Source organism: Kroppenstedtia guangzhouensis (genome assembly GCF_014637345.1).
GTDB lineage: Bacteria > Bacillota > Bacilli > Thermoactinomycetales > DSM-45169 > Kroppenstedtia > Kroppenstedtia guangzhouensis.
Genome location: NZ_BMEX01000011.1, coordinates 1 through 86,667, shown reverse-complemented (window position 1 = coordinate 86,667; position 86,667 = coordinate 1). Strand labels below are relative to the sequence as shown.

Annotated in this window: 86 protein-coding genes, 2 tRNA genes, 1 rRNA gene, 1 pseudogene, 1 riboswitch and 1 other annotated feature; of the genes and pseudogenes, 85 read left to right on the top strand and 5 right to left on the bottom strand. The window is 52.0% G+C overall.

Translation table 11 applies throughout. The features are described from left to right. The 11 genes from rrf to IEV46_RS13305 form a co-directional block, all read left to right on the top strand. Positions 1-78, top strand: a 5S ribosomal RNA gene (gene rrf, locus IEV46_RS13355); the annotation flags it as partial. Between the two features lie 401 nt (positions 79-479). Then, positions 480-683 (top strand): sigma factor G inhibitor Gin, encoded by a 204-nt coding sequence (locus IEV46_RS13350; RefSeq protein WP_188433047.1) that lies wholly within the window; start codon positions 480-482, stop codon positions 681-683. A gap of 33 nt (positions 684-716) precedes the next feature. Continuing rightward, positions 717-2,132, top strand: coding sequence for an aminotransferase class I/II-fold pyridoxal phosphate-dependent enzyme (locus IEV46_RS13345; RefSeq protein ID WP_188433046.1), 1,416 nt, complete (start codon positions 717-719; stop codon positions 2,130-2,132). A gap of 26 nt (positions 2,133-2,158) precedes the next feature. Then, positions 2,159-2,815 (top strand): dTMP kinase, encoded by a 657-nt coding sequence (gene tmk, locus IEV46_RS13340; RefSeq protein ID WP_188433045.1) that lies wholly within the window; start codon positions 2,159-2,161, stop codon positions 2,813-2,815. Further along, positions 2,812-3,141 (top strand): cyclic di-AMP receptor DarA, encoded by a 330-nt coding sequence (gene darA / locus IEV46_RS13335; protein ID WP_188433044.1) that lies wholly within the window; start codon positions 2,812-2,814, stop codon positions 3,139-3,141. The genes tmk and darA overlap by 4 nt, the downstream gene beginning before the upstream one ends. A 23-nt stretch (positions 3,142-3,164) precedes the next feature. Continuing rightward, on the top strand, positions 3,165-4,187 hold the full coding sequence (gene holB / locus IEV46_RS13330; protein WP_188433043.1) for a DNA polymerase III subunit delta': 1,023 nt from the start codon (positions 3,165-3,167) through the stop codon (positions 4,185-4,187). Continuing rightward, positions 4,147-4,950: a PSP1 domain-containing protein gene (locus tag IEV46_RS13325; RefSeq protein WP_188433042.1), complete on the top strand. Its 804-nt coding sequence runs from the start codon at positions 4,147-4,149 to the stop codon at positions 4,948-4,950. The genes holB and IEV46_RS13325 overlap by 41 nt, the downstream gene beginning before the upstream one ends. Before the next feature lie 87 nt (positions 4,951-5,037). Continuing rightward, the gene (gene yabA, locus IEV46_RS13320) at positions 5,038-5,382 is read left to right on the top strand and encodes a DNA replication initiation control protein YabA (protein ID WP_188433041.1); all 345 of its coding nucleotides are present in this window, start codon (positions 5,038-5,040) and stop codon (positions 5,380-5,382) included. Between the two features lie 51 nt (positions 5,383-5,433). Beyond that, positions 5,434-5,712, top strand: coding sequence for a GIY-YIG nuclease family protein (locus tag IEV46_RS13315; protein ID WP_229736113.1), 279 nt, complete (start codon positions 5,434-5,436; stop codon positions 5,710-5,712). Beyond that, entirely contained in the window at positions 5,690-6,577 is an 888-nt protein-coding gene (gene rsmI, locus IEV46_RS13310) for a 16S rRNA (cytidine(1402)-2'-O)-methyltransferase (RefSeq protein ID WP_188433039.1), read from the top strand. The genes IEV46_RS13315 and rsmI overlap by 23 nt, the downstream gene beginning before the upstream one ends. A gap of 539 nt (positions 6,578-7,116) precedes the next feature. Continuing rightward, on the top strand, positions 7,117-8,586 hold the full coding sequence (locus tag IEV46_RS13305) for a PTS transporter subunit EIIC (protein ID WP_229736119.1): 1,470 nt from the start codon (positions 7,117-7,119) through the stop codon (positions 8,584-8,586). Between the two features lie 161 nt (positions 8,587-8,747). Here the strand turns inward: IEV46_RS13305 and IEV46_RS13300 are convergent, their stop codons facing one another. Then, positions 8,748-9,020, bottom strand: coding sequence for an AbrB/MazE/SpoVT family DNA-binding domain-containing protein (locus IEV46_RS13300; RefSeq protein ID WP_188433038.1), 273 nt, complete (start codon positions 9,018-9,020; stop codon positions 8,748-8,750). 301 nt (positions 9,021-9,321) lie between these two features. On the opposite strand from IEV46_RS13300, the gene IEV46_RS13295 reads away from it, so the two are divergent. The 32 genes from IEV46_RS13295 to IEV46_RS13145 all read left to right on the top strand — a co-directional run bounded on the left by IEV46_RS13295 (position 9,322) and on the right by IEV46_RS13145 (position 40,867). Next, complete coding sequence (locus tag IEV46_RS13295) at positions 9,322-10,278, top strand: DNA double-strand break repair nuclease NurA (RefSeq protein ID WP_188433037.1); 957 nt, start codon at positions 9,322-9,324, stop codon at positions 10,276-10,278. 39 nt (positions 10,279-10,317) lie between these two features. Next, positions 10,318-12,162, top strand: a complete 1,845-nt coding sequence (locus tag IEV46_RS13290) for an ATP-binding protein (protein ID WP_308420310.1) — start codon at positions 10,318-10,320, stop codon at positions 12,160-12,162. Positions 12,163-12,227: 65 nt separating this feature from the next. After that, positions 12,228-12,473: a binding site (T-box leader), on the top strand. A 46-nt stretch (positions 12,474-12,519) separates the two neighbouring features. After that, entirely contained in the window at positions 12,520-14,487 is a 1,968-nt protein-coding gene (metG, locus tag IEV46_RS13285; RefSeq protein WP_188433035.1) for a methionine--tRNA ligase, read from the top strand. 168 nt (positions 14,488-14,655) lie between these two features. Next, positions 14,656-14,784, top strand: a complete 129-nt coding sequence (locus IEV46_RS18355) for a hypothetical protein (protein ID WP_268235904.1) — start codon at positions 14,656-14,658, stop codon at positions 14,782-14,784. 25 nt (positions 14,785-14,809) lie between these two features. Further along, complete coding sequence (gene lepB / locus IEV46_RS13280) at positions 14,810-15,340, top strand: signal peptidase I (protein ID WP_229736111.1); 531 nt, start codon at positions 14,810-14,812, stop codon at positions 15,338-15,340. 147 nt (positions 15,341-15,487) lie between these two features. After that, positions 15,488-16,282 carry a TatD family hydrolase gene (locus IEV46_RS13275; protein ID WP_188433053.1) on the top strand — a complete coding sequence of 265 codons (795 nt, stop codon included), beginning with the start codon at positions 15,488-15,490 and terminating at the stop codon, positions 16,280-16,282. Next, positions 16,282-16,893, top strand: coding sequence for a ribonuclease M5 (gene rnmV / locus IEV46_RS13270; protein WP_188433034.1), 612 nt, complete (start codon positions 16,282-16,284; stop codon positions 16,891-16,893). The genes IEV46_RS13275 and rnmV overlap by 1 nt, the downstream gene beginning before the upstream one ends. Beyond that, entirely contained in the window at positions 16,886-17,758 is an 873-nt protein-coding gene (gene rsmA, locus IEV46_RS13265) for a 16S rRNA (adenine(1518)-N(6)/adenine(1519)-N(6))-dimethyltransferase RsmA (RefSeq protein ID WP_188433033.1), read from the top strand. The genes rnmV and rsmA overlap by 8 nt, the downstream gene beginning before the upstream one ends. Positions 17,759-17,811: 53 nt before the next feature. Beyond that, the gene (locus IEV46_RS13260; protein WP_188433032.1) at positions 17,812-18,285 is read left to right on the top strand and encodes a ribonuclease H-like YkuK family protein; all 474 of its coding nucleotides are present in this window, start codon (positions 17,812-17,814) and stop codon (positions 18,283-18,285) included. Positions 18,286-18,456: 171 nt separating this feature from the next. After that, positions 18,457-18,744, top strand: coding sequence for a biofilm formation stimulator Veg (gene veg / locus IEV46_RS13255; protein WP_188433031.1), 288 nt, complete (start codon positions 18,457-18,459; stop codon positions 18,742-18,744). A gap of 114 nt (positions 18,745-18,858) precedes the next feature. Beyond that, a riboswitch (cobalamin riboswitch) is annotated at positions 18,859-19,058 on the top strand. Positions 19,059-19,435: 377 nt separating this feature from the next. Continuing rightward, on the top strand, positions 19,436-21,685 hold the full coding sequence (locus IEV46_RS13250; RefSeq protein ID WP_188433030.1) for a ribonucleoside-diphosphate reductase subunit alpha: 2,250 nt from the start codon (positions 19,436-19,438) through the stop codon (positions 21,683-21,685). Positions 21,686-21,696: 11 nt separating this feature from the next. Continuing rightward, on the top strand, positions 21,697-22,725 hold the full coding sequence (locus tag IEV46_RS13245) for a ribonucleotide-diphosphate reductase subunit beta (RefSeq protein WP_188433029.1): 1,029 nt from the start codon (positions 21,697-21,699) through the stop codon (positions 22,723-22,725). A gap of 381 nt (positions 22,726-23,106) precedes the next feature. Beyond that, positions 23,107-23,277: a small, acid-soluble spore protein, alpha/beta type gene (locus IEV46_RS13240; RefSeq protein WP_188433028.1), complete on the top strand. Its 171-nt coding sequence runs from the start codon at positions 23,107-23,109 to the stop codon at positions 23,275-23,277. Positions 23,278-23,435: 158 nt separating this feature from the next. Next, on the top strand, positions 23,436-24,326 hold the full coding sequence (ispE, locus tag IEV46_RS13235; protein ID WP_188433027.1) for a 4-(cytidine 5'-diphospho)-2-C-methyl-D-erythritol kinase: 891 nt from the start codon (positions 23,436-23,438) through the stop codon (positions 24,324-24,326). A 40-nt stretch (positions 24,327-24,366) separates the two neighbouring features. Next, positions 24,367-25,203 carry a pur operon repressor gene (gene purR / locus IEV46_RS13230; protein WP_188433026.1) on the top strand — a complete coding sequence of 279 codons (837 nt, stop codon included), beginning with the start codon at positions 24,367-24,369 and terminating at the stop codon, positions 25,201-25,203. Beyond that, complete coding sequence (locus IEV46_RS13225) at positions 25,196-25,576, top strand: RidA family protein (protein WP_188433025.1); 381 nt, start codon at positions 25,196-25,198, stop codon at positions 25,574-25,576. Before purR ends, IEV46_RS13225 begins: the two co-directional genes overlap by 8 nt. A gap of 96 nt (positions 25,577-25,672) precedes the next feature. After that, positions 25,673-25,960, top strand: coding sequence for a septation regulator SpoVG (gene spoVG, locus IEV46_RS13220; protein WP_188433024.1), 288 nt, complete (start codon positions 25,673-25,675; stop codon positions 25,958-25,960). Between the two features lie 211 nt (positions 25,961-26,171). Further along, a complete protein-coding gene (gene glmU / locus IEV46_RS13215; protein ID WP_188433023.1) occupies positions 26,172-27,545 on the top strand; it encodes a bifunctional UDP-N-acetylglucosamine diphosphorylase/glucosamine-1-phosphate N-acetyltransferase GlmU in 1,374 nt (457 codons plus the stop codon). 44 nt (positions 27,546-27,589) lie between these two features. Continuing rightward, positions 27,590-28,540, top strand: coding sequence for a ribose-phosphate diphosphokinase (locus tag IEV46_RS13210; protein WP_188433022.1), 951 nt, complete (start codon positions 27,590-27,592; stop codon positions 28,538-28,540). A 94-nt stretch (positions 28,541-28,634) separates the two neighbouring features. Beyond that, a complete protein-coding gene (locus IEV46_RS13205; protein WP_188433021.1) occupies positions 28,635-29,252 on the top strand; it encodes a 50S ribosomal protein L25/general stress protein Ctc in 618 nt (205 codons plus the stop codon). Between the two features lie 95 nt (positions 29,253-29,347). Next, entirely contained in the window at positions 29,348-29,926 is a 579-nt protein-coding gene (gene pth, locus IEV46_RS13200) for an aminoacyl-tRNA hydrolase (protein WP_188433020.1), read from the top strand. Positions 29,927-29,986: 60 nt separating this feature from the next. Next, the gene (locus IEV46_RS13195) at positions 29,987-30,217 is read left to right on the top strand and encodes an anti-sigma-F factor Fin family protein (protein WP_188433019.1); all 231 of its coding nucleotides are present in this window, start codon (positions 29,987-29,989) and stop codon (positions 30,215-30,217) included. 152 nt (positions 30,218-30,369) lie between these two features. Further along, entirely contained in the window at positions 30,370-33,915 is a 3,546-nt protein-coding gene (mfd, locus tag IEV46_RS13190; RefSeq protein WP_188433018.1) for a transcription-repair coupling factor, read from the top strand. Continuing rightward, entirely contained in the window at positions 33,899-34,915 is a 1,017-nt protein-coding gene (locus IEV46_RS13185) for a peptidylprolyl isomerase (RefSeq protein ID WP_188433017.1), read from the top strand. Before mfd ends, IEV46_RS13185 begins: the two co-directional genes overlap by 17 nt. 164 nt (positions 34,916-35,079) lie before the next feature. Next, positions 35,080-35,622: a stage V sporulation protein T gene (spoVT, locus tag IEV46_RS13180; RefSeq protein WP_188433016.1), complete on the top strand. Its 543-nt coding sequence runs from the start codon at positions 35,080-35,082 to the stop codon at positions 35,620-35,622. 141 nt (positions 35,623-35,763) lie between these two features. Then, the gene (locus tag IEV46_RS13175) at positions 35,764-37,386 is read left to right on the top strand and encodes a putative polysaccharide biosynthesis protein (RefSeq protein ID WP_188433015.1); all 1,623 of its coding nucleotides are present in this window, start codon (positions 35,764-35,766) and stop codon (positions 37,384-37,386) included. 17 nt (positions 37,387-37,403) lie between these two features. Beyond that, complete coding sequence (gene yabN, locus IEV46_RS13170) at positions 37,404-38,870, top strand: bifunctional methyltransferase/pyrophosphohydrolase YabN (protein WP_188433014.1); 1,467 nt, start codon at positions 37,404-37,406, stop codon at positions 38,868-38,870. A gap of 76 nt (positions 38,871-38,946) precedes the next feature. Further along, entirely contained in the window at positions 38,947-39,219 is a 273-nt protein-coding gene (locus IEV46_RS13165; protein ID WP_188433013.1) for an HU family DNA-binding protein, read from the top strand. A 2-nt stretch (positions 39,220-39,221) separates the two neighbouring features. Next, entirely contained in the window at positions 39,222-39,500 is a 279-nt protein-coding gene (locus tag IEV46_RS13160) for an RNA-binding S4 domain-containing protein (protein WP_188433012.1), read from the top strand. 62 nt (positions 39,501-39,562) lie between these two features. Further along, positions 39,563-39,859: a sporulation protein YabP gene (gene yabP, locus IEV46_RS13155; protein WP_188433011.1), complete on the top strand. Its 297-nt coding sequence runs from the start codon at positions 39,563-39,565 to the stop codon at positions 39,857-39,859. After that, positions 39,856-40,440: a spore cortex biosynthesis protein YabQ gene (gene yabQ / locus IEV46_RS13150; RefSeq protein ID WP_188433010.1), complete on the top strand. Its 585-nt coding sequence runs from the start codon at positions 39,856-39,858 to the stop codon at positions 40,438-40,440. Before yabP ends, yabQ begins: the two co-directional genes overlap by 4 nt. Before the next feature lie 49 nt (positions 40,441-40,489). Then, on the top strand, positions 40,490-40,867 hold the full coding sequence (locus tag IEV46_RS13145; RefSeq protein ID WP_188433009.1) for an FtsB family cell division protein: 378 nt from the start codon (positions 40,490-40,492) through the stop codon (positions 40,865-40,867). A 40-nt stretch (positions 40,868-40,907) separates the two neighbouring features. On the opposite strand, the gene IEV46_RS13140 is transcribed toward IEV46_RS13145, so the two are convergent. Further along, positions 40,908-42,248 carry a TrkH family potassium uptake protein gene (locus IEV46_RS13140; RefSeq protein ID WP_188433008.1) on the bottom strand — a complete coding sequence of 447 codons (1,341 nt, stop codon included), beginning with the start codon at positions 42,246-42,248 and terminating at the stop codon, positions 40,908-40,910. A gap of 280 nt (positions 42,249-42,528) precedes the next feature. Here IEV46_RS13140 and IEV46_RS13135 point away from each other — a divergent pair, with 280 nt between their 5' ends. The 18 genes from IEV46_RS13135 to lysS all read left to right on the top strand — a co-directional run bounded on the left by IEV46_RS13135 (position 42,529) and on the right by lysS (position 62,265). After that, on the top strand, positions 42,529-43,779 hold the full coding sequence (locus IEV46_RS13135) for an exo-beta-N-acetylmuramidase NamZ family protein (protein WP_188433007.1): 1,251 nt from the start codon (positions 42,529-42,531) through the stop codon (positions 43,777-43,779). Positions 43,780-43,865: 86 nt separating this feature from the next. After that, a tRNA-Met gene (locus IEV46_RS13130) sits at positions 43,866-43,941 on the top strand. Between the two features lie 77 nt (positions 43,942-44,018). Further along, positions 44,019-44,095 (top strand) — tRNA-Met (locus IEV46_RS13125). 178 nt (positions 44,096-44,273) lie between these two features. Next, positions 44,274-44,759, top strand: coding sequence for a DUF402 domain-containing protein (locus IEV46_RS13120; protein ID WP_188433006.1), 486 nt, complete (start codon positions 44,274-44,276; stop codon positions 44,757-44,759). Between the two features lie 452 nt (positions 44,760-45,211). Further along, positions 45,212-47,680, top strand: coding sequence for a stage II sporulation protein E (gene spoIIE / locus IEV46_RS13115; RefSeq protein ID WP_188433005.1), 2,469 nt, complete (start codon positions 45,212-45,214; stop codon positions 47,678-47,680). Positions 47,681-48,020: 340 nt separating this feature from the next. Then, positions 48,021-49,445, top strand: a complete 1,425-nt coding sequence (gene tilS / locus IEV46_RS13110) for a tRNA lysidine(34) synthetase TilS (protein WP_188433004.1) — start codon at positions 48,021-48,023, stop codon at positions 49,443-49,445. 49 nt (positions 49,446-49,494) lie between these two features. Next, the gene (hpt, locus tag IEV46_RS13105; RefSeq protein WP_188433003.1) at positions 49,495-50,034 is read left to right on the top strand and encodes a hypoxanthine phosphoribosyltransferase; all 540 of its coding nucleotides are present in this window, start codon (positions 49,495-49,497) and stop codon (positions 50,032-50,034) included. Between the two features lie 69 nt (positions 50,035-50,103). Continuing rightward, positions 50,104-52,005, top strand: a complete 1,902-nt coding sequence (ftsH, locus tag IEV46_RS13100; RefSeq protein WP_188433002.1) for an ATP-dependent zinc metalloprotease FtsH — start codon at positions 50,104-50,106, stop codon at positions 52,003-52,005. A gap of 304 nt (positions 52,006-52,309) precedes the next feature. Continuing rightward, positions 52,310-54,007, top strand: a complete 1,698-nt coding sequence (locus IEV46_RS13095) for a formate--tetrahydrofolate ligase (protein ID WP_188433001.1) — start codon at positions 52,310-52,312, stop codon at positions 54,005-54,007. A 49-nt stretch (positions 54,008-54,056) separates the two neighbouring features. Continuing rightward, positions 54,057-54,824, top strand: a complete 768-nt coding sequence (locus tag IEV46_RS13090; protein ID WP_188433000.1) for a type III pantothenate kinase — start codon at positions 54,057-54,059, stop codon at positions 54,822-54,824. A 69-nt stretch (positions 54,825-54,893) separates the two neighbouring features. Further along, complete coding sequence (gene hslO / locus IEV46_RS13085) at positions 54,894-55,778, top strand: Hsp33 family molecular chaperone HslO (RefSeq protein WP_188432999.1); 885 nt, start codon at positions 54,894-54,896, stop codon at positions 55,776-55,778. A gap of 185 nt (positions 55,779-55,963) precedes the next feature. Beyond that, on the top strand, positions 55,964-56,890 hold the full coding sequence (gene cysK / locus IEV46_RS13080; RefSeq protein WP_188432998.1) for a cysteine synthase A: 927 nt from the start codon (positions 55,964-55,966) through the stop codon (positions 56,888-56,890). Positions 56,891-57,090: 200 nt separating this feature from the next. Further along, positions 57,091-57,687 carry an anthranilate synthase component II gene (locus IEV46_RS13075; RefSeq protein WP_188432997.1) on the top strand — a complete coding sequence of 199 codons (597 nt, stop codon included), beginning with the start codon at positions 57,091-57,093 and terminating at the stop codon, positions 57,685-57,687. A gap of 60 nt (positions 57,688-57,747) precedes the next feature. After that, on the top strand, positions 57,748-58,605 hold the full coding sequence (gene folP / locus IEV46_RS13070; RefSeq protein WP_188432996.1) for a dihydropteroate synthase: 858 nt from the start codon (positions 57,748-57,750) through the stop codon (positions 58,603-58,605). After that, positions 58,605-58,967, top strand: coding sequence for a dihydroneopterin aldolase (gene folB, locus IEV46_RS13065; RefSeq protein WP_188432995.1), 363 nt, complete (start codon positions 58,605-58,607; stop codon positions 58,965-58,967). Before folP ends, folB begins: the two co-directional genes overlap by 1 nt. After that, positions 58,964-59,485 (top strand): 2-amino-4-hydroxy-6-hydroxymethyldihydropteridine diphosphokinase, encoded by a 522-nt coding sequence (gene folK, locus IEV46_RS13060; protein WP_188432994.1) that lies wholly within the window; start codon positions 58,964-58,966, stop codon positions 59,483-59,485. The genes folB and folK overlap by 4 nt, the downstream gene beginning before the upstream one ends. Before the next feature lie 144 nt (positions 59,486-59,629). Next, complete coding sequence (dusB, locus tag IEV46_RS13055) at positions 59,630-60,637, top strand: tRNA dihydrouridine synthase DusB (protein WP_188432993.1); 1,008 nt, start codon at positions 59,630-59,632, stop codon at positions 60,635-60,637. Between the two features lie 113 nt (positions 60,638-60,750). Then, positions 60,751-62,265, top strand: a complete 1,515-nt coding sequence (gene lysS / locus IEV46_RS13050) for a lysine--tRNA ligase (RefSeq protein WP_373284615.1) — start codon at positions 60,751-60,753, stop codon at positions 62,263-62,265. Between the two features lie 207 nt (positions 62,266-62,472). Here lysS and IEV46_RS13045 read toward each other — a convergent pair whose 3' ends face one another. Next, positions 62,473-63,354: a glycerophosphodiester phosphodiesterase gene (locus tag IEV46_RS13045; protein WP_188432992.1), complete on the bottom strand. Its 882-nt coding sequence runs from the start codon at positions 63,352-63,354 to the stop codon at positions 62,473-62,475. Positions 63,355-63,685: 331 nt separating this feature from the next. Here IEV46_RS13045 and IEV46_RS13040 point away from each other — a divergent pair, with 331 nt between their 5' ends. Then, entirely contained in the window at positions 63,686-63,964 is a 279-nt protein-coding gene (locus IEV46_RS13040) for an AbrB/MazE/SpoVT family DNA-binding domain-containing protein (protein WP_188432991.1), read from the top strand. 1 nt (position 63,965) lies between these two features. After that, complete coding sequence (locus IEV46_RS13035; RefSeq protein WP_188432990.1) at positions 63,966-64,376, top strand: type II toxin-antitoxin system death-on-curing family toxin; 411 nt, start codon at positions 63,966-63,968, stop codon at positions 64,374-64,376. Between the two features lie 228 nt (positions 64,377-64,604). On the opposite strand, the gene IEV46_RS13030 is transcribed toward IEV46_RS13035, so the two are convergent. Further along, positions 64,605-65,480, bottom strand: coding sequence for a glycerophosphodiester phosphodiesterase (locus IEV46_RS13030; protein WP_188433051.1), 876 nt, complete (start codon positions 65,478-65,480; stop codon positions 64,605-64,607). Between the two features lie 272 nt (positions 65,481-65,752). Between IEV46_RS13030 and IEV46_RS13025 the strand changes: the two are divergent. Next, positions 65,753-66,235, top strand: a pseudogene (locus IEV46_RS13025) (gamma-glutamyltransferase); the annotation flags it as partial. A gap of 206 nt (positions 66,236-66,441) precedes the next feature. Here the strand turns inward: IEV46_RS13025 and IEV46_RS13020 are convergent. Next, positions 66,442-66,963, bottom strand: a complete 522-nt coding sequence (locus tag IEV46_RS13020; RefSeq protein ID WP_188432989.1) for a hypothetical protein — start codon at positions 66,961-66,963, stop codon at positions 66,442-66,444. Positions 66,964-67,132: 169 nt separating this feature from the next. Here IEV46_RS13020 and IEV46_RS18690 point away from each other — a divergent pair, with 169 nt between their 5' ends. From IEV46_RS18690 to IEV46_RS12915, 21 genes are all read left to right on the top strand, one after another. Then, positions 67,133-67,492, top strand: a complete 360-nt coding sequence (locus tag IEV46_RS18690) for an SMI1/KNR4 family protein (protein WP_188432988.1) — start codon at positions 67,133-67,135, stop codon at positions 67,490-67,492. 105 nt (positions 67,493-67,597) lie between these two features. Beyond that, on the top strand, positions 67,598-67,855 hold the full coding sequence (locus IEV46_RS13010; protein ID WP_188432987.1) for a hypothetical protein: 258 nt from the start codon (positions 67,598-67,600) through the stop codon (positions 67,853-67,855). Positions 67,856-68,246: 391 nt separating this feature from the next. After that, on the top strand, positions 68,247-68,696 hold the full coding sequence (locus IEV46_RS13005; RefSeq protein ID WP_188432986.1) for a prepilin peptidase: 450 nt from the start codon (positions 68,247-68,249) through the stop codon (positions 68,694-68,696). A 42-nt stretch (positions 68,697-68,738) separates the two neighbouring features. Continuing rightward, the gene (gene cpaB / locus IEV46_RS13000) at positions 68,739-69,545 is read left to right on the top strand and encodes a Flp pilus assembly protein CpaB (protein ID WP_188432985.1); all 807 of its coding nucleotides are present in this window, start codon (positions 68,739-68,741) and stop codon (positions 69,543-69,545) included. 46 nt (positions 69,546-69,591) lie between these two features. Continuing rightward, complete coding sequence (locus IEV46_RS12995) at positions 69,592-70,764, top strand: CpaE/TadZ family protein (protein ID WP_188432984.1); 1,173 nt, start codon at positions 69,592-69,594, stop codon at positions 70,762-70,764. Positions 70,765-70,778: 14 nt separating this feature from the next. Beyond that, entirely contained in the window at positions 70,779-72,140 is a 1,362-nt protein-coding gene (locus tag IEV46_RS12990) for a TadA family conjugal transfer-associated ATPase (protein ID WP_188432983.1), read from the top strand. Beyond that, complete coding sequence (locus IEV46_RS12985; RefSeq protein WP_188432982.1) at positions 72,137-73,057, top strand: type II secretion system F family protein; 921 nt, start codon at positions 72,137-72,139, stop codon at positions 73,055-73,057. Before IEV46_RS12990 ends, IEV46_RS12985 begins: the two co-directional genes overlap by 4 nt. Positions 73,058-73,069: 12 nt before the next feature. After that, positions 73,070-73,984 carry a type II secretion system F family protein gene (locus IEV46_RS12980; RefSeq protein ID WP_188432981.1) on the top strand — a complete coding sequence of 305 codons (915 nt, stop codon included), beginning with the start codon at positions 73,070-73,072 and terminating at the stop codon, positions 73,982-73,984. A gap of 93 nt (positions 73,985-74,077) precedes the next feature. Next, a complete protein-coding gene (locus IEV46_RS12975; protein ID WP_188432980.1) occupies positions 74,078-74,344 on the top strand; it encodes a hypothetical protein in 267 nt (88 codons plus the stop codon). Between the two features lie 61 nt (positions 74,345-74,405). Then, positions 74,406-75,734 carry a vWA domain-containing protein gene (locus IEV46_RS12970; protein WP_188432979.1) on the top strand — a complete coding sequence of 443 codons (1,329 nt, stop codon included), beginning with the start codon at positions 74,406-74,408 and terminating at the stop codon, positions 75,732-75,734. Positions 75,735-76,050: 316 nt separating this feature from the next. Next, complete coding sequence (locus tag IEV46_RS12965) at positions 76,051-76,629, top strand: Rv3654c family TadE-like protein (RefSeq protein ID WP_188432978.1); 579 nt, start codon at positions 76,051-76,053, stop codon at positions 76,627-76,629. A gap of 107 nt (positions 76,630-76,736) precedes the next feature. Beyond that, positions 76,737-77,570 (top strand): peptidoglycan DD-metalloendopeptidase family protein, encoded by an 834-nt coding sequence (locus IEV46_RS12960; protein ID WP_188432977.1) that lies wholly within the window; start codon positions 76,737-76,739, stop codon positions 77,568-77,570. A gap of 57 nt (positions 77,571-77,627) precedes the next feature. Then, positions 77,628-78,488 carry a 3D domain-containing protein gene (locus IEV46_RS12955; protein ID WP_229736105.1) on the top strand — a complete coding sequence of 287 codons (861 nt, stop codon included), beginning with the start codon at positions 77,628-77,630 and terminating at the stop codon, positions 78,486-78,488. 878 nt (positions 78,489-79,366) lie between these two features. Next, positions 79,367-80,554 carry a VWA domain-containing protein gene (locus IEV46_RS12950; protein WP_188432976.1) on the top strand — a complete coding sequence of 396 codons (1,188 nt, stop codon included), beginning with the start codon at positions 79,367-79,369 and terminating at the stop codon, positions 80,552-80,554. 22 nt (positions 80,555-80,576) lie between these two features. Next, positions 80,577-81,620 (top strand): hypothetical protein, encoded by a 1,044-nt coding sequence (locus IEV46_RS12945; RefSeq protein WP_188432975.1) that lies wholly within the window; start codon positions 80,577-80,579, stop codon positions 81,618-81,620. A 12-nt stretch (positions 81,621-81,632) separates the two neighbouring features. Further along, complete coding sequence (locus tag IEV46_RS12940) at positions 81,633-82,445, top strand: hypothetical protein (RefSeq protein WP_188432974.1); 813 nt, start codon at positions 81,633-81,635, stop codon at positions 82,443-82,445. A 16-nt stretch (positions 82,446-82,461) separates the two neighbouring features. Then, positions 82,462-83,148, top strand: coding sequence for a hypothetical protein (locus IEV46_RS12935; protein WP_188432973.1), 687 nt, complete (start codon positions 82,462-82,464; stop codon positions 83,146-83,148). Next, positions 83,135-83,737, top strand: coding sequence for a hypothetical protein (locus IEV46_RS12930; RefSeq protein ID WP_188432972.1), 603 nt, complete (start codon positions 83,135-83,137; stop codon positions 83,735-83,737). Before IEV46_RS12935 ends, IEV46_RS12930 begins: the two co-directional genes overlap by 14 nt. 70 nt (positions 83,738-83,807) lie before the next feature. Continuing rightward, a complete protein-coding gene (locus tag IEV46_RS18165) occupies positions 83,808-84,647 on the top strand; it encodes a M23 family metallopeptidase (RefSeq protein ID WP_229736104.1) in 840 nt (279 codons plus the stop codon). Positions 84,648-84,688: 41 nt separating this feature from the next. Then, entirely contained in the window at positions 84,689-85,429 is a 741-nt protein-coding gene (locus IEV46_RS12920) for a 3D domain-containing protein (RefSeq protein WP_229736101.1), read from the top strand. A gap of 545 nt (positions 85,430-85,974) precedes the next feature. Beyond that, the gene (locus IEV46_RS12915) at positions 85,975-86,586 is read left to right on the top strand and encodes a hypothetical protein (RefSeq protein ID WP_188432971.1); all 612 of its coding nucleotides are present in this window, start codon (positions 85,975-85,977) and stop codon (positions 86,584-86,586) included. Positions 86,587-86,667: the final 81 nt, after the last annotated feature.

The following is an 86,667-nucleotide window of genomic DNA, read 5'->3' as shown; positions in this document are numbered from 1 at the left end:
CCGAACACGGAAGTTAAGCCCTCCAGCGCCGATGGTACTTGGGGCGCAGGCCCCTGGGAGAGTAGGACGTTGCCAGGCAATCTGAAAGAAGTGCCTGCGGTGTGATCGTGGGAAAACACCCCCCGGATCCAGTTGGATCCGGGGGGTGTTTGCAGTTCCGGCCATGACCATCCAATTTTTTGTTTTCACTCCAGAGGCGAGCGAATATAATAAATTACACCTTTGATGATGGCCAAAACCGGGATATATCCCTGTAGAATCCATTGTGCCATATGTTCAGCCATGGTTTTGCACTTGCCTTTCTTTCCTCAGTTTACGGACTTGGATAAGAGTACCCTTGTTTTTCCCCGCTTCCGCTCATGGTATACTCTCGGCTGAGTTGACCCGTTACTCACTTCCATCCGGATACAATGGGCACGTGTATAAATGGATCGGAATTGGGGAACAATGGATTAAAAACTTGAAAAGGTGGGTCGATCTTGGATAAAAATGATCGGATCCGCTGTATCGTGTGTAATGAATGGCATGAACAAGGAATCGGAGTTCTGGACGGGTTTATTTGCGAAGCATGTGAACAGGAAATCGTCAAGACCGATGTGAAGGATCAGAAGTATCCATATTTTGTTACGCGTTTAAAGCTGTTATGGATGGATGGAAAGAACCAGATCGAGCGGGGACTGTAAAACAGTTCCCGTCTCTTTTTTGGAGGGGAGACGGTGAATCAGGAAGAAGCACCACTGTTTGAAGCTCTTTGTTTTCATAAAGACCAAAACAGAGGAAACTACCATGTACCGGGGCATAAACAAGGAAAGACTTTTGATCCGTTGGGACGGGAACACTTTGGGGATCTCCTCACAATCGATCTGACGGAGATCGCAGCATTGGATGACTTGCATCAACCCGAGGGAGTCATTCGAAAGGCACAGGAATTAGCTGCAGCTGCATTTGGTGCCGATCGGACCTTTTTTCTGGTGGGAGGGTGCACTGCGGGCAACATCAGTCTGATTCTAGCCTCCTGCCAACCGGGAGATCAGTTGATCATCCATCGTGCCTCCCACCAATCTGTTTTCAATGGTTGCCACCTTGCCGGTGTCCGTCCGGTTTTCCTTTCAGGAAGGGGAGATGCCCCCCTGGGGGGAGAAATAACCGGAGAAGACTTGGAGGAAGCGATTCTTCGTCATCCGGGTGTGAAGGGGGTGTTCCTCACCAGCCCGGATTATTTTGGGAGAGTGCAACCAATTTCCCAATTGGCAAAAGTATGCCATCGTCATGGATTGCCCCTGATGGTTGATGAAGCCCATGGTGCCCATTTTGGATTCCATCCCCATCTTCCCCCGCCGGCATTGACTCAAGGGGCGGATGGGGTGGTTCAATCCACCCACAAAATGTTGACGGCGATGACCATGGGATCCATGCTTCACCTTAAAGGAAATCGAATCGATGGGGGACTTGTGGCCAAAGGATTGGGGATGATCCAGTCCAGCAGTCCATCCTATCCTCTCATGGCTTCACTCGACCTGGCACGGCGTTTTATGGTAAAGATGGGTCAAGGAGAACTGCAAAAAACCTTGAATCAGGCTTCGCTCATCCGTGAACATTTGGCAGGGATGAGGCATTTGAAAGAGGATACGAAATCGGGAAGTGATCCTTTGAAATTGAGCATCCGGGCCGACCGGAGGATCTCGGGATATGGGATGCAGAAATGGTTGGAGAAACGAGGGATCGATCCGGAACTGGCGGATCACGAAAAGGTGTTGTTTGTCCTGTCTCCCGGAATGAAAAGGGATGAGGCCGTTCGGTTGATCGGGGCTCTGCGTCGGTTGGATCAAGCGATTCCTCAATGGGAAGAATCCCCTCACCATCCGATTCCCCACCTTCCGGTGCTGAGTGAAAGCCACTTATCCTGGGATCGTCTCCGGTTGATTTCGGGGGAAACCATTCCACTTCCGCAAGCGGAGGGGCGGATGGCTGCAGAGATGGTGATCCCCTATCCACCTGGTGTACCGGTGGTGTTGCCGGGTGAGATTTTAAGTACGGAACAGATCCGACACATCCTTCACATACTTGACAAAGGTGGACGTGTCCGGGGGGTGACCCCCGGTTTCCCCCCGGGTCTGCACGTGATAAAATAATAGTAAACATCTGTTGGAGGAACGCTGTGAAAGGTTTTTTTATCACCCTTGAAGGACCAGAAGGTGCCGGAAAGTCCACGCAAACAATACGGCTCAAGCGTTTTCTGGAAAAGCGGGGACTCTCTTGCATAACCACCCGCGAACCGGGCGGAACACCGATCGGGGATCGGATTCGGGAGCTTCTGCTGGACCCTGGATCGGAAGAGATGTCTCTTCGGACAGAGTTGCTCCTGTATGCTGCATCCCGTGCGCAATTGGTGGAAGAGGTCATCCGACCCGCTCTTGAAAAGGGATGGACGGTACTCTGTGACCGGTATGTGGATTCCAGTATGGTGTATCAATCATACAGTGCCGGAGCCAACCCAAAAGATGTGCTCCAGGTCAATCAGGTGGCTATCGCGGGACTGCTTCCCGATCGGACTTATTTGCTGGACCTCCCTTTGGAAGAGAGTCTCCGTCGGTTGGAAGGAAGGGGAATTTCGAGGGACCGCATCGAATTAAAAGGACAGGCTTATCATCAAAAGGTCAGGGACGGATTTCACCATTTGGCTACTCTTCATCCGGAGCGGTTTTGCATCATAGACGGCACCCTTTCAGCCGATGAGGTTTTCCGCCGGATTGTGATGGATCTTGAGAAAACGCTGGGTGAAAAAATTGCCTTGCGGGAGGATGGTTTAGGATGAAGATGGTAATAGCGGTGGTCCAGGATAAAGACAGCAACCGGTTGTCCGACGCCTTGGTGAAGGATAATATCCGGGCCACTAAGCTGGCCAGCACTGGGGGGTTCTTGAAATCCGGCAACACCACTTTTTTGATCGGAATCGAAGATGATCGGGTGGACGCGGTTTTGCAAATTATCAAGGAGAACTGCAGTTCCCGTAAACAGATGATGGCTCCGATCTCTTCCATGGGGGGAAATACCGATACTTATGTCCCCTATCCTGTAGAAGTGGAAGTGGGCGGTGCCACGGTCTTTATCCTTCCCGTCGATCGGTTTGAGCAGTTTTGAAGGAAAAAAGCGGGGGCTGAACCATGTCTTTTGAAGAGATTCGCGGACAAGACCGGGTGATCCGGTTACTGCAAAACGCTTTGAAGAACGGAAGGGTCGCCCACGCCTATTGTTTTGCAGGGCCTGAGGGCGCCGGGAAAAAAAAGGCCGCCATCGAATGGGCCAAAGCGCTCAATTGTGAAAACAAAGCGCTGGCACCCTGTGATCGTTGCCGATCCTGCAGAAGAATCTCCAATGGAAATCATCCTGATATCACCATGTTGGAACCGGAAGGATCATCCATCAAAATCGATCAAGTACGGGAATTGCAACGGCGGTTCTCCTTTTCTCCATCTGAAGACGTCACCCGGGTGGTGATCCTGCATCAGGCGGAGACGCTTACTCTTCAGGCGGCCAACAGTCTTTTGAAATTTTTGGAGGAGCCTGTGGCCCGGATGGTGGCGATCCTCATTACTGAACAAGTCCATTCCCTTCTCCCCACGATACTCTCACGCTGTCAATTGCTCCGTTTTCGTCCCCTGCCTCCGGCAATGATTGAATCCTCGTTGGTCGAAGGTGGGATGGATCCGGCAAATGCGAGGATCGCAGCGCACTTGGTCTTTGGGGTGGAGGCGGCGGGTGAATTAGCAGGGGACGATAAGTTTGCCCCTTTTTGCGAGCGAATGATAAAATGGATGGGGGAGATCCCCTCCGGCAAATCAAATCCTCTGGTGGAGATCCAGACGGTTTGGTTGACTGATTTTGGCCCGGAAGAGATGAAGCTTTTGTTGGATCTGTCCCTTTTGTGGTTGAGGGACTTGTTGAAAATGCGTCTGGGTATCAGAGGAGATTCAGTGTTTGTCGGATGGAAAGAATCCCGTCGGCACCAAGCATCCCGCTGGACCATCTCCGGCTTGCTGAATGGGATGGACGCGGTGATTCAGGCGAGACAGGCCCTGACAGGCCCCGTTCAACCCCAGGCAGTGTTGGAGAGCATGGTGCTGGCCATGCAGGGGGGACCCAAACATGCTGTCAGTCGTAGGAGTCCGTTTCAGACAAGCGGGTAAAATATATTATTTTGATCCCAATGATTTGGTGGTTCGGAAGGATCAAGCAGTGATTGTCGAAACCGTCCGGGGGATCGAATTTGGGACGGTTGTCATCGGAATCCGCCACGTAACCGAAGAAGAGGTGGTTTTACCCTTAAGGCGGGTGCTCCGGATTGCCACTCCGGAAGATGTGAAACAGATGGAGAAAAACCTGGTAGCGGCCAGAGAAGCATTATCCATCTGTGAGGAAAAGATACAAAACCACGACTTAGAGATGAAGCTCGTAGATGCGGAGTACACATTTGACCGTAACAAGATCATCTTCTACTTCACCGCCGACGGCCGGGTTGACTTTCGGGAGCTTGTCCGTGATTTGGCATCGGTGTTCCGGACTCGAATCGAATTGCGCCAAATCGGGGTTCGGGACGAAGCCAAAATGCTCGGTGGAATCGGCCCCTGTGGCCGGGTTTTATGCTGTTCGTCCTTTCTGGGGGATTTTGAGCCGGTATCGATCAAAATGGCGAAGGATCAGAATCTCTCCTTGAACCCGGCCAAGATCTCCGGCTTGTGCGGTCGCTTGATGTGTTGTCTCAAATTTGAAAATGACACCTATGTAGAGGCCAAGCAGATGATGCCCGATATTGGCACCCGGGTGACCACTCCAGAAGGTGTCGGCCGGGTGGTGGTGTTGAATCTGTTGGAACGTCGGGTGCAGGTGGAGCTGGCCGACTCAGGCCGGAGAGTGGAACATCCGGCGGAAGTCGTGAAGGCCCAGGCTTAAATGAACCAACCTTCCTTGGGGAACTGACGGAGAGAGCCCCGTTCCTGGGCGATCCTGAACAGACAGCGGGTGATTGAGGTGGGGGGCTTGGACAAGCAGGCCATTTTATCCCGGATGACCCGAATTGAAGATCAAATCGGAGAGTTGTATAAAGAATTGGGTGGTTTGAAGCTGCAAATCGTTCAAATGTTGGAGGAAAATACACGGCTGGTTCTGGAAAATGAGGCATTGCAGGAACAGCTGGAACAAAAACAAACAGGGAAAACGGAACCCGATTCCCAGGAGACGGCCGGTGAAGGACATGATAATCTGGCCCGTCTCTATCATGAGGGATTTCATATTTGCAATGTCCATTACGGAAGTATGCGTGGGGATGGTGACTGCTTGTTTTGCCTCTCCTTTTTGAACAAGACATCTCAAGAGGATGACTGAAGTGCCGGTTTACCGGCACTTCTTTCTACTTTGGATGAGGATGAGGGATCAGTGGAAAAAAATTATGTGGTCTACATATTGGAATGTGGTGATGGAACACTCTATACCGGAATCACCAACAATCTGAAACAACGGCTTACACACCACCGAAAGGGAACCGGAGCAAAATACACACGGGGCAGGGGACCTTTCACCCTGAAATGGTTGGAGACAGGGATCACCCGTTCCCAGGCTCTCCGGCGGGAGCGGGAGATCAAAAAGATGAGCCGGACTAAGAAATTGGAGATGATTCAAAGGAGGCCGGCGGATGAAGCGACAGAAGAGTTTTGAAACCGACGGCGGAGTTTTGTATGTGGTGGGGACACCGATCGGCAACCTGGGGGATCTCAGTGTACGGACCAAGCAGATATTGGGAGAAGTGGATCTGATCGCCTGTGAGGATACTAGACATACGCGAAAGCTCTTGTCTCATCTGGGGATTTCAACTGCGATGATCAGTTATCACGGGTATAATCGCTTGACCCGCCTCCCTCTTCTTCTCGACCGGTTGCAGGAGGGAAAGAGCATTGCATTGGTGAGTGATGCGGGGATGCCTGGAATTTCAGATCCGGGGGAGGAACTTATTCACCAGGTGGTTGAAGCGGAGATTCCTGTGATTCCTGTTCCCGGTGCCAACGCTGCTTTATGCGCGTTGGTCGCTTCGGGACTCCCGCCACAGCCTTTTTTGTTTATTGGGTTTCTCCCCAGAAACTCCAAAGAGCGGATGACGGAATTGACCAAATGGAAAGAGACTCCCGCCACCCTGATCTTTTACGAAGCGCCTCACCGAATCCGCCCGATGTTGAAAGATGTGATGGAAGTATTGGGAGATCGGAAGACAGCTCTGGCCCGGGAGCTGACGAAAAAGCACGAAGAGTGGATGAGGGGCAATCTTTCTGCATGTCTTCAAGAGTTGGAGGAGGAAAAGCCCCGGGGAGAATGGACCGTGGTGGTGGAGGGGGCGTCCTCCGATGGGACCGGGGCGGAAAATGGCCCGGATGTAACCTGGTGGCAGGCTTTGACGGTGAGGGAACATGTCGATTGGCATATCCGTCGGGGGAAAATCAAAAAAGAGGCCATTCAAGCGACGGCGGCAGAACGCTCTCTTCCCAAACGGGAAGTGTACAATGAGTATCACCGGGAGACGGATGATTGATCGATCGAGGGGGATTTTTCCTTCCCTCGATTTTCATTTTTCATTCAACGGATGTCGTCACCGTCTGACTTCATCACTTTGCGTACATTCGACATTTCAAAGTGGTATTAGAAGCATTGTGAAAAGCCGCTCACAGGGAGGATTGGGTTTCACATGGAATGATTTTGGAAGTTCAGAACAACGAAAAGGTCGTGTTGAAACCCAACCCGGCCAGCACTCATTCACAACCCCTTTGGACATGTCTGGTTCACCTATGATGTGCTGTGTAAGAAGAGTCCGGTGTGATTGGCGGAGAGCCTTTACACTCAGGGGAGCATAAAATCTTGCTATGCACTAAGATCGGAGACAGTCGTCCAAAGACACAGGCCCGACCCCGGCAATGATTTGATCAGACACACCCTAAAAGGAATTAGGCCATAAGGTATAGAATCTGTAAAAGGAAAAGAGTCTCGACTGGCACAGTATGTTTAAATTCAGGACGAACCACATACCATTGTAGCAATCTGAACTCTTGGGGGTGTAATCAAAAAGTGAAAGCGCTGTTGGGAAAGCTGCAGCAGGTTGGTAAAGCGTTGATGTTGCCCATCGCGGTCATGCCGGCAGCAGCGTTGCTGATGTCTCTGGGGGTGCTGATCAATACCATTGCCGACAAAACGGCCATCACCTGGATGACTGAGATCGGAAACACCATGATTACCGGCGCCAACGGGATTCTGGGTTTTCTCCCCATCCTGTTTGCCGTGGGTGTGGCCATCGGTTTGAGTGGCAATTCCGGAGCGGCAGGGTTGGCTGCAGTAGCCGGGTACCTGGTGCTCAATTCCATTGTGGGTATGAATGTCTCGGCCCCGGACAATCCGGCATGGCAGGTTAAAATCGACCAGATGGGAGTCTTGGGCGGGATTATCACCGGTCTGGTTACCGCATATCTGTTTAAACGTTTTCACGATATACGACTGCCGGACTGGCTTCAATTTTTCGGGGGCAGCCGCTTTGTTCCCATCGTCACATCTTTTGCTATGTTTCTGTTGGGGATCCTGTTCCGCTTCATCTGGCCTCCTGTTCAGGATGCGATTGAAGCAGCTGGAAACGGAGTGATCGGAGCCGGTGCGGTGGGATTGTTCGGCTACGGATTATTGAATCGGATTCTGATTCCCTTTGGCCTTCATCATATCATCAACACCTTGGCTTGGTTTCAGTTGGGTAAATTTCAAAATGCCGCTGGGGACGTAGTGACGGGAGATCTCAACCGCTTTTTCGCCGAGGATCCCACTGCGGGCATTTTTATGGCAGGCTTTTTCCCGATCATGATGTTTGCACTTCCGGCCGCCTGTCTTGCGATGATCCATGAAGCCAAACCCTCCCGGAAGGCGGCCGTGGCCGGGGTGCTTGGGAGTGCGGCTCTCACTGCTTTCATGACCGGAATCACGGAACCGATAGAATTCGCATTTATGTTTCTAGCTCCGGTTCTTTATGTGATCCATGGAGTGTTGACCGGGACATCCATGGCCTTGATGTATCTGCTGGACGTGAAACATGGATTTGGGTTTTCCGCCGGATTGATCGATTATGTGGTCAATTTTCACCTCTCCACCAAAGGATGGCTCATCATCCCGGTCGGCCTGGTTTACGGTCTGGTGTACTACGGAGTCTTCCGTTTTGCCATCAGGAAATTCAACCTGCCCACCCCAGGAAGGGAAGATGATGTAGATGTCGGGGAGGAAGTTGAAGCCCCCGGCGATGCAAAAGAAGGTCAGGATGAACTGACGGTTTTGGCGAAAGGGGTGTTGGAGGCCATCGGCGGTGAGGAGAACGTTGAAGATCTGGATGCTTGTATTACCCGGCTCCGAATGACTTTGAAAGATGATGGCAAGCTGGATCAAGACCGGTTGAAGAAACTGGGTGCATCGGGAGTGATCCGTGTGGGGCCCGGAAATTATCAGGCGGTGTTCGGAACCCGTTCCGAGTTGCTCAAAGAACGGATCCTGAATCAAATGGGACGACATGGATGATTTCCCTCTCCCAAGAGATTGTCTAAACTATGAAATTTGTATATAATTTCAAAAAGGACCTCCCTCAGGAGGTCCTTTTTGAAACGGAGCACCGCACCATGTGGTTCAGTAGGATAATGTGTGGGAAGAATGCTTTCTCAGACTTTTTAGTGACAGATATATCAGGCTCTTACGCCTTCTTCTTCTTTCAGCAGTTCAAACATTTCCTGGATGCACTTCTTGCTGACCACCTTGTTTTTGTAGCGGACAGTCTCGTCCACTTCCCCTGTAAAAATGCATGCAGGTTCGTATTTTTTCAACACGATTCGCTCGCCGTCGACATAAATTTCAAGGGCGTCCTTTTCGCCGATCCCCAGGGTGCGACGCAGTTCGATCGGGATGACAACACGACCCAACTCATCAACTTTGCGGACAATTCCAGTAGATTTGAGCATTGCGAATTTCCCCTCTCAGTTTTTGGTCTGTTTTTGGTCTTGGTCTCGCTCCCGTCAAAATTCGACAGTAACGATGTCAAAATCATCATACCAGCGATTCCCATTACAGTCAATATAACAGACTATAATGAGATAGAAAATTTTTTTGGATCTTTGTTTGTGTCAGGTCAGAAGGGAGAAGTTTTTGGCTCTGTCTGCGTTTGCGGGAAAGGCTTTTTCAAGTAGAATGAGGAAAGAAAGGAATAGCGGCAAAGAGATAGATAACATCGTGGTGTGTTAGTACCGGATGGGAGGGGTGGAGGTGCTTTTGCTGTCTGAGGAGCTGAAGCAAAAGCTGGAAGAGACGAACAGGGATCTGCGGCGGGCTTATCCCCGGGATCTGTTCAACCGGGATGGAATCCGGGATCGACTGACATCGATCGGTCGCATATACATGGCGGAGAAATGGGATGGGCAACAGATGAAAGAATGGTTGGGTGAGCGGACGCTGGTGGGGGTGGATGGATCAGTCAACACCACTCCGGGGACCCATCCTCACACCCTCTCCGTGTTCCAGGCCCTGGCCAAAGGAACCCGGGGAGAAGAGAAATGGTCTGCCGATCTGTACACCCCCTTGCTGGAGGAAGAAGAGGAAGGGGCCGAGGGCCAACTGGCACGGGAGGCGAAGCACCGGGGCAGATTGTTGGCCGGACTGGAGATCCAGGTAGCCCTTTATGCCATCCGCAACTGGACTCCACGGGTGGTGATGATGGATGGTTCACTCCTTCATTTTTTGATCGATCATGCCGATGCGTGGGAAGAGCTGGTCAAGGCGGCGGAACAGGCCGATGTGTTGTTGGTGGGGGTTTCCGAGGAGATCGAAACCAAAAGCCTGGCACGCACGTTGTTCCCGGAACAAGGGAATTACTCCGACCGGGAAATTCTGTTTGGGGTGATGAAGCCGGGAGAGGTTTATGTTTCCGCTGAAATGGATCCCCCGGGAACCGGCTTGTGGAAGGCGGTTCTCTCCCCTTCCAAACACCCGCAACCGGTGGGAGTGGATGGTCTGTTAAGCCAGTCGGAGGCCCGCGGGGACATGGTTCGACTGGTCCACAGTCTCACTCCGGCCCAAGGGCGGGGCATTCCTCTCTGGCTGGATATCGTCGATCAGGAAGTGAGGGTGACGGATGCTCTGGTACAAGGCATGGTGGAACAGTACATCGATCCGGACCTTCGTCACCGGCTTTTGGTTCCCAAACGAAGCGACCGGGTTCTGTGACCGGGATCGATTGTGAGAGGAGGAGTGGATCCCTTGCAAGTGGTGGGCGTGACGACACAACAGGAAGTGTATGTGGCATCCAAAGACCGCAAATTTCGCATCAATGAAATTTTGGTGATTGAAGACGGAAACTTGGGGAATCCGCGGGGAGAAGTGGTGGAGACCCTGTCTTACAACCGGTTGATCCCCATGGGGCTGGACAAGTCCATTATCGACACGGAAGTGATCCGTTCCCTGGAACAGATCGGATATGATATCGGATCTGATGAGGTAAATCTGGCCAAACTGCGGCTGTTTTCCGAAGCATCTCATCCGGTCCGGACGGGGTGTGTCGTGCGGGCACCACGGTTTGATGAAGTGCGTCACCTGCTGGTGAAGACGTCTCCGGATCAAGGCTTGGTGTTGGGTGAGATCCGGGGAACGGAATCCTTGGGAGAGAGCGTGGACGATGATCTCAGGGACCGGGTTCATCTGCTGGAGGAGGGGGAGCTTCGAGCTCAGACAGGGGTACCTTTCCTTTTTGATATTCAATCCATGCAGCAATACCCCCATATCGGGGTTTTTGGAGGGTCAGGGTCGGGTAAATCCTTCGGGCTGCGGGTGGTTCTGGAGGAATTGATGAAGCTGGCGATTCCCACCTTGGTGTTCGATCCCCATTTTGAAATGCAATTCGGGGAAGTATCCCCTGATCTCGCTGGGGTGTCCCCCTCATTCGGGGATCGGTGGCGGGCGGTGCAGGTGGGACAGGAGGTGGGAATCCGATTTACCGATCTGAACACTCGGGATGTGGTAAGTCTGATCGGGGCCGCCGGTGGAAGCCTGTCGGAATCTATGGTCAACGTGGTGCAAACTCTTCACCGGCGGAGAGATCACTTCACCACCTTCAGTGATCGTCTCAATAATGTGGCCCAGGCGATTGAAGAGGGGGCTCAGGGATTGAACCGGCGGCTCAGGGAGGAGGATCTAACACCGACAGATGTGGAGCGGATCAAGGATCTCCTCGATTTGCACCAACAGTACGGCAGCCTCCCTCTGTCCTCTCTCAAGGGCGTTCAATGGCGTCTCAACCGTCTGGAGAAGGCAGGTCTGTTTCAGCGGGATATCCGTCCGATCGAGGAAGGGCTGGAACAGGGACGGTTGGTTGTTGTCCAAGGGGATTCCTGGATATTGCAAGTGTTTTCCACTTATGTGATCGGGTCTCTTTACCGGAAACGGAGGGAATACAAGGACGCCCGCATGAACGGGGAAGAGGGAATCTTTTTTCCGCCCTTTGTCATTGTGACGGACGAAGCTCACAACTTTGCCCCGAAAGGGGTGGACTCCCCTCCCAAAGCGGTCTTGAAGGAGATCGCACAGGAGGGGCGGAAATACGGTGCTTTTCTGATCCTGGCCACACAGCGGCCCACTTTGCTGGATGAGACGATCACCGCTCAGCTCAACACAAAGTTTGTCTTCCGCACCGTCAGGGGAACCGATATTGCCACATTGCGGGAAGAGACAGACCTGACCGCTGAGGAGGGAAAGCGCCTGCCCTATCTGCGTTCCGGCGATGCTTTCGTCTCTTCGGCAGTTTTTGGACGGACGGTCTTTGTCCGGATCCGGGCAGCCTATACCCGCAGTCCTCATGTCACCAATCCTTTTGACGAATTGAAACAAGTCCATGCGGAACGGGAAAGGCGCATTCTCGATGCGATTCAGGATCGTTTGCCTTTCTTTGACACTGATTTGGTGGAAACCGTCGGGCTCATCAATCGGGAGTGCGGTCTCGATTGGGGGGTGAATCGGTTGCGGCAAGAATTGAATGATTTGGCGGCGGCGGGCCGGATTCTGAAAAAAGAGTCCCCCTTCGCCACTTGTTATGACAGGATCGGAAACAGGGGTTGACTCTTTTTCACTCCGGTTGATCAAATGTCCTGGATTTGTTTATAATGGATACTAAACTTGAATCAAAACATTCGCAGACGGGGAAGAGTAGCCCATGAGCATCCATGACAGAGAGCCGGAACAGGTGAAAGCCGGTATGGGAGCGAAGGGTGAAGATGGCCCCTGAGAACCCGTCCCCAAGCCCATGGGGGTGTGTAAGGACGGGTGTATCCGGCATTAACGGACCAGTGTGATCACTGATGGAGGGTGCCTGCCGTGAGGGGGTGCCGAATGTTGGGTGGTAACGCGTGAGGAAACCTCTCGCCCCATGACCGGGTGGGAGGTTTTTGATTTGTGAATCAAAGGAGTGATTCCTCGATGACCAAGCCTGCTTTTTATATTACGACCCCGATTTATTACCCCAATGACAAATTGCACATCGGTCACGCCTACACGACGGTGGCGGGGGACGCCATGGCCCGCTACAAGCGGTTGAGGGGTTACAATGTCCACTATTTGACCGGAACCGATGAGCACGGCCAAAAAATAGAGCGCCGGGCGAAGGAACAGGGGATGGAACCTCAGGAGTTCGTGGACGGGATCGTTAAGGGAATCCGCAAATTGTGGGATAAGTTGGAGATCTCCTACGATGATTTTATCCGAACGACCCAGGATCGGCACAAAAAGGTGGCCCAACAGTTGTTTCAGCGTCTGTTGGACCAGGGGGACATCTATTTGGATGAGTATGAGGGGTGGTACTGCACTCCCTGTGAATCCTTCTGGACGGAGCGCCAGCTGGAGGAGGGGAATTGTCCCGATTGTCACCGTTCCGTGGAAAAGGTCCGGGAGCAATCCTATTTTTTCCGCCTGGGCAAATATGCGGATCGCCTTCTTCAGTATTATGAGGAAAATCCGGAATTCATCCAGCCGGAATCCCGAAAAAACGAGATGATTCAAAACTTCATCAAACCGGGCCTCGAAGATTTGGCCGTCTCCCGGACCACCTTTGATTGGGGGATTCCGGTACCGGGAAATCCCGGGCATGTGATGTATGTTTGGATCGATGCCCTGACCAACTATATCTCCGCCCTCGGTTATGGAACGGAAGGGGATTCCAAATATCAAACCTATTGGCCTGCGGATGTGCACTTGGTGGGGAAAGATATTATCCGTTTCCATACCGTGATCTGGCCCATCTTGCTGATGGCTCTGGACCTGCCGCTCCCCAAAAAGGTGTTCGGCCACGGGTTTTTTCAAATGAAAGACGGCAAAATGTCCAAATCCAAGGGAAATGTGGTGGATCCGCTTCCGCTTATCGACCGCTACGGATTGGATGTGTTGCGTTATTATCTGTTGCGGGAGGTTCCCTTCGGTTCCGACGGCGTCTTTACACCTGAAGGGTTTATAGAACGGGCCAACGCTGATCTGGCCAATGATCTGGGAAACCTGTTGCACCGTACCCTGACAATGGTCCAAAAGTACTCCGACGGGGTGGTGCCCCAACGTCTTTCGGAGTTGACACCAGAAGATGAGAAGCTGGAACAATTGGCCGAGTCGACGGTGCAGAAGGTGGAAGCGGCCATGGAAAATCTGCAGTTCTCTGTCGCGATGATCGCCATCTGGGAGCTGGTTCGCGGCACCAACCGTTATTTGGAGGAGACCATGCCTTGGGAATTGGCCAAGGATCCGGCCCGAAAATCCCGTTTGGGGTCGGTTCTGTATCATGTGGTGGAAGGCTTGCGCATGGTCAGTATCCTCATTCAACCGTTTCTGGTGCAGACTCCGGCCCGGATGTGGGAGCAATTGGGCATCGCTCCCGGAGAGGTCACTTCCTGGGACAGCCTGTACCGTTTCGGATCCTATCCTGCCGGCACAAAAATCAATAAGCAACAACCCCTCTTTCCCCGGCTCGATGTGGAAGAAGAAGCTGTGGCGATTGTCCGGATGATGGGGGGGACACCTGTGAATACTGTTATCGATGAAAAAGAAGAGAAGGAAGGAAAAAAGCAGGCCGATGAGGCGGCTGTGATCTCCATTGAGGATTTCAATCAAGTGGACCTGCGGGTGGCCCAAGTTCAGAGCGCGGAGAAGGTGAAGGGAGCCGATCGGCTTCTGAAGTTGCAACTGGATCTCGGTTTTGAAACCCGCCAAGTGGTGGCTGGAGTTGCCCAGTATTATGAGCCTTCGGAATTGGTGGGACGGAAGGTGATCATGGTTGCCAACCTGAAGCCTGTCAAACTTCGGGGGGAGCTCTCCCAGGGCATGGTGCTGGCGGCCGAGGAGGGGGACCATCTCGTATTGTCCACCGTATCCGGTGACATCCCCAACGGGACCCGGGTGAAATGATGCACCACCCCGCCGACGGCCCACCGGCGGGGATCTTTTTCTTCCGTTTCCAGGCTTTTGCACAAAATTCCCGGAAGTCGGGAGGGGGTGGCAGGTGCAGGATTGCCGGGAGTCGAAGAAAAATAGATACCACGAAAGCAGGGCTGTTGATGAACAGGAAAATGGGTGTTGGAAAGGGAGTTGTGTACTGTTGAGGGAGACCGTGAAGGGAGGCGGTCCCAGGTGGCTTGTTCCGGATGCAACGGTCACGTGGCTGAACGTTCCCTCACCCGGGATTTGGCGGATCAACAGGCCTGATACGAGAGAGCTTGGAGGGGTCAGGTTGGGAAAGAGAGCGAGAAGAGCGGTTAATGAATGGTTTACCGCGATCTTGGTAGCGGCAATATTTATGCTTGTGGTCCGGGTTTTTCTGTTTGCCCCTTATGAGGTGCATGGGGAATCGATGTACCCCACCTTCAAAGGGGAAGAATTGCTGATTGTAAATATGTGGATTTATCACGTATCCGAGCCGCAATACGGAGATATTGTGGTTTTTCACACCGATGACGATCGGGATTTTATCAAACGGGTGATCGGAAAACCGGGGGATCGCATTTCCGTGGAAAGGGGACGCGTGATTCGAAACGGCAAACCGCTGACAGAGCCGTATATCCGCAAAGACTCTTTTACAGGTCCGCAAATCAAGAGGATGCCGGAGACGGTGGTTCCAAAGGGACATCTGTTCGTTCTGGGAGATAATCGGGCCAACAGTCGGGACAGCCGGGACCTCGGGGCCATCAAGGTGTCCGAAGTGGTGGGACGGGCGGATATCAAAGTAAAGCCCCTGCGCGATTTTAAGCTGTTGTTCCGCTGATCCGTCTGACGCAGGGAGGGTCGGTCTTTAAGGAGTGTTGCAATGCTCGACCGACTGGCCCGTAACGCTCTGAATCACAACACCTTCCACGATGAAAACGGTAGACGAAATCGCTTCTTATTTTCCGATGGAGACAGGAGGGAGCCCATGCTTTTTGATAGTCATGCACACTTGAATGATCAGCAATATGCCCAAGATCGGGAACAGGTGATTCAACGGGCACGAGAGCAGGGGGTCACCCGGATTCTCAATGTCGGTTTTAACCGAAAGACGATTGAAGAGACCTTAAAACTGGCGGAAACCCATGATTTTATCTATGCAGCCGTGGGCTGGCATCCTGTCGACGCCATCCACTGCACAGTGGAGGAGTTGGATTGGATTGAATCTTTGAGTGATCATCCCAAAGTGGTGGCACTGGGTGAGATGGGATTGGACTATCACTGGGACCAGTCTCCGAAAGGAGTGCAGGAGAGTGTCTTCCGCCAACAGATCCGTCTGGCCCGGGAGTTGGACATGCCCATCATTATCCACAATCGGGAGGCAGATGATGATGTAATCCGGATCCTGCGGGAGGAAAAGGCGGAAGAAGTGGGCGGAGTCATGCATTGTTTCAGCGGAAGTTGGGAGATCGCCAGCCAATGTCTGGACATGAATTTTCACATCGGGCTGGGCGGGCCCGTCACCTTTAAAAACGCCAAGCTCCCCAAGGAGATCGCCGTACAGGTTCCCTTGGACCGTCTGTTGGTGGAGACAGACTCTCCATATCTTGCTCCCCACCCCCACCGGGGCAAGCGAAATGAATCAGGTTATGTCCGGTTGGTGGCGGAGAAAATCGCAGAACTGCGGAATATGTCCGTGGATGAGGTGGCTCGCCAAACCTTTGCAAATGCCAACCGCCTGTTTCGGATCGAGGATGCAACAGGATCAACTGAAGGACAGTGATGGAGAAATCACCGTTCTCGTTATATAGGAAAAGGGTGGGGACGATTCAACAGATATCAGTTAAAGAAGTGATTGTGGTGGAAGGACGGAACGATACAGAAGCTCTCCGCCGTGCGGTCCGGGCTGACACCATTGAGACCCGGGGGTCGGCGGTGGGTCCGGATGTGATCGCCGAAGTGAAGCGGGCCCGGGACACACGGGGGGTGATTGTCCTGACCGATCCCGATGGAGCCGGGGAGCGGATCCGGCGCATCATCTCCCGGGCGGTGCCCGGTTGCAAACATGCCTTTCTCACCCGGGAGGAGGCGACGGGGGAGCATGGACTCGGGGTGGAACATGCTGCTCCGGAAGCGATCCGACGGGCGTTGACAAAGGCCCGTTGCGAAGAAGGAGAGGTGTTTTCCACCTGTGTTTCCTGGGAAAGATACCTGGAAGCGGGGCTCGTCGGTGACCCAAAATCCCGTCTGCTTCGGGAAGAGCTTGCCGTAGTCCTGGGGATTGGTTATGGAAACGCCAAGCAATTTTTTCGGCGTCTTCATCTCCTTCACATCACTGAAGAGGAATTTGAAGATGCGCTGAAACGAGTGGGAAAGGGTGGAGCGGATGGATGAGGTCGGCATCGCCGGACGGACACGTCAGTTGCTGGCGGAACGGGGATTGCGGTTGAAAAAGAGCCTGGGTCAGCATTTCCTCACAGATCGGCGTATACTTGATCAAATGATGGAAGCTGCGGGACTCGGGCCGGAAGCCGGAGTGCTGGAGATTGGTCCGGGAATCGGGGCTCTGACCGAAAGATTGGCGATGGCAGCCGGTCAGGTTGTTGCAGTGGAGTTGGACGATCGGCTGATTCCGGTTCTCAACAGTCTGTTCTCAGGGCAACCCCATGTTCATATCGTTCACGGGGATGTGATGAGTTTGGATCTCTCCAGATTGTTGCGGGATCACCTGGGAAATTGCAACCCCATCTGTGCAGTGGCCAATCTTCCCTATTATGTCACCTCTCCGATCCTGATGCGGCTGTTGGAGGAAAAACTTCCTCTGGACCGAATTGTGATCATGATTCAAAAAGAGGTGGCAGAGCGTCTGACCGCTTCCCCCGGAAGCAAGGCCTACGGCTCCATCACGGTTGCCACCCGGTATTATGCTGAAACGGAATGGGTCACCAGGGTTCCGGCCCATGTCTTTGTTCCCCAGCCCCAGGTGGATTCCGCTGTGATCCGATTGAACATCCGGCAGCGTCCACCGGTGGAAGTCCGGGATGAAGCTCTGTTATTTCGGGTGATCCGGGCTTCTTTCGGCCAGCGGCGTAAGACACTGCTAAACGCCTTGAGCACGGGTGTTGTTGGGGAGGGGAAGGAAATCATCTCCCGTGTGCTGTTGGAAGCGGGGATTGACCCCAAACGGCGGGGGGAAACTCTCTCGTTGGAGGAATTTGCTTTGGTGACCAATCGACTGGATGAAGTAGCGAGGAACTGAACCAGCAGGGAAAACTAGCCGGCAACGCCCGGAACCTCGGAGGCGAATGGAAGTTGCAGTTCTATCATCCACGCAGGGGCCGGATCAGCCTGGAACGAATGATATCCGAGATTTATGCCTATATTGAAGAGGATCGAAATGCTGTTTATAAAATGGTGATCGGAACAGACTCCCAGACGAACCATAAAGAGACGCTGTTCATTACCGCTATCATTATACACCGGGTGGGAAAAGGAGCCCTCTTCTACTATTCCAAAAAGAAGAGCCGCCCCCTGCTGGATCTCCGCTATCGGATCTACAAAGAGACGGAATACAGTCTGGCTCTGATGGAACGATTGAAAGAGAAGGGTTTTCTCGGGGCCTCTCTCGAATTGCCGGTGGAAATTCACCTGGATGTCGGGCGAAGGGGAGAGACCCGGAAACTGATTCAAGAAGTGGTGGGTTGGGTCACCTCCGTAGGCTACACGGCAAAGATCAAACCGGATGCCTATGCCGCCAGCTCCGTGGCGGATCGTTTCACCAAATGAGGAGATCTCTCAGGAATGTCGACGGAGACAGGATTTTATCGAGAAGGAACTTTTATTGTCAATTACCGATTTACCCGTTGACACAAGGGTTAAACCCCTGCTATAATTCACGTTTTGACAATTACACCTCATTTGTGATATACTTCTCATTGAGTGAGGTGGTCGAGCTAAATGGGTAGGAATGCGCTGTCTGAAATAAAACGGACCTTGGATGGCTATATCGGTCAAAAAATCCGGTTGAAGGCCAACAGTGGACGTCGCAAAACGATTGAACGCAGCGGGGTTCTCGAAGAGACATACCCTTCCGTGTTTATCGTCAAACTGGACGAGGATCAACACTCCTTTGAACGCGTTTCTTACAGTTACGCCGACATCCTGACAGAGACGGTGGAATTGACCGTTTTCCAAGATGAAGGACAAGTCCCCGTCAAGTATGTGAAAGACTCCCAACAACAATAATATCTCGTGCATGAGTTTCGCATGATCCGATCCCACCGTGGTTCGGATTTTTTATTTACAACGAGACATAGATTCGATATGATGGGGTTGTACATCTACTAAAACTCAATATGTTGTGTTTTGTGGGATGCAGGTGCTCCTTCGGGAAGCTGAAAAGGGAATCCGGTGAAAAACCGGAGCTGTCCCCGCAACTGTAAATGTGAACGAAACGGTGTGACCACTGCTCAGTCGGGTCCCTCAGGGCTGTCTGTGCGGGAAGGGCCGGAGTAGGATGAAGCATGAGCCAGTAGACCTGCCTGCAGTTCCCGAATGTTTCCGGTCTTCGGGGGTTGGGATTTGGAAACGGCGGAATCGGTCAATGAAGGCGAGGAGCTTTATCTGCATGCCTGTCTGTTTCGCCGTGCTCCAACCATGCCAACACCCTGGAAAAAAGGGTGTTTTTTTATTTGGTCTAGAAGCATTGTGAAAAAAGCCGTCATACCCACAGGGCACAAGTCGTGCCCAGGGTCGCTTCGCTCCCTGATCACGCTATGCAGGGAGGGTTGTTGGGTTTCACATGGAGTGATTTTGTCAGTTCAGAACAACGAAACGATCATGTGAAACCCAATCCCGACCGACCCGGCCGGCACTCATTCACAAAGCTTCCAGGAACCCTGAGCAGAGGCTTATTTCAGAGGAAGGCGGCGATGAAATGATCGGAACCGGTCTGTTGTCGACAGAATTGATTCCCCGTGACAAACAGGCAATGGAACGTTTTCTCCAAGAATTGATGAGCGATTTCCCCAAACTGGATGCTCATGGGTACATGGCTAAACAGCTGCACTCTGTTCGAGATGGGGATTCCATGGATCGAATCGCCGACAGAATGGTCCTGGACGCCCTGGAGCGGATCAGCGGAGAGGAACCGGATTGGACCTTTGTGGCATCGCGGATTTACTTGCTCCGCCTCTATGTGGAAGCGTCCCAGCAGCCATTCCGTCAGGGAAAACCATACGGGGATTTTTATGAGTTGATCCGCGTTCTTACGGAAATCGGAGTCTACTCTCCGCTGTTGCTGGAATCATATACCCGTGAGGAAATCGAGGGATTGGCGATGATGATCCGTCCCGAGCGGGACCACCTGTTCACTTATGCCGGATTGAGAACACTGGCAGACCGTTACCTGGCCCGATCCCGGACAGGAGAGCTTTATGAGCTCCCACAGGAGCGCTTTCTCGTCATCGCGATGGTCTTGATGTCCCGGGAAGAAGGGAATTGCCGGATGCACTGGGTCCGTGAAGCCTACTGGGCTCTTTCCAACCAGTACATGACCGTGGCCACACCCACCCTGTCCAATGCCGGCAAAGATTTTGGACAATTGTCTTCCTGTTTTATCGATGTGGTGGATGACAGTCTCCGTGGAATCTACGACAGCAACACCGATGTGGCCAGGATTTCGAAAGGGGGAGGCGGTCTGGGTGTCTACCTGGGAAAAATCCGGTCCCGGGGGAGTGATATCAAGGGATACAAAGGGATCAGCTCGGGAGTGATCCCGTGGATGAAACAACTGAACAACACCGCGGTGAGTGTAGATCAGTTGGGACAACGGAAAGGGTCGATCGCTGTCTATCTGGATATCTGGCATCAGGATGTCCTCTCTTTTCTCGATGCCAAGCTGAACAATGGAGATGAACGATTACGGACCCATGATCTCTTCACCGGGGTGTGTATTCCCGACCTTTTTATGGAGGCGGTGGAAGCCAGGGAAGATTGGCATCTGTTTGATCCGCATCAAATCCGGAATGTGATGGGGTGGTCTCTGGAAGATTTTTATGATGAAAAACGGGGAGAGGGCTCTTTCCGGGAGAAGTACGCAGCCTGTGTTCGGCATCCGGATTTGGACAGGACCACAGTCCCGGCGATTGAATTGATGAAGCGGATCATGATCTCCCAGTTGGAAACCGGAACACCTTATATGTTTTACAGGGATGAAGCTAACCGAAAAAACCCCAATAACCACGCAGGGATGATCTATTGCTCCAATTTGTGTACCGAGATCATGCAGAATATGAGTCCCACTCTGTTGCGCGAGGAATGTGTGGATGAGGGGAAGATTTTTATCACCAAGGAGCCCGGCGATTTTGTGGTTTGCAACCTCTCTTCCATCAATCTGGGGCGGGCGGTGCCTGACGGGGTGTTGAAACGGTTGATTCCGGTTCAGGTGCGGATGTTGGACAATGTGATCGATCTGAATCCGATTGAGGTCCCCCAGGCGAGAATCACCAATCAAAAGTACCGGGCGATCGGATTGGGCACCTTTGGATGGCATCATTTGCTGGCTATCAAAGGGATCCGTTGGGAGTCAGAGGAGGCTGTTCGCTTGGGGGAGGAGCTTTACGGAGAGATCGCCTATCTGACAATCCACGCCTCCATGGAATTGGCCCGGGAAAAAGGGCCCTATCCTCTATTTGAAGGAAGCGATTGGCAGACCGGGGCTTATTTTGAGAAGAGAGGATTGCTGGAGGAGCCCTGGTGCAGCTTGGCAAGGGACATCCGTCGCCATGGCCTGCGCAACGCCTGGTTGATGGCCGTGGCTCCCAATGCCAGCACATCTCTGATCGCCGGCAGTACGGCTTCCATCGACCCCGTATTTCGCCGGGAATACAGCGAGGAGAAGAAAAATTACAAAATACCGGTCACTGCCCCGGATCTGACCCCGGAAACCAGCTGGTATTATAAACCGGCCCATGAGATCGACCAACGGTGGAGCCTGCGGCAGGCAGCGGTCCGTCAGCGCTATATCGATCAATCCCAGTCTCTCAATCTGTATGTACGCCACGACATCAAAGCCCGGGATCTGTTGGATTTGCATCTGACCGCCTGGAAATGGGGTCTGAAAAGCACCTACTATTTGCGGTCCACAGCGACGGAGTATCTGGATTGTGACAGCTGTTCCAGCTGAGGAGGGAAACCATGCAAAAACGTAAACTGTATGATCCTGCCGCGCCCAATGCCGGCACCGGCATCATCAACGGACGATCTTCCAATGTGTTGAACTGGGATGATTGCCGCTTCCCCTGGGCTTATCCCCTGTACAAGAACATGCTGGCCAACTTTTGGACCCCCTTTGAAATCAATATGTCGGAAGACATCAAACAGTGGGGACGGTTGGCGGAAGAAGAACGGATCGCTTTTAAAAAAATCATCGGACTGCTGGCTTTTCTCGACTCGATACAGACCGATTATTCTTCGAAGGTGGCCGATTATCTGACTGATTCCAGCCTGGCGGCTCTGATGACGGTGCTCTCCTTTCAGGAAGTGGTGCATAACCAATCCTACTCTTATGTTCTCTCTTCCCTTGTAACTCGGCAGGAGCAGGAAGAGGTGTTTGAATACTGGAAGCATGACCAGGTCCTTCGGGAACGGAATGAGTTTATCGTTGAGGGCTATCAGGCGTTTGTGGAGACGCCTGAGCCTCTCACCTTTCTCCGCTCCATCGTTTATGATGTGATTTTGGAGGGACTCAACTTTTACTCCGGGTTTGCTTTTTTCTACAATCTGGCCCGCCACCAGAAGATGGTCTCCACCTCCACAATGATCAACTATATCAACCGGGATGAACAACTCCATGTACGGTTATTTGTACAGATTTACCGGGAATTGTTACAGGAAGTTCCCGAATTGAACACCGAGGAAAACCGGAACTATGTGACGGAGTCATTTCGAAGAGCGGCGGAATTGGAGATCCGGTGGGGGGAAACCGTCCTCGGTGACCGTTTTGACGGGATTCAACCTGATGAACTCCGGGCCTATATCCGCTTTATGGCCAACAAACGGGCTCATGAACTGGGTGCGGAGCGTCCTTTTCCCGGATACCGCAAGAATCCCATGCGCTGGATCATCGCCTATCAGGATGTCAACCGGGGGAAACAGGACTTTTTTGAAGGGAAATCCCGCCAGTACAGCAAGGTTTCTTCGGACAACGGTTTTGATGAATTGTAATGGAGGAACCGGAAGCTTTTTTGAAAAGCCTTGCAAAAAGTCATTCACAGGGGGGATCACATAGAGTGTCTATGGCGGTTAAGAACAGCGAAAAGATATGTGAAACCCGATCCCGACCGACCCGGCCGCCGCTAAATCACACCGCTTTTAGTGCCTGGGTGGGGATTTGATTCGCCTTTGTATCCGTAGGGCACAAGTCTCGCTTGGGGTCGCTTTCGCTCCCCGGTCTCGCTATGGCCATCCTGCCTCCGCCTTGCTTAAAGAAGATCAAAGTTCCCTAAAGGCGGCTACGTTGATAAAAGGAAGGCATTGGTTGGGAGAGACGGGCCAGGTTGAACCATACTAAGGGTGCCCGACCGGAGAAGGAAAGGGAGGAGTCAGATGGCACGACGGGGAGTCATGTCGGAAGACTTGAAGATCGAGTTGGCCAAAGAACTGGGTTTTTATGACGTGGTTCAGCGTGAAGGCTGGGGCGGAATCAAGGCCCGGGATGCAGGAAATATGGTCAAACGGGCGATTGAACTGGCCGAGGAGCGTATGGCAAACCGATAAGTTTGAGTCTCAGGATACCTCAACGGATCCGGTCCACGGGCGAGGGCGGGGATTTTCCCGCCCTTTTTCTTTGCTTTTACGGTATATATGCACATGATACAATAATAAAGCCAACTTACCTTTTCGGGTTGGAACAGGTGCGGAAAGGGGGCGAAATATTGGATGTCTCAGTAAAGGCACCGGCCAAAATCAATTTGACGCTGGATGTCTTACATAAGCGGGCGGATGGTTATCACGAATTGGAAATGTTGATGACCACCATCGACCTTTCGGATCGCATTGATTTAACCGAAACCCGGGGCGGGATCACTTTGGACAGCACTTCGGGCTTTGTACCCTTCGATGACCGAAACCTGGCCTATCGAGCGGTTGCTTTAGTCAAAGAGCGTTTTGGGATTCAAAAGGGTATCCATGTCCGAATTCGGAAAAACATACCGGTGGCGGCGGGGTTGGCCGGTGGTAGCAGTGATGCGGCCGCCGCCTTGAAAGGGCTGAACCGGTTATGGGACTTGGGACTGACAGTGGAAGAGATGGCGGAGTTGGGTTTGGAGCTGGGTTCAGATGTTCCTTTTTGTATCCACGGTGGAACCGCGATCGCCCGGGGGCGGGGGGAAAAGATCACTCCTGTGGCTCCGCCTCCTCCCTGCTGGGTGATTTTGGCGAAACCTCCCCATGGGGTGTCCACGGCGGAAGTATTTGCAGCGTTTCAACTGGACCAAGTGGAGGAACGGCCCCGATTGGATCGGATGATGGAATCCCTGGAGAGGAGAGATTTCGGCGGTGTCTGTCATGAATTGAGCAATGTGTTGGAAAGTGTGACCTTGGTTCAATATCCCAAGGTTCGCCGATTGAAGGAAAAGATGATCACTTTCGGGGCTCAAGGGGTTTTGATGTCCGGCAGTGGGCCGACCGTGTTTGGACTCGTTCAGAGGGAGAACCTGGCCAAACGGGTGGTGAACGGACTTCGGGGATTTTGTCGACAAGTGGTCGCAGTTCGCTTGCTGGGCGGTCTGGAGAGGTCTCCCCTTGATAAAAAACGGTTGAAGTGATATGTTTCTCAACAAATATTCGGATTCAGCGGAGGACAGCATGAAGAAGTGGAAGCGAAGTGCACGCTTGGTGGATATGACCCGTCGATTGCTCCGGGATCCCCACCGTTTGATTCCTCTCACCCATTTTGCCGATCGATATCAGGCAGCCAAATCTTCCATCAGCGAAGATTTGGGCATCATCCAAGAGGTGTTCCGAAGCGGGGGTTCGGGTGAACTGGAGACAGTTTCCGGCGCCGCCGGCGGTGTTCGCTTTCTCCCCCGGGTGGATCGTCCGGTGGCGGAGGAACTGGTGGACACACTCTGTCGGCAATTGTCCGATCCGGGGCGCATCCTTCCGGGGGGATATTTGTATCTGTCCGACCTGTTGGGGAATACGGCGATGGTCCGGGAAATCGGGCGCGTCTTTGCTTCCGTTTTTTGTGACAGTCGGGCGGAAGTGGTCGTTACCGTGGAAACCAAAGGGATCCCGTTGGCTTATGCCACTGCTGATCATCTGGGTTTGCCGGTTGCGATCGTTCGCCGGGATAGCCGGATTACCGAAGGCTCCGTGGTCACCATCAACACCGTCTCCGGCTCCAGCAAACGTTTGGGGAGTCTGTCCCTGTCCCGGCGCAGCCTGAATGAAGGGGCGCGGGTGCTGATTATCGATGATTTTATGAAAGCGGGGGGCACGGTTCGGGGCATGATCGACCTCATGAATGAATTTCATGCCCAGGTGTCGGGAGTGGGTGTGATGACAGACACTTTGCTGGAGGAACGGTTGGTGGAAAGTTATGTTTCGCTGACGACGGTCGCCGAAGTGGACGTGAAGAAAAGGGAAATACAAGTGGTGCCCGGAAATCTTTTGGACCAGGGGGGATGGATTCATGAATAGAGTACAGACGGATCGTGCACCGCAGGCGATCGGGCCTTATTCCCAGGCAGTCCGGACGGGGGACTTTGTCTTTATTTCAGGGCAGATCCCGTTGACTCCCGATGGAGAGCCGGTGACAGGTGGTGTGGAAGAACAGACCCGGCAGGTGTTGACCAACTTGAAGGAGATCCTGGATGCAGCCGGAAGCGGCCTGGAGCAAGTGGTGAAAACCACGATTTTCCTGAAGGATATGAATCATTTTCAACAAGTGAACGAAGTTTATGCCCGGTTTTTCGGCGAATTTCGTCCGGCACGAGCCTGTGTCGAGGTCTCTCGACTGCCCAAGGATGTGTCAGTGGAGATCGAAGCTGTGGCCATTGTGAAGAATTCGTGATTTTTTCACGAATTCTTGGCAGTATCTTGCAGGGAATACACCATCCATGTGGAATATGTGAAGTACATCATCTCTGGAAATGGGTGGTGAAGAAGGTTGGAAATTACGGATGTTCGACTCCGCCGGGTCACTCGTGAAGGCAGGATGCGGGCGATCGCTTCGATTACGATCGACGGCGAGTTTGTGGTGCATGATATCCGGGTGATTGACGGCAACAATGGCATGTTTGTGGCCATGCCGAGTAAGAGAAGACCCGACGGGGAGTTCCGGGACATTGCACACCCTATCTCCCCCGATTCCCGGGAAAAGATTGAGATGGCGGTCCTGGAGGAATACCATCGTGCCGGTGAAGAGGTGAACTCCGCGGTTGAGGGGAGCGCATAGCCCTCCAGCCGGGGATTCCGGGAGCATTTCGCCGGTTTGCAGGGGTTAGACAGGCGAAAAAGCATGTACGCGGCAGGGATCCAGCCGGATGGATCCCTGCCGCTTTTTTTTGTCTTTAAGTCGCCACTGGAGGTGTGTTCTTGCATTGACAGTACCTTTGGGATATAGTCGGATGTGGAGTTTTGATAGAATTTCGGGGGGCTTCTCTCTGATGGAAAATTTGTTTGCCGTCGTTCTGGCTGCGGGTAAAGGAACTCGCATGAAGTCCAAGAAGCACAAAGTGTTGCATCCGGTTTGCGGTAAACCGATGATCGACCATATCATCGACATGCTGGTCGATCTTGGAACCGACGAACGCGTCGTCATCGTGGGTCATCAGGCGGAATCCGTCGAGAAGCACTTGGAAGGGCGGGTCTCTTTTGCCCGTCAGGATCAACAGTTGGGTACCGGACATGCTGTCATGCAATCCGCACCGCTTTTGGCGGGCAACGACGGGGTGACCCTTGTCATGAACGGAGACCATCCGCTGTTTACTCGGGAGACCCTGGCCCAATTGGTTCGGTCACACCGAGAGAGCGGTGCCGCTGCCACCATCCTGACCGCGGTTCTTCCCGACCCGACAGGGTACGGCCGGGTGATCCGCAGAAGTGACGGGACCGTGGACCGGGTGGTGGAACACAAGGATGCAACGGAAGAAGAGCGTGAAGTGCGGGAGATCAACACAGGAACTTTTTGTTTTGATAACCGACTTTTGTGGGATGCACTTTCAAAAGTGAGCAACGATAATATGCAGGGGGAATATTATCTGCCTGATGTGATTGGCATCCTGAATCGTGACGGCTATCCGATTGGAGCCCAGCCGGTGGCCGATCCGGCAGAAGCCGGGGGGGTGAATGACCGGATTCAGCTGGCGGCGGCGGAAAGAGTGATGCGTAGACGTATTCTCAACCGGCACATGAAGGAAGGCGTAACCATCATAGACCCTGATAACACTTACATTGAGGCGGGTGTGGTGATCGGTGAAGATACGGTGATTCACCCGGGAAGTGTTCTCCGGGGTCGAACCCGGATCGGCACCGATTGCATCATCGGCCCTCATGCGGAGTTAACTGATTTGGAAGTGGAGGACGGGGTGGTTATCCGCCATTCCTTCCTCCAGGGGAGTCGGGTGGAGAAAAAGGCCACGGTGGGCCCCTATGCTTATGTGCGCCCTGGCTCCATTCTTGGGGAAGAGAGCAAGGTGGGCTGTTTTGTGGATGTGAAGAATACATCTATCGGCAAAAAAAGCAAAATATCCCACTTGGGGTATGTGGGGGATGCCGAGGTGGGTGAGGGAGTCAATATCGGTTGTGGTGCCGTAACAGTGAACTATGACGGGAAGAATAAACATCGGACGGTGATCGAAGACGAGGCTTTTGTCGGATGCAATGTCAATATGGTGGCACCGGTCACGATTGGAAAAGGGGCATATGTGGCGGCAGGTTCCACCATCCACCGGGACGTTCCGGAAGATGCGTTGGCCATTGCTCGGGAGCGTCAGACCAATAAACCCGAATATGCAAAAAAACTGCGTCGTAAAGACTGACTCGAACTGATACTTTTTCAACATGGCTGGAGGGTTGGGGGAAGATGTCCACGGATACACAGAGGCGTTTGCAAGTGTTCAGCTGTAATTCCAATCCGGAGTTGGCCCGGGAGATTGCCGAGCATGTGGGGGTTCCCTTGGGCAATGCGGTTGTCGGCAGCTTCAGTGATGGTGAGATTCATGTCCGACTGGATGAAAGTGTCCGGGGTTCCGATGTCTATGTTATACAATCCACTTGTCATCCGGTCAATCAGAACCTGATGGAGCTGTTGGTGATGGTGGATGCATTGAAACGGGCATCGGCCCGGACGATTAATGTGGTGATTCCGTATTACGGTTACGCTCGCCAGGATCGGAAAACCCGGGCCCGGGACCCGATCACAGCCAAATTGGTGGCCAATTTGATTGAAACGGCTGGTGCGGACCGGATGATCACCATGGATCTGCATGCCACCCAAATCCAGGGTTTTTTCGATATTCCTGTGGACCACTTGTTGGGCGTGCCGATCCTCGGGGAATATTTCATTCAGAAAAAATTGGATGACCCGGTGGTGGTCTCCCCTGATCACGGGGGAGTGATCCGGGCCCGCAAGCTGGCGGAGCGCCTGGAAAGCCCGATCGCCATTATTGACAAGCGCCGTCCGGAGCCCAATGTGGCCGAAGTGATGAATATCGTCGGGGATGTGAAGGGAAAACGTTGCATCATTATTGATGATATCATCGACACAGCGGGAACGATCACACTGGCAGCCAACGCCCTTTTGGATTACGGTGCCAAAGAAGTGTACGCCTGCTGTACTCACCCGGTTTTCTCCGGCCCGGCCATCCAGCGGATCCGGGACTCCAAGATTACGGAGATGGTGGTGGCCAACACGATCCCCCTCACTGAGGAAAAGCAACTGGATAAGATTTCCGTACTCTCTGTCGCTTCACTGATCGGTGAAGCGATCATCCGGGTTCATGAAGAGCTGTCCGTGAGCAAACTCTTCGACTGACTGAGCGACGGCGGGTGTTTATCCTTCTTCAAAAAAGGGAATGGTTGTTACAGGTATGTATCATGTCCATTTCCATGAAGGAGGAAATCTGTCCATGGTCTATCCAATCGCCGTAGCAATACGGGAGAAATACCCCCGTTCCCAGTTGACGCAACTGCGTCGGGAAGGTCGGGTACCGGCTGTTGTTTATGGCAAAGGGATGGAAAATGAGCTGATTCATCTGGAAGCCGGCCAGGTGATCAAAATGTTGCAACAGGAAGGAATGTCGGCGATTTATGAACTTCAATATCCCGGCAGTAAATCCAGGCAGGTGATGATCCGCGAACTGCAACGGGACCGAATCAAAGATAAAATCATCCATATCGATTTCAACGAAGTGAAACTGGACGAGCCCATCGATACGGAAGTTTATATTGAACTGACGGGTGAGCCGACAGGGGTGAGAGAAGGGGGAATCCTGCAACAACAGCTCCGCAGTGTGGAGGTTCGTTGTCTTCCAGCTGATCTCCCCGACAAACTGGAAGAGGACATCACCCATCTCGCCATCGGTGATACATTGACAGTCGGCCAGTTGTCGATCTCAGACCGGGTGGAATTGCTCACCGATCCCAAAGAGACAGTGGCTACGGTTCTCCCTCCCCGGATGGAACAGGATGATGAAGAAACGGATGAGACCGAGAAGGCTCCGACGGAGCCCCAAGAGAAGGAATAATTCCGTCAATGAAGAAATAAGAGCGTGAAAGTACCATGGGGAAAGGGCGCAACGATCTACGTTGCGCCTTCCCTGTGTTGGTGAGGAGGAGCGAGGTGAAAGTGATCGTCGGCCTGGGGAACCCAGGTATCAGGTATGCGTTGACCCGACACAACATCGGTTTTTGGGTGGTGGACTGCTTGGCCGAGGAGTGGAAGATCCCCGTTCAGAAAGAAAAATGGAAAGCCCTGGTGGGAGAAGGGAGGGTGAATGGAGAGAAAGTCATCCTGCTCAAGCCAAATACCTATATGAACCTGTCCGGGGAATCGGTTCGGCCTGCCTTGGAGTGGCTGAAATGCGGTGTGGAAAATCTGCTGGTCATCTATGATGATCTGGATCTTCCCCCGGGAAAGATTCGGTTGCGGATAAAGGGGAGCGCTGGTGGGCACCGGGGAGTTCAATCGTTGATCGACCACCTGGGAACCCAAGAGTTCAAACGGATCAAAATCGGGATCGGAAGGCCTAATGTACCGATTCCGATCCCGGATTATGTCCTGTCCCGCTTCACCCGGGAGGAGGAGGAGCCGATTGCCGGGGCGGTGGGACGATCCGCCGATGCGGTGCGACAATGGATGGAACATCCTTTTCCCGAGGTGATGAGCCGATTCAACCGGAATCAGTCTGCTGATCAGTGAATGAAAAATGCCCCTGCCGGCGATACTAGGGCAGAATATCCCCTGGGCAGGAGGCATAGGATGTCTGTAACTTATCTTTGCCGATATTGTGACATGTTGATCGGTCAGATTGAAGATGAACGGGTGACCGAGTTTCAACTGGGATTTCATTTATTGACCCCGGAAGAACGGAAAGATATAATATCCTATGATTCAGACGGTCAAACAACCGTTCGAGTGATCTGTGAATCGTGTCAGGAAATGTTGGATCGAAATCCGGAAATGTCCTTGTTGGCCCGTCCTTTCCATTGATTTTGAGACGGAGGTTGAATCCGGACCGGGGAAGGCGCCGGACAGTGACGGGTGCGGGGTTTTGCGATACAGCCTTAGCTGTCCCAGCTGAGGCTTCTTTTATATGTGATCGGTGGATTCTCTTTCTTTTTAGGAGAGGAGGATGAGAGAACTTGGACACACTGCTTCAGTTATATCAGAGGGATGAAGAGTTTCAATCCACATCAGTTTCCCTAAAAGAAGGACTGAAAGAGCAACTGGTGGCCGGTTTGACTAGTTCGGCGCGCATGCTTTATGTGGCCTCTCTGTACCGTGAAACCCGTCGGCCGGTCCTGCTGGTCACCCATAATCTGAACCAGGCCCAAAAAGCGGTGGAAGACTTGTATGAACTGTTGCCGAAGGATCAAGTGCTTCTCTATCCCGCCAATGAATTGGTGGCGACGGAGATCGCTTTGGATGGTCATGAAACCCTGGGAGAGCGGGTCCAGGTTCTTTCCCGTTTGTCCAAAGGCTTTTCGGGGGTTTTCGTTGTGCCGTTTGCCGGGCTGAGAAAATTGGTCCCGCCTGTCCATGTGTTTTCCGCCAACCATCGGACCCTGAAGGTGGGTGAGGTTCACCCTGTCGAATCATTGATTGACCACTTGGTCAAGGTGGGTTTCGAGCGGGTGGAGATGGTGGAAAAACCGGGAGAGTTCAGTGTAAGGGGCGGAATTCTCGATATTTTCCCCGTCACTTATTCCAATCCGGTCCGGGTCGAATGGTTCGATGATGAAGTAGATTCAATCCGCCCCTTCTCCGTTGCCGACCAGCGTTCCCAGACCAAATGGGATCAGGTGGAAATTCCTCCGGCAAGGGAGTTATTTGCCGATCCGGACACTTTGTATCGGGCTGGGGATGAGGTGGCCAACCTCCTGCAAGAGCGATTGTCCCAGGTGAAGGATCCTGAATTGAGCAAAAAGCTGACCGAAAAAATCACCTGGGAAATTGAACAGTTGAAATCAGGCACTCTCTTTACGGGCATCTACAAATATATCAGCCGGATCTATCCTGAGAATCACACGTTGTTGGACTATCTCGCCAAAAAGACAGTTTGGGTGTTGGATGAGCCTGCAAGAATCCAGGAGTCAGCCCGTCAGATGGAGAAGGAAGAAGGGGAGTGGCAGACTGCCTTGCTTCAGGAAGGAGAATTTCTTCCCCAGCTGAGGGTCTCCCACACCTATGAGGAGCTGTTTTCCCGTCGTGAGCATCCACGGATCTACCTCTCCTTGTTCATGAGGCAAGTCAGCGGTATTCAACCCCAGAACATCGTCCAATTTATCTGCCGGAGTATGCAACAGTTTCACGGTCAAATGCACGTGCTCAAAACGGAATGGGATCGTTGGGTGAAATCCAAATACAGGGTTCTGTTTTTGGCCAGTACTGAAGAGCGGGCGGCCCGGCTGGAACGGGTCCTGGCCGACTATGGAATGGAAGTGACCCGGACTCCGGATAAGAGCCCCTTGGTGCCGGGCCGTCCCTCGATCCGTGTGGCTTCCCTTGCAGGTGGTTTTGAGATGAGTGGCGCCCGTCTGGCAGTGGTGACGGAAGGGGAGGTTTTCACTCAAAAACGACGGCGGATCCGCCGGACGGCAAAGCTGGATCATGCAGAGAAGATCAAGGATTACCAGGAGCTCAAGCCCGGGGATTATGTGGTGCATGTCAATCATGGAATCGGCCGTTATGCCGGAACGGAAACGCTAGATGTCGGCGGAATTCACAAGGATTATCTCTTGATCCAGTATGCGGGTAATGACAAGCTGTATGTACCCATCGAACAGATCGACCAAGTGCAGAAATATTTGGGCAGCGAGGAAAAGACACCAAAGGTGTACAGCCTGGGAGGGAGTGAGTGGAGCAGGGTTAAGAACAAAGTCCGCTCCTCCGTCCAGGATATTGCTTCCGACTTGATCAAGTTGTATGCCAAACGCCAGTCGGAACGGGGCTATGCCTTTTCACCCGATACTCCTTATCAACGGGAGTTTGATGCCCTGTTTCCTTATGAGGAAACGGCAGACCAGCTTCGCTCCATCGAGGAGATCAAGCGGGATATGGAGAAACCTCAGCCGATGGATCGCCTCCTTTGCGGAGATGTCGGTTACGGAAAAACAGAAGTGGCGATCCGGGCGGCTTTTAAAGCCACGATGGATGGAAAACAGGTGGCAGTGCTGGTTCCCACAACCATCCTGGCCCAGCAACATTTCGAGACGTTTCGGGAGCGTTTTTCCGATTTTCCGGTGGAGATCCGGGTGTTGTCCCGTTTCCGTTCCCGGAAGGAACAGCGGGAAACGATCCTGGGTGTGAGCGAGGGGACTGTTGATATTGTGATCGGGACCCACCGCATCTTGTCCAAAGATGTCCAGTTCAAGGATCTGGGCCTGTTGATTGTGGATGAGGAGCAGCGTTTCGGGGTGAAACACAAAGAGAAAATCAAAAAGATGAAGAGCAATATTGACGTTCTCACCCTGACGGCCACACCGATTCCCCGTACTCTGCACATGTCGATGATGGGGGTTCGTGATCTGTCGGTCATTGAAACACCACCGGAAAACCGTTTTCCGGTTCAGACCTATGTATTGGAATATTCCGCCGCACTGGTACGGGAAGCGATTGAGCGGGAAATGGCCCGGGGCGGACAGGTTTACTTTTTATACAATCAAGTGCAGAACATTGACAAGATGGCGGAACAGATCCGGATGTTGGTCCCCGATGCCCGGATCGCAGTGGCCCATGGACAGATGGCGGAGACGGAATTGGAAAAAGTCATGCTGGACTTTTTGGATGGGGAGACAGATGTCCTGGTGAGCACCACCATTATTGAAACCGGGGTGGACATTCCCAATGTCAACACCTTGATCATATACAATGCTGACAAAATGGGCCTTTCCCAACTGTATCAATTGCGGGGGCGGGTGGGCCGCTCCAACCGGATCGCCTATGCATATTTCACCTACCAGCGAAACAAGGTATTATCAGAGACAGCTGAAAAACGGCTTCAAGCCATCAAAGAATTCACCGAATTGGGTTCCGGGTTTAAAATTGCCATGCGAGACTTGGCCATCCGGGGGGCCGGCAATCTCCTCGGAGCGGAACAGCATGGTCATATCGCCACCGTCGGCTTTGAGATGTACACCCAGATGTTGAAGGAAGCGATCCGGGATCAACAAGGGGAAAAGGAAGAAGAGGCTCGACCCGATCCCGTGATCGAGCTGAATGTCGATGCCTATATTCCCTCGGACTATATCCGGGATGAAAAGCAGAAGATTGAGATTTACAAAAAAATCCGGGCGATCCGCACTCTGGATACGGCCCGGGACCTGGAAGAGGAGATTGAGGACCGGTTTGGAGATCTGCCGCGCCCCGTGCAAAATCTACTCCGGGTGGCCCGTCTCCATGCTTATGCGATCAGATATAACATGGAGGAGATCAAACAAAACGGATATGATATCGTGATCCGTCTTCATCCGGATCAGAATCAGGTGGTGGACGGGCAGCGTCTGTTCCGGGTGATTCAGAATTTCCACGGACGGATCCGCCTCTCTTCCGGGGAACGAATCGGGATCACCTTCCGCCTCAAAGGGATTCCGACGGCGGAAGGACTGGAAATGGTGGAACAATTTCTGATACAATATGAAACGGTTCCCAAAACGAAAGGAGCAGTTCGAAATGCAGCCAATGAATAAACGACTGCTGACGGTGCTGAGCGCCTTCCTGGCAGTTTCTTTGTTGGTGGCCGGTTGCGGCACCAAGGATGACAAAAACGGACAGGAGACGGCCAAGGATGGACAAGCCAAGGTCCTCCCCACAGACAGTAAGAAAGTGGTTGCCGAGTATGAAGGCGGCAAGGTGACGGAAGGGGAACTGAACACCTATCTGAATATTTTGGCTCTGTTTCAACCTCAGATGGCTGCCATGATGGAATCCCCTGAGGCAAAAAAGGAGATTGTCAAAAGCTATATCGCAGAGCAGATGGTATCAGAGAGGGTAAACGGAAAAAAGTATGAAAAGCAGGCGGAAGAATCCTTGAAAGAATTTGAGGAGCAGTTGAAACAGATGCCTGCTGAGGGCAAGGACAAGAAAAAGCAGGATCTGGAGAGTTACTTGAAGGAACACGGGTTCACCAAGGAACAACTGAAGGACTTCCTGGAGAAAAACAACAAAGTTTCCGCCTACTTCGAGGATAAAGTGAATGAGAAGGATTTGAAGAAGCAATATAACAAATCCGACGATTTTTATAAAATCAAGTTGCGCCACATCTTGATCTCCACCCAAGAAGATCCGGAGGGAAAGAAGAAAAAACGTTCCGATAAAGATGCCAAAGCCTTGGCCGAAAAAGTGAAGAAAGAGCTGGAGGACGGAAAGAAATTCAGTGAACTGGCGAAAAAGTATTCCGATGACCCCGGCTCGAAAGAACAGGGTGGCGAGATGGAAGGGACACCTGATATGTGGGTTCCGGAGTTTTCCAAGGCAGCGCTCAAAACTCCCATCAAACAGATCAGCGATCCGATCAAATCCGACTACGGATATCATCTGATCCAGGTGACCAAGCGGGAAAAGCAATCCTTTGACAAAGTGAAGGAACAGATGATGGGTGAAAAGGTGACGGAGCTGTATCAAGCTTTTGTCAAAGATGAGGTTAAGGTGACCAAGCTGGACATCCCCGGAGACAAAAAGAAAAAATAACCAGGATGAGTGACAGGGCGAGATGCCCTGTCTTTTTTTACGGGATGCAACCGGCATAATAATTTGGCAAGGGATGAATACTATGGGCGTATCCATCAGCAAAGCAGGAAAGAGAAGCGGCCTGATTCGGACCAAATTATCGTGAAAGTGAGGCAACCAGACCCATGAAAGCAACCGGTATCGTACGTCGCATCGACGATCTCGGCCGGGTCGTGATTCCCAAGGAGATTCGCCGAACCCTCCGTATCCGTGAGGGAGACCCACTGGAAATATTCGTCGATCGTGACGGTGAAGTGATTCTGAAGAAATATTCCCCCATCGGAGAACTGGGGGACTTTGCCAAAGAATACGCAGAGGCATTGTTTGAGAGCATTCAGCATATTACCCTGATCTGTGATCGGGACTCGGTGATTGCTGTTGCCGGGGCTTCCAAAAAAGATTATCTGGAAAAGCCCATCGGGGGAATCGTGGAGAACTGCATGGATCAACGAAGACCACAGCAGGAGACGACTCCCGCGCGGGTGGAATTGATCCGGGATCAGCCGGAGGAATATGAATCCTACATTATTGTTCCCATCAATGCTGGGGGAGACCCCATCGGCGCCGTCATACTTCTTTCCAAAGAAGAAGGGGCCAAGATGGGGGAGCTGGAATTGAAGTTGGCCACAACAGCCGCATCTTTTCTGGGAAAACAGATGGAGCAATAACGTTTGTGGTGACCAAGATGAGGAGCGTCCACATGATCTGCAGCAGGCGGAATGCCTGCTTTTTTCCGCTTTGAGATTATACATTCCCCCTGGCGAAGTGTATACTTATATGGTGTTCACAGGATAAGAAAGGGGAACAACATGAAGCAGGGGAAACAGTCTTTTATGAAAGGGGCCGCTATCCTGGCAGTCGCCGCTTTCGTCACCAAACTCCTCGGAGCGGTGTATAAGATCCCCTATCAGAATATCACCGGAAATGAAGGGATGTTCGTCTATCAACAAGTGTATCCCCTGTACAGCACTCTGTTGACGGTGGCCACCGCCGGTTTTCCCATCGCAGTCTCCAAACTGGTGTCGGAGCGGTTGGCCTGGGGGGATGAAGAGGGAGCCCGGCGGGTTTTTCGTGTAACCTCGGTGATTCTGACCCTATCCGGTCTCGCTCTCTTTTTTCTCCTGTACTTGGGTGCCCCGATCGTGGCCGGATGGATGGGCAGCCGAGCACTGCTCACCTTGCCGATCCAGGCAGTCTCCACCGCCCTGTTGGTGGTTCCGATCATGTCAGTGATCCGGGGCTATTTTCAGGGGCACCGCAATATGACCCCCACTGCCGTCTCGCAAGTGGTGGAACAGGGGGTGCGTGTGGTGACCATCCTCACCTTGGCTTGGTGGTTCACAGTGAAGGGTTACGGGGTGGTTTACGCCGGCGCCGGTGCAGTGTTCGGCGCATTTACCGGCGCTGTGGCGGGATTGGTGGTGTTGCTGTTTTACTGGAATCAAAACCAAAGGGTGATGGCCCCGATCCCTCCCCGATCTTCCGCAGCCCCTGGAGAACCCACGGGAAGCCTGGTGCGGCGCCTGGTGGCACTGTCCATCCCCATCTCTCTGGGGGCTTTGGTGCTCCCTCTCTTTTCCCTGGCGGACTCTTTTACCGTGTCCAATCTGTTGGAGGTGGGCGGTTGGAGTCCTGCCGAAGCAGTGGAGTGGAAAGGGATCTATGACCGAGGGCAGCCCCTGATCCAGTTTGCTTCCTTTTTTGCAACAGCCCTCTCCCTATCCATCGTGCCGGTGATCGCTGAAGCACAGACCTTACGGGACGGGAGGAAAATCGCCGATCGTTCGGCGCTGGCGCTGCGGCTGACGTTATTCATGGGTCTGCCCGCTTCCCTCGGACTTGCATTGGTGGCCTACCCCACCAATGTGATGCTTTACAAGGACGGTGACGGCTCGGAAGCATTGGCCATTCTGGCGGTGACCACTCTCTTTTCCACACTGGCCATGACCTCCTCCGGGATCCTCCAGGGGATGGATCGAGTGGTGTTACCCGCTTGTAACCTGGGGGTCGGAATCGGGGTGAAATTGGTGGGCAATGTTTTTCTGATTCCGCTGTTGGACATCCGGGGAGCGGCCTTAGCCACAGTCCTGGGTTATGCCACTGCCGCGATTCTGAACCTGTTGGCCATCCGGAATCGGGTCGGTTCTCTGTTCAGGTTGGGCCCGGCGAAGATTCCTCTGCTCTTATCCACCCTGTTGATGGGAAGTGTGGTATGGGGAGTGGTGCAGGGAACCGGTTGGGTGACGGCGGGGTGGAGTCCTCGCTTGTCCATGACTGCAGCCTCCTTGAGCGGTGTGATGGTGGGAGCAGCCATCTACGGAGCCGCTTTGCTGGGACTGGGTGTGGTCCGGCGTCGGGATCTGGAGCGGATTCCCAAGATCGGCGGCAAATTGATTCCGTGGATGGAGAGATTCCATTTGCTGAAATCGTAACCAGGTGGTGATTGGAGTTGGGCAAAATCACGGTGGTCGGTTTGGGCCCCGGTGATGAGGAAGGTCTTTCTTTGGGGATATTCCGGTTACTGACCCGGGCGGAAGATCTGTGGCTGCGGACAGGGAGGCACCCTGTCGTCTCGTGGTTGGATGAAGAAGGCGTCTCCTACCAAACCTTTGATTCCGTCTATGAAAAGCATACCGATTTTTCGAGTGTCTATCGGGAGATTGCCGATCAGCTGTTTGCACGGGCCCGGAAAGGGAATGTGGTTTATGGGGTTCCCGGACATCCGATGGTGGCCGAAAAAACAGTGGAGATTCTCCAACGGGAAGGGAGGAAACAGGAAGTTTTGGTGGAGGTGAAAGGGGGCACCAGTTTTATGGATGCTGTCTTCACCTGTGTCGGAGTGGATCCGGTGGAAGGTTTTCTCCTCCTGGACGGGACCGCCCTGGATGCCGGCTTCGTCAATCCCCGCGTTCATCAGCTGATCACACAGGTTTACGACCGGATGGTTGCCTCGGAGGTGAAGCTCACACTGATGGAGGTCTATCCCGATGATACTCCCGTGACTGTCGTGACAGCGGCGGGTGTGTCCGGGCAGGAGCGTGTGGAACAGGTTCCTCTCTATATGTTGGATAGGGAGGATCGGTTTGGCAATCTGAGTACAGTCTACATCCCTCCTTCATCAGAACCGGATGTTCTTCACCGGCAATTTTCCACCCTGGTGGAGATCATCTCCCGTCTCCGCGCTCCGGGAGGGTGCCCATGGGATCGTAAGCAGACCCATGAAACCCTTCGACCCTATCTGCTGGAAGAATCCTACGAATTTCTGGAGGCTGTCGCCGAAGCGGATCCGGACAGGATGGCTGATGAACTGGGAGATGTGTTGCTCCAGGTTCTCCTTCATGCCCAGATCGCATCGGAAACCGGAGAGTTCGCGATCAGGGATGTGATGAAAAATCTGGCTGACAAGTTGATTCGCCGACATCCCCACGTGTTTGGGGACGAGTCGGTGGAAGATGAGAGAGATGTGAAGAGGAAATGGGAGGAGATCAAGGCCAGGGAACGAGGTGCTGAGGAGAGGTCCCTGTTGGAGGGAGTCCCTGAGGAATTCCCGGCCCTGGCACGTGCCCTCAAATTGCAGAAAAAAGCGGCGGGGGTCGGCTTTGATTGGGACAGCGCCGAAGGGGTGCGGGATAAACTGGAGGAGGAACTGGCGGAGGTGTTTGCAGCCTCTTCTGCGGAACGGGAAGAGGAAGTGGGAGACCTCTTCTTCACGGCTGTGGCATTGGCCCGTCTCTTCCAAGTGGACCCGGAGCAGGCGTTGCTGGGTGCCTGTCGTAAGTTTGTCCGCCGTTTCCGATGGATGGAGAAAGAAGCCCGCCGGATGGGCCGTCCGATGGACGACTTCCCTCTGACACAATTGGATGTTTGGTGGGAACAAGCCAAAGAGGAGGAGCGACGAGGTAAGGGGAATCTTTGAAAATCACCGGCAGGAGAAGGATTTTCCCTTTTTGCCCAGAAAGTATAATCCACATCGGTCTGAAGGAGGATTCCAAATGAATAAAAATGAACTGATCAACAACATCGCTCAAAAGAGCGGAATGACTAAAAAAGATGTGGAAACCGTCATCAACGGGTTCCTGGAAGAAGTGACCCAGGCACTGGGTTCCGGGGAAAAAGTCCAGTTGATCGGCTTTGGCACTTTTGAGACCCGCAAGCGGTCCAGCCGCAGCGGCCGCAATCCGCAGACCGGAGCTGTCATCGAGATCCCCGAGTCGACTGTACCGGCTTTCAAGGCGGGCACCCGGCTCAAAGAAGCGGTCAAGTAACGATGCGTCTTGATAAGTTCCTTAAAGTGTCCCGTCTGGTTAAGCGGCGCACCTTGGCCAAAGAGGTGTGTGATCAGGGGCGGGTGGAAGTGAATGGGAGGCCGGCCAAAGCGGGAACGGTTCTGAGCGTGGGGGATGAGGTGGCCATCTGTTTCGGCAACCGGTCCCTTCGGGTACGGGTGGAATCCTTGAAGGAGACCACCCGGAAGTCGGAAGCGGGTGAGCTGTACACTGTGCTGGAGAGAGATTCCGACGGCGGAGCCGATCATATCGGTTCCTGAGATGGAATAGTTCTAAAACTTGTCCTCCGTCATACCATGTATCGTAAAGGGGGTACATGCCAATGGCGGATGAATTGTATCTGTCCGGCGCGTCCCATCACGAAGTGGTGCTGGTCGGCCGGAATACCCTGGATGTGACCGGTGTGACGGGCGTGGACAGTTTTGACAGTGAAGAATTCCTGTTGCAGACGGAGTGTGGCTATCTCGGAATCAGGGGAACCAACCTTCATATCAAAACCCTGGATTTGGAACAGGGAAAAGTGGCGATTGAAGGGGAGTTTCATGAGATGAGTTACCTGGATGACGGACATCAGCGGGCGGATCGGGCCAAGAGCCTGATGGGCAGGTTGTTCCGGTGACGCTTCCCACCCAGTGGCTCACCCTGGGCCTCATGTTGGGATCGGGTTGGCTGATGGGCTTCATGCTGGACTTGTACCGAGTCCTCTCTCGCCGGTTTCGGCTGGGAGGATGGGCCATTTCTCTGGTTGATTTGCTTTATTGGGGCGTTTCGGGGGGACTCGTCTTTTCTCTTCTGATGTGGAGCAATTGGGGAGAACTTCGCTTTTACATCTTTGCCGCGATCCTCACAGGTTGGCTGACCTACCACACCTGGTTTGAAAATTGGGTCAGTCGGGGGATCGAATGGGGCGTCCATGCCGTGGAACAGATCCTTCGCTTTTTTTTGAGGATGTTTCTGGTTGTGGTGTGGCGGCCTGGAGTCGCGGTGTGGGTTCTGCTGAGGAGATTAGCGGTCCTGGGGTTCCGTCTGCTCCTGTGGGTCCTGCGGATTCCGCTCGGGATGCTCTCTCCCTTGGGTCGATGGTTGAAACCTGTCGGAGACCATCTCACCCGCCGGTTGGAACCGATCGTCCGCCCTGTTGCCCAACTTTCCCGCACGATCCGACGCTGGCTTTCAGGAAAAGGAAAGAATGATGAGTAACCCTGCCGCCCCCTTGGAATCGTGCAGTATAGAAAAAGGATGATTCAATATGGACAATAGAGGGTCATCGAAGAATGTGGTTTCTTTTCGTTCCACCCAATCAGCTCCGTCGATTCCCGAATCTTCCCCCCGCCGCCCCCCTCTGCCGCGCCGGGTCCGCCTTCGCCGGCGAATCTGGTTGGTCCTGATGCTCATTCTCTTCCTTTGGAGCGGGAGTGAATGGATCATCCAGACCCAAGCGGTTCACTCCAAGGAGGCGGCCTTGGTGGAGAAACGGCGGGAGCTGGCTTCATTGGAAAAGGAGCAAAGGGAGTTGAAGCAGGAGATCAGCCGGCTTCAGGATGAAAACTATTTGTTCGAGTTGGCGCGAAAGATGGGATACGGAAAACCGGGTGAGGAAATACTGGATGTGTCAGATCCCCAATGATGTACAAGCCGTCTGCTGGATGCAGACGGCTTGTTTTCGGTCAATGGCCGATGATCAGTTGTTCCCGGGGGTAGCGGTAAGGATCCGGCGGGGTCTTCCCCCGAATCAAAAATAGGATCGGAAGAAGGCCGATCCGGCCCACGAACATCAACACCATGAGAATTCCCTTGGTGACGGCGGTCAATTCCGAGGTGATTCCCAAAGAAGCTCCGGTGGTGCCAAAAGCGGAGTTCACTTCAAAGATGATGGTATGGAGGGACTGGTGAGGTTGCAGAGCAGTCACCAAGATGGTTGCCAATCCCACCAGGAGGATGCCGATGGAAAAGATGACTGCGGCCTTGCGGATGTCTTCGTCCAACAATTCCCGGTGAAACACCCGGATGTGGCGCTGGCCCCGGGCATATCCGAAGATAGCCAGAATCACTACGGCCAGGGTGGTGGTCCGGATTCCGCCACCGACGCTGGAAGGGCTGGCACCGATAAACATCAGGAAAGAGAGGAAGAGTTGGGACGAGACCGTAAAATCGTTCAGATCGAGGATCGTCAATCCACAACTTCGCATCGTCACAGAATAGAAAAGGGAGTTCCAAAAAGTTTGCCCCAACCCCTGGTCGGCATACAGGTGTTGCCCTTCCAGCAACCACAACCCCGTCACTCCCAGGACCAGCAGGGCGATATAAGTGGTGACGGTGATTTTGGTGAACAGGGAGAAGCGGAAATTCCGGCGGCCCCGGGAGGCAAACCACTCCTTCAGTTCGACCAGAACAGGGAAGCCGATCCCGCCGGCCACGATCAGCAACATGTTGAGAGTGATAAAGAAGTGATCATTCCGGAATCCGACCAGGGAATTCCCGAATATATCCAATCCCGCATTGGTATATGCGGAAAGGGAGCTGAATGCACCGTAGGCGATGGCATTCCATCCGTAGTCGTAGGCCAGGTGAAGGTAGATCCCCATCAGTACCGCACCTATGGCCTCGATCACCAGAGAGATGATCAGAATATCCCGCATCAACCGAACCAGACCCGCCAGGTCCGAGCGGTTTTGGTCCAGCATGATCATCCGTCGTCGCTGGATTCCGATTCTCTGACCGGTGGCCATCCACAAAAACGTACCCACGGTCATGAACCCAACTCCGCCGAACTGGATCATGACCATGATCATGATCACCCCTGCGGGGCTGAAAGTATCTGCTGTATTGACCACGGTCAGGCCGGTTACACTCACGGCACTCACTGCGGTGAACAGGGCGTCCAGATAGCTTAACTCCATCCCAGGCCGGTGAGCGACGGGAAGCCAGAGGAGAAAGCTGGCCAGGATCGATGCTGAAAAATAGATCAGGATCAGGAGCTGAACCGGTGTCAGCCTTTTCAGATTCATAGGTGAACCTACCCCACTCTCGGCCAAAACTAATGTTCATTTTACAATACAGGGTTCGGTTTGCAAATCGAAAAGAGGAATTTACTTCCCTTCAGAGAAGAAGAATGGGGAACGATAAAACGGACCCGGGGGAACTGTATGCGGAATCCGGGCAAAGGTTACAACAGGGGTGTGTCTGGTTTCAGATTGTTTCGCGACGGCCGGCTATGGGTGATCAGACACTCGGTGACAGGGTGATACCGACAAAAGTGAAGGCGGGACTCCCGGAGGAAAGGGGAAAATGTGGATGTGGAAGCGGTGGTTGAGTATGGGTTTGGCATTTACCCTCATCTTCGGTCTGCTCGGTTCCCAGGCTGTCGACGGGAAAAAGAAAAGTAAAAAGCAGGTGGAGACCGGGTTGGAGTTTCTCCTGGACCATCCTGAACGCCTCAAAGGAAAGAAGGTGGGTTTGATCACCAATCCCACAGGAGTTACTTCAGATCACCGACACGGGCTGGATGCCATGCTGGAAGCGGGGATCCATGTGGTAAAGGTGTACGGGCCCGAGCACGGAGTTCGGGGGACGGAACAGGCGGGGGACACTCCAGGATCCTATGAGGATCCGCGGACAGGGCTCCCCTTTGTCAACCTTTACGGAAAAGAGCCGACGGAGATGATCCCCCTTTTTGACGGGGTGGATGTGTTGATTTTTGATATCCAGGATGTGGGCACCCGCTTTTATACCTATATATACACCATGGCTCACGCCATGGAAGCGGCAGCCCGGGCGGACAAGACATTTATCGTTTTGGATCGACCCAATCCTCTTGGAGGCGTGAAGGTGGAGGGGCCGGTACTGAAACCGAAGTACAGCTCCTTTGTTGGTCTGTACCCCATTCCCCAACGGCATGGAATGACCGTCGGGGAGCTCGCTCGGATGTTTAACGGGGAATTCCTGCCGGAACCGGTGGATCTCCAGGTGGTTCCGATGAAAGGTTGGAAGCGGTGGCACCGGTTTGAGGACACAGGCCTCCCCTGGGTCCTGCCTTCTCCCAACATGCCGACAACAGAGACGGCACTCGTCTATCCCGGAACCGGGATGATCGAAGGGACCAACCTGTCCGAGGGTAGGGGAACCACCCGCCCCTTTGAGTTGGTGGGAGCTCCCTATATCAAGGGTTGGGAATTGGCTGAGGCTATGAACCAAGCCGGATTGCCCGGAGTCTCCTTCCGGGAAGCCTACTTCACCCCCACTTTCTCCAAATACGAAGGGGAGACAGTGGGAGGGGTTCAGCTGCATGTGGAGGATCGAAAAGCCTTCTCTCCGGTATTGACAGGCTTGACTCTCATTCAGGAGACAAAGCGATTGTATCCGGATCAGTTTCAGTGGAGGAGTGACCACTGGATTGACAAATTGACCGGCTCCGATCGGGTCCGCAAACAGATCGACGCAGGTGTGCCGGTTAAAAGGATCGTGGCGAGTTGGAAGAATGAGCTGAAGGAATTCCGGCAATTGCGTTCCCGATACCTTATCTATCCGCCGACCCGCTGAAAAAGCAGAAAAAGCACCCCTAAAAAAAAATCGAAAAAACCCTTGACACAGTCACAAGTGGTTAGTATAATTACATTTGTGACTGACGCGGGGTGGAGCAGTTGGTAGCTCGTCGGGCTCATAACCCGAAGGTCGCAGGTTCAAGTCCTGCCCCCGCAACCAACTGAACAAAACGGGGTGAGGGGTTCGGGTTCCTTTGGGAACAACCCCCGAAATCCGGATTCCTCCCCTTTTGATGTGGCGGCGTAGCTCAACTGGCTAGAGCGTACGGTTCATACCCGTGAGGTTGGGGGTTCGAGACCCTCCGCCGCTACCAGACGAAAAGGCGAGGTTCAGGCCCTTGATCGTAGGAAGAGGGGGCATTGATTCGCCTTTTTTCTTTTTCTTCAGGAGTCCCGGAATATCCGACTCCGCGGTACTGCCCGCCAAAACCTTGGGGAATCCTAAGACGGATTCGGGCTTTCGGGAGCTTCCGAGTGTGTAGGAGTGGTATTGTGGATGTTACTATAAAAAAAGTCAAATTCACGACGATCAACAAATCGTATACGGAAAAGGTGCGGGATTGGCAAGGGCGGCACTGCTTCGCCACCCAGTACCCCAACCCCGACGGCAAGCGGATCTTTCTGACATATTATTTTGTGAAGAAAGGCTACACGATCTCCAAAGTGTTCCACCGTTCCGGGGAATTTCTTTATTACTATTGTGACGTGATGGAAATGCGGCAGGTGGGTCGGTTGCGCTATGTGATGGTGGACCTGCTGCTCGATTTACTCGTCTATCCCGATGGGAGGTATCACTTGATCGATGTGGACGAGTTTGCCACTGCCATTGAGAAGGGGCAGTTGAAAAGGAGGCAGCAAGTCCACTCTCTCCGGACGCTGGACAAAATGATCCGTCTGCAGACCAAGCGCGCCTTTATCCCGAAGTATCTCCACGAGGCCCGGATGTTTCCCCTGCCGGATTCCCCAAACCGAAAGTGAGGAGCCCGACGGTTCCGGAGGAAGGACCGGTCAGGGACGGGGAATTCACGATTAACCTTTAAGGGAGTGACGGGATGCCGCGGTGGATTTGGCCCCCGATCAGAGGATCGGGGGTCTTTTTTTGTCTCCTCCCGGTGTCGCCGAAAAAGTTTTTTTCGGAAGTTTTGTCGGATACGCCTTTTCTTCGTGCCGCATCGACAGAAACAAGCAATGAAAGAGGGTGGGGGATCGACACAAAAAAGGGAACATACCATCGCCTTGAAAGGAGTGAAAACGGGCTTTTTCTTAATAACGGAAAGGGGTGGGTTTTCAGCCTGAAAAAATGTCGGAAACTTTTTTTCCAAGTTCAGCAATTATGACAAACTTAAACGGGATCCCTCGCTATAATAAGATCCACACGTTCGGACGAGCCGATCATCCGGACGCTGAACCGACGAAGGGATGGATGAACGATGCAGATGTTGACCACCGGATGGGGGGCTTATCTTTCCCGTACTCTTCAAAAGCTGGTTCCGGATCGAACCGGGACACGGAGCTGGCAGAGCAGGATTTTAAACACCTGGAATCTCCCTGTCATCGCGATGGGATTTCTCCTGGGGCGAGCGATGATTTTGGATACGATCTCACCCTTCGCCCTGGCTTATATGGGTGTCGTGATTCACCTGACTCGGCGCCAGTGGCCACTGTCCATGATCGCTCTTATTCTCGGTGCAGCCACCTTGGGGGCGGGACAGGGGGCATGGATCGCGGGGACGTTGATCTGGTTTTTGGTCGTGCAAAAAGTGTTTCACATGATGGGAAAGGGCCACCTCAACTTCGCTCCTTTCGTGGTATTGACCACCGCCACAGGGGCCCACCTCCTTCGCCTCTATCTGGAGGGATGGACTCCGTACACTGGGATTTTGGCAGGAGTGGATGTCCTGCTCTCCTTCATTCTGACTTTCATCTTCGTACAATCATTGCCACTGTTCACCCTGCGGAAGAAGAAGTTCTCCCTTCGCCATGAGGAGATCGTCTGTCTGGTGATCCTGGCGGGCTCGGTGGTCACCGGGATGCTGGGATGGAAGGTGAGCGATCTGTCAGTGGTTCATGTGGCTTCCCGGTATCTGATCATGGTGTTGGCCTTGGTTGGAGGCGGAATGTTGGGAGCATCGGTGGGGGTTGTGACAGGAATGATTCTCAGTCTGGCTGATCCCAAGGCCATGGCTCAAATCAGCTTGTTGGCCTTTGCCGGATTGTTGGCGGGACTGTTCAAGGAGGCAAAGCGATGGGGGGTGGCGATCGGATTTGTATTGGGCACCCTTGTCCTCACTCTCTACGGAGGGGGCACTGATGAGGTCTGGATCTCCCTGCAGGAGACGGTCTTGGCCATGCTTCTCTTTCTCGTCACTCCAAAGGGAGCGGTGGATACCATCGCCCGATGGGTCCCGGGCACCCCGGAAAACGAATTGGCCCGTCAGGAGTATACCCGGCGATTGCGTGATGTCACAGCTGCCAAAGTGGAACAATTCAAAGAACTGTTCAGTGAAATGGCCCGCAGTTTCCAGGAGGATGCCACAGGGAGTCCAAATGATGATGAACATTACATGAACCGGTTTATCGACGGAGTGATGGACCGTTCCTGCCGGACCTGCCACCTGTATCGACAGTGCTGGGAGAAAAAATTTGTCTCCACCTACAATGGGATGACCGATCTGATGGCCATGGTGGAGTTGAACGGGCCGGAGAAGGCACTCCGTGTTCCCCGGTCCTGGTCAGAACACTGTGTCAAGGCGGAAAAGGTGCTCCATCTGATCCGGGAAGGTTACAGTACGTATGAGCAGGATATGTTGTGGAGGGACAAACTGAAAGAGACACGCCGCATCGTCTCGGAACAGTTGGAAGGGGTCTCCGAGGTGATGGAAGGGTTGGCGGAGGAGATCCGAAACGAAACCCATGTGATGGCAGCTCAGGAGGAGCAGATACATCAGGCGTTGGAGGATCTGGGCCTGTCCATTCAGCGAGTGGAGGTGATCAACCTGGAAGAAGGGAAAGTGGAGATAGAGGTCACCTTACCTCACAGCGACGCTCTGGATGAGTGCCGGAAGCTGGTGGCGCCGCTGGTGACCGAAATCGTGGGTGAACCGATCACCGTTCAACGCAAGGTGGTTCAGGGACGGTCAGCGGGAGCGGTGGTCACCTTGGGGTCCGCCCAACGCTTTGAAGTGAAAACCGGGGTGGCCGGAGCGGCCAAGGGAGGACACTGGCTATCCGGTGACAGCTATTGTTACATGAACGTGGGAACCGGAAAATACGCCGTCGCCATCAGCGACGGAATGGGAAACGGAACCCGGGCCCAACAAGAGTCCAGTGCGGCTCTTCAGCTGTTGCGGAAATTGCTCCAATCCGGGGTAAAGGAAGAAAAGGCGGTGGAGACGATCAACTCGATTCTGAGTCTGCGATCGACTGACGAGATGTTCGCCACCATTGATCTGGCCATGATTGATTTGAATTCAGCCGGATCCCGCTTTCTCAAAATCGGATCCACCCCTGGTTTTGTCAAACGGGGGAACGAGGTGATGATGATCTCCGCCGGAAACCCGCCCTTGGGGATTCTGAACGATATTGATGTGGAGCCGGTGGAGTTTCAACTGCAGCCGGGGGATCTGGTGGTGATGATGACCGACGGCATATATGACGCCCCACGTCACGCTTCTAACAAGGAAGCCTGCATGAAACGGTTGATCACCGAGATCAAGACCAAGGATCCCCAGGGATTTGCTGACTGTCTGTTGGAGCAAGTGATCCGGCATCATGACGGGGAGATCGAAGATGACATGACCGTGGTGGTGTCCAAGGTGGAAACCTATGTGCCCGAATGGGCCACCATTCGCATTCCAGGGGTGAATCGGGTCGGGCGGAAGCATGTGGCGGGTTTGTGACGGATGTTCCGAAAGAGCTTTCCGCAATTGAATCTGCTTTTGCAAATAGGCTACAATGGCCCTAAGGTCGAGGTCGGCCTTCTTGAAAAAAGCTCAACAGTCGGCTGTTAATTACCTGAAAATGGATGTGAAGGGAGTTATGAACGGTTGCAAAGAGACCAGGGCAAAGGATCTCAAGCAGGAACTTGCCCAGGATGTATGGGTTGCGTCGTTACGCTCCCTCTCCCCTGATAAATAGATAATCACAGCCGGGCTTCACAGGGTATATTACCCGGGGTAGGTTCCCCGGGATTTTCTGCTTTATATGTGCCGAAGGTGTAAAAAGAGCGGGAGGATGAAGATGCTGGAGCAGATGAAAAAGACGATTCAATCCCATCACATGCTTCCTGAGGGGAGCTCGGTGCTGGTGGGAGTTTCCGGCGGTCCGGACTCCATCGCACTCCTTCACGCCCTCTGCCGGATCGCTTCCTCTCACAGGTGGAAAGTGGCGGCAGTACATGTGAATCACGGCTTGCGGGGGGAAAATAGCCAAGCAGATGAGAAGTATGTTCGAACCTGCTGTGATCGCTGGGAGATTCCCTGTGAGGTGGAACAGGTGGAGGTCAAAAAAGTCATCGCGCAAAAAGGTGGAAATAAACAGGCGCTGGCCCGGAGCCTTCGCTACGCCGCCTTTCTGAGGGCAGCTCAAAGGATCGGCGCGGAGTGCCTCGCCTTGGCCCATCAAGCAGATGATCAAGTGGAAACATTGCTGATGCGACTGATCCGGGGAACCGGACCTGCTGGATTGGCCGGGATCCCGGCCACCCGGGAATGGAGGGGGCTTAGGATCGTTCGTCCTCTGTTGGAAGTATGGCGCTCCGATGTGGAAGCCTATTGTACCCGATATGGGCTCAACCCCCGTCTCGATGAGAGCAACCGGGATCCCAGCTTCACCCGGAGTCGCATCCGGCATCACCTTCTTCCCGGATTGGAGAGTTACAATTCCCGGGTCAAGGAAGCGCTTTTCCAATTGGCACACTTGGCGGCAGATGAAGAAAAATATTGGAAAAAAATAACGGAAAAGGAAGCGCTTCGTGTCATCACCGACAGCGGACAGCAATGGGTTGAGGTGGATATTGGGATACTGATGGAGCTGGGAGTTGCTTTACAAAGAAGGGTGATTAAACTAATATTAAATTGTCTTGAGGAAGATGATGAAAATGAAACAGTCACCCTTGACGCAGTGGAAAGAATCCGGAGACTGGCCATGTCGATGGACCCTTCGGGGGAAACTTCGCTTCCCGGAGGTGTCCGGGCGGAGCGGATCTACCAACGGCTCCGGATCCTGAAGGCAGCGTCAGCGTCCTGGGATGAAGGGGAAAAAGTGCTTCCCGTCCGGCTTCCGATTCCGGGGGAGGTACGCTGTCCCGCCGGTCGAATCCGGGTTTGGACCGACTCCCATCCCCCCTTTCCATTGACGAAGGAGCGCGCTGTATTCGACCTCGACCAACTGGAAACAGCCCCGGTCGTACGTCCGCGGCGACCTGGAGATCGGGTTCGCCCCTTGGGCATGAACGGGACAAAAAAGGTGAAGGAAGCCCTGATCGATACCAAAGTTCCCCGCCGTCTCCGTGACGGAATTCCTTTGCTCATCTGTGGGGAGGAAGTGATTTGGGTTCCCGGTGTGGTCCGTTCCGGATACGCGAGAGTAACGGATGAAACACGTCGTTTCCTGTGCCTGGAGTGGCAGTGGGCGAATGATGCTCCGGATGAGGGGGAGCCTTGATGCAAATGTGGAAAATGCGCATACATACTTTTGTTTCCAGGAGGTTTCCATGCACGAAGACATCCGAGAAGTATTGTTGTCCGAATCTGACATCCGGGAAAAAGTGAAGGAACTGGGTGCCCGGCTCACCAAAGATTACAGCGGCTTAAACCCCCTCTGCATCTGTGTGCTGAAGGGGGCGGCTCCGTTTATGAGTGATTTGGTCCGGGCGATTGACACCCAACTGGAGATGGATTACATGGCGGTTTCCAGCTATGGAGCTTCCACTTCTTCCTCCGGCGTCGTCCGGATTGTGAAGGATTTGGACACGGCTGTGGAAGGACGCCATGTGATCGTGGTGGAGGATATCATCGACAGCGGATTGACATTGAGTTATTTGCTTGATCTATTGCGCCGCAGGAATGCGGCTTCCGTCAAAGTGGCAACACTGTTGGATAAACCCGCTCGACGCACCACCGGTCTGGAGCCCGATTATTGCGGTTTCAAGGTTCCCGACGAATTCGTGGTGGGTTACGGGTTGGACTATGCGGAAAAATACCGGAACCTGCCTTATATCGGTGTGCTCAAAAAGAGTGTTTACAGTGACTGAAGAGAAGTTGTGACCCATAATCCCGTGTGGTAAAATAATGAAAGTGGTATTTTTGAGAGGAGGCCAAGGATGAAAACCATCTTCCGGAATTCCGGATTGTATATAATACTCATCCTTGTCACCGTCGGGATCGTAAATCTTTTATGGAACCCCGGAACGGAGACGGAGACGTTAACCTACACCCAGTACCAGAAGAAGCTGGAACAGGGCAAGATCTCGGAAGCGACCGTGCGTCCGGAAGGGGGCACCTATCATATTGAAGGGAAATATAGCAAAGGGGTCAACAAGACGTTTACGACCAACGGTCCCTACGGAGAAGGTAGCACCGTTATTCAGGACCTAAAAAAGGCCGGCGTCAATACGACAGTTGAGAAGGCGAAGAGCGATTCCATCTGGATCACGCTGTTCACTTCGATCGTTCCCTTTGCCATCATTCTTCTTCTTTTCTTTGTTCTGCTCAATAATGCCCAGGGCGGCGGTAACCGTGTGATGAACTTCGGCAAGAGCAAAGCCAAGATGTACAACGAGGAGAAGAAGAAAGTCACCTTTGCGGATGTGGCGGGAGCCGATGAAGAGAAGACCGAGTTGGTGGAAGTGGTCGACTTTCTGAAGGACCCTCGCAAATTTGCCGCCGTGGGAGCTCGGATCCCCAAGGGAGTGCTGTTGGTGGGACCCCCGGGTACCGGTAAAACCCTTTTGGCCCGGGCCGTTGCCGGTGAAGCGGGAGTTCCCTTCTTCAGCATCAGCGGTTCCGACTTTGTCGAAATGTTTGTCGGAGTGGGGGCCTCCCGGGTTCGTGATCTGTTTGAACAGGCGAAGAAAAATGCTCCTTGTATCATTTTTATCGATGAGATCGACGCTGTGGGACGTCAGCGGGGTGCTGGCTTGGGCGGCGGTCACGATGAGCGGGAGCAGACATTGAACCAACTGCTGGTGGAGATGGATGGATTTGGTGCTAATGAAGGGATTATCATCATGGCGGCCACCAACCGTCCGGACATCCTCGATCCCGCCCTCCTCCGTCCCGGTCGCTTTGACCGTCAGATCACGGTCAACCGTCCGGATGTCAAGGGTCGTGAAGAAGTGCTCAAAGTACATGCCCGGAACAAGCCCCTGGCAGAGGATGTCAAACTGAAAACCATCGCCCAGCGCACCACCGGGTTCACCGGAGCCGATCTGGAAAACCTGCTCAACGAAGCGGCACTGCTTGCGGCCCGTCGCAGCAAAAAGAAAATCACCATGGCTGAGGTGGAGGAAGCCATCGACCGGGTGATCGCCGGGCCGGAGAAGAAAAGCCGGGTGGTCAGCGAAAAGGAAAAGAAGACGATTATTTATCACGAAGGCGGTCACGCCGTGGTGGGGTATTTCCTGGAGCATGCGGAAACAGTCCATAAAATTACCGTTGTTCCCCGGGGCCAGGCAGGGGGATATGTGGTGATGCTTCCGAAGGAAGATCGGATGCTGTTGACCAAAAGCGAGCTGTTGGACCGGGTGACCGGACTGTTGGGAGGTCGTGCCGCTGAAGAAGTGGTCTTGGGTGAGGTGAGCACCGGAGCTCACAATGACTTTGAAAAGGCGACCAGTATTGTGCGCAGCATGATCACCGAATACGGGATGAGCGAGCGACTGGCCCCGATGCAGTTCGGGCGCAGTCAGGGCCAGGTCTTCCTGGGTCGGGATCTCGGCCATGAGCAGAATTACTCCGATGCCATCGCCTACGAGATCGACCAGGAAATGCAGGAAATGATCAACAAATGTTATCAGAAGGCGAAAGACATCCTGAACGAAAAAAGGGACAAACTGGAATTGATCGCTGAAACTCTCTACAAGAAAGAAACTCTGGATGCCGACGAGATTCGTCAATTGATGGAAAACGGAAAGTTGGACCAACCGATCGATGTGCATATTCAGGGTAAGTCGGACTCGGAGGGGTCCGGAAGCGAGAAGGATCCCAAGGATGAAGGGAAATAACAAGCTGGACAGAAAGATGCCCCTTGCGGGCATCTTTTTTATCCGAAGTCTGCGCGGAGAATGAGGGTTTATCGACGATCCGGAAATGGATATGGTAAAATGGGCCATGAAAAACAGGACAGGAGGACGGTTGCTCGAGGAGGAGACTGTAGCCGGAACTTTATAGGGGTGTGTTTTCCGATACAGGAGGAGACAGATGATTCAAATAAGGCCCGGGAGTTGCGTAAAAGTGGGAAGATCGGTATAACCTAACCCTAAGAGCATTCAGCCGTTTTTTGAATAGGGATGGGAGGAGCATACTGAATTGGTGACCAAAAATACGGAGAAGCGGATCCCCAGTGATATCGAAATTGCCCAAAAGGCAAAGATGCAACCGATCGGAGAGATTGCTGCCCGATTGGGGCTGGAGGAAGAGGACCTGGAACTGTTCGGTAAGTATAAAGCCAAGATTTCCCCGGGAGTTTGGGAACGGATCCAATCCCGCCCTGACGGACGGTTGATCCTGGTCACCGCCATCAGCCCCACCCCCGCCGGAGAAGGAAAGTCAACCGTCACGGTCGGTCTCGGGCAGGGACTCAACCGGATTGGAAAAAGGGCCACTGTCGCCCTTCGGGAGCCCTCCCTCGGTCCCAGTATGGGGATCAAAGGGGGAGCCGCCGGCGGCGGGTATTCCCAAGTGATTCCCATGGAGGATATCAACCTTCATTTCACTGGGGATTTTCATGCCATCACTTCCGCCCATAACGCCATTTCTGCAGTGATCGACAACCATATTCATCATGGAAATTCACTGGGGATCGACCCCCGGCGCATCCTCTGGAAGCGAGTACTGGATTTGAACGATCGGGCTCTGCGCCATATTGTGGTGGGACTGGGAGGGAAAGCTCACGGAATGCCCCGGGAGGACGGATTTGACATCACCGTGGCCTCTGAGCTGATGGCCATCCTGTGTCTGGCTCAAGATCTGGAAGATCTGAAGGACCGGATCAGCCGGATCCTTGTCGCCTATCGTTTTGACGGTTCCCCGGTGACCGTGGCCGACCTCGGGGTGCAGGGAGCGGCGGCACTTCTTCTGAAGGATGCGATTCGTCCCAATCTGGTTCAGACACTGGAGAACACGCCGGCATTTGTCCACGGAGGTCCCTTTGCCAATATTGCTCACGGTTGCAATAGCCTGATCGCCACCCGCCATGCGCTGAAACTCTCCGATTACACAGTGACGGAGGCGGGATTCGGGGCGGACTTGGGAGCGGAGAAGTTCCTCCATATCAAGAGCCGCGTCGGTGGTCTCCGGCCCGATGTCGCGGTGGTTGTGGCCACGGTCCGGGCTTTGAAAATGCATGGAGGGATGGCGAAGGAGGATCTGGAGACTCCTCATCTCACCGCCCTGCGTCAGGGTTTGCCCAATCTGGAACGCCACTTGGAGACGATGAGGAACTTCGGTCTGGCCCACGTGGTCGCGATCAATCGCTTTCCCACGGATACGGAGGAAGAATTGAATTTGATCCGCCAGTGGTGCGAAGAGCGAAAGGTCCCCGTCTCCCTGACGGAAGTCTGGGAGCAGGGCGGTGCCGGCGGGGAAGACCTCGCCAAAAAGGTAGTCCAGTTGGCGGAATCAGGCTCATCCCGTCTGCAATTTCTATATGATCCGGACCAACCGATCCGGACCAAAATCGCGGCCATCGCCCGTCAGGTTTACGGGGCGGAGGGGGTGGAATACAGTTCCCAGGCAGAAAAACAAATTGGGGAGATCGAAGCCAACGGTTGGGATCGGTTGCCGATTTGCATGGCCAAGACACAATATTCCCTGTCCGATGATCCGACGTTGCTGGGGCGTCCGGAGCATTTCACCCTCCATGTGAGGGAGCTCTCCCCTTCTGTGGGAGCAGGCTTTCTGGTTGCTCTCACTGGAAATATGCTGACCATGCCGGGTCTGCCCAAAAAACCGGCCGCCCTCGGAATGGACGTGGACGCTGCTGGAAGGGTGTCGGGATTGTTTTGATAATGATTCACTCCTGTGATCTTGCTCCCAAAAGCGGGTGAACTGGCAAATGCTTCTGGCAATGGATGTCGGTAATACGAACATTGTTTTCGGCATATACCGGGGGAATGAACTGCTGTATCATTGGCGGGTCCAAACGGACAAGCATTCCACAGAAGATGAGTACGGAATGCGTCTGAAAAATTTGTTTGGACATGTGGGGATCCGGTTGGAGGAGATCGACGGAATTATCATCTGTTCCGTCGTTCCTCCTCTCACCCATGTCCTGAAACTGCTCACCCGAAAATATTTTCATGTGAAGCCGTTGATCGTCGGTCCCGGGGTAAAGACAGGACTCAATATACAATATGAAAACCCCCGGGAGGTGGGGACCGACCGCATCGTCAACGCTGTTGCCGCCATTGAGCGGTTCGGGGCCCCCGTGATCGTGGTCGATTTCGGAACGGCGACCACCTTCTGTTTTATCAATGAGGCGGGCCACTATGTGGGCGGAGCTATCACCCCGGGGATCACCATTTCCACGGAGGCCTTGTACCAGCAGGCCTCCCAGCTGACCCGGGTGGAAATCGTCAATCCCGGGAGCGTGATTGGACGAAACAGTATCAAGGCGGTTCAGGCCGGAGTCTACTACGGTTATGTGGGAGCGGTGGACGAGATTGTCACCCGGATGAAAGCCTTGATGAAGAAACAGCCGACCGTGGTGGCCACCGGGGGGGTGGCGGAACTGATCTGTGCTGAGACCCGCACCATTGATGTGGTGGACCCCCTGCTTACATTGAAGGGATTGAAAAGGATTTACGAACGGAATCAAAGTTGAGGATCGAGGATCACGGACCCCGGAGAGCGGGGTTCTTTTTCACAGTTGTCGGGAAAGTGAGGATTTCAAATGACCGGAACAACGGATTATGCCATCCGGGGAACTGCATATCAAGGTTTGGTGCGGGCTTTTTCCTGTGTGACCACCGGGATGGTGAATGAGATGCAGAAGCGTCATCAAACCTGGCCCGTGGCCAGTGCCGCCTTGGGACGGACGGTGTCGGCGGGGGCGATGATGGGGATGATGTTGAAAAACGACTCGGATAAAATGACGATTCAGATCCAGGGGGATGGTCCCCTGGGGCATATCATCGTCGATGTGGAGGCTGGGGGGAAGGTCCGGGGCTACGTGCAAAATCCCGCAGTGGATCTGCCCAACAATGCCCAAGGAAAGTTGAACGTGGGCGGTGCTGTGGGTCAAGGAACCCTGAATGTGGTTAAAGATCTGGGCCTCCGGGAGCCTTATCGGGGGAGTGTGAACTTGGTCTCCGGAGAGCTGGGGGATGATTTCACTTATTACCTGACCGCCTCCGAACAGATCCCCTCTTCTGTGGGAGTGGGGGTACTGGTGGCACCGGATGGGGGAATCCTCCATTCCGGCGGTTTTATCATCCAGCTGATGCCCGGCGCCGAAGAGCGGTTGATCGATGAATTGGAACAACGGATCCAGCATCTTCCTTCAGTCACTCAACTGATGGATCGAGGAGACCGTCCTGAGGATCTCCTCCGCCGGATCTTGGGGGACAGCTTGAAGATCACCGACAAGCAACCCCTCACTTTCCGTTGCCACTGCTCCCGGGAGCGGATCGACCATACATTGCGCGGTCTGGGTAAAGAAGAATTGCATCGATTGATTGAGGAGCAGGGTTCGGCGGAAGTGATCTGCCATTTTTGCAATGAAGTCTATCGGGTGCCCAAGCAAGATCTGGAGAAACTGTTGGAAGAGGCCAAATGAAAACATGAGGCGAGCGGTCCAGTCCCCCGTGGACTCGGGCCGTTTTTTGGGCATGAGTTCGGCGGAGAAAGAAGAAAATACAGGAGAAATCCTGTCTCCAACTCGGAATTGACACAGGGTGGGCGGATTGATACGATAAAGTCATAAATACCAACCGAACTACTTGGTTAAAAAGGGAGGCCATTATGCGAGCTGCCAACAGCATTACAGATCTGATCGGGGAAACTCCTGTTGTAAAATTGAATCGAATCGTGGGCAAGTCAGATGCGGACATCTATCTGAAACTGGAGTATTTTAACCCGGGGAGCAGTGTCAAAGACCGGATCGCGCTCAGCATGATCGAAGACGCGGAAAAACGGGGGGAATTGAAACCGGGGGATACGATCCTGGAACCCACCAGCGGGAATACGGGAATCGGGTTGGCCATGGTGGCTGCGGCCAAGGGATATCGGGCGATCCTGGTGATGCCGGATACGATGAGTACGGAACGGCGCAATCTCCTGCGGGCCTATGGAGCGGAACTGGTGCTCACCCCTGGGGCCGAAGGGATGAAAGGAGCCATCGCCAAAGCGGAAGAGTTGGCCGCCTCCCGGCCGGATGTGTTCATGCCCCAACAGTTCAACAACCCGGCCAACGTAAAAATTCATGCAGAGACCACTGGGCCGGAGCTTGTAAAGCAGATGGATGGCAAGATTGACGCCTTTGTGGCCGGGGTGGGTACCGGCGGAACCATCACCGGTGCCGGACGGGTCCTGAAGGAGCAGATTCCCGGCATTCATATCGTCGCTGTGGAACCTGCCGCCTCCCCGGTCCTCTCCGGTGGACAGCCCGGTTCCCATAAAATCCAGGGACTTGGTGCCGGATTTGTTCCTGAGATTCTGGACCGGGAGATTTACGATGAAGTGATTACTGTCGACAATGAAGAAGCTTTTAAATGGGCCCGCCGTCTGGCCCGGGAGGAAGGGATTCTGGGGGGGATCTCCTCTGGCGCCGCCATAGCCGCCGCAATGCAGATTGCCCGCCGACTGGGGGAAGGGAAACGGGTGGTGACTGTCATCCCCAGCAACGGGGAACGCTACTTGACTACTCAACTATACCAATTTGAAGAGTGAGGACGGACGTCCCCGCGTGAGCGGGGCTTTTTCCTGTGGAAAACGGTGTTTGGACTGAGAAGGGAGGAGGGGGAACACCTTTTTTCGCGGGGAGATTTATTGTACACTGAGGGGAGGACTTTTGTGCAATCAATCCCAACATGAAACGGGTTCGTGAGATGGGAGTCGAGATTAGCGAGAGACGAGAGGAGACGAGTAAGATGATATTGATGATCGACAACTATGATTCCTTCACCTACAACCTGGTCCAGTACCTCGGGGAATTGGGGGAAGAGATTCAAGTGGTCCGCAATGACCGGATCGACCTCCAAAGGATCCGGGAGCTGAGTCCGGAAGCGATCCTGATTTCCCCGGGACCGGGCACTCCCGATGACGCGGGCATCAGCTTGGGGGTCGTCCGGGAGTTTGGTGATCGGATTCCCATGCTGGGGATTTGCCTGGGCCATCAAGCAATCGCCCAAGCTTACGGGGGCCGGGTGGTTCCGGCGGGACGGCTGATGCACGGAAAAACTTCCCCGGTGATCCATGACGGAAACACCTTGTTTGAAGGGCTCCCCTCCCCTTTTCAGGCCAACCGCTATCACTCCCTGATCGTGGAAAAGGAGAGTCTGCCGGAGGCGCTCGAGATGAGCGCCTGGACAGAGGAAGGGGAAGTGATGGGGATCCGGCACCGGAAACTCCCCTTGGAAGGGGTCCAGTTTCACCCGGAGTCGATCATCACCCAACACGGGAAACAACTGCTGGCCAATTTTTTGCGAAAAATCCGCGGTCACTCTGCCGGGGTTCCGACGGGTTGACAGGGAGAGCTCGCCGGCAACAAAGGATATAACACCCGTCTGATATGGAGGTGAGAATCTATGACGCAAACGACACTGAATCCCTTTCGACCGATCCAGGCCGGTGCTCACACGTTGCCTACAGACCGACGAACTGTGGTGATGGGGATTCTCAACATTACTCCGGATTCCTTTTCCGATGGCGGAAAGTTCACCCGGCTGAAGCAGGCGGTGAGCCACGCCCGGCAACTGGTGGCCGATGGCGCCGACCTCATCGATGTGGGTGGCGAATCCACCCGGCCGGGGTACACCCCCGTCTCCCCCGAGGAGGAGCTTTCACGGGTGATTCCCGTCATCCGTGAACTGTCCCAAACCATCGACGTTCCCATCTCCATCGATACGACCAAAGCAGTGGTGGCCCGCCAGGCAGTGGAAGCGGGGGCCCGACTGATCAATGATGTGTGGGGGTTCAAAAAGGATCCGGACATGGCCCGAACCGCAGCGGAGCTGGATGTGCCGGTGATCCTGATGCACAACCGGGAGGTGGCCCGCTATGACTCCTTGCTGGACGAGATCTGTCACGACCTGATGGAATGCGTGGCCATCGCCCGGAGGGCGGGGGTCAAAGAGGAGCGGATCATCCTGGACCCGGGAATCGGATTTGGCAAGACCCACCAGCATAACCTGATTGTGATGAATCATCTGGAGCGGATCGTGGAACTGGGCTTTCCCGTTCTCCTCGGCACTTCCCGCAAATCCCTGGTCGGCCGCACTTTGGACCTGCCGGTGGAAGAGCGGGTGGAAGGCACCGGAGCCACGGTCACATTGGGGATCGCCAAAGGTTGTCGGATGGTGCGTGTCCATGATGTGAAGGAGATGGTCCGGGTCTGCCGCATGACCGATGCCATGGTAAATGCTTCCGCAGGAGGGGATCTTTGATGGACAAGATCTTTTTCGACGGAATGGCTTTTTATGCTTATCATGGCGTATTTCCCGAGGAGAAACGGCTGGGGCAGCGGTTCCTCGTCGATCTGGAACTGGGCCTGAACTTCAAAGCAGCGGCAGAGACGGACGATCTCCGGCAAACGGTGAACTACGCCGAAGTGTATGAAGCGGTGAAATCTGAGATGGAGGGGGGATCCCACGCCTTGCTGGAAACTCTGGCGGAACGGATCGCGGATCGTTTGTTGGCCGGCTTTCCGGTGGAAGAGGTGAGGGTCCGGGTCACCAAGCCGGATCCGCCGATCCCGGGCCACTATCGCTCCGTCGGGGTGGAGATCCGCCGGAGACAGACCCGATGAGCCAAGCAGTGACCGCCCACCTCGGTCTGGGAAGCAATCTGGGACACCGCCGGCTCCATCTGGAGGAGGCTCTTCGCCGTTTGCACCGGCGGGAAGGGATTCAACTCACTCACCTCTCTTCGCTGTATGAGACAGCACCGGTGGGCTTCCTTGACCAACCCCACTTTCTCAATCTGTGTGTAGGAATCCGGACGACGTTATCCCCGACAGCTCTCCTCGGGGTGCTGTTGCAGGTGGAACAGGAACTTCACCGAGTGCGTAGGGTGCGATGGGGCCCGCGCACCATCGATGTGGACTTGCTCTTGTACGGCGACCGGATCCTCCGGGAAGACCGGCTGACCGTTCCCCATCCCCGGATGACGGAGCGTCCCTTTGTCCTGATTCCCTTGTCTGAGATCGCGGGGGAGGTTATTATTCCCGGAACGGGAAAAACCGTCCTCCAGTGGCGGGAAGTGATGGGAACCCCCAAGGATGTGGTTCCGATCCGCGACTCCATCTCCCTGGAGCAAGTGACCTAGGAGCATAGTGAAAAAGCCATTCACAGGGAGGGTTGGGTTTCGCATGGAGCATCTTTGGATCGTCAGAACTTTGTCGCTGATATGTAAAACCTAACCCCGACCGACCCGACAGCACGGATTCAGCGAGTAAAGGAGGTGTCTTAGATGAAACCGATGAAACTGAAGATCGGACCGGTGGAGACGGAGAACAATGTGGTGTTGGCCCCGATGGCCGGTGTCTGCAATCCGGCATTCCGCCTGATCGCCCGCGAGTTTGGCACCGGCCTCGTCTGTGCGGAAATGGTCAGCGACAAGGCGATCCTGCACGGAAACGCCCGGACGAAGAAGATGCTGATGGTGGACGAACGGGAGAAACCCCTCTCCCTCCAGATCTTCGGCGGGGATAAGAAGAGCCTGGTGGAAGCGGCCTGGGTCGTGGACCAACAGACCAATGCCGACATCATCGATATCAACATGGGTTGTCCGGTCCCCAAGGTGGTCAACTGCGATGCCGGTGCCCGCTGGCTTCTGGACCCCAATAAGATCGAAGAGATGGTTTCCGCTGTGGTGGAGGCTGTCGACAAACCGGTGACGGTGAAGATGCGCACAGGTTGGGATGAAAACCATATCTACGCTGTGGAAAACGCCAAGGCTGTGGAACGGGCCGGGGGCCAAGCCGTCTCTCTTCACGGGCGCACCCGGCAACAGATGTACACCGGCAAAGCCGACTGGGATATCATTCGACAAGTGAAAGAAGCGGTGAAGATCCCCGTGATCGGCAACGGGGACATCAAGACCCCCCAGGATGCGAAACGGATGCTGGACACCACCGGTTGCGACGGAGTGATGATCGGCCGTGCGGCCCTGGGCAATCCCTGGATGCTGTACCGGACCATTCATTACCTGTCCACCGGAGAGTTACTTCCCGAACCGACACCGAAGGAAAAAGTGGAGATCGCCCTCTTGCACATGGACCGGCTGATCAATCTCCGCGGGGAAGAAGTGGCCGTCCGGGAGATGCGAAAGCATGCTTCCTGGTACCTTCGGGGGATGCGGGGGGCCGCCCGGATCAAAGATCAGGTGAACGAGCAGACCACCCGGGAAGGGATGGCCCGGGTTTTGACGGGGTTTGTGGAGCAGATGGAAAAGCGTTCCGAAAAACAGCCCGCCTAGAAACCTTTGGAATGGAAGTCGGCCGCCGTGTGACGGCGGCTTTCCTCGATTGAAACGGACCGATTTTGACCATACAGGAGAATAACGGAGCATTGCCGCTTTGGAGGAGTGAGATGGTTACCATGAGCCAAGGAGAAGAGCTGAACGAACTGTTTCAGGTGCGACGGGACAAGCTGGACACCCTGCGGGAGCGGGGGCTTGATCCCTTCGGCCGTAAATTTGAACGTACCCATACTGCCCGGGGGATTCTCGATGCTTTTGATGCCTTGAGCAAAGAGGAGATTGAGGAGAAACAACAAGCGGCAGTGATCGCCGGCCGGCTGATGGCCAAACGGAAACAGGGAAAAGCATCCTTTGCCCATCTGCAGGATCAGACCGGGCGCATCCAGATCTATATCCGGAAGGATGAGGTGGGGGAAGAGGCCTACGAAACCTTCTCCACCGCCGATCTGGGGGACTGGTTGGGTATCTCCGGGACTGTCTTCAAGACCAATCGCGGGGAGACCAGTGTCAAAGCGACAGAACTCACCTTTCTCAGCAAATCCCTGCGGCCGTTGCCGGAGAAGTTCCACGGGTTGAAAGATGTGGAACTCCGCTATCGCAAACGATATCTCGATCTGATCATGAATCCGGAAGTGAAAAACACCTTTATCACCCGCAGTCGCATTATCAGCGCCATTCGGCGGTATCTGGACAGCCAGGGCTATCTGGAAGTGGAGACCCCCACTCTTCATAACATCCCCGGCGGTGCAGCAGCCCGTCCCTTTATCACTCATCACAACGCTTTGGATATGGAACTGTATCTCCGGATCGCCATCGAGCTTCATCTGAAGCGGCTGATCATCGGCGGGATCGAGAAGGTATACGAGATCGGCCGGGTCTACCGCAACGAAGGCATCTCCACCCGGCATAACCCGGAGTTCACGATGCTGGAGCTGTATGAGGCCTTTTCCGACTTCCATGACATCATGGATCTGACTGAACAATTGATCACCCATGTGACCCGGGAAGTGCTGGGGAGCGACACCCTCCGCTACGGGGAACACACCGTCGAGTTGGGCAAGCCCTGGGCTCGCAAACACATGGTGGATCTGGTGAAGGAACACACCGGCATCGACTTCTGGCAGGAGGTGGGCGATGAGGAAGCCCGTTCGCTGGCCCGGGAACATGGCGTGGAATTGAAGCCGGGCATGACCTTCGGCCATATTGTCAATGAGTTCTTTGAACAGAAAGTGGAGGAGAAGCTGATCCAGCCCACCTTTGTCTACGGACATCCGGTGGAGATCTCCCCCTTGGCCCGGAAGAACGGGGAAGATCCGCGGTTCACCGACCGTTTTGAGCTCTTCATCGTCGGCCGGGAGCATGCCAACGCCTTCACGGAGCTGAATGATCCCATCGATCAGCGGGAGCGCTTTGAAGCTCAAGTCCGGGAAAAGTCCCAGGGTAATGATGAAGCTCATCCCATGGACGAGGATTTCCTGGAAGCCCTGGAATACGGGATGCCCCCCACCGGTGGCCTCGGCATCGGCATCGACCGGCTGGTGATGCTCCTCACCGACAGCGTCTCCATCCGTGATGTCCTCCTGTTCCCCACCTTGCGGGAGCAAGGAGGAAGCCAGCGAGACTGACAGAAATCCCAGTGAACCAACCGGTGGTTGGGACACTGGGATTTTTTAATCGCAGATCGTGACCGACGGGCAAGGATCGGGTAACAGAAGTTGGGATGTTTGGATCAAACCAGGGACAGGGTTGTGATCCTCTCGTTGAGGGAGATGTGATTTGATAGAAGGTTGTGGCATGATCGGGAGATTGGTATCCGATGATTCAATTCCGCCTCATCCTTCGTCCTTGTTTAAGACCCTGTTCAACCGATCCGGATAGTTGGTCACGATTCCGTCGACACCCCAGCGGATCAATCGGCGCATGTCCTGGGGGTGGTTGACGGTATAGGGATGGATCACCAGTCCGTGGCGGTGGGCCCGGCGGATATCTTCCCGGCTCATCCGCCGGTGATCATAGCCGATTCCGTCGGCATAGGCGGCGATATGGCGAAAAGTTCGGGGGGAGAGGTAGCCGGCCTCCCGATAATGGAAGAGCTGGATCAGCGGGACCCGGGGCATCAACTGATGAACCCGGTTCAGGCTGGCCCGGTCAAAGGAGATGATCATCACTTGGGGTGTCTCCCCCTTTCCGGGCAGGAGACGATGCTTTTCCAACATGCGGATCAGTTTCCCTTCCAACTCGGGTCCGGCGGATCCCTTTTTGATCTCGATGCTGAAACGGATTTTGCCCCTCTTGAGTCGGAGAACCTCTTCCAGAGTGGGGATACGAAGCCCCTGAAATTCCGGATTCCATTTACGGGGATGTTTTTTTCCAAACCAAGAGCCGGCATCCAACTGTTTCAGCTGTGCCAGTGTATACCTTCGTACCGGCCCTTTTCCGTTTGTGGTCCGATCCACTGTCTGATCATGGATCACCACCAGCTGCCCGTCTCTTGTCAGATGCAGGTCCAACTCCACCCAGTCTGCCCCCATCCGCCGGGCCATTTGATAGGCGGAAAGCGTCGACTCCGGTGCATGTCCGGAGGCTCCCCGGTGGGCGATATTCCACACTTTGTCCTTCCCAATCGCCTCCCCCGCCGTCCCGGTCCCCGCCAAAACCGGTAACAAGACAAGCAGCACCATCCCGACCCGCAACCAATGTCGGCACTTGCCCATAGACATCCCTCCCTTCCCGCCGAGGTACAAGGCTTAGGATGCCATGGGGAGTGGTAACTCATTCCCGAAGAAGGTTCTCTTTGAAGGTGAACACAGTCTAATTGAAGAGAATCTGGAGTTCGTTCGGTAATCATACATGGAATCATCACGAGACGGCGAGCATGCAGCTCATTGGAGGATTAAACAAACGGTGGGTATTTTTAAATTTAGATAACGAATGATGGAGGGGGTAGAAACTCATTATTTCCGCCGATAACTTATATTCCGGTGGGGTTTCCGGCACTGTACTCCCTGTAAGTACAGTGTATAATCACAGTACGGGATGTACAGAATGGAGGAAAAAGAAATGAGTGTTAAGGATATGGCTCTGAGAGGGTTCAGAAAAGTTGGGAGGATGGGGAACAGCCTTGGCTTAGGCATTCCCAAAGACATTGTAGACAAAATCAATATCAAGTCTGGAGATGAGTATGAAGTTTCTGTTGATCCCCAAACAGGGGTCATTACTGCAAGACCCATCAAGAGACTGGGGGTTGATCCCCAGTTGTTGAAGGATTTGGAGGAACTGATGGATGAGTATGGTGAAGCCATCAGGAACCTGAAGGACAAGTAAAATGGTTAAATACCTTACACTCAATGATGTAATTGCCATTCACATTAAAATAATGAAAGATACTGATGATATAGATCAGGCGGGGGTTCTCTACCCTGAGCGGTTAATGTCAGCAGTTTTAAGACCACAGGCGGAGTACTTTGGACGAGAGCTCTATCCCACCATTTGGGATAAGGTGGGGGCACTCACACAAGCCATAATCCAAGACCATATATTCAATAATGGGAACAAGTGTACTGCCTTTGCCTGTTTGTGGTTGTTCTTGAAAAGGAATGGCTACAATCTGAAAATGTCTAACCATGATGTAGAAGCCATGATGGTTGCCTTCACCACTGAAGACAGATTCAAGGGGGATAATGGGGCAAAGGAGATTGGCAGGTTCCTTGAGGAGATAATAAAGTCTTATGAATAAGAAAAGGTCCTGCATATGCAGGGCTTTACTATTGGGGGTATAAAAATGTTCATGTGAATGAACATTGTCACCCGTTGGATCAGAGGGGGATGATTTCTGTGATCAGGCTCATGCACTGTCACAATCATGATTCTTTTTTCCCTTTGGCAACGCTTTGAGGGTTTGTACAGATGGTAAAAGCTCCGCACAGGAAACCTGTGCGGAGCTTTTGATTGTAAGACGTTGTGCTTACCGTCCCTTCAGGACTTCCCGCAGTCGGTCGGGATGGTTGGTGAACATCCCGGTGACCCCCCAGTCGATCAGCCTCCTCATATCTTCCTTGGTGTTGACGGTATAGGGGTGGATATCCAAACCGTGCTTTCTCACTTTCTGCACATACTCCCGATCGATCCTCTGGAAGTTGGGCCCGACACCGATGGCATAGGATTTGATGGATGCCAGCTCTTCATCGGTGATGGTGGCCGGTGTGGGATAGGAGAGAAGCTGGACCAAGGGGATGTCCGGATTCAACCGATGTATCTTCAAAAGACTCTCCTGACTGAAGGACTGGATCAGCACATGACCTTTGCGCAGGGAATTCTTCCGCAACAGCTGATGCCTCTCCAGAGTGTCGAGCAGCTTCTCTTCCATTCCCGGATACACATGGGGTGCCTTCGTTTCAATGTAGTACTTCTTATGAGGACCGAAATGATCCAGCACTTCGTCCAGGGTGGGCACCTGCTGACCCGCATACTCCGGCTTGGCATACTGGGGATACTTTTCATTGAACCAGGAGCCTGCATCCAAGTCCTTGATCTGTGCCAGGGTGTAATCCTTCACCCGACCGCTCCCGTTGGTGGTTCGATCCAGTGTCTCATCGTGCATGCAGATCAGGTGGCCGTCCTGGGTCATCTGCAGATCGATCTCAATGTAATCTCCTTTCATCTTGTCTCCCAGCTTATAGGAAGGAAGAGTATGCTCCGGGGCATAGGCGGAAGCCCCCCGGTGGGCCACATTGAGCACCTCCTTCTTCTTCGCGGCCACAACTGAACCCGTCGTCAACCCGGCCACCACCAGCCCCGCCGCGGTCATTCCCGACAACCAGATCTTCCAATGAATTTTCATCCGAACCCATCCTTTCCAAAGAATCATCCAGGGACATCCTACCCATCGAAGATTTAGAACTAGTTGACGAAAGATTAACAAAAGATTGACTGAGTCAGGAAGAAGTTGGGTCTCCTCTTCTCTTCGATCGCAAACAGCTTTTTTCCTCTTTTGGATCGGGGAGGTTGTACTCGATTTTCTCGGGGAGGAAGACATGGATTACAGAATATTTGGGGAAGTAGACAATAACCATCTGAAAGGGAGGGTCCGATTCGGGCCGGAAAAAACAGTGGTTGTGGGTCACTCTGAGTCTGCTTCTCACTTTTTCCATCACCTGCACAGGTGTACTGGCGGCTCCCCCTGATCGGGAGAAGGATTGTCGGCAGGTGGATGTCGGCCGGGACGGAATGGTGGTCAGCGCCCATCCCGAGGCTTCCAAAGTGGGAGCTCAAGTTCTTCGAAAGGGAGGAAATGCGGTGGATGCCGCTGTCGCCATCCAATTTGCCCTGAATGTGGTCAAGCCGATGATGTCCGGAATCGGCGGTGGCGGGTTTATGATGGTCTATGATCAAAAAAGCAAGAAGATCACGATCGTGGACAGCCGGGAACGAGCCCCCATGAGCGCAACCCCGGATATGTTTCTCGGCGAGGACGGCAAGCCCATCCCCTTCCAGGACCGGCACACCCGCGGAAATGCCGTCGGGGTTCCCGGAACATTGAAAGGGCTGGATACCGCCCTCAAAAGATGGGGTACCATGCCTCTGTCCGACTTGATCCTGTTATGGTACAACATGAATTAGGGAAGATGCCAAAAGAAGAGCGTGAGAGTGAGTTGCTGAACATATGGGAAATTGATGACGAGGACTCTGAATTTGCTATATGAACCGATACTTTGAAATGTGAAATACTTCAAAACAATGAAATAGACCTCCTTCCTGTAGAATAGTAGCATCCCAGTACGTTTTTCTCCTCGGATGTTCCTCTACACTTGATCCTCTTCCATTATAACCAAACGTCTCCGTTTGGTTATTTCCACTTTTGAGAAGGGGATTCCTGCTTTCTTGATACACTCATCCAAAGTAAAGCAATCTATCTGAAGTGCCGTCCCCTTTTCCCATGCTAGATCACATTCTTCACAAGCATCAATCTCTTCCTTCAAACCTTGTATGCTCATTCGATGAATTACTCCATACTGCCCACAGATCGGACATAGTAAATACTCCTTATTTTTTGAGGGGAGCTGCTGATCCGCAGGGGTCTCTTCCTCGACAATGACCATTGGTTTCTTTTTGGTTACCTTCATGTTGGAAGGAGAAATCCCCATCTTCTTCAAATAGTCATGCCATCGCCATTCAGAAGCCAAAGAGATTTCTAACGCTCCGAATCTTTTCCAAAACCGTTCACAATTGGAACAAATATAAAACCCGCGCTCGACCCCTAATACTTCCATGAGATAAATCTGTCCTTCACTGCAATTAGGACACCTCAAATATTGTTTTTCCATACAACCTCTCTCCTTACATACAGTGATCCTACGGAGTGAAACCGGGTCCACAGAGTATGTCCTCGCCGGCGGCTTTGAAGAGTTTTTGGGTAGACTTCATTTTCATTTGGGTTGGTTCCCTGGAGTAAACTCAACATTACCTCGTATCCTTAATAACCATCTGGATCAAATGGAAACAGAGTGGGGGATTTCACTCTCTCCCAGCTACAAAAAGCTGGTGCTGGAACATCACGGTGGCTCTCCTTATGCCCCTTGCTTTTATGGTGAAAAGGGAAGGAGAGAAGTGGATTTCCTGCTGAGGATGGAGGATTTGGATGAAGAAAACAGCGTCCGATCCATACACCAAAAACATTTTCAGGGGACCTGCTACATTCCTTTTGCTCAATGTAAAGGAGATCGGATCTTGCACATGGATTACAGCGATAAAGATTCGGATCCTGAAGTGGTGGTATGGGATCAGACAGAAAATCACTTTTATGAGGTTAAAAGCAGTTTTGGGAGGTTTCTGCACAATTTAAGGTATCAGTAGACTTGATTCATGGGGATTTCTGCCTGGAGGTAACAAATTGAAGTATAAGGAGGTGGTTACGTTTTTATTATAAAAGGATTGGAAATAAGCATTCGGGGTGAAAACATGGGATTGGACATGTTGCTGTATGATCAGGAAGGTGGCCTGATCAAAGTATTGGAGATACCAGCCGAATTGCATCGCCATATATTCGGAGAAACGGAAGTATGGAACAGCTATCCGGAGCTACGTAAAATCAGAGACTACTATAAAACTAATTTATATTTGGGTTCTGCTGAAATAAATCGTTTACAGAGTGATCTGGAACAAATCAGCCTGTTTTTAAACTCGGGAGGCAAGGAGCTGGCTCGTCAATTGATATAAGAAATCCAAGTTAATCAGCCTTGGAAAGTCAGGGTCACGGATGATTAAATCTAAAATGTTCTTAACATGCCTATGTTCCCGCGTTGGTGGTGCTTGACATCCTGCTTTAGTTCCTTTCCAAATTCTTGGTCCCTGCCAGACAGTCAGATTTCGGGGTGGCCAGTCGTTACTTTCTTGCTGGATGGCATAGCTGTGACCGGGAGGAGCACAACGCCACGCAACTTAAATCACTCCTGAAGAAGATGAACACATGAATCAAAGCTTTTATCTATAGGCACTTTGTAGTAAATTGTTGTTCACCGGTTGTGTTTTCCAATTGGTTGGGAATATAATAGCTCATGATTAAGCAGGTGTTTCCAATTCAGAATCTTTTCCTTCAAGGATGAGGAATTTGGCTGAGCACTTTCTTTACGTCATTTTGATCCTTCTCCTTATCGGAGCCACGATCACTGATCTTCGGGAGAGGTTGATCTACGACCGATTTGTCGTGATCGGACTGGTCGCCGCGGTGATCATTCGACTTTTCCACCGGCCGGAGCCCTGGTGGGACTATCTGTTGACGGGACTGGGTGTTTTCATCGTGTTGATGACCATCGCCGCCTGGACCGACGAGCGCTCCATCGGTGGAGGCGATGTCAAGCTGTTTGCGATGATTGGTCTGGCGGTGGGATGGAAGGCGTTTTTTATCATTTTTCTATCATCCCACGTGTTGGCCGCGATGTATGTCTTGTTCCTGAAACTGCTTCGCTGGAACAGTATCACCGGGAAAAGTGAGTTTCCTTTCGCACCGTTTATACTTGTCGGCACTTTGCTGAGTTATGGCGGGGTTGTCCTTTTGTAAACTGCTGTCTAAAAATCTATTACAAGCAGGTGTAACAAATCGATGCAAGATGCGAAACGAAAGGCTATCATATTTCTCGTATTGGCATTGGTATTGGCCGGGATTGCCGGGTTCATGTTTTTACAGAAAGTGAGTGCGGTGGATTCAAGACTGGGGAATATGACGACTGTATATGTGGCCAAGAAAAGCATATCTTCCCGCGAACCGCTACGGCCGGACTTCTTTGAAGCGAAGGAAGTACCTGCCCAATTTGTTCAGGAATCTTCGGTTACCAGTTTGGATGCCGTTCAAGTGGGGGATTATACATTCCCGATCGATCAACTGGTTTCTGTTGTACCGCTTTCAGAAGGTGAATTGTTGACGGACAATATATTGAAGGCAAAATCATTCCTGACGGCTGACGATAAACGGATGGTGACCCTCTCCCAGTCCGACAAGGTTTTGTTTGACGGTTCTCTGGAAATCAACGATCGGGTGGACTTGGTTGTTTCAGACCAAAAAGATGGAGGCGCGGAGACGGAGATCTTTATGCGGGATGTACCGATCGTCGGGGTGGCGGAAGACAATAATGGAAATGTGACCGGTGTCGGTTTGGAGGTTTCCTTGGAAGAAGCGAGGAAGCTGATTCACAAACAAAACTTCGCCATGTCCATTCGGGTGTTGAAAGCTCCCAGCGCAAAAAATGGGGCTGATAAAGAGAGTAAAAAGAAGCCTGATCCTCAACAAAAGCTACAGGTCCCTCAACAGGGACAAAACCCTTCAGAGGAAGAGGTTCATGATGATCGGGATCCTGCTGCCCAGGGACAAACCGATTCAAACACCGGAGAAGGGAACGGAACCAACCAATAAAAAATGATAAGTCATATTTAAGCAGATAGATGGGAGCTGCAATTACATGGGAGCCCAAGAAAAAGTTCTGATTGTCAGTGATGATGCAACCCTGGCAGAAGATTTTCGATCCAAGGTAGCCGCTGAGTTTCCGCAAAACCAAGTGATTGAATCCAGTGAAGTTCGGCGGGAGATCGTTCGTTTGAAGCCGGATATCGTATTGTTACATGAGCCGAAAGAGGGGACCAGTATCCAGTTGCTCCCCTACATTTCCAAAGAAGTACCCGATGCATTAACCATTTTTATGACCGAGCGACGGGATCCTATTCGCACACGGGATGTAAATCGGGCCGGTGCCTTCGATATCTTGTTTTTACCTGATGAGATCCACGCTCTTGATGATGTGTTAACCCAGGCAGTAAAGGCGTTGAAAAGCAAAAGTGCTCAGGAGGCAGCGGCGGCAACCTTTTCATGGGCCCAGGGTCAAGTGGTTACCTTCTACAGCGGAAAAGGTGGCAGTGGGCGGAGCCTGATCGCATCCACCCTGGCCCAAACCATCGGACTGGATTCCAATGCAAGTGTGTTGCTGGTGGACTTGAACCTGCAATACGGGGGTCTGGAAACGATTCTGAAGATCGACAGTAGCCGCAACATTTTTGATCTGGACCCTGTTTTAAATGAATTGAATGACAACCATATTCGAAGCGTGACCGCGGTGGAAGCCTCCTCTCAGATCGAGGTGTTGCCCAGTCCGAGGAATGCTGAGATTGCCGAGCAAATTACGGAAGACCATGTTCAGCGATTGTTACGTACGGCACGCCTTTACTATGATTACATCTTGGTTGATCTTCCAACGGAGATGACCACTCTCTCCTACACTGTGCTGGAGGAATCGGACTACATCTTTTATGTGATGATCCCGAATATGCTTTCCATGAGTGTCTTCCGAACGGTGCTGGATCTCTTCTCCAAATTGGGAATTGACCCAAACGACCGTCTACAAATGGTGTTGAACCGAATCAGCCGGGATACGGAAATCTCGCACAAAGATGTAAACCGTCATTTTCTGTTTCCGGTTATCGCCAATCTGCGGGATGACAGCAAAAAAATTCAGCAATTGATCAATCAAGGGAATTTGGTTCGCAACAGCAGGAAGGAACGGGGGATCTCATTCTTTGCCCGGGATGTTCAAAAGTTGGCAGGTTGGTTGCTGAAGCAACAAAACAGCCAAACGGTGTAAGGGAGGTGGGAAAGATGGGGCTGTTCACCCAAACCAATCGCGAAACGAAACGCTTACCCCGCCGATCTGCCAGCGAAGCCAAACCCTCCCTGCATGACAGCCGAGTGGATGAACTGGCTGGGCATTTCAAGGCCAGACTCTTGCGTGAAACGGATCTGGAAAAGTTGACCCAGATGCCTTCATCGGAGTTGAGGGTGACCCTCGACCGAATTATCGGCCGGTATATGGCAGATGAACAGGTGGTGATCCCCCAACAGGATCGTGAGCGCTTGATTTCACGGATTATCGATGAGTCCGTCGGTTACGGTCCGCTGGAGTCGTTGTTGGAGGATGACGAAATCACGGAGATCGTCGTCAACGGACCCTATGAAGTTTTTTACGAGAAAAAAGGGGTGCTTCACAAAACCGATATCCAGTTTCGTGATGAGGAAGCGCTACGCCATGTGATTGACCGGATCGTGGCGCCGATCGGCCGAAGAGTGGATGTAAGCTCACCGATGGTGGATGCCCGTCTGCCTGACGGAAGCCGGGTCAATGCGGTCATCCCACCCATCAGTCTGAAAGGATCACTTCTTTCGATTCGAAAGTTCCGCAAAGAGCCGATTCAATTGGAGGATCTCATCTCCTTTGGCAGTTTGACACCGGAGATGGGAGAGTTTTTGACCAGTCTGGTTCAGGCCAAGTTGAATCTGATCATATCCGGGGGGACGGGTAGCGGTAAAACGACACTGTTGAATGCCCTTGCTTGCTTTATTCCGGAGAATGAACGGATTGTGACCATTGAGGATATGGCGGAACTGCGTATTCCCCATGGTCACGTCGCAGGGATGGAAGGACGCCCCGCCAATGTGGAAGGAAAAGGGGAAGTCACAATCCGCCAATTGGTGCGAAATGCCCTGCGTATGCGCCCGGACCGGATCATCGTCGGGGAAGTTCGCGGCTCCGAAGCTTTTGACATGCTGCAAGCGATGAATACGGGTCACGAAGGCTCCTTAACCACGGTTCATGCGAATACTCCAAAGGACGCCTTGAGCCGTTTGGAAGGCATGGTGATGATGTCCGGGATGGATCTTCCCTCGGAGATCATTCGACAATACATCACAGGGGCGATTGATTTAATCGTCCAGATTGGACGTTTACCCGATGGTCAGCGGAAAATGTTGGCTGTGTCAGAAATCGTTACACAAGAGGATGGCAACGTGAAAGTGGTGGATATTTTCCGCTTTCAACAAACCAATGTTTCCAGTGAAGGCCGCGTGGAAGGTCATTTCACCGCCACCGGTCACATACCCACCTGTCTGAGCCGCCTTCAAGCCTACGGCGTTCCGGTCGATCCCCGGATCTTCACACCTGTTCAGGAGGTGGCAAGACCATGATGATCGCCGTGTTTGGGGGTGGAGCGGTATTTTGCTTCGTCCTGGTGCTCTATTTTGTCCTGCAGTATCGCCGGGAGCAGAAAAAAATCTATGAACAGATGGATCAATATACCGATATAGATTCCCAGGAACGCTGGTCCGACAGATTGGCGGATCGATTGGATGAGACCAAATGGGCCGAACGATTGGGTCCCAAACTGAAAAAAGCAAGTATCAAGATCCGACCCTCAGAATACGGCGCGATCTTGGTGATGATCGGTGTGTTGTTGGTATTCCTCCTCCATTTGGGAATGGATGCCCCGCTCTGGTTGAGTGTATTGGTAGCAACAACGATCCCTTTTCTATCCAAGCTGTTTCTAAGTTCCCGAAAGTTTATCTATATAAAACGAGTGGATAATCAACTGTCAGAAGTTTGTCGTCTGTTGAGCAGTGCTGCAAGAGCAGGGCTGTCGATCCCGCAAGGTTTGGAATTGGTGGTGAAGGAAATGCCGCCACCGGTCCGTGATGAATTGGCCATCGTGGTGCGGGAATTGCAATTAGGCAGGGACTTGGAAAAATCCCTTCAGGATCTACATGGGAGGGTGAACAGCAGAGATGTCCGCATTTTTATCAATGCACTGATCATCCAACAGCGGGCAGGCGGTGATTTGGGCCGCGTTCTGAGTGAGATGGCCAGTACAATGGAAGAGCGAAAGATCATTCACAAGACGATCGATGCATCGATATCACAAGCTCGCTATACAGCCTATTTTCTACCGGTGATCTCGGCATTGATGGTCTATATGATGAGTCAAATGATCGATGACTTTTTCGAATTCTTCACTTCCATAATGGGGATTGTAGTTTTGGTTATTTTCTTGGTGATGCAGGTAGTGGGCTTTCTCCTCATCAAAAAAATTGCGGATATCAAGGTTTAGAGGAGTTCCAAAATGAGTAGTATGGGAATTTTCTTATTGGTGATCGGCACCTGGTTTTGCCTTTTTTTCGCCGCAGTCTCCTATTATATCTATCGCATGGAACAAAAGCGGATCCTGATCAATCTGGATGAGCGGATCCCCCCCTGGAAAGTGATGAAGCAGTCCCGAAGCAAGACGGACTTTTTACACCATTGGATGGACCAGCTGGCTCCCACTGGGGAGAAGATTGAAATCTTGAGTGACCCGGTGGACTTGGAAGACCATTTGGTGAAGGCGGGTCATCCCTATGGGCTGACGGTCAAACGATTGCAGGGAGCGAAACTCCTGGGAACGATCATGGGGCTGGCTTTTGGGCTATTATACTGGTTGATCGGGTTACCTTTTGCTCCGATCATGCTCGTATTTTCTCCCTTTATCGGTTATATGGTCCCGATTTACGGTATTCAGTGGATAGCGAAAAGGCGTCAAGACCAGATACGCTATGAACTCCCTGATTTTCTCGACATGATGAGTATCACCCTTCAAGCCGGGATGGGTTTGGACCAAGCCCTCAACTACTACGTGGAAACATCGGAAGGACCTCTCAGTGAGGAGTTTGCACGCCTGAACCAAGAGATACAATTTGGGGTTCAGCGGGAAATGGCTTACCGCTCTCTACTCAAACGCACCACCTCAACAGAGTTGGAAGCCCTGATCCAATCGATGATTCAGGCATACAATCTGGGGACTCCGATCGCCAAGACCTTTGCTCAGCAGGCAGAGGAGATGCGCCGCATGCGTTCGGAACAAGCAAAGGAAGCGGCCGGCAAAGCTTCTCCGAAAATCTCCCTGGTTTCCGGTTTTATCATTGCCCCTTCCATTATGTTGTTGATGTTGGGAGCGATTGTTTACAGCTACTTCATCAAACAGAGCCTCTTTGGGGGATAAGAGACGAAAAGGAGGTGAGGCTGGCGGGAGGCGATTCAGTTTGAGGTTGGACGAACTTTGGGATCATGAAATTTTATACCAGGAGGAGTTCGAATGGACAAAAAGATGATGTGGAAACTGCGTTGGGCTGGTATCAAGGAATACCTGCCTTCTTTCAAAAAGCCCTTTGCCAGCAGAAAAGGGTCTCCCACTATGGAATACGTCACCATCTTGGCAGCCGGCGCACTTTTGGCAATGATTGTGGTTAGCTTTTTTCAAGAAAGTGGAGATGGATCTATTGCTAACGTAATCAAAACCAAAATCAGCGATACAATTAAGGGGGAAAGTGGGGGAGGTGATAATGAGGATCCCCCTAAATAAGTTCTCATAGAAGTTGGCCGTCGATCGGCGGCCTTCTTTCCCAATACAAGGAGGGTTCAGAATGAGATGGTTTTCCTTGCAGGGGCTTTTTGCCGTTGTTTTGACAACAGCGCTGATCGTGAGTGGATGCAGTACTGGAGAAAAGGAAGGCAGTCAAGAGAAGCCGGAGAAGAAGGAAGAATCGATCCCCAAAGCCGCCCATGAACCGAAGGAGATCATGAAGCAGAAGCCCGGGCGTTTTTCCGGGGATAACTATGACCGAAAGAAAGTGGAGCAGGCCTTGGATCAGTTTCCTGACAATTTGAGCACAGAAGAGGCCTATGACCGACTGGTTTATCTGTTGGGGGAGAACTACCGTCCCCAATACGAAGAGCTGATGAGTCTGGATCCCACGATCCAAGTGAATGAAAAAACGCCAGATAACAAAATAGATGTTCCGTCCATTGAACAGATGAATGTGGAAATTCTTCTCGATGCCAGCGGCAGTATGGCAGGGAGGGTGGATGGTGGTGTCAAGATGGACTTGGCCAAACAGGCGATCCGGGCGTTTGCCTCTGACGTACCGGAAGGTGCCCAGGTTTCCCTGCGGGTCTATGGGCATAAGGGAAGTAATCAGAAAAAGGACAAGGAAGTCTCCTGCCAAAGCAATGAATTGATCTATCCCTTGAAATCTTATGACTCCAGTCAATTTGAACAGTCCTTGAACCAGTTTAAACCCACCGGCTGGACCCCATTGGCCTCGGCGATACAAGCAGCCCGGGAAGATCTGAAAGAGTGGGCAGGGGAGAAGACGCGAAACATCGTCTATGTGGTGAGCGACGGGGTGGAAACCTGTGGGGGGGATCCGGTAAAAGAAGCGAAGAAACTGGGGGAGTCGGGAATTGAACCGATGGTGAAAATCATCGGATTTGACGTGGATGATGCCGGTCAGCAACAGCTGAAAAAAGTGGCGAAAGCAGCAGATGGCTCCTACCAGACGGTCACATCCGGTGATGACTTGAAAAAGTATTTGGAGGGGGAAAAGGAAAGGATCAGACGAGAATGGGAAGATTGGTCGATTCACAGCCAACTTATGACATATGAAAAATGGTCTAAGAAGGTTGATGAAGTTCGGGACCTTCTTTTTAAAAAGCCGGATGGGAATGAGAAAGGAATATCATACATAAAGAAACAGGAAATTAAGCGCTTAAATGAGTCTGTTGACTACCTAGAGAAAAAAAATAAGTTAAAAGATAAAGACTCCCTTTCTGACAAGATTTATTGGAGAGATAGTAATATGACAAAGTTTTTTGGCCGTTTGGAAACATCGATGGTGGATAAACTGAACAAGGCTCAAGATAAAGCAAGAGAAGATATAAAGGATCAAGAAGAAGAGATGACCAATCAATAATATATGTTCTATTTGTGATTATAAGGTGGGATTCGTTGAGAGACCTTTAACGTTTAAGACGATTCCTACCTGACTCTCTTTCATAGTCTGTTTTTTTCTCCGGACTCTTAATACTCTCATTGACCGGGCATCTTGAGTATAAGGTGACTCAAAACTCTTTCAGAATGAAAAACAATTAAATAAAGGAATCTGGAGTTTTATTCTTCGCCAATGCTATTTCCTTTATCCCCTTTTTTCCGTTTACGTCATTATCAAATATCTGGACTGGACAGGGATGGACGCCCTGAATCGGTAGTTTTTCTGGGGAGGCAAGGCAATGTTCCCTTTAGGAAAGTTTATAAATGGTAAGCGAGGTAACGTTACCACTTTATGGGTAACTGGCTTGCCGGCTTTTATGATGATGTTTATGTTTCTTGCAAGTTTGGCTGTGGTATGGATGACCCACTCCACTTCTCAGGTGGCAGCGGACAGTGCCAGTCTGGCAGCCACAAAAAAATTGGACCAGATTGTCCAAGAAGAGCAGCAGAGGCGAATGAATGCGGTGATGGCGCAAAATCGGGGAAAAGAGCCTGGAGACCCGGGTTATGTGGATCCGTATTATGCAGTGTTGGGAACACCGCAAAAGCGCCAATATTTTATGGAAAGTGTGGTCGCTGGTCATAAGGCAGAGTTAATTTCAACGATTAGATCCTATTCGAAAAAGAATGGTGGAGGAGTACACGGTAAGATCCGTCTATCGAAGCATGGTCGGGTTGAAGTTGTGATTAAAACGAAATTTGAACCCCCGATCTTCAAGGAGGATTTTAAGAATACCCAAGTTCAAGGAAGTGGAACCGGTCCCCGACGGGAATATCTGAGTTGGGTGAAGGAAGGTTCGATTCAGGTCGTATTCTAGGAAAAGGTCACCCAGGGGTTATGCATGGATGAAGAGGAATGCCAAACCCGGCCCGGCCTGAGAGAAAAACGAAAACCTTTCTTGAGTGGAAAGGGGGAATATAGATAGTGGATAGACTAAAGCAGTTTTTCCGAGGCAGCAGGAAGGGGGCTGCCACCATAGAATTTGTGACTGTTCTGCCTCTGGTTATATTTATGTGTTTATTTGTTTGGCAATTTATTGTGATCGGAATGGCAGTGATGGAAGCCCAATCGGTGTTGAAAGAAGGGGTGCGCCTGGCGGCATCCTCCGGGGATGCAAAATTGGCCGAGAGAGAGGGGCGTTCTTCTTTCCAGGGGTCGGACTACTATTCACTCGACTCATATCAAGTGGAGATCAAGGACGAAAAAGCGATCGCCAAAGCCAAAGTACGAATCAAAGTCTTATTTATGTCTTCCTCCCCATTTACATACTCCAGTTCAGCTAAAACACCTATTTATGATGACACAAACAGCCAAATGGCCGGTTCCATGATGTTAGCGGGTCCTTTAATGACAAGCGGAGGAAAATTTGGACCGCCTGTTGCAAATATGAGGATGACATCCCCCTTTGGAGGGCGTAATGACCCGATGGGCAGAGGGTACAGGAATCATACAGGGGTCGATTTCGGTGCAAGTGAAGGAACACCGATTTATGCTGCAGGAGACGGTGTGGTTACCCGTGCTGGGGCCGCGAGAGGGTATGGCAATCTGATTGTGATCAGCCACGGGAATGGCCTGGAAACTTGGTATGCACACATGTATTCCCATCAAATCGGCGTACATGTGGGACAGAGGGTGAAACGAGGGGACCATATCGCAGGTGTAGGAAGTGCCGGGAATTCAACGGGTGCCCACTTGCACTTTGAGGTGAGGGTGAATGGTCAACCGGTGAATCCGGTGCCTTATCTGGGTGGGGGGTAAGAAGAGGTTTTCAAGAATCCACTTTCTTGAAGACCTCCTTTAAAGGGAGAGGAGTATATGAGAGAGCTACTTAAAAAGTGGTTTCAATGGAGTCAAAAATACCGTCGAGGAGCTTCTACGGTCGAATTTATTGTGATCCTCCCGTTATTTTTCCTCTTGGGCTTGGTGGTATGGCAGTTGGTTTTGGCAGGAATGGCTGTGGTGGATACCCAGGCGGCAGTACGGGATGCTGCCCGGGTGGCCTCCACTTCAGGAGATGAAAAGCAGGCTGTGAAGGAAGGGAAAGCCTCCTTTGGGTCCCCGTCGGGATATTCGTTAAAGAAATTTAAAGTGGATATCAGTGGAGAAACAGTGTTCGTCAAGGCAACCACTCAGATTCCCGTTATCTTTATGGAANAAGGGAAAGCCTCCTTTGGGTCCCCGTCGGGATATTCGTTAAAGAAATTTAAAGTGGATATCAGTGGAGAAACAGTGTTCGTCAAGGCAACCACTCAGATTCCCGTCATCTTTATGGAAACTTCCCCATTTACTTATCGGACGAAATCCGAAGCCCCCCTGCTTGCCCAACCGGTGTTTGGCCTAGCGGACGAACGCGCTCCCACCATGGCAAAATCATTGGGGACATTCACTTTGACCGCTTATACTGCGGGTGCCGAATCCACAGGAAAATCCCCCGGAGATCCGGGGTATGGAATTACGGCCAGTGGTGCCCGGGTTTCTGAAGGGGTGACCATCGCTGTGGATCCTCGTGTGATCCCGATGGGCTCGCGGGTATATATTGAAGGAATCGGTTACCGAATTGCCCAGGATACGGGAGGGGCCATTAAGGGGAATCGAATTGATGTCTATATGGATTCTCTAATGGAAGCCCGCCTGTTTGGTGTGAAAAAAAATGTCAGGGTAATGCTCGTAAACTAATAAAATCAATGGAGAGGACGGTAATTGGGCCATGGGTAATTATTCAGAAATACAATACACCATGGCCTAAAATAATTGTTACTTTAGATATTAATAGAGAATCGGTGGATGGAGGGGATGAGCAGTAATAAGTGTCTCTTAACTTTCTGATTATATATGCTTTTATGTACGTCCCATCCTGCAAGGAAGTGAAAGCGGTCGCGATCGTTACAATTTTTGGGTCGGGAAAAGGAAATGTTGTCTTTGAACGCCCTCATTTCAATATTCTCAGCTGAAGAGGATGGGAATCTCAGCACGGGGGAATAGCCATTGTAGTGGTGTGGTACAAAGGGTTATTTTATACCCATAATGCATAAATCTAACTTGCCTCGCTTCCTGTCTATAGCATTTCCAACGCTCATTTTCTTTCTGAAGTAAGCAGAAGAAAACTAGGAGGAGACCAATGGGTAATAATTTACGAGGGATATTCACAGCTATTTTTTTGTGATTTTTATCACCGGATTAATTTCTCCTTAGCATGCCGTCTGTTGAGCAGTGCCGCCAGGGCAGGTTTGTCCATTCCCCAAGGGTTGGAGTTGGTAGTAAAAGAGATGCCGCCGCCGATCTCCGACGAATTGGTAAGCCGAAGGATGAACAAAAGGATTAACGTAATTTAAAAGGGGAATGGTATGTGACTTTTCATAAGTCACATACCATTAATTCATCAGGAGGGGCAGCTTATGCGATCTTTAAGGATGATATTTTCATTAAGCTTAGTCCTGTGTTTGCTTTTGACTACAGCTTGCTCTACTGACTCCTCAAATCCGGAGACTGCGAAAAAGGTCAAAGAAGCCAAGCAGGAAAAAGAAGAGCAAGAACTAGCTGAGGATGCAGAAGGAATGTTAAGAGAGGGCCCCGGGAAGTTTGCGGGCAAGGCCTATGATGAGAAAAAGGTGCAAAAAGCTCTGGATCAATTGCCGGATAATCTGAGTGGTGAAGAGGCCTACAAGCATCTACTTTCTCTCTTGGCAGAGGATTACCGCCCTGTAACCAAGGAAATGGATCGTTTTAATACCGGGCTTGAACTGACCGGAGACACCCCGGGAGGGGTCAGGGGGCCGGATGGACAGAAATCAGCGGAGGAAAAACCTCTTTATGTCTCCATCCTGCTCGATGCCAGTGGAAGTATGGCGGGGCAGGTGGACGGCGGGATGAAAATGAATTTGGCCAAAGCCGCTGTGGAACGGTTTGCTTCCTCCTTGCCCGAAAATGCAAAGGTATCCCTCTGGGTGTACGGACATAAAGGCAGCAACTCCAAAAAGGACAAACAGGTCTCCTGTAAGAGCACGGAAGAGGTGTATCCTCTGGGAACGTACCAAGAAGAGAAGTTCAGCCAATCCCTGGATCAGTTTCAAGCAACGGGTTGGACCCCGATTGCAGCATCCATGAAGGCGGCCCGGGAGGAGTTGCAGAAAAACTCGGGTGAAGATGCCACCCATATGCTTTACATCGTGAGTGATGGGGTGGAAACCTGCGGAGGCGACCCGGTGGCGGAAGCTAAGAAACTGAATCAATCCCAGATCCAGGCCGTCGTGAACATCATCGGTTTTGATGTTGACGATGCCGGTCAACAAGCCTTGCAAAAGGTTGCAGAGGCCGGGGGAGGAGAGTATGAGACCGTAGAAAGTGAACAGGATCTGAGAAGCTATTTTGATGAACAGCATCTGGATTTAAGTCTTGAGTGGATGCATTGGCACACTGATCAAAGCCTGGACGTAACATCCCAATTTTACAACAAACTTGAAAAGCTAAAAAAATTGTCTGGTTTTGCTGGGGAACTTGACAATCAGATAGAACGAGAATGGGGTAGAATGACAGATGCTATCGAGTATCTCGACAGCCAGGAGAAGTTTGGAAATGACGAAAAAAGCGATGCATGGGATCTAGTAGATAATAGAAAAGAGGTACTAAGTGAATATCGAGAAACGAGAGATAATGAGATGGCAGGTTCTTTAGAAAGTAATGAAAGGACATTACAAGATAAGATTGATGAAAAGGCTGAAGAAATGAGAGAAAAATATGAGTGACTGTTGATCAAAGGAGGACTCTATGAGTAACCCACTTCGCAGGAGAGTCGCGATCGTCACCCTGCTGTTCATCGGACTCTCCTTGGCTTCTCCTTTTAGTTTCACAGTGTATGCAGATTGGAAAATCGATACACCGACGGAAGTGGAAACACCGACGGAAGTGGATACACCCACAAAAGTGGAGACACCTACTAAGAGCCACACAAAAACAGAAGCCAAAAAAGAAACTCCCCCAAATGGTGATGGTCATTCAGGTGTCAGCTGGACAGACGCCGGCAAATATGCGTTCAGGGCCACAAAACAAGTGAAGGACTGGCTGATCGGGAACAAGGAAGTCATTGACGGCTGGAATGAGGCTGTTGAACTTAGACGACGGGGTCAAATCCCTTCCCGGGAATGGAATTCCCATTTGGTAAATGAAAAATTCGATAAATTGGACAGTAAACTTCGCAGAGGCTTAGCCAAAGATGCCCTCAAAACTGGACTGGGATTGTACCTCCCCACTCACGGGGACAGAAAGTCCAATGTACAAGTCGGCATGGATGTCTTGACCGGCATTAATAATGGAAAAGATGCTTACGGTTATTATAAAAAATACAAAGCCTCAAAAACGTTTGGTCAAGGCCTTTCTAAAGGTATTGAAGTTGCTGGAGAAGCAAGTAATGTTGCTTCAAAGGCAGGTTTTGGGTCCAAAATACTGACCAAGGCGAATCCGGTTCTATCAGTAGTCGGAACGGGAATTGCCGCCTATGATACCTACAATAATTTTCAAAAGGGAGATTGGTTAGGGGTTACCTCAGGGGTCGGTGATGTTCTGATGAGCGCCGCACCTTTGGTGGCTGCAGCTTTCCCACCTGTGGCAGCAGGAATGGCGATTGCCGGGGCAGCCCTTTGGATTGGTGCAAAGACTGTGCAACATTGGGATTCCATTAAGAAGATTGCCACAGACCCGATCGGTTCTGCCAAGGAAGCTTGGGGTGACACGAAAAAAGCAGTCTCCAATGCAGCGAAAGATGTTGCAAACTCGGCCAAAAAAGCTTGGAACAAGGTGACCAGTTGGTTTTAACGGGAGGATAGCATGGAGCTTCATGAATATGTGCCACAGAGGATATTGGAGGTCGTGAAACAGAACCGGGCCCATGGCCGGGATCAATATGGAGTTCTTCCTATTATTATTGAGCATGAAGACAAACACTACTTTTACGCCCATTATAAAACCTCAGACAGATATCTTGTTATTCGGGAAGATGGTCAGATCCCTTCCTTAAAAGAAATTGAACCGGTAATTATTATGGCCGCATCATTTGTTAGCTATAGTAAAGCCTTTTATGTAATTGGTGACCAATGGGTTAAGGAAAAAACGATCAGAAACTACCAAAGGATTCAAAGGTTGCTGGATACCCTGGAGAAGGGACTGCAACATCGTTTGACCAAAGAACAACGGGATTTGCTGAATGAATTTCGGCAGACGGCTCAAACTGTGATCGATTGGCAACGGGAATTGGAGCGTTTGGTGGCAGAGGGTAAAAAAGGGATAGAGAAGATTAGATATAAAGTTGGATCGATCCAGGATCGTGAACGATTGGATCAACTGCAAAGACAATCGTTAAAATGCGTTCATGAACAGAATCAGGTTCAACTGGACACCTATGAAAAAAGGAAACTGTTGATAAAGAGTTTGTGGAAGTCTATTCCCCTTTTCAGTATTCGGTCGTGGTTTGCTTTCTATGAACTAAAGATGCATCATCAAAGAATGCTCGATTGGTCTAAAATGGACATGGAAGAGATCAATGACATGGAAATAGTGAAGAAACGTATTGATGGGGAAAGAGACCCTGAAAGTAATCAGGTACTAAAAGAAATAAAGGCCGCTGTCATTAATCCCAGATAGGAGGGGATCTTCCGTCATGATACATATCAAATACGCACTTTCCTTCTACCGACAGCAAATCCTGAAGATCCTTCTCCTGATCTTGGTATTCTTTATCCCCCTGCAGTTGACCAGTCTTCTGATCTCCAACCTTTTGGTTCTCTACTATGAACCTTTGGGGATTCCTTCGTTTGGTCTGTTTCTGGGGACCTGTGTAAATCTGCTTATGATCTGTCTGTTTCAAATGCCCTTTATCCATATGGTTATTCAGGATCAAATCGGGGATGGGGTAAAAGTGAAGAATGCGTTGGGAGCTACATTGGAAAAGGGGTTTCGTGTGTATCTGTGGAGTCTGGTCTATATCCTGATGGTCGCCCTTGGAACCTTACTTTTGGTGGTTCCTGGAGTGATTCTCGCGATTCTGTTCTTCATTCTCCCCTACGTGGTGATGATTGAGAAGGAAAAAGGTTGGGCCAATCTGAAAACGGCCTTTCAGATTGGAAAAGATAATTTTTTGCGTATCGCCGGTGTCCTGTTGCTCTTTGGTGTGATCCAGTGGTTGTTGGAGAGCGGAGTATTGGTAGGGAGTATCATGTTGGTGGACTCCTTTTTGGTGGTAGCCATCATTCAGATGGGGGTTAGCAGTTTAGTCTATCCTTTGTTTATCTTCTTATTGACCCATATGTATCTGGATTGGACAGGAGCCAACTATGATTTGGTTTAAGGTGAGGCAGATGAATGGATGGAATTTGGCCGAAAATCGTAAAAGAGGCAATGTCACGATGATGTGGGTGACAGGATTACCGGCATTTATGATTATGTTTATGTTTCTGGCCAGTTTGGCCGCTACCTGGATGACCCACTCCACCTCTCAAGTGGCGGCCGATGCCGGAAGTTTGGCTGTGACGAAAAAATTGGATCGGATCGTTGAGGAAGAGATGCAAAGACGAATGAATGCAATTGCGGAGCAAAACCGGGGGAAGCAGCCGGGTGATCCAGGGTATGTGGATCCTTATTATGCTGTTTTGGGAACAAAGCAAAAACGGCAACGTTTTATGGAAAGTGTGGTTTGGGGTCATAAATCAGAGCTCGCTTCGGCGGTGGAGACGTATGCCAAAAAGAATGGTGGGGGGAAACTCTCCTCGATCCGAATGACTGTCCATGGGCGTGTAGAGGTAACCATTAAAACGAAATTCAACTCCCCGATTTTCAAGGAAGATTTTAAGAATACTTATGTTCGAGGGAGTGGCACTGGTCCCAAACGAGAATATTTATCCTGGGTAGAGGAAGGGTCGATTGAAATAAAATTCTAGATTGTTTAGGCCTGAAAAATCAGATGACAGCGTTTTAACAATGGCCAGGGTTTGGAGGGGGGACAACGTTTTGGCCACCAAGTTTAAGCGAATCTTAAAATGCGGAAAAAAGGGTTCCGCTACACTTGAGTTTATTACCATCTTGCCATTGGTCATATTCATGTGTTTATTTGTTTGGCAATTAATCGTAGCTGGTATGGCCGTATTTGAAACACAATGGGTATTAAAGGAAGGTGTGCGGATCGCAGCTTCTTCTGGGAGTACAAAAGAAGCTGAAAATAAGGCACGTTCCGCTTTTCATGCCTCGGACTACTATTCACTGGACTCATATAAAGTGGAGATCAAAGACGAAAAAGCGGTTGCCAAGGCCAAAGTGCGAATCAAGGTATTATTTATGTCTTCCTCCCCGTTTACATACTCCAGTTCAGCTAAAACACCCATTTATGATGACGAAAATACCCAAATGGCTGGTTCCATGATGTTAGCCGGACCTTTAATAACAAGCGGAGGAAGATTTGGGCCGCCTGTTGCAAATATGAACATAACGTCTCATTTTGGAGGGCGTAACGATCCTCTGGGACGAGGGTACAGGAATCATACAGGGGTCGATTTTGGTGCAAGTGAAGGAACACCGATTTATGCTGCAGGAGACGGTGTGGTTACCCGTGCAGGTGCGGCGAGAGGGTATGGCAATCTGATTGTGATCAGCCACGGGAATGGCCTGGAAACTTGGTATGCACACATGTATTCCCATCAAATCGGGGTACATGTGGGACAGCGAGTAAAACGAGGAGACCATATCGCAGGAGTGGGAAGTGCAGGGAACTCAACGGGTCCTCACTTGCACTTTGAGGTAAGGGTGAATGGCCAACCGGTGAATCCAGTGCCTTATCTGAACGGAGGGTATTGAATTTAACTTTTCTTGAAGGCCCCTTTAAGGAGAGAGGTTGTATGATAGATCAACTAAAACAGTGGCATTTGTGTAGCCAAAAGTACCGACGGGGAGCGTCTACGGTTGAATTCATTGTGATCTTGCCGTTATTTTTCCTCTTAGGATTGGTGGTATGGCAGTTGGTTTTGGCAGGAATGGCTGTGGTGGACACCCAGGCGGCAGTACGGGATGCTGCCCGGGTGGCTTCCACCTCGGGAGATAAAAAAAAGGCCGTGAAAGAAGGGAAATCTTCCTTTGGATCCCCGTCGGGATATTCGTTAAAGAAATTTAAAGTGGATATCAGCGGGGAAAGAGTGTTTGTTAAGGCGACCACTCAGATTCCCGTCATCTTTATGGATACTTCCCCCTTTACTTATCGGACGCAATCCGAAGCCCCTCTGCTTGCCCAACCGGTCTTTGGCCAAGCAGACGAACTGGCTCCCACCATGGGGAAACCATTGGGGACATTCACTTTGACCGCTTATACTGCGGGTCCCGAATCCACAGGAAAATCCCCCGGAGATCCGGGGTATGGGATAACCGCCAGTGGTGCACGGGTTTCTGAAGGGGTTACCATTGCAGTGGATCCTCGTGTGATCCCGATGGGTTCACGAGTATATATTGAAGGAATCGGTTATCGAATTGCACAGGATACGGGAGGGGCTATTAAGGGGAATCGGATTGATGTCTACATGGAGTCCCTAAATGAAGCCCGTATGTTCGGTGTTAAAAAAAATGTCAGGGTAATGCTTGTAAACTAATAAAACAATAAAGAGGACCATTTCCGGAAGCGTTGTGTTTTAAATTGTTCTAGGACGGTCGGGATTGGGCTTCACATTCCGGCGCCAAAGCTTTGGCAATCTAAAGACGATCTATGTGAAACTCAATCCTCCTTGTGAGTTTTTCACAACATATCTAGTACTGCTTTGAGTGTTGATGAATTTTACTCAAGAAAATGTCGAATGTTGTCTCAAGTCAATTGAAAACAGACGGTGATTCTGCATTTGGAGCTCGCTCCACACCCACAATACAGACTATGTTCGACATCGATTGACACTCTTTATGTAAGGCTCAAGGTGGTACTAGGCCCATGGATAATTATTAGCATGGCCTAATAATGCTTTGATCCTAACTTTAAAAGCGTCAACGGAAAATCTCAATACCGGGTCGTCAGCCATTGTGGTTATTGTGCAAAAGGATCTTTTCTACCCATAACACACAAATATACGGATTTTCGTTCCATATTTACAAGTACATGATCCCTTTCCAACGCTCATTTTCGGAAGAGGAAACTAGGAGGAGACCCATGGATAGCAGTTTACGAGTGGCATTTACAATTATTTTTTTTGTGGCTTTTATTACCGCACTAATCTCCCCTTTTACACCAGTAGCTTATGCAGATTGGGAAATTGATACCCCGACTGATATTGATACCCCGACTGACGTAGATACCCCAACTGATGTGGATACACCTATAAGCACGGAACCAATGGATGGTAAAGAAGGTAGAGAAAAGAGAAATGATGAAAAAAATATTAACAGTAATAACAAGAGTTCTGGTGATGAAGATTGTTCCGGATTTTACGGATTCATATACTGTAAAGTAACACCGTATACTGGGAACATCTATGATGGAATTAAAGGTCTACCCAGCATGTTATCTGCAATGAATGGATATTATCTCAAACCAACAAACTTGCCCCCTTGGGTGGGTCAGGTATATCGTGGGCAAGCTTACGAGGTAATTCGTAATAATTGGTTGAAATTAGGCAATATAGGAGAGGGTGTTCCCAGTTACAGTCAATATATTACAAGATCACATAGCCAATTTAGTGGTGTTTTTCATGGGGTTGGACAAGCGGCCAAAGGGAATGCAGTAATCGGAGGCCTATTGAAGGGATTGTCCCACTCGTCGTAGATTTTCGTGACGGCCTTTTTCGCTGTTTTACGCGGTGATGGGCTTATTTTCCTTTGGTTCGCTGTCGATGTGTTGTTCCAG

Excerpts from the sequence above, each read along its gene's own strand:
- darA (WP_188433044.1), top strand. The coding sequence starts at position 2,812 with ATGAAGATGGTAATAGCGGTGGTCCAGGATAAAGACAGCAACCGGTTG.
- holB (WP_188433043.1), top strand. The coding sequence starts at position 3,165 with ATGTCTTTTGAAGAGATTCGCGGACAAGACCGGGTGATCCGGTTACTG.
- IEV46_RS13325 (WP_188433042.1), top strand. The coding sequence starts at position 4,147 with ATGCTGTCAGTCGTAGGAGTCCGTTTCAGACAAGCGGGTAAAATATAT.
- rsmI (WP_188433039.1), top strand. The coding sequence starts at position 5,690 with ATGAAGCGACAGAAGAGTTTTGAAACCGACGGCGGAGTTTTGTATGTG.
- IEV46_RS13300 (WP_188433038.1), bottom strand. The coding sequence starts at position 9,020 with ATGCTCAAATCTACTGGAATTGTCCGCAAAGTTGATGAGTTGGGTCGT.
- metG (WP_188433035.1), top strand. The coding sequence starts at position 12,520 with ATGACCAAGCCTGCTTTTTATATTACGACCCCGATTTATTACCCCAAT.
- IEV46_RS13275 (WP_188433053.1), top strand. The coding sequence starts at position 15,488 with ATGCTTTTTGATAGTCATGCACACTTGAATGATCAGCAATATGCCCAA.
- rnmV (WP_188433034.1), top strand. The coding sequence starts at position 16,282 with ATGGAGAAATCACCGTTCTCGTTATATAGGAAAAGGGTGGGGACGATT.
- rsmA (WP_188433033.1), top strand. The coding sequence starts at position 16,886 with ATGGATGAGGTCGGCATCGCCGGACGGACACGTCAGTTGCTGGCGGAA.
- veg (WP_188433031.1), top strand. The coding sequence starts at position 18,457 with ATGGGTAGGAATGCGCTGTCTGAAATAAAACGGACCTTGGATGGCTAT.
- IEV46_RS13250 (WP_188433030.1), top strand. The coding sequence starts at position 19,436 with ATGATCGGAACCGGTCTGTTGTCGACAGAATTGATTCCCCGTGACAAA.
- IEV46_RS13245 (WP_188433029.1), top strand. The coding sequence starts at position 21,697 with ATGCAAAAACGTAAACTGTATGATCCTGCCGCGCCCAATGCCGGCACC.
- IEV46_RS13240 (WP_188433028.1), top strand. The coding sequence starts at position 23,107 with ATGGCACGACGGGGAGTCATGTCGGAAGACTTGAAGATCGAGTTGGCC.
- purR (WP_188433026.1), top strand. The coding sequence starts at position 24,367 with ATGAAGAAGTGGAAGCGAAGTGCACGCTTGGTGGATATGACCCGTCGA.
- IEV46_RS13225 (WP_188433025.1), top strand. The coding sequence starts at position 25,196 with ATGAATAGAGTACAGACGGATCGTGCACCGCAGGCGATCGGGCCTTAT.
- glmU (WP_188433023.1), top strand. The coding sequence starts at position 26,172 with ATGGAAAATTTGTTTGCCGTCGTTCTGGCTGCGGGTAAAGGAACTCGC.
- IEV46_RS13210 (WP_188433022.1), top strand. The coding sequence starts at position 27,590 with ATGTCCACGGATACACAGAGGCGTTTGCAAGTGTTCAGCTGTAATTCC.
- IEV46_RS13205 (WP_188433021.1), top strand. The coding sequence starts at position 28,635 with ATGGTCTATCCAATCGCCGTAGCAATACGGGAGAAATACCCCCGTTCC.
- IEV46_RS13195 (WP_188433019.1), top strand. The coding sequence starts at position 29,987 with ATGTCTGTAACTTATCTTTGCCGATATTGTGACATGTTGATCGGTCAG.
- IEV46_RS13185 (WP_188433017.1), top strand. The coding sequence starts at position 33,899 with ATGCAGCCAATGAATAAACGACTGCTGACGGTGCTGAGCGCCTTCCTG.
- spoVT (WP_188433016.1), top strand. The coding sequence starts at position 35,080 with ATGAAAGCAACCGGTATCGTACGTCGCATCGACGATCTCGGCCGGGTC.
- IEV46_RS13175 (WP_188433015.1), top strand. The coding sequence starts at position 35,764 with ATGAAGCAGGGGAAACAGTCTTTTATGAAAGGGGCCGCTATCCTGGCA.
- IEV46_RS13165 (WP_188433013.1), top strand. The coding sequence starts at position 38,947 with ATGAATAAAAATGAACTGATCAACAACATCGCTCAAAAGAGCGGAATG.
- IEV46_RS13160 (WP_188433012.1), top strand. The coding sequence starts at position 39,222 with ATGCGTCTTGATAAGTTCCTTAAAGTGTCCCGTCTGGTTAAGCGGCGC.
- yabP (WP_188433011.1), top strand. The coding sequence starts at position 39,563 with ATGGCGGATGAATTGTATCTGTCCGGCGCGTCCCATCACGAAGTGGTG.
- IEV46_RS13145 (WP_188433009.1), top strand. The coding sequence starts at position 40,490 with ATGGACAATAGAGGGTCATCGAAGAATGTGGTTTCTTTTCGTTCCACC.
- IEV46_RS13140 (WP_188433008.1), bottom strand. The coding sequence starts at position 42,248 with ATGAATCTGAAAAGGCTGACACCGGTTCAGCTCCTGATCCTGATCTAT.
- IEV46_RS13135 (WP_188433007.1), top strand. The coding sequence starts at position 42,529 with ATGTGGATGTGGAAGCGGTGGTTGAGTATGGGTTTGGCATTTACCCTC.
- spoIIE (WP_188433005.1), top strand. The coding sequence starts at position 45,212 with ATGCAGATGTTGACCACCGGATGGGGGGCTTATCTTTCCCGTACTCTT.
- tilS (WP_188433004.1), top strand. The coding sequence starts at position 48,021 with ATGCTGGAGCAGATGAAAAAGACGATTCAATCCCATCACATGCTTCCT.
- hpt (WP_188433003.1), top strand. The coding sequence starts at position 49,495 with ATGCACGAAGACATCCGAGAAGTATTGTTGTCCGAATCTGACATCCGG.
- ftsH (WP_188433002.1), top strand. The coding sequence starts at position 50,104 with ATGAAAACCATCTTCCGGAATTCCGGATTGTATATAATACTCATCCTT.
- IEV46_RS13090 (WP_188433000.1), top strand. The coding sequence starts at position 54,057 with ATGCTTCTGGCAATGGATGTCGGTAATACGAACATTGTTTTCGGCATA.
- hslO (WP_188432999.1), top strand. The coding sequence starts at position 54,894 with ATGACCGGAACAACGGATTATGCCATCCGGGGAACTGCATATCAAGGT.
- cysK (WP_188432998.1), top strand. The coding sequence starts at position 55,964 with ATGCGAGCTGCCAACAGCATTACAGATCTGATCGGGGAAACTCCTGTT.
- IEV46_RS13075 (WP_188432997.1), top strand. The coding sequence starts at position 57,091 with ATGATATTGATGATCGACAACTATGATTCCTTCACCTACAACCTGGTC.
- folP (WP_188432996.1), top strand. The coding sequence starts at position 57,748 with ATGACGCAAACGACACTGAATCCCTTTCGACCGATCCAGGCCGGTGCT.
- folB (WP_188432995.1), top strand. The coding sequence starts at position 58,605 with ATGGACAAGATCTTTTTCGACGGAATGGCTTTTTATGCTTATCATGGC.
- folK (WP_188432994.1), top strand. The coding sequence starts at position 58,964 with ATGAGCCAAGCAGTGACCGCCCACCTCGGTCTGGGAAGCAATCTGGGA.
- dusB (WP_188432993.1), top strand. The coding sequence starts at position 59,630 with ATGAAACCGATGAAACTGAAGATCGGACCGGTGGAGACGGAGAACAAT.
- lysS (WP_373284615.1), top strand. The coding sequence starts at position 60,751 with ATGGTTACCATGAGCCAAGGAGAAGAGCTGAACGAACTGTTTCAGGTG.
- IEV46_RS13045 (WP_188432992.1), bottom strand. The coding sequence starts at position 63,354 with ATGGGCAAGTGCCGACATTGGTTGCGGGTCGGGATGGTGCTGCTTGTC.
- IEV46_RS13040 (WP_188432991.1), top strand. The coding sequence starts at position 63,686 with ATGGAGGAAAAAGAAATGAGTGTTAAGGATATGGCTCTGAGAGGGTTC.
- IEV46_RS13035 (WP_188432990.1), top strand. The coding sequence starts at position 63,966 with ATGGTTAAATACCTTACACTCAATGATGTAATTGCCATTCACATTAAA.
- IEV46_RS13030 (WP_188433051.1), bottom strand. The coding sequence starts at position 65,480 with ATGAAAATTCATTGGAAGATCTGGTTGTCGGGAATGACCGCGGCGGGG.
- IEV46_RS13020 (WP_188432989.1), bottom strand. The coding sequence starts at position 66,963 with ATGGAAAAACAATATTTGAGGTGTCCTAATTGCAGTGAAGGACAGATT.
- IEV46_RS18690 (WP_188432988.1), top strand. The coding sequence starts at position 67,133 with ATGGAAACAGAGTGGGGGATTTCACTCTCTCCCAGCTACAAAAAGCTG.
- IEV46_RS13010 (WP_188432987.1), top strand. The coding sequence starts at position 67,598 with ATGGGATTGGACATGTTGCTGTATGATCAGGAAGGTGGCCTGATCAAA.
- cpaB (WP_188432985.1), top strand. The coding sequence starts at position 68,739 with ATGCAAGATGCGAAACGAAAGGCTATCATATTTCTCGTATTGGCATTG.
- IEV46_RS12995 (WP_188432984.1), top strand. The coding sequence starts at position 69,592 with ATGGGAGCCCAAGAAAAAGTTCTGATTGTCAGTGATGATGCAACCCTG.
- IEV46_RS12990 (WP_188432983.1), top strand. The coding sequence starts at position 70,779 with ATGGGGCTGTTCACCCAAACCAATCGCGAAACGAAACGCTTACCCCGC.
- IEV46_RS12985 (WP_188432982.1), top strand. The coding sequence starts at position 72,137 with ATGATGATCGCCGTGTTTGGGGGTGGAGCGGTATTTTGCTTCGTCCTG.
- IEV46_RS12980 (WP_188432981.1), top strand. The coding sequence starts at position 73,070 with ATGAGTAGTATGGGAATTTTCTTATTGGTGATCGGCACCTGGTTTTGC.
- IEV46_RS12975 (WP_188432980.1), top strand. The coding sequence starts at position 74,078 with ATGGACAAAAAGATGATGTGGAAACTGCGTTGGGCTGGTATCAAGGAA.
- IEV46_RS12970 (WP_188432979.1), top strand. The coding sequence starts at position 74,406 with ATGAGATGGTTTTCCTTGCAGGGGCTTTTTGCCGTTGTTTTGACAACA.
- IEV46_RS12965 (WP_188432978.1), top strand. The coding sequence starts at position 76,051 with ATGTTCCCTTTAGGAAAGTTTATAAATGGTAAGCGAGGTAACGTTACC.
- IEV46_RS12950 (WP_188432976.1), top strand. The coding sequence starts at position 79,367 with ATGTTAAGAGAGGGCCCCGGGAAGTTTGCGGGCAAGGCCTATGATGAG.
- IEV46_RS12945 (WP_188432975.1), top strand. The coding sequence starts at position 80,577 with ATGAGTAACCCACTTCGCAGGAGAGTCGCGATCGTCACCCTGCTGTTC.
- IEV46_RS12940 (WP_188432974.1), top strand. The coding sequence starts at position 81,633 with ATGGAGCTTCATGAATATGTGCCACAGAGGATATTGGAGGTCGTGAAA.
- IEV46_RS12935 (WP_188432973.1), top strand. The coding sequence starts at position 82,462 with ATGATACATATCAAATACGCACTTTCCTTCTACCGACAGCAAATCCTG.
- IEV46_RS12930 (WP_188432972.1), top strand. The coding sequence starts at position 83,135 with ATGATTTGGTTTAAGGTGAGGCAGATGAATGGATGGAATTTGGCCGAA.
- IEV46_RS12920 (WP_229736101.1), top strand. The coding sequence starts at position 84,689 with ATGATAGATCAACTAAAACAGTGGCATTTGTGTAGCCAAAAGTACCGA.
- IEV46_RS12915 (WP_188432971.1), top strand. The coding sequence starts at position 85,975 with ATGGATAGCAGTTTACGAGTGGCATTTACAATTATTTTTTTTGTGGCT.